Origin of the sequence: Zavarzinella sp., assembly GCA_041399155.1 — a bacterium.
GTDB lineage: Bacteria > Planctomycetota > Planctomycetia > Gemmatales > Gemmataceae > JAWKTI01.
The window spans coordinates 1-115,343 of record JAWKTI010000005.1 but is presented as its reverse complement, the minus strand read 5'-3'; the positions used below and the strand labels follow the sequence as shown (position 1 = coordinate 115,343).

Annotated in this window: 86 protein-coding genes, 2 pseudogenes and 1 CRISPR repeat array (1 of these 89 running past the window's edge); of the genes and pseudogenes, 51 read left to right on the top strand and 37 right to left on the bottom strand. The window is 50.2% G+C overall.

The window, feature by feature from the left end:
- The 4 genes from R3B84_20935 to R3B84_20920 form a co-directional block, all read left to right on the top strand.
- Nucleotides 1-538 carry the 3' portion of an ABC transporter permease gene (locus R3B84_20935; GenBank protein ID MEZ6143037.1) on the top strand. 842 nt of this gene lie to the left of the window's left edge, so the window shows 538 of its 1,380 coding nt (coding positions 843-1,380); its start codon lies off the left edge, out of view; its stop codon occupies nt 536-538.
- Nucleotides 535-1,323, top strand: a complete 789-nt coding sequence (locus tag R3B84_20930; protein ID MEZ6143036.1) for a TIM barrel protein — start codon at nt 535-537, stop codon at nt 1,321-1,323. The genes R3B84_20935 and R3B84_20930 overlap by 4 nt, the downstream gene beginning before the upstream one ends.
- Before the next feature lie 181 nt (nt 1,324-1,504).
- Complete coding sequence (locus tag R3B84_20925; GenBank protein MEZ6143035.1) at nt 1,505-2,728, top strand: hypothetical protein; 1,224 nt, start codon at nt 1,505-1,507, stop codon at nt 2,726-2,728.
- Nucleotides 2,725-5,028: a hypothetical protein gene (locus R3B84_20920; GenBank protein ID MEZ6143034.1), complete on the top strand. Its 2,304-nt coding sequence runs from the start codon at nt 2,725-2,727 to the stop codon at nt 5,026-5,028. Before R3B84_20925 ends, R3B84_20920 begins: the two co-directional genes overlap by 4 nt.
- Nucleotides 5,029-5,129: 101 nt before the next feature.
- Here the strand turns inward: R3B84_20920 and R3B84_20915 are convergent, their stop codons facing one another.
- From R3B84_20915 to R3B84_20875, 9 genes and pseudogenes are all read right to left on the bottom strand, one after another.
- Nucleotides 5,130-6,395 carry a PQQ-binding-like beta-propeller repeat protein gene (locus R3B84_20915; protein ID MEZ6143033.1) on the bottom strand — a complete coding sequence of 422 codons (1,266 nt, stop codon included), beginning with the start codon at nt 6,393-6,395 and terminating at the stop codon, nt 5,130-5,132.
- A gap of 91 nt (nt 6,396-6,486) precedes the next feature.
- On the bottom strand, nt 6,487-8,565 hold the full coding sequence (locus R3B84_20910; GenBank protein ID MEZ6143032.1) for an FAD-dependent oxidoreductase: 2,079 nt from the start codon (nt 8,563-8,565) through the stop codon (nt 6,487-6,489).
- Nucleotides 8,566-8,607: 42 nt separating this feature from the next.
- On the bottom strand, nt 8,608-9,984 hold the full coding sequence (locus tag R3B84_20905) for an arylsulfatase (GenBank protein ID MEZ6143031.1): 1,377 nt from the start codon (nt 9,982-9,984) through the stop codon (nt 8,608-8,610).
- Nucleotides 9,985-10,093: 109 nt separating this feature from the next.
- Nucleotides 10,094-12,220, bottom strand: a complete 2,127-nt coding sequence (rnr, locus tag R3B84_20900) for a ribonuclease R (protein ID MEZ6143030.1) — start codon at nt 12,218-12,220, stop codon at nt 10,094-10,096.
- Nucleotides 12,221-12,715: 495 nt separating this feature from the next.
- On the bottom strand, nt 12,716-13,630 hold the full coding sequence (locus R3B84_20895; GenBank protein ID MEZ6143029.1) for a hypothetical protein: 915 nt from the start codon (nt 13,628-13,630) through the stop codon (nt 12,716-12,718).
- 112 nt (nt 13,631-13,742) lie between these two features.
- A complete protein-coding gene (locus tag R3B84_20890) occupies nt 13,743-14,432 on the bottom strand; it encodes a hypothetical protein (GenBank protein MEZ6143028.1) in 690 nt (229 codons plus the stop codon).
- 79 nt (nt 14,433-14,511) lie between these two features.
- On the bottom strand, nt 14,512-16,149 hold the full coding sequence (rpoD, locus tag R3B84_20885; GenBank protein ID MEZ6143027.1) for an RNA polymerase sigma factor RpoD: 1,638 nt from the start codon (nt 16,147-16,149) through the stop codon (nt 14,512-14,514).
- A gap of 64 nt (nt 16,150-16,213) precedes the next feature.
- Entirely contained in the window at nt 16,214-18,064 is a 1,851-nt protein-coding gene (dnaG, locus tag R3B84_20880; GenBank protein ID MEZ6143026.1) for a DNA primase, read from the bottom strand.
- 351 nt (nt 18,065-18,415) lie between these two features.
- Nucleotides 18,416-18,511 (bottom strand): annotated as a pseudogene (locus R3B84_20875) (hypothetical protein).
- A gap of 283 nt (nt 18,512-18,794) precedes the next feature.
- Here R3B84_20875 and R3B84_20870 point away from each other — a divergent pair.
- The 9 genes from R3B84_20870 (at nt 18,795) to R3B84_20830 (ending at nt 24,981) form a co-directional block, all read left to right on the top strand.
- Nucleotides 18,795-19,385, top strand: coding sequence for a hypothetical protein (locus R3B84_20870; GenBank protein ID MEZ6143025.1), 591 nt, complete (start codon nt 18,795-18,797; stop codon nt 19,383-19,385).
- A gap of 101 nt (nt 19,386-19,486) precedes the next feature.
- Nucleotides 19,487-20,032, top strand: a complete 546-nt coding sequence (locus R3B84_20865) for a hypothetical protein (protein MEZ6143024.1) — start codon at nt 19,487-19,489, stop codon at nt 20,030-20,032.
- A 90-nt stretch (nt 20,033-20,122) separates the two neighbouring features.
- The gene (locus R3B84_20860) at nt 20,123-20,614 is read left to right on the top strand and encodes a hypothetical protein (protein MEZ6143023.1); all 492 of its coding nucleotides are present in this window, start codon (nt 20,123-20,125) and stop codon (nt 20,612-20,614) included.
- A 271-nt stretch (nt 20,615-20,885) separates the two neighbouring features.
- A complete protein-coding gene (locus R3B84_20855; GenBank protein MEZ6143022.1) occupies nt 20,886-21,569 on the top strand; it encodes a hypothetical protein in 684 nt (227 codons plus the stop codon).
- A gap of 437 nt (nt 21,570-22,006) precedes the next feature.
- Nucleotides 22,007-22,804, top strand: coding sequence for a type III-B CRISPR module RAMP protein Cmr6 (cmr6, locus tag R3B84_20850; GenBank protein MEZ6143021.1), 798 nt, complete (start codon nt 22,007-22,009; stop codon nt 22,802-22,804).
- A 305-nt stretch (nt 22,805-23,109) separates the two neighbouring features.
- Nucleotides 23,110-23,259: a hypothetical protein gene (locus R3B84_20845; GenBank protein MEZ6143020.1), complete on the top strand. Its 150-nt coding sequence runs from the start codon at nt 23,110-23,112 to the stop codon at nt 23,257-23,259.
- Between the two features lie 133 nt (nt 23,260-23,392).
- Entirely contained in the window at nt 23,393-23,602 is a 210-nt protein-coding gene (locus tag R3B84_20840) for a hypothetical protein (GenBank protein ID MEZ6143019.1), read from the top strand.
- Between the two features lie 64 nt (nt 23,603-23,666).
- Nucleotides 23,667-24,125 carry a hypothetical protein gene (locus R3B84_20835; GenBank protein MEZ6143018.1) on the top strand — a complete coding sequence of 153 codons (459 nt, stop codon included), beginning with the start codon at nt 23,667-23,669 and terminating at the stop codon, nt 24,123-24,125.
- Nucleotides 24,112-24,981, top strand: a complete 870-nt coding sequence (locus R3B84_20830; protein ID MEZ6143017.1) for a hypothetical protein — start codon at nt 24,112-24,114, stop codon at nt 24,979-24,981. The genes R3B84_20835 and R3B84_20830 overlap by 14 nt, the downstream gene beginning before the upstream one ends.
- A gap of 976 nt (nt 24,982-25,957) precedes the next feature.
- Here R3B84_20830 and R3B84_20825 read toward each other — a convergent pair.
- The 9 genes from R3B84_20825 to R3B84_20785 all read right to left on the bottom strand — a co-directional run bounded on the left by R3B84_20825 (nt 25,958) and on the right by R3B84_20785 (nt 38,009).
- Complete coding sequence (locus R3B84_20825) at nt 25,958-27,151, bottom strand: TolC family protein (GenBank protein ID MEZ6143016.1); 1,194 nt, start codon at nt 27,149-27,151, stop codon at nt 25,958-25,960.
- Nucleotides 27,152-27,366: 215 nt separating this feature from the next.
- Nucleotides 27,367-30,642, bottom strand: a complete 3,276-nt coding sequence (locus R3B84_20820; GenBank protein ID MEZ6143015.1) for an efflux RND transporter permease subunit — start codon at nt 30,640-30,642, stop codon at nt 27,367-27,369.
- Between the two features lie 34 nt (nt 30,643-30,676).
- Nucleotides 30,677-31,771, bottom strand: coding sequence for an efflux RND transporter periplasmic adaptor subunit (locus tag R3B84_20815; protein ID MEZ6143014.1), 1,095 nt, complete (start codon nt 31,769-31,771; stop codon nt 30,677-30,679).
- A 77-nt stretch (nt 31,772-31,848) separates the two neighbouring features.
- Nucleotides 31,849-33,621: an ATP-binding protein gene (locus R3B84_20810; GenBank protein MEZ6143013.1), complete on the bottom strand. Its 1,773-nt coding sequence runs from the start codon at nt 33,619-33,621 to the stop codon at nt 31,849-31,851.
- A gap of 110 nt (nt 33,622-33,731) precedes the next feature.
- On the bottom strand, nt 33,732-35,108 hold the full coding sequence (locus R3B84_20805) for a sigma-54 dependent transcriptional regulator (protein MEZ6143012.1): 1,377 nt from the start codon (nt 35,106-35,108) through the stop codon (nt 33,732-33,734).
- A gap of 84 nt (nt 35,109-35,192) precedes the next feature.
- Entirely contained in the window at nt 35,193-35,888 is a 696-nt protein-coding gene (locus tag R3B84_20800) for an IS630 family transposase (protein MEZ6143011.1), read from the bottom strand.
- The gene (locus R3B84_20795; protein MEZ6143010.1) at nt 35,885-36,328 is read right to left on the bottom strand and encodes a helix-turn-helix domain-containing protein; all 444 of its coding nucleotides are present in this window, start codon (nt 36,326-36,328) and stop codon (nt 35,885-35,887) included. The genes R3B84_20800 and R3B84_20795 overlap by 4 nt, the downstream gene beginning before the upstream one ends.
- Nucleotides 36,329-37,021: 693 nt before the next feature.
- Nucleotides 37,022-37,450 (bottom strand): hypothetical protein, encoded by a 429-nt coding sequence (locus R3B84_20790; protein MEZ6143009.1) that lies wholly within the window; start codon nt 37,448-37,450, stop codon nt 37,022-37,024.
- Nucleotides 37,451-37,733: 283 nt separating this feature from the next.
- Entirely contained in the window at nt 37,734-38,009 is a 276-nt protein-coding gene (locus R3B84_20785) for a hypothetical protein (protein ID MEZ6143008.1), read from the bottom strand.
- Between the two features lie 207 nt (nt 38,010-38,216).
- A CRISPR array of direct repeats spans nt 38,217-38,470; the repeat unit is 36 nt; unit sequence GTTTCCGCCCATTTTGGTGGGCGGCCGAATTGAAGC.
- Nucleotides 38,471-38,542: 72 nt separating this feature from the next.
- Here R3B84_20785 and R3B84_20780 point away from each other — a divergent pair.
- From R3B84_20780 to R3B84_20770, 3 genes are all read left to right on the top strand, one after another.
- Nucleotides 38,543-38,920 (top strand): hypothetical protein, encoded by a 378-nt coding sequence (locus tag R3B84_20780; protein MEZ6143007.1) that lies wholly within the window; start codon nt 38,543-38,545, stop codon nt 38,918-38,920.
- Between the two features lie 3 nt (nt 38,921-38,923).
- Nucleotides 38,924-39,904, top strand: coding sequence for a PD-(D/E)XK nuclease family protein (locus R3B84_20775; GenBank protein ID MEZ6143006.1), 981 nt, complete (start codon nt 38,924-38,926; stop codon nt 39,902-39,904).
- Between the two features lie 243 nt (nt 39,905-40,147).
- Nucleotides 40,148-41,593, top strand: a complete 1,446-nt coding sequence (locus tag R3B84_20770) for an IS66 family transposase (protein MEZ6143005.1) — start codon at nt 40,148-40,150, stop codon at nt 41,591-41,593.
- A gap of 615 nt (nt 41,594-42,208) precedes the next feature.
- On the opposite strand, the gene R3B84_20765 is transcribed toward R3B84_20770, so the two are convergent.
- Entirely contained in the window at nt 42,209-42,763 is a 555-nt protein-coding gene (locus R3B84_20765) for a transposase (protein ID MEZ6143004.1), read from the bottom strand.
- Nucleotides 42,764-43,183: 420 nt separating this feature from the next.
- Between R3B84_20765 and R3B84_20760 the strand changes: the two genes are divergently transcribed.
- From R3B84_20760 to R3B84_20735, 6 genes are all read left to right on the top strand, one after another.
- Entirely contained in the window at nt 43,184-43,486 is a 303-nt protein-coding gene (locus R3B84_20760; protein MEZ6143003.1) for a hypothetical protein, read from the top strand.
- Between the two features lie 105 nt (nt 43,487-43,591).
- Nucleotides 43,592-44,272 carry a hypothetical protein gene (locus R3B84_20755; GenBank protein MEZ6143002.1) on the top strand — a complete coding sequence of 227 codons (681 nt, stop codon included), beginning with the start codon at nt 43,592-43,594 and terminating at the stop codon, nt 44,270-44,272.
- 103 nt (nt 44,273-44,375) lie between these two features.
- On the top strand, nt 44,376-44,648 hold the full coding sequence (locus R3B84_20750; protein ID MEZ6143001.1) for a hypothetical protein: 273 nt from the start codon (nt 44,376-44,378) through the stop codon (nt 44,646-44,648).
- Nucleotides 44,649-45,167: 519 nt separating this feature from the next.
- Entirely contained in the window at nt 45,168-45,623 is a 456-nt protein-coding gene (locus tag R3B84_20745) for a hypothetical protein (GenBank protein MEZ6143000.1), read from the top strand.
- 214 nt (nt 45,624-45,837) lie between these two features.
- Entirely contained in the window at nt 45,838-46,464 is a 627-nt protein-coding gene (locus R3B84_20740; GenBank protein ID MEZ6142999.1) for a hypothetical protein, read from the top strand.
- 1,175 nt (nt 46,465-47,639) lie between these two features.
- Nucleotides 47,640-47,915, top strand: a complete 276-nt coding sequence (locus tag R3B84_20735) for a hypothetical protein (GenBank protein MEZ6142998.1) — start codon at nt 47,640-47,642, stop codon at nt 47,913-47,915.
- Nucleotides 47,916-49,034: 1,119 nt separating this feature from the next.
- Here the strand turns inward: R3B84_20735 and R3B84_20730 are convergent.
- Nucleotides 49,035-49,373, bottom strand: coding sequence for a hypothetical protein (locus R3B84_20730; protein ID MEZ6142997.1), 339 nt, complete (start codon nt 49,371-49,373; stop codon nt 49,035-49,037).
- Nucleotides 49,374-49,910: 537 nt separating this feature from the next.
- Between R3B84_20730 and R3B84_20725 the strand changes: the two genes are divergently transcribed.
- The 3 genes from R3B84_20725 (at nt 49,911) to R3B84_20715 (ending at nt 51,642) form a co-directional block, all read left to right on the top strand.
- A complete protein-coding gene (locus R3B84_20725) occupies nt 49,911-50,258 on the top strand; it encodes a transposase (protein ID MEZ6142996.1) in 348 nt (115 codons plus the stop codon).
- The gene (locus R3B84_20720) at nt 50,230-50,718 is read left to right on the top strand and encodes an IS5 family transposase (protein MEZ6142995.1); all 489 of its coding nucleotides are present in this window, start codon (nt 50,230-50,232) and stop codon (nt 50,716-50,718) included. The genes R3B84_20725 and R3B84_20720 overlap by 29 nt, the downstream gene beginning before the upstream one ends.
- A gap of 132 nt (nt 50,719-50,850) precedes the next feature.
- Nucleotides 50,851-51,642: a hypothetical protein gene (locus tag R3B84_20715; GenBank protein MEZ6142994.1), complete on the top strand. Its 792-nt coding sequence runs from the start codon at nt 50,851-50,853 to the stop codon at nt 51,640-51,642.
- 27 nt (nt 51,643-51,669) lie between these two features.
- Here the strand turns inward: R3B84_20715 and R3B84_20710 are convergent, their stop codons facing one another.
- Nucleotides 51,670-52,590, bottom strand: coding sequence for an ATP-grasp domain-containing protein (locus R3B84_20710; protein ID MEZ6142993.1), 921 nt, complete (start codon nt 52,588-52,590; stop codon nt 51,670-51,672).
- Between R3B84_20710 and queA the strand changes: the two genes are divergently transcribed.
- Entirely contained in the window at nt 52,582-53,634 is a 1,053-nt protein-coding gene (gene queA / locus R3B84_20705; protein MEZ6142992.1) for a tRNA preQ1(34) S-adenosylmethionine ribosyltransferase-isomerase QueA, read from the top strand. The two genes, R3B84_20710 and queA, sit on opposite strands and share 9 nt — an antisense overlap.
- 176 nt (nt 53,635-53,810) lie before the next feature.
- A complete protein-coding gene (locus R3B84_20700; GenBank protein MEZ6142991.1) occupies nt 53,811-55,016 on the top strand; it encodes a molybdopterin molybdotransferase MoeA in 1,206 nt (401 codons plus the stop codon).
- Between the two features lie 19 nt (nt 55,017-55,035).
- Here the strand turns inward: R3B84_20700 and R3B84_20695 are convergent, their stop codons facing one another.
- The 3 genes from R3B84_20695 to R3B84_20685 form a co-directional block, all read right to left on the bottom strand.
- Entirely contained in the window at nt 55,036-55,677 is a 642-nt protein-coding gene (locus tag R3B84_20695; protein MEZ6142990.1) for an HNH endonuclease, read from the bottom strand.
- A gap of 201 nt (nt 55,678-55,878) precedes the next feature.
- Nucleotides 55,879-56,817: a transposase gene (locus R3B84_20690; protein MEZ6142989.1), complete on the bottom strand. Its 939-nt coding sequence runs from the start codon at nt 56,815-56,817 to the stop codon at nt 55,879-55,881.
- 430 nt (nt 56,818-57,247) lie between these two features.
- Nucleotides 57,248-58,603 carry a Gfo/Idh/MocA family oxidoreductase gene (locus R3B84_20685; protein ID MEZ6142988.1) on the bottom strand — a complete coding sequence of 452 codons (1,356 nt, stop codon included), beginning with the start codon at nt 58,601-58,603 and terminating at the stop codon, nt 57,248-57,250.
- A 197-nt stretch (nt 58,604-58,800) separates the two neighbouring features.
- On the opposite strand from R3B84_20685, the gene R3B84_20680 reads away from it, so the two are divergent.
- The 5 genes and pseudogenes from R3B84_20680 to R3B84_20660 all read left to right on the top strand — a co-directional run bounded on the left by R3B84_20680 (nt 58,801) and on the right by R3B84_20660 (nt 67,067).
- Nucleotides 58,801-60,087, top strand: a complete 1,287-nt coding sequence (locus R3B84_20680) for a Gfo/Idh/MocA family oxidoreductase (GenBank protein ID MEZ6142987.1) — start codon at nt 58,801-58,803, stop codon at nt 60,085-60,087.
- Nucleotides 60,088-60,143: 56 nt separating this feature from the next.
- Nucleotides 60,144-61,532, top strand: coding sequence for a sulfatase-like hydrolase/transferase (locus tag R3B84_20675; GenBank protein MEZ6142986.1), 1,389 nt, complete (start codon nt 60,144-60,146; stop codon nt 61,530-61,532).
- A gap of 140 nt (nt 61,533-61,672) precedes the next feature.
- Complete coding sequence (locus tag R3B84_20670; GenBank protein MEZ6142985.1) at nt 61,673-63,001, top strand: Trx7/PDZ domain-containing (seleno)protein; 1,329 nt, start codon at nt 61,673-61,675, stop codon at nt 62,999-63,001.
- A gap of 374 nt (nt 63,002-63,375) precedes the next feature.
- Nucleotides 63,376-65,573 (top strand): annotated as a pseudogene (locus R3B84_20665) (adenosylcobalamin-dependent ribonucleoside-diphosphate reductase).
- A gap of 291 nt (nt 65,574-65,864) precedes the next feature.
- A complete protein-coding gene (locus R3B84_20660; GenBank protein MEZ6142984.1) occupies nt 65,865-67,067 on the top strand; it encodes a hypothetical protein in 1,203 nt (400 codons plus the stop codon).
- Between the two features lie 221 nt (nt 67,068-67,288).
- Here R3B84_20660 and R3B84_20655 read toward each other — a convergent pair whose 3' ends face one another.
- The 4 genes from R3B84_20655 to R3B84_20640 form a co-directional block, all read right to left on the bottom strand.
- Complete coding sequence (locus tag R3B84_20655) at nt 67,289-68,671, bottom strand: DUF1501 domain-containing protein (protein ID MEZ6142983.1); 1,383 nt, start codon at nt 68,669-68,671, stop codon at nt 67,289-67,291.
- Between the two features lie 375 nt (nt 68,672-69,046).
- The gene (locus R3B84_20650; GenBank protein MEZ6142982.1) at nt 69,047-70,900 is read right to left on the bottom strand and encodes a HAMP domain-containing sensor histidine kinase; all 1,854 of its coding nucleotides are present in this window, start codon (nt 70,898-70,900) and stop codon (nt 69,047-69,049) included.
- Nucleotides 70,900-71,640 carry a response regulator transcription factor gene (locus R3B84_20645; protein MEZ6142981.1) on the bottom strand — a complete coding sequence of 247 codons (741 nt, stop codon included), beginning with the start codon at nt 71,638-71,640 and terminating at the stop codon, nt 70,900-70,902. The genes R3B84_20650 and R3B84_20645 overlap by 1 nt, the downstream gene beginning before the upstream one ends.
- A gap of 145 nt (nt 71,641-71,785) precedes the next feature.
- Entirely contained in the window at nt 71,786-72,781 is a 996-nt protein-coding gene (locus R3B84_20640; GenBank protein ID MEZ6142980.1) for a C-terminal binding protein, read from the bottom strand.
- 284 nt (nt 72,782-73,065) lie between these two features.
- Between R3B84_20640 and R3B84_20635 the strand changes: the two genes are divergently transcribed.
- Together R3B84_20635 and R3B84_20630 are read left to right on the top strand one after the other, a co-directional pair.
- Nucleotides 73,066-73,749, top strand: a complete 684-nt coding sequence (locus R3B84_20635; protein MEZ6142979.1) for a hypothetical protein — start codon at nt 73,066-73,068, stop codon at nt 73,747-73,749.
- Nucleotides 73,750-73,868: 119 nt separating this feature from the next.
- Complete coding sequence (locus R3B84_20630; protein ID MEZ6142978.1) at nt 73,869-74,594, top strand: pyridoxine 5'-phosphate synthase; 726 nt, start codon at nt 73,869-73,871, stop codon at nt 74,592-74,594.
- A 242-nt stretch (nt 74,595-74,836) separates the two neighbouring features.
- On the opposite strand, the gene R3B84_20625 is transcribed toward R3B84_20630, so the two are convergent.
- Entirely contained in the window at nt 74,837-76,867 is a 2,031-nt protein-coding gene (locus tag R3B84_20625; GenBank protein ID MEZ6142977.1) for a sigma 54-interacting transcriptional regulator, read from the bottom strand.
- Nucleotides 76,868-77,287: 420 nt separating this feature from the next.
- Between R3B84_20625 and R3B84_20620 the strand changes: the two genes are divergently transcribed.
- From R3B84_20620 to R3B84_20600, 5 genes are all read left to right on the top strand, one after another.
- On the top strand, nt 77,288-82,003 hold the full coding sequence (locus R3B84_20620; protein ID MEZ6142976.1) for a glutamate synthase-related protein: 4,716 nt from the start codon (nt 77,288-77,290) through the stop codon (nt 82,001-82,003).
- Between the two features lie 36 nt (nt 82,004-82,039).
- Entirely contained in the window at nt 82,040-82,558 is a 519-nt protein-coding gene (locus tag R3B84_20615) for a hypothetical protein (GenBank protein ID MEZ6142975.1), read from the top strand.
- 378 nt (nt 82,559-82,936) lie between these two features.
- A complete protein-coding gene (locus R3B84_20610) occupies nt 82,937-83,590 on the top strand; it encodes a superoxide dismutase (protein MEZ6142974.1) in 654 nt (217 codons plus the stop codon).
- Nucleotides 83,591-83,689: 99 nt separating this feature from the next.
- Nucleotides 83,690-84,187, top strand: coding sequence for a DsrE family protein (locus R3B84_20605; GenBank protein ID MEZ6142973.1), 498 nt, complete (start codon nt 83,690-83,692; stop codon nt 84,185-84,187).
- Nucleotides 84,188-84,196: 9 nt separating this feature from the next.
- A complete protein-coding gene (locus R3B84_20600) occupies nt 84,197-84,559 on the top strand; it encodes a DNA polymerase ligase N-terminal domain-containing protein (protein MEZ6142972.1) in 363 nt (120 codons plus the stop codon).
- A 33-nt stretch (nt 84,560-84,592) separates the two neighbouring features.
- Here the strand turns inward: R3B84_20600 and R3B84_20595 are convergent, their stop codons facing one another.
- Together R3B84_20595 and R3B84_20590 are read right to left on the bottom strand one after the other, a co-directional pair.
- A complete protein-coding gene (locus R3B84_20595; GenBank protein ID MEZ6142971.1) occupies nt 84,593-87,127 on the bottom strand; it encodes a WD40 repeat domain-containing protein in 2,535 nt (844 codons plus the stop codon).
- 77 nt (nt 87,128-87,204) lie between these two features.
- Entirely contained in the window at nt 87,205-88,020 is an 816-nt protein-coding gene (locus R3B84_20590) for a serine/threonine-protein kinase (GenBank protein ID MEZ6142970.1), read from the bottom strand.
- A 503-nt stretch (nt 88,021-88,523) separates the two neighbouring features.
- On the opposite strand from R3B84_20590, the gene R3B84_20585 reads away from it, so the two are divergent.
- Nucleotides 88,524-89,996 carry an FAD-linked oxidase C-terminal domain-containing protein gene (locus tag R3B84_20585; GenBank protein ID MEZ6142969.1) on the top strand — a complete coding sequence of 491 codons (1,473 nt, stop codon included), beginning with the start codon at nt 88,524-88,526 and terminating at the stop codon, nt 89,994-89,996.
- Nucleotides 89,997-90,171: 175 nt separating this feature from the next.
- Nucleotides 90,172-90,684, top strand: coding sequence for a hypothetical protein (locus R3B84_20580; GenBank protein ID MEZ6142968.1), 513 nt, complete (start codon nt 90,172-90,174; stop codon nt 90,682-90,684).
- A gap of 638 nt (nt 90,685-91,322) precedes the next feature.
- Here the strand turns inward: R3B84_20580 and R3B84_20575 are convergent.
- The 4 genes from R3B84_20575 to R3B84_20560 form a co-directional block, all read right to left on the bottom strand.
- Nucleotides 91,323-91,640: a hypothetical protein gene (locus tag R3B84_20575; GenBank protein MEZ6142967.1), complete on the bottom strand. Its 318-nt coding sequence runs from the start codon at nt 91,638-91,640 to the stop codon at nt 91,323-91,325.
- A 94-nt stretch (nt 91,641-91,734) separates the two neighbouring features.
- Entirely contained in the window at nt 91,735-95,319 is a 3,585-nt protein-coding gene (gene smc, locus R3B84_20570) for a chromosome segregation protein SMC (GenBank protein MEZ6142966.1), read from the bottom strand.
- A 67-nt stretch (nt 95,320-95,386) separates the two neighbouring features.
- The gene (locus R3B84_20565; GenBank protein ID MEZ6142965.1) at nt 95,387-97,156 is read right to left on the bottom strand and encodes a flagellar basal body P-ring protein FlgI; all 1,770 of its coding nucleotides are present in this window, start codon (nt 97,154-97,156) and stop codon (nt 95,387-95,389) included.
- Between the two features lie 69 nt (nt 97,157-97,225).
- Nucleotides 97,226-97,603 (bottom strand): hypothetical protein, encoded by a 378-nt coding sequence (locus R3B84_20560; protein ID MEZ6142964.1) that lies wholly within the window; start codon nt 97,601-97,603, stop codon nt 97,226-97,228.
- A 642-nt stretch (nt 97,604-98,245) separates the two neighbouring features.
- On the opposite strand from R3B84_20560, the gene R3B84_20555 reads away from it, so the two are divergent.
- Nucleotides 98,246-98,731, top strand: a complete 486-nt coding sequence (locus R3B84_20555; GenBank protein ID MEZ6142963.1) for a hypothetical protein — start codon at nt 98,246-98,248, stop codon at nt 98,729-98,731.
- Here R3B84_20555 and R3B84_20550 read toward each other — a convergent pair.
- Nucleotides 98,693-98,989 carry a hypothetical protein gene (locus tag R3B84_20550; GenBank protein ID MEZ6142962.1) on the bottom strand — a complete coding sequence of 99 codons (297 nt, stop codon included), beginning with the start codon at nt 98,987-98,989 and terminating at the stop codon, nt 98,693-98,695. The genes R3B84_20555 and R3B84_20550 overlap by 39 nt on opposite strands.
- Before the next feature lie 280 nt (nt 98,990-99,269).
- Here R3B84_20550 and R3B84_20545 point away from each other — a divergent pair, with 280 nt between their 5' ends.
- From R3B84_20545 to nadB, 3 genes are all read left to right on the top strand, one after another.
- Entirely contained in the window at nt 99,270-99,398 is a 129-nt protein-coding gene (locus R3B84_20545) for a hypothetical protein (GenBank protein ID MEZ6142961.1), read from the top strand.
- Nucleotides 99,399-99,750: 352 nt separating this feature from the next.
- Nucleotides 99,751-104,160: a hypothetical protein gene (locus R3B84_20540; protein MEZ6142960.1), complete on the top strand. Its 4,410-nt coding sequence runs from the start codon at nt 99,751-99,753 to the stop codon at nt 104,158-104,160.
- A gap of 61 nt (nt 104,161-104,221) precedes the next feature.
- Nucleotides 104,222-105,823 (top strand): L-aspartate oxidase, encoded by a 1,602-nt coding sequence (gene nadB, locus R3B84_20535; GenBank protein ID MEZ6142959.1) that lies wholly within the window; start codon nt 104,222-104,224, stop codon nt 105,821-105,823.
- Between the two features lie 6 nt (nt 105,824-105,829).
- Here nadB and R3B84_20530 read toward each other — a convergent pair whose 3' ends face one another.
- The gene (locus R3B84_20530; protein MEZ6142958.1) at nt 105,830-107,620 is read right to left on the bottom strand and encodes a PQQ-binding-like beta-propeller repeat protein; all 1,791 of its coding nucleotides are present in this window, start codon (nt 107,618-107,620) and stop codon (nt 105,830-105,832) included.
- Between the two features lie 281 nt (nt 107,621-107,901).
- Here R3B84_20530 and R3B84_20525 point away from each other — a divergent pair, with 281 nt between their 5' ends.
- The 6 genes from R3B84_20525 to R3B84_20500 form a co-directional block, all read left to right on the top strand.
- Nucleotides 107,902-109,455, top strand: coding sequence for a hypothetical protein (locus R3B84_20525; protein ID MEZ6142957.1), 1,554 nt, complete (start codon nt 107,902-107,904; stop codon nt 109,453-109,455).
- Entirely contained in the window at nt 109,404-110,075 is a 672-nt protein-coding gene (locus R3B84_20520) for a hypothetical protein (GenBank protein MEZ6142956.1), read from the top strand. The genes R3B84_20525 and R3B84_20520 overlap by 52 nt, the downstream gene beginning before the upstream one ends.
- Nucleotides 110,076-110,123: 48 nt before the next feature.
- Nucleotides 110,124-110,372 (top strand): hypothetical protein, encoded by a 249-nt coding sequence (locus tag R3B84_20515; GenBank protein ID MEZ6142955.1) that lies wholly within the window; start codon nt 110,124-110,126, stop codon nt 110,370-110,372.
- Nucleotides 110,318-112,336, top strand: coding sequence for a DUF4139 domain-containing protein (locus R3B84_20510; GenBank protein ID MEZ6142954.1), 2,019 nt, complete (start codon nt 110,318-110,320; stop codon nt 112,334-112,336). The genes R3B84_20515 and R3B84_20510 overlap by 55 nt, the downstream gene beginning before the upstream one ends.
- Nucleotides 112,337-112,391: 55 nt before the next feature.
- Entirely contained in the window at nt 112,392-114,593 is a 2,202-nt protein-coding gene (locus R3B84_20505) for a DUF4139 domain-containing protein (GenBank protein ID MEZ6142953.1), read from the top strand.
- A gap of 49 nt (nt 114,594-114,642) precedes the next feature.
- A partial coding sequence (locus R3B84_20500) for a DUF4139 domain-containing protein (GenBank protein ID MEZ6142952.1) occupies nt 114,643-115,343 on the top strand: 701 nt, incomplete at its 3' end.

Here is a 115,343-nt window from a genome sequence, read left to right as displayed (position 1 = left end):
TTTTGGCTACATGTCCGCCATTTACAACTTAATGTGGATGGCACTGGGGGCAATCATTGCGGGCTTTTTCCTGCCTGAACCAATATTGTCGTTTACCGGCCTGGCCTGGACCTGCATTCTTGCCATCCCACTGGCGATGTTTTTCAGTTCTTTGGCACTGGGCCTGGGTGCGTTCGCCCGTTCTACCAAAGAAGGCCAGTATTATCTGCTGCCCATTATGCTGCTGGTGATGCCGTTAAGCCTGATCCCGCTGACGCCCGGAATCCAGCTTACGCCCGGACTCAGTATGATACCTATATCTGGTCTGGTGCTGATCCTGCAAAATCTGCTGTCTGTTTCGGGCAAGCCGATCTCCGCTCTGACATGGTGCACCGGTCTGGGTTCTTTCTTCTTTTACGTGTGGATCAGCCTGTTTTGGGCATCCCGCCAGTTTCGACGCGAAAACGTCTTATTTCGTTCCCAACAAGCACTTAGCCCACGGGTGCGGTTGAAATTGTGGTGGCAGTCGGTTCGAAATCGACAACGAGGCGAAATATGAAATTGGGAATTGTCGGGGAAGCAACACAACTTCGGTTTCGGTCGATACTACCCCACATGGTGCGAATTGGGGCACGTGGCCTGCAGATGAGTGCGGTGGGCGAATTCGCACCTAAAAGTTTAGGCGAAACTGCCCGTAGAGACATTCGCAACCTGCTGAAAAGCCATGAAGCCCACCTGACGGCACTGAATTGCCCACTGCAACGTGGGATCGACGATGAATTTCAACTTCAGCCACGCCTGGAGGCGATTCGCGATACGATGGTGCTGGCGTGTGAACTGCAAAGCAACGTGGTGCTGGTGCCACTGCCGCAAATTCCAGTTGCCGACGAAAAAGGCGAACGCCCACGGGTGCTGCGGGAATCGCTGGATTTTCTGGGCAGCACCGGCGACCGGCTTGGCTGTCTGGTGGCAATGGAGATCGGTTTCGATCCTATCCCCTCTGTGGTAGAGTACTTACAGCAATTTTCTTTCGGTTCATTACAGGTGAATTACGATCCGGCGAACATGATTTTTCACCGCCACGAACCATTAAAAGACCTGGTGCTGCTGAAAGACCGACTGTGCCACTTTCACGCACGCGATGCCAGAAAGGTCAGTGTCAGCGAAGGCACGCAGGAAGTCGCTCTGGGTGCGGGTGACGTCTCCTGGCTGGCAATGATTGCCACGTTAAGTGCGATTGAGTACCGTGGCTGGATTGTGCAACGCCGCACCCCAGGACCAAACCGAATGCAGGACTTCGAAGCCGGGATCCAATTTCTACGAAAAATGACAATTTCTTCATGATCAGGTGGGCACCACCTGGCATCTATTTGTCTTAAGAATCTTAACTATAAGAAGCTAATCAGGTGAATAGTTGATTAGTAAGGCAAAAATTTTCAAAAAAGCAATTAAGCTACACTTGAACGCACGACAAAATCGTCGTACGATAAAGTAGTCGCACGAAATTATCGAATCGGAGGACCAAATGGGTAGACAAATAGATACCAAAAATGTGGTTGGGCGTGATGAATTGATTTCGAGAATCTGGGAAATGCTTCGCAGACCCCCAGAACAAGGATCACTTAGGTTCACTGCTGAACGCCGTGTCGGTAAGACCACGGTTATGACCAAGATGGCCGCAGACCATCCAGAAGACTTTGATGTTCTCTTCCTGGAAGTGGAAGGGATCAGTACTTGTCAGTCGTTTGCAGAACTGTTATTGAACAGAATGCGCCCTTTTCTTCAGAAGAAAGAAAAAGCCCAAAAATGGTTCGTAGATTTTTTGACAGGTCTTCGCGGTACAGAGATAGCGGGTGTCATCAAACTGCCAGAAACAAATGACCTGGGTTGGCAAACAATCTTCTTGAAAGCAATTGATGGATTCTGTCAGAATCGCGAAGATCGAACAATTTTAATAATGCTTGATGAATTGCCCTATATGCTTCAGAAAATTGAACAAGTTTCCTCAAAAGCTGGCAAACCACATGAAGCCCTGACACTAGTGGACACACTTCGGGCACTTCGGCAAAGTCATCGGAATCTAAGAATGATATTTGCTGGCTCTGTGGGCTTGCACCATGTGTTGCGGGATCTGAAACAGGATAAGTTGGCTTCTCAACCATTCAACAACATGGAACTTGTTGAAATTAAGCCCCTGAATGAAGAGCATGCCCTGATACTGGCAACCGAGTTGGCTAAAACCCAAATATTGAAGATTGAAGCAAAGAATCGCAAGGAAATTCTAAAGCGAATTGTGGAGCTATCCAGCAGAGTACCATTCTATATCGAACGGATTATTAGCCGACTAGGCCTACTTGGACGTTCAATTACAGTTGCCGATGTTGACGATTTAGTGCAGGAGCACTTAACCAGTGATCGTGACCCCTGGGAAATGGATCATTTCCGCAGTCGCTTGGTAACCTATTATGCAGGTTCATTAATTGATGCAAATGGAAAAACGATTCCAGAACATCAGATTGCTCGTGCGGTGCTGGATCATTTTGCCTGTACGGAAGACCCGCAAACAATTGAACAGGTCTGGCAAATAATCCGTGGGCAATATCCATTGACAGACCGAAAAATCATCGTCGATATGCTCAAATTTCTGGCTCAAGACCACTATCTCGAAACTGATTCACAAAAGCAGTATTCATTCCGTTTCCCTTTAATCAAACGCTGGTGGAAAATCGCCCAGGGGTTGGAATCATGACCAAACGAATTTTGATATCAGCGTATACACCCAGCAATATGCCCCCTGCATTGTTGGAACGGATATTTGTGCAACGGGAAAAATTGCTGGAGTTGATTGTTGACCAGATGACGATAAGCATGTCAACTGGCGACAAGCATCATATCCTGCTCGTGGGGCCACGGGGTAGTGGCAAAACACACCTTGTGTCACTTGCTGCCTGGAAATTGCGGCAAAACCCCGCACTCGCCGATACGATGCGGATTGCCTGGCTGGGAGAAGATGATGTTTTTTCAGGGCTGGTCCACTTTGCCTTCGCAATTGCAAAGTCGCTTGCAGTCGAATACCCTGATGAATTTCCTGAAGATTTCAAATCAAATGTACGCGGTTTGCCACCGGACGATGCGGCACTGGCAGTGCTGTATAAAGTGCTTGAGCAGTTAGAACACCGTCACATACTGTTGATTACAGAAAATCTTGACCAGACATTCAGCAGTTTGGGTGATACTGGTCAAAAAAAATTGCGGGCGTTTATGCAGGAAACCCGCCGAATTGCCTCCCTTAGCACATCCCAACAGTTGTTTGATGCCGTTTCCAGTCGCAATGAAGCCTTTTTTGGATTTTTCGATACCTATCACCTGGAACAGCTAACCGTCGAAAATGCCCTTCAATTGATTCGCAACATTGCACTAGAACAGCAGAATACAGAATTGGTCCAATTTCTGGATTCCACACAGGCACGGTATCGCATTCGAGCACTCCATCATCTTGCAGGGGGCAACTATCGGATGTATGTGCTGCTAGCAGAATTTCTAACCAGAGAAACGCTTGATGATCTCGTTTCTGCATTTGAGGCCCTGGCCGAAGAATTGACCCCCTATTTTCAGGAACGAATGAGGTCGCTGCCAGATCAACAGCGTCAATTGGTGCAATGCTTGTGCAATGCCACTGGTGCCCTTACTGTCAAAGAGATAGCCGAAGAAACGTTTATTGCCGAAGGAAATTGTTCCAAACAACTGGGAACTCTCAAAACAAAAGGGTATCTGTGTAGTGAAAAACGGGGCAAAGAATCTTATTACGACATTGCAGAACCATTAATGAGGTTAAGTCTGGAAGTAAAAAATTTGCACGGCCGTCCACTGAAGTTGGTCGCGCAGTTTCTGAAAGCATGGTTTCCTGAAACTAAGCTGGAGGATACGCTCAAGTCATTAACTGAAGATTCTCGAGTGTTTGAGTATTGCAAACTTGCATTGCAAGCCAATGATAGTGTTTCAGCTTTCATCAACGATCAATTATTGAAGGAACTAGATAAAGAATACAGGGCAGGAAATATCAGCAAAGCAATTCAGCTTGGTGATGAATTGTCGGCATCCGATCAGGGATCAGGTCTTCTAGAATTAGCCACTAAATTTGTTGAAGCGAATGATTGGGAACAGCTTGATGTTGTATTATCTCTAATCTGTAAATCGACTACCGTTAGTACTATTGTAAAACATGGTTCCGTGCTTATTAGAGGTATTTTTGAACTATTAAAAAATGGCCATGCTGAGTCATTATCTGATTACAATATTATTTTTCATTCCCCATATGTAGATGCACACCTAAAAGTACTCGCACTATTGATTAGAGGGACAGTCTATAATTTAAGGAATGATAAACAAGCTGCCATAAACGACTTCAGCTCTATAATTCAAATGGAATCTATTTCCGGTGATTTAAAAGCAAGGGCATGTGTCGAGAAGGCGAAAATAAATTTTGCTCGACACGAATGGGTAGAGAGTATTAGTAGCTTTGAATCAGCGATCTTCTTAAAAGGGCTTTCAGTAGATGATCATACAGGTGCATTATTTGAATTGCCTTTGCCAATGATTGCTGTTCGAACACTTGACCATGTGTTATTGGCTTACAACCAAGCTTTTCAACAGGGCAAAAAGGATTCCATACAGTACGGAGGCTCCCCTGTCAATTTGCTATCAATGATTTTGAAACGTAGCCTGACGGAGTGGGCAGCGTACATTTCTGCAATTACACCGCTGTATATCCAACATGGAGTGGCTGACAAACTAGGACAAGGAATTACCAAGTCTATCCAACATCTGGACGAAGGCGATTTTTCGAATTCGCAATTGGATTTGTGGTATCAGGCTTGGAAAGCAGCTGGGAAAGATTGCGAAGAATTAAAGATACCCCTGGATTGCCTCGAAGCAGCAATTGACGTGCTGAAATCTGACTCTCCTAACGACCGACCACTGTTTCGCTTACCACTCGAAGTTCGTCAACTCATCCGACCACTTCTAAAGAATAAGTTAGGTGGTGAATAATATTTTATCACTGTCGTTTCTGCCGATTTAACGTATTTCCCGATAAGAGTTTACAGAAAAATAATGTCTTGAAGAATCAGCAAGTATTATCTGAAAAGAACTTATTTTACTTGCGTACCAATGCACCAAAGGTGTTTGTCGCCACGGATAAAGATCTGGCCATCGGCAAGAGCGGGTGACGCAGAGACCGATTCTCCAATCGGATTTTTCCGCACCACTTCAAACTCGTCACTCACTTTGACAATGTACGTGATGCCATCATCATCTGTATAGTGAACATGGTCGCCAATCACTACCGGCGAGGCACTGTGGTGCTTGCCCAACCGTTCCAGCCATTTCAATTCCCCAGTCACGGCATCGCGGCAACTGGCACGTCCATCATCGTGCACCAGAAAGATCCAGTCTTTCGCAGCTACCGGTGAAGGGACATAGCCTGCCCCTTTCGTTTCATGCCACGCCACGTGGGTTTTGGTTACATTGCCCATGCCATCAGGTTTAATCGCCATAACGTGGTACGTGGGGAAACCCGCAGTCAGGAAAAACATCCCTTTACTGTAGACCATGCTGGCGACAAATTGTTCGGTCGGACCATCCACAATCCAAAGCTGTTTGCCCGTATCGGGATCGTAACTGGCAGTCGTCAGGCACCCCGTCATGACCATCTGCATTTTGCCCGCTGCTTCGTGAATAAATGGTGGGCAGTAAGAGCGAATCCGATTCGGCCGATCAATCCGCCAGCGTTCCTTACCTGTGGCTGCTTCCAGAGCTACCACGTACGCAGGTTTCTTTTTGCGAAATGCGTCCTGATCGCAATTTACGATGACCATGTCCTTGTACAGAATCGGTGGACTGCAAAAGCCATGTTTTGATTCAAAATCCCCCGGCGAAATCCTCCATACCTCATTACCATCGAAATCATATGCAGCAATGACCACTTTCGGATTGTCGAAGAAGGTGACAAATACCAGTTTTCCATCCGTGGCTGGAGTAGAGCTGGCAAAGCTGTTCAATTTATGAATCGATTCGGATGGTGCCTTCAGCACGGTTTTTGCCCACCGAATCTTTCCAGTGGTACGATCGATACTGATCAACTGGCGATCCATTGGCTGCTTGCGATCGGCAGTTTCCAGGCAGGTGGTGAGGAAAATGTGGTTTTCCCACACGATGGGCGAGGAATGCCCTTTGCCTGGGATGGGGCACTTCCAATGCACATTTTCTGTCTGGTCCCAACGAATGGGGAAGTTTTTCTCTGTGGTGGTGCCATCGCCCTGTGGTCCACGCCACATGGGCCAATTCGCCCCAAACAGAAACATGGGGGTAATGCCTAACAGGAAGGCGGCAGCAAAAAGTGGTTTGCAGATCTTCATACGCGGTGTTTACTCTACAAATGGTAGGATTGAATTGATGGTACCACAACGCTGTCTAGAAATCCAAGGAAAGATCGATAGCGAACAAGTACTACTTCTTTACAGGCAGCCATTGCACTGCATCGATCACTACGAAACCGTCCGCACCGCTATTGCTGATCGTCACGCTGACTGGTTTTACAGGGTCGAACTCATATACCCCCACAGAAATGAACAGTCGATCTATCGGTGGGGCCTTACGTTGATTAACCAGCACAGTTTTGCTGCCACCGTCATACTCCACCATAACGGGTACTTTGGTGGCACGATTACCATTGGCGGTGTAGGCCACGCGAACTTCATATTTCCCGGCAGCGGGCAATTTTGGCCGATAGACCGCAATATGTTTACCAGGATTCATCTCTTCATCATGGTGATATCCTGTGCCCACGTAAGGTGAAACCGATGAACTGAATGCTTGAAAACCCTTCCGCTCGGCCATGGCATCATCGACAACAATACCAGGCAGCTTTTCAACTGGAATGCCCCCATAACTGGCAGTGCGAGCATATTCCAGCACCTGTTTGTCGGCTAACAGACGTTCGCGTAGTTTCTCGTAGGGAACATCCTGAACAGTCGATTTAGCATCAATTGCCATGCAGGCAGCGGTGGCTGCACTCTGCCCCAGGATCATAAATACCGGCTCCATCCGAATCGACCCGTAAGCAATGTGGGAACTGGAAACACAGACCGGCACCAACAGGTTGGGGCATTCTCCCTTTTTGGGCACGATCGAGAGGTAACTGATCCGGTACGGCCCGCCTGGGCTGACCTGCACATCACCTTCATTCTGTACAAAACCGTTGGCATCCACATACCTCGTACAGTTATGGGAATCCATGTTGTAGGAACCCATGCCCACCGAAGCAGGGGTATCGCGCAAGGCTCGACAGTCGCGTTCCGTTACCACATAATCACTGACCATCCGGCGGGCTTCCCGCACATAAATCTGGTGGGGCCAATTGCCGTTGTCCACAAATTCATCCTTCGCAAGTCCCCACACCGACATCTGCTTGCGGATCTTTTCCGGCACCCGTGGGTGGTTGGCCAGCGTCCACATTAGGCCTTGCTGGTAGGTGACATGTGCCTGTAATATTTTTTCGCGTTCCGCATAGCTCGCCTTGGCAAAGGAATAATTCTGGCCAATGAAGTCGGTACTTACCGCACAATTGTTATTGGTATCTGTTTTGCGGTTTGGCATCATATCCGGTTTGAGTGGTAACCGCAGATCACCTGCTTCAAAGTTACGCAACAGCAATTCGTACTGCTTTTCATAGTATCCTTCAGGTTTCGGAAAAGGTACGCGGTTATCCGGATGATTGCTCATGCACATGCGGTAACAGTATGCCTGCATGCGGTGGTCTGCATCCCCATCTTTGGGATATGGCCCCGCTTCGATGCCGGGTAGCAAGCCACTGTTGGGATCGCCTGGCTTAACATAAGGATCCACTTTCACCACGAAGCGGTGGGCATGGGTGTTCCATTTGGCAGCGAAGCCGTTTAAGGTTTCCTGGTATTGAGAATTGGCTTCTCGTCCCACGGTGAAGGTCACGCCAGCCAGAGCCAGCAGGTCACCTTCGTAGGTGGCATCAATAAACATTTTAGCCGATACAGTTTTGCCAGATTCCAGAACGATCTTTGTAATGTTCTTCTGCTCTCCCAGTGTAATTCCTTTGGTGGGATCACGCAGCAATCGCTCGCCATAGAGCACAGGGATTTTATGCTCCTGCAGCATCTCACGTAACAGTTTTTCAGCGATTTTCGGCTCGAATGCCCAAATCGCATCTTCAGTGGGACGATAAAACTTGTAATCAATGGCTTTTTCTAAAGTCCACGCAGTTCGCTTATCGTCATGCTTTTTTAGCCGTTGGTAGAATTCGCGGGATATCCCACCGATGACTGCTTTGTTACCAGAATCGGTCCAGCCCAGGCCACCAGAGGTTAATCCTCCCAGGTGCTTGCTCGGTTCAATGACAATAACGGTCTTACCCATCCGGGCAGCCTGTACCGCTGCCACCGCACCACCTGCGGTGCCACCATAAACAGCAATATCATATTCTGCATCGGCAGCTTGCGATTGCTGGCACAGGCACAGCGCGCTTACAGCCAGCAGGGAATAAATTATACGCACAGATTCTCCTTGATAATTTCTCTGAAATACGACTTCTGGTGGTTATTTTTTCGCAGGATTCTTTTTCTTTGCTGGTGGGGTGGCTTTCAACTGCCACTCAGGCACATCGGTACGCATTTCCTGCATCATTTTTGTGAATCTGGCTACCAGTTCAGGTTGCTGTTTGCTGAGATCGTTGTCTTCATGCAGATCCGTGCTCAGGTCAAATAACTGCAATGGCTGATTGACCGCTTTAATGGCTTTCCACTTCCCCTGGCGAATGGCCTGTTTTGAACCACGTTCGTGAAACTCCCAATAGAGTGCTCGGTCATTCTGTGTTGCCTTGTTCGTTTGCAGATCCTTCCAAACTGTAACACCATCCAGATTCTTTGGACAATCGATTCCTGCAATGCTGCATGCCGTGGGGAACAAGTCCCAGAAAGTAAAGATCACATCACTGGTGCCACTGGGAATGCCAGGCCCACGCACCATCGTGGGCACACGGATACCCCCTTCGGTTAATGCACGCTTATAACCCTGCAGTGGGCCAGAACTATTGAAGAACGCAGGATCGGCCCCACCTTCTTTGTGCGGGCCGTTGTCGCTGGAAAAGAAAACCACTGTGTTGTCCGAGAGTTTCAGATCATCCAGTTTTTTTAACATCAAGCCCACGTCGCTATCGAGCCTGCTGATCATAGCTGCATGGTTTTTCTGTGCTTCCGGCCAATCTTTATCGCCATAGATTCCTGGGCTTGGGATCTCCATCCCTTTATTGCGGGCTTCGTTATTTGCATGTGGCAAGGTGGGGGTGTAGTACAGAAAAAACGGCTTGTCCTTGTTATCTTCAATGAACTTGACCGCATTGGCGGTAATGGAATCGACAGAATAAGTCGCCTTGTTGGTGGATACACCATTGACCACCACGTTATCAAATGGCACTTTCCTAGGTTCTTCACCTTTACCACTGGTCCATAAGTGATCGGGATAATAATTGTGGGCGTGCTTCTGATTCAGATAGCCGTAAAAGTAATCGAACCCATGCTTTGATGGCACGCCTGGTGTGCCAGGATCGCCCAATCCCCATTTGCCCACACACGCAGTGGCGTAGCCCGCACGATGCAATACGGTGGCGAGAGTTAAGTCTTTGTTATTCAGAGACTGATCGGCATTGCCACGGATTTTACAGTGACCCGTGTGTAATCCAGTCATCACGGTACAACGCGAAGGTGCACATACCGTGCTGCCCGCATAGCCCTGTGTCAGTCGTAACCCCTGTTTGGCAAATGTATCCAGGTGGGGTGTTTTGATCTGCTTTTGACCGTAACAGCCCAGGTCTCCATAGCCCAGGTCATCAGCCAGGATGAAAATAATATTCATCCGTTCTTTTGCCAGCAAGTGAATGGGACTGACCAGAAAACAGAGAAGTAACAGAATTCTCATGCAGTAATGCTCCGAAGGAAGAGGTTGTGAAGAATATGGTAACAAAACAGCTATGCAATTGCTATCGAAAGCTGATAGCAGCAAATAGTGGGTAGTGGGTGCCCGATGCTCAGGCGTTGCCTTTCCGTTTTGATCGGGAAGGCACAATCGTGAAGTTCAATTGTTTTTTCATGATATCCACCTGAGCTACTTCCACTCGCACCGTATCACCAAGGCGATAACGGATATCGCTTTTTGCTCCGGTTAAACTGCGCTCTTCATCATCAAATTGGTAAAAGTCTTTCCCGAGAGTGGATACATGCACCAGTCCTTCGATGGGAAACTCATTTCCCAGCACAAAAAAGCCATACTCGTGCACCCCAGTAATGACACCAGCCATTTTCATGCCGACACGATCCTGCAGAAAATAGAGCAGGCGCAACTGCACTACCGCACGTTCCGCATCTTCCGCACGTCGCTCGGTGACAGAACAGTGGGCGGCAATCGTTGCCAGTTCATCCCGGTCATATCCATTCCTGCCTTTGCTGATCATCGAATCAATGCAACGATGCACAATCAGATCGGGATATCGCCTGATCGGTGAAGTAAAATGGCAGTAGTGGGGTGCGGCAAGAGCAAAGTGCTCTTCCAGATCGGTGGAATAAATGGCTTGTTTCATCGTTCGCAACGTGGCATAGTGCACAGCGGCACGGTCGGGTCGCAACCGACTGGTCTGCAACAGTTTCTGCAGATCAGTTCGTCCTGGCTTGCGTGGTACTTTATAGCCAAGCACTTTTGCAAACGCAGCCAGTTGCTTCAGTTTCTCTTCCAGCGGGGTGGGATGCAACCGGCGAATGATCGGGATCTCTTTTTCGGCAAACCACGCAGCCACCGCTTCATTCGCCAGCAACATCAGTTCTTCAATAATCCGGTGGCTTTCCAGGTGCTGGCGATGATGAGCACCCGAAAGGTGGCCTTCCGCATCGTATTCCAACACTGGTTCTGGCAATTCCAATTCCAATGCACCACGTGCCTGTCTACGCTCGTGCAGGATCTGCATCAGTTCTCTGGCATGTCGCAACATTGCCACCATATCATCAGAAACATTCCAGGCAAAGGCGCGGTCAGGATCTTCCAGGATTTCCTGCACCTGTTCATAGTTAAATCGCTTGCGGTTGCAGATTACTGCATTGTAACAGTGTCGGTGGATGATTCCCCCATCCGCCGAGAGCTCTAATTGAATGCACTTTACAAATCGATTGACACCTTCCTGAAGACTCGCCAGTGAATTCGAAATGATTTCCGGAAGCATCGGTACCACGTGCTGTGGCAGATAAACGCTGGTACCACGCAGGCGGGCTTCGCGGTCCAACTGACTGTCCCGTGGGACAAACGCTGAGACATCAGCGATGTATACACGCACCTGCCAGTGGCCACTCTTCGGTATTCGCTGTACCGAAATGGCATCGTCGAAATCCTTGGCATCGGCTGGATCGATGGTAATCACCAGTTCCTGGGTATCATCCTGCCTGCCTGGGAATACGTTCGGGTCGAATTGATCGGCAATCGCAATCGCTTCTGCGTGGGCTTCGTCGGAAAATTTTTCTGGAATACCAGCAGCACGCAGGATGGCGTGGAGATCGACGCGTGGGTCGCCCGCATTGCCCAGCACTTCGGTAATGACCGCTTCCGCACGTTGATTGTCGACCGGAAAGCGGACAATTTCCACAACTACTTTCTGGTGGTGGTGCACACCATGGCTTTGAGCATCCCGCACCAGCACACTTCGCTGAAATAAATCACTATCGAGCCGCACGAGGTGCTGGCCATTGCGGACAAAATAGGTGCCCACGTATTCTCGCTGTGGGGCGGTACCGGGTACAACTTTGGCAGCACCACTATGGGCTTTCCCTGCTCGACGGGTGACATCAAACTGCACCTGATCACCCGCACGGATCCCTTCGGGTAGATCAGGGATTTCGTAGCGTTTGCCTTTCTTCGTAATTCGCACCACCACGTCGCCCTGGGCAGTCTTTTCTACCACCCCCGTTTCGGGTTGAGGTGGGGTTGCAGGCAGGATCAGGTGGCTTTTACCGTACCGCACCTTGCCCGCTTTCACCAACTGCGACAGCGTTTTCCGAAGTTCGCGAAGTTCGTGGTCTGGCACGCCCAAACGCCGCAGCAATGCCTTGGGAGTCATGGGGGTGTACGAAGAACGCGACACTTCCGCGATGATTAATTCTGAGAGATTTGCCATAATTCTGAACCGATGCGTGCAGTGCACAAGAAGCAAACTGATCTGGGCATTCGGGGTGCTGTTACCTGCCAGCGAATAGAGATGTTTTTCAATAATTTGCAGAAAAGACAATCCCACGCGGGTTAAGGTTCGCCGAATCGGTAGTTGCCAGGTGTTTGATTGTTGGTGTCAGTAACCATCGGGCTCCTGTGAGTTATTTTTTAATTGATGTTGCCAATGGACCAGCCCAAAGACAATTTCCTGTGGATGCCACCACATTTGCCATTGTGACAAATGGAATTATTTCCACATGTATATTAATATATCCACATGATCCAGAAATTGGACAATTTTTTTGGAGATGCGTGCGAATATCAGCGAACAAAATCTTCGTAAGTTGCTATCTGAAAATAACTTGCGTCGACAAAAATTATTTTTGGAGAATTTTTCCAACTTGTTATCACCCCCAGATCAGTCAAGAACAAATCCAAGTTAATTGATCATCATGAGTTCAAATCAGGGAATAAGTTTTGTCTTCAATTCGCTGATCATCAGATCCAGTTCCTCGAGGGTTTTCTCGTGCAACTCTTCCATGGTGGTTCGTCGCATACCAAGCAGATCTTCTAAAAGCTGAATCTGGCCGATTCTATGGCCCCGCTCTTCGCCGAGTTTGAAGCCTTTTTTCTCGGCAATCTGTTCAAATGACGTTACGAATGGCATTTGATTCTCCCTCATCATTTCATTTCGAACTTTGTTAAAGTCTTCTGCAAGCTCTTCTGGTAATTCTAGCAGCCAGTCGAGCAGGCGCATGATATTCCAGACTTCATCAGAAGTTAATTTTCGATCAAAAAGTTGCCGAATCAGGCGGGCTTTATCCGCAAAACGAAGATCTGCGTTGCCATGGGTCAACAAACTGCGAATACTGGCAGCCACGACCAGCCCCACGGGGCTGCTGTGGTTGGTTAATTCGTCCAGTCTTTCAGCGTAGTCGAGCAATTTCACGAGATTGAATTCAAAGTACGAACGGGTGCCGCAAATCGAAAGATCAAAAGGTTCTGAGCGCCAGCGTGGGTCATCGTCGGCCAGAATGGCAAAACTACAGACATTTTTGCCGTATTTTTGTCGAATCCGACAGTAGTAATCAAACATTCTCTCAGGGAACTGGGGATCCCTTTGTGCCTGGACTTCAAAGTGAACAAACAATACCACGGGTTCGGTGGGCGAAATGATACTTCCTACTTCAAAGAGGGCATCGGCACGCACCATCCCCGCGTCGGAATCGGGCAGCAACGTGCGTAATTCGGTATCGAGCGAGCGAAAACCCGCATCCCAGTCAAACGTGGGATGCCACTGGGGGAAGAGAATCTCGAAAATATCCGGCAGGAAGTTTTCCAGCGTTTCTTTCCAAGGAGAATCAAATTCGCGGGTCATCCGTGGGCCCTGTAGCATTGGCTTTCAAGTCATTTTACCTGAAATTAATTGAGTTCGCTTCGAAAGAAAAACTATTCAAGGATGTGTTACCAATTTACACGTGAAAAAATAATTACACATACACAATTCGGCCGCACGTGTAGCACACCACTACCTCATTGCGGGTAAGCTGGTTCATCTTTTCCGCAGTCAATGAGGTGCGACACTGCGTGCAGACAGAATTTTCCACTGCTGCCAGCGCTTCGTGTCCGTGGGCCTTCACCAGTCGGGCATATTGCGGGCGAATTTCTTCTGAGAGCTGAATTTCCTGCTCAGACAATAATTTTGTGGCGTGGGCGTGCTCCTGTTTCAGGCGATCCAATCGTTCTGCCATGTCGTTCTGGTAGGCGACCAGTTCCCCACGTGCCTTGGCCAGTGCCTCTTCCAGTGGGGGGATTTGAGCGGATTGTTCCTCAATCTGGCCCATCGTTTCCAGCGTTTCGTCTTCTAACTGTGCGATATTCCCACGGGTGGTTTGAATATCCGTTTCTTTGGCCTTGTATTCTTTCGGATTGGACAGGGTATCAAGTTGATCCTGATATTTTTGCAGGGTAGCCAATGCCGATTTGGTGCGGCTTTCCAGATCTAACTGATGGGCTTTGGTCTTTTTTAGCTTCAGTGTGGCATCATTCAGCAGTGTTTCCTGCTTCAGCACTTTATTCTGATGAGCTTTTAACAAACGTGGGACGCGGTCGATTTCCGATTGCAATTCGTGAAGGTGCTTCCGGAGGCGGTGTAATTCACGAAAAAGGGCATTTGGCATTATCAATATCCCACAGAGAGAGCATGTTCAGAGAGTTCGTGGGCATATTCCATTGTCAGGAATTCTGTTCGGGCATCGATCAATTGGAAGCACCGTCGAGGAAACCTTCCAGTTGGCGGCTTCGCACAGGGTGCTGCAATTTTTTCACTGCTTTCGCTTCAATTTGTCGCACGCGTTCGCGGGTAACGTTGAAAATACGCCCCACTTCTTCCAGGGTGTAGGTGTAGCCATCCCCCAGGCCGTACCGCAGGCGAATAATTTCCCGCTCGCGGTAGGTCAGCGTCTTCAGCACGTGCTCAATTTTGTCCCGCAGCATTTCATTGGCTGCTGCATTGATGGGGGACAGTATACCCGGATCTTCCAGAAAATCACCAAAGTAGCTGTCATCTCCATCACCAATCGGCCGATCAATACTGACCGGGTGGCGGCTGATTTTCATCACCCGGCGTGCTTCTTCCACGGTCGTGTTGGCTGCTTCTGCCATCTCTTCTACGGTGGGCTCGCGTCCCAGCGATTGCAGCAGTTGTTTGGCAATGTTCCGCAGGCGGCTCATGGTTTCAATCATGTGCACGGGAATACGGATCGTGCGTGCCTGGTCGGCAATCGCACGGGTGATCGCCTGACGAATCCACCACGTGGCATAGGTGCTGAACTTGTAGCCGCGGCGGTACTCGTATTTATCCACGGCACGCATCAGCCCGGTATTACCTTCCTGAATCAGATCGAGAAAACTTAGCCCACGGTTGCGGTATTTTTTGGCGATTGAAACCACCAGCCGCAGGTTGCCGCCGGAAAGTTCCCGTTTGGCCACTTCGTATTCTTCAAACCGCTGGTTCATAATCCGCACCCGCTTTCGCAGGGTGGCGGGTTCTTCCAGAGTAATAATCATTAGTTCGCGGAGTTCTTTCTGCATCGCACAGGCATCATCGCGACTGCCGTGCATCTGGGCTTCGTTGATTCGGCGTTCCAGATCGTTCATCCGGCGGGCAATCTGCTCCATCCGTTTCATCAGTGGCTGGATTTTCTGGGTGCGAATCGACAACTCTTCCACCAGAGTCACTGCTTTTTTCCGCCGCAATTTCAGGCGACGACGCAGTTCCGTTCGCTCTTCTTCCGATGTGGCGGGATCGATAATTCGCTCAAAATCGCCAATATTGGCAGCCAACATCGGGCGAATCGTGGCCAGATTGTGGGGCATGCGGGAAAGAATCATCTTCTTTTCCAGCCCTTCGGTCTGCGATAACTTGATGGTGCGGTCGAATGGCAGTTCTTCAGTATGAACTTTTTCTAATAATTCGACCACCGCCCGCAGTGCAAAATCGCATTCCAGCACCTTGCGGCGAAACCACCGACGGGTGACTTCGATTTTCTTGGCCAGGGTAATTTCTTTTTTCTGGTCGAGCAGAGGAATTTCGCCCATCTGCGTCAGGTACATGCGAATCGGATCGTCGGTACCTTTGCCTGAAGTGTCTTCAAAGATGGGAAAATCATTTTCAGCAAACGTGGTATCGACTTCGACAACCTGGCGACTTTCCGCCTGATCATCGTCGATGATGCTGATGCCATTTTCTTCCAGCAGCTCCAGAATCTGGCTGAGCCGTTCCGGTTCGATGGTATCCGGCGGAATCTGGTTATTCACCTGATCCCAGGTGAGATAGCCTGTCCGTTTGCCTAATGATACCAGCGCTCGCATGCTGTCATCAACACGTAAATCCATTTGTCCATCCTCCCGTCGCATGGTGCATCCATTCCCTGCGCCGCAAACTGCGGTGACTCTTCTACTACCCCGGTGGTAGATCCGGCACTGTCACACCACTTTTTCTGGTCTGAAGTTGCCGCAAAAGTTCGTCCTTTTCGGAATCGGTTGAGGCAGATTGCAACTGTTCCCGCAACGCAGTCAACCGTTGTTCCGTCACTCGTTCCTGAAACTTTCTAATAATTTCGCGAAGCCAGTGCGAACGTTCTTTCATCATCCGCCCCACTTCCTGCAATTCGATTGCCTTGGCAATGAGGTTAGGTTGATTCAGTATATCACGTAATCCATCGATGTCAGGGGCAAGAAAATTACTCTGCAACTGGTAAAGACCTTTCAGTAGTTTTCTCAGCCCGGGGTGGGTAATCTCTTCTTCCGGTATGGCTGCTTGTGCTTCCGCAACCAGGGTGGGTTCCGCTAACAATATTTCCAGCAATTGTCGTTCCAGTCTTGCTGCCGGCCCAGCAGGCTGTTGTGGCGTAACTTCTTTATGTACAGTAACTTTCGCCGAATTTCTTGCCCGCTGGCTCGATTGCAGTTCTCCAAAACGTGTCCAGACCGTTTCCTGCCGCAGACTCAGGCGTTGGGCAAGGCGTGTTATCAGCAATTCCTGCTTGATCAGGAACTGCTGGCTGGAGTTCACGGGTGCCATCGCCATCATGTTCAGGATGGTATCCACGATTTTGCGAGTCGCTTCAATCCCACGATCAGAACGTTCCAATAATGTATTCAATTTAAAATCTAAGGCATCGGTGCTGCGGGCAAGTATTGTGCGAAATTCTTCCGCCCCACCCGGTCTGACCAGCAGGTCGCACGGATCCAGACCTTCCGGCAGGGTGGCAATCGCCAGTTCCAGATCCTGCGAAATGAAGATATCCAGCGCCCGATCAATCCCCGTCTGTCCGCCAGCATCGGAATCGAACACCAGCACCACTTTGGGTGCGTATCGCCGCAATTGCTGCACGTGGTGCTCGTTCAACGCGGTGCCCATGGTGGCCACCACGTGGGTAAAATCGTGCTGGTGGGCCATCATCACATCGGTATAACCTTCTACTACCGCCAGATAGCCCGTTTTTTCTGCGGCATGGCGGGCCAGATCGAGCCCGTACAGCAAATCCTGCTTCTTAAAGAGGATCGATTCGGACGAATTCAGGTATTTGGGGCCCCGCCGATCTTCAGGCAAGGTCGTGTTGGGCAGAATTCGCCCCCCAAAGCCGACCGTTTGCCCTCGCATATTGCGGATAGGGAACATCAACCGATCGCGAAACCGATCATACAAGCCGGTTCCATCCCGTTTCGTCAGAAAAACCCCCAATTCCACCAGCAAGGTGGGGTCGATTTTGCTTTTCTGCACCTGTTCCACCAGCCATTGACCACTCAGTGGTGCGAAACCCAGTCCAAAGTTCCGCACCGTGGGGCCACTCAGGTGTCGATCTGCCAGATACCAGCGACCATTTTCACCCACGGACAGGTCCAGCAGGCAGTTCTGGAAGGTGTTTTCCACCCACTGCAGTGCGTCCAGCATCCGCAAGCGAGTCGCCGATTCATGAGAATTCTCATTTTTATCGGTCAGCGAAATGCCCGCACGCTGGGCAAGGATTTCGCGAGCTTCCTGAAAAGGCACACGCTCAAACTCTTGAACGAATGTGAAGACATCGCCTTTGGCCCCGCACGCCCAGCAGCGGTAATTCTGCCACTGCGTATCCACGTGCAGAGACGGGCGGGTGTCCTGATGAAATGGGCAAATTCCCTTAAAGTTCTTCCCAGCGGGCTGCAGAGCCAGGTACGAACCAATCACCGCAACGATGTCGTTGGCTTCTTTCACCTGTCGAGTGATATCCTGCAGATTATCCGCCACAGTGGTGCTCGTCGCTGTCATGTTCCGTTCGGGTGATTGGGCCAGCACCCCGATGAAAGATCAAGGGTCGATTCAATCGCCGGAAACAGGTAATGTTGCAATCTAAAGTGGTTGTGATCGCACGGCGGACAAAAAATGAGAATTTGATCATTTACTCATTTTTGCCAGTGATTTTCCATCCTGAAAGACCACACCGTGGGAAAATATTGCCCCACGGTACCCGAGTCGATTACTGGCAGGTTTCCCCACCACCCTCTTCATGAGTGTTATTTGATTATAACCTGCTGGGAAACCACGTCAAGTGGTGTCAAACTGGCGAAATTACGCGGCCGTGGCAAGGGTGAGAGGGGGATTTTGGCAAGTGGGGATTTTTTACAGGTGATCCAGCGGACTTTGCACCCCACTGGCACCCCGTTGCAACACATGGGTGTAAATCATGGTCGTACTGACATCAGAATGACCCAGCAGTTCCTGCAATAGGCAACATTTCTCTGGCATCCGATCCTGGAATTTCTTCAAATCTGACATTCCTTCACCTCTCGGCGAAACACTTTGAAAAAATTGAGATTTAGACAATTTTTTGCTTGTGGGCCGCACCAGACTGCGGTAATATTCAAAAGATCGTATGGGTAGACGATACTAGTTTAGACAGATTTTAATCTGGATTAGATAGATTTTCAAGGAAATTAGATAGAAAGAAATTCTGTTTAATTATAGTTAGCACTCACAATCAATCGCAACGGAGGAGAAGTTGAAGCCTTCCTTTTGTCTCTACTGCGGATTTCGATGCAAGAACTACCGGGAGCTTCGCGAATGGGAGGTCAATGAAATTGTGTTACCGGAGGCTACGCAGCGTTGTCTATTCTGCTTGAGCCCGCTCATTGGTGTTGACCCTGTTCGATCTGAAAAATACATCGACGCATCAGTTTCTCTCTACTTCCAGATCGTCGTTGCTGACTACTTCAAGCACGGGCACCGCCCCGGCAAAAGCCGTACGTCAGATCACGAATGGCTCACCGAGCACGCCACGCAGTCATTTACGATGCTGCTTAATTGCCTCAAACTGGATGACGAACGGCGTAAGAATGATCACGAAATGCGTCCGCGCTCGTACTTCGGCCACAATCTTCGAGCCTTTGCTGCAAGTGGCCTTCTCCATCTGTTCAACACCGACACGTCGATTGAACGTAATCAATTCGCACAAAAGGCGTTACCATTGCTACGGGCTGTCAGACTCCACGAATCTGAATTGACAAATGTTTTTTTCGATAACGACATATCGAAGGCATTCGACACTCCCATCGAAACGTTTGAGGCCTCTGTGAAATCACCGGAGTGCTAACAATTGCTTGAACCGGAGCGGCGAATCCGGCGGAATCTGAAATCAGCGAGTAACGTCGCCGCCCGGTTACGCTGGTCGTTATTTTGCCAAAGAAGAGCCGCATGGAATTCAAGAACCTTGTCACTGTTGGAGTGTTCGCGCTCCTCTGCTGTATCGTGCTCACCATTCCAAAATGGTTCCACGCGAGACCCGAACCACAGAGCACAACTTCTACGGATCGTCGATACAGCGACAAAGAGCAAATGACCGTCGAAGTCTTTTCGGCTGATTTGGCCATTGGCAAACCGAACGGTCCGTCAACAATCACACTTCCCGTCATTCCGATTCTGAAAAACATTCCCTGCAAGGTCTCCATCGATCCTGAATTTGACGTCTTCGACGAAATCGAAATGACAATCTCGCAAGATGGGACAAAGACTGTCACGGTCTACGACGACGACTTTGATTTTACGTTGACCGCAACCAACGACAGCTATCCCTACATTACGTTGCGATTCGTGGACGAGACCAAAGATCCTGCCGAGGAACTGCCAGAAGAAGGGATCGAAATTAAAGTACGCATCTCACAAGATTTGCGCGTTCAGGAACTTCTTTCTCACGTCTCAAATTCTGGTGCTAACACACAAAGCAAAATAACAAAGCCGTGAACCGGAGCACTCATTCACGCGGCAACTGCTATCAAAGTCTACCGTTCGTGCCCTGTTACGGCAAGCGTTATACCCTCGCGGCCGCACGGCATGATCGTTCTTCCCGTCGACATCGGTCGCCCCATCGAAGGCTACTCGTCTTTCAACGCCGCCATCGCGTCCGCGAAGGCGCACCCCCGTCAGGGGAAGGCACGGGCGGATGGGGAAATGCTGGCCAGTCAATCTTTCGTCGGCGGGCGAGCGAGCTATTCCCGTTGGTGCCTTGAGTTCACCGGGTCGCTGTGGATCGACATCGTCGCGCAAAATGATGAGGTGGAATGGCGAGTGACGCGCGAAGGGCCGGTGTTTGAATACCTATCGGAACCGTACGCGCTTCGGTGGCCGTCGGGTGCCGAGTCTGTAACGAACCCCGCGAGAATATTCGCCGATCGCGTCGGCGCGCCCTTCTGGCAGTTGTGGGTGAACGAAATCGGCTTCTACGTCTATGTGCGCCGCAAGCTCATACTCTGCTTTCACCCCGTGCGTCGTGTCGATAGTATTGATAATGGTAGTTGCGTTCTCTCGGTGTTCGAGGACAACTAGCGTGAGGGTATAACCAAACGCTGCAATGGACCGTGCGGGCATGACGGTCCCTGTGACTCGACAGCCGGTTTCCTGCCCGCCCGGCCATTGAACGTTAATGCATTAGGCCGGCCTGCGGCCGGCTTAACGGGTCCGCGATTGAGCATATACTAAAAGTGACGGCCGCAAGCGGCCTAAGTGAGCGATTGGAGCGGGAATCGCTTCGTATTCACTCCGCGACTCTGCTAAATCGCGGACCCGTTCGTCTACTGAGTTCCGCAGGATTTTGAAAATGGTGCGTATACCTCTGCTAATGCTTGTCGTCATTCAGCTTCTCTCCTTCGCGCAAGTCGGCGTTGCGGACGACGTGTTATTCGAGGACAACTTCGATAGTGGCCTTTCGCCCAAATGGAAGGTCGTGGGGCTGAAGAAGGAAGATTACCGCCTTAAAGATGGGGGCTTGGAAATGCGGGTACATCCCGGAAGGGCCGCCAAAGAAACGCCGATGCTGATGGTACTGCTGCCATTTGACACTTCGGAATCCGTAACCGCATCAGTCGAACTTAAGGTTCTTGATCGATTTACGGAGCAAGCCGAATCTGCTGGCCTATTTCTAACCGACGAGGCTAGCCGAGAATTTAGTGCTGAGAAAATGAATGTGAACGGACATTTGGTGTTTTCGCCCCCACATGTGGAGTTTATCGGCAAGGAGGGAACTGAAGCTGATCCACAGCAATATGCTTTGAAATTCTGGCCCGCAAACGACGAGTGCGGGGCGCTGAGGATCATCGTTCGAGGCGACTACGGGTACTTTCAAGTTGGTCCATCCAAGGAGGGCAAGTACCTTAACTTCTCGCATTCTGCACTTCGCCGGAAAGAACCCAAGCGAGGGTTTGCCTTAAGCACTTCCGGAGGTCCGATAGACAAGGAACACTGGGTACGATTTGATAACTTCCGCGTTGTTCGGAACAAATGAAGAGACGGGCCGCGGCCAACCAACGTTGATTTCAGAAAGCGCGCATCGAACCTATCGTCGATAAAGTGGTCAAACGCAACGATCCTGATGTCGACGATATCGTTCAGGATGTACTGATGAAAATCAATCAGCGGTAATACCACCCAGAAAAAGGAGATCTGTCAGCGTGGGTAAAAACCACTGCAAATCGTCTGAAAATTAGTCGTTGTCGCAAGAAGACCTCATTTTCGAAACATCGTCCCATGCTGGGTGCAATAATCGCCCAAAGAAGTTGGCTTGTGGGACAGATTTCTCGCGATTCGAACTTAAAACTGCGGGAAGGCTCATCGTTGGGCTAGGAACAGAAAATGTTCTGGAAACTGGTATTACCCTGCACCATACCTATGGCATGCCAGTAATACCGGGTTCCGCATTGAAAGGACTGACTGCCCATTACTGTGATCAGGTGTGGGGGAACGGTTTGCAGACAATCATCGAAACATGCATCCAAGTTTCGATCAGAAAAACTAGCAAACAAAAAGACCGGGCAACAAACTGAGAAAGTTGGCGATTATCATCGTTTTCTGTTCGGCACAACTGATGAAAGCTGCTGTATCCTGTTTCACGATGCCTGGTATGTGCCTGATTCCGATTCTGAGCCATTGAAAATGGATGTGATGACCCCCCACCATCAGGATTGGAATGACGATGGCAAAGCTCCTCCCACAGATTTCGATAGCCCGGCGCCTGTGCCATTTCTTTCCGTGTCAGGTAGCTTTCTGTTTTCCCTATCCTGGTATGGTCCAGATATAGAAGAAGAAAAGAAGAAAAAATGGCTGGAATTAATGGTACGGTGTCTTCGGGAAGCTCTCTTTGAATGGGGCGTCGGTGGCAAAACTAGCAGTGGATATGGAAGATTTAATCGTGAAATATGGTCCAAAGAAAAAGAGAAGAATGATAAGGAAGCTGAAGAAAAACGAATTGCCGCCGAGAAAGAAGCCAAACTTACTTCGATGAGTCCTATTGAGCGGAGTATCGAAGAGTTCTTAGAATCGAAGAAAACTGATTCAGCACCAAAGTACACAAAACTAATTTATGGATTGAAAGATAGCCGATGGACAGATGATGATGAACGGAAAGCTGTAGCACGATATGTGAAGTTACTGATGCAAGAAGGTGACGGAAAGCCTTGGAAGGGAAAAGGTAAAGATGGTGATCGTAAAACGTTTATTCAGCAGATTCTTGGTGAAATATAATGCCGTGAAGTTCTATACTTGCTTCAAAAGTTGCCTTAATGTACCAGCACCGCCTGAAAGCAAAAAATAATCCAGGCTGACACAAAAGTGTTTAACAGCATTTTTACAGGCAAGTTTTAGCCAGAACATGGAATGCCACCACGAAAACGGGTATACAAAAAGCGATTCGGACCATCAAGTTACCAGAAGCAAGACTGACCATGCACGAATCACTGGCTTATACACTGAAAAATCTGTGCTGGTTTATTGACCATGTTTACAACTTGAAACGGATCCGCACGTCATTAGCATGATCTGGAGTGCCCATGGGCGAGGGCGGTATCCCCAGCACCCAGTCGATTCCCGAAAGTGCTCGTGATGCCAAGATGTCGTACATGGGGTACATCGGCAACAACAAAACCCCCAGAGTCGGACAAGATCGGGGTGGATTTGCATTTCGCCACCAACGCCCGTAAACGCAAAGACGGTAGCATCGTCGCTAAGTTCCTCAACCGCAATGGTGAAACAGTTTATCTCTCACCCTACTAAGCGAAGTCCAAAAACATTGCGGTCGCCAATCCCAATGACTTTCCGTTCAAGCTGAAGCCGGTGATTCGGGACAATAAGATCAGGTACGTCAAAGCCGAGGACGTGGATTACGTAATTGCCGATTTCGAACGAAGTAACTCCCCACTGGACAACCTGATTCCGCTGAAACGACAGGCCTATGCCCAACGGACGTCGATGGCATCGCGCAAGACCACCCAGGCAATGGCATTTAAGGACGCCGAGGCCCCCGCTGGTACGCAATCTCGATAACGAGACAGGGAAGGACTTCGATACCATTTATGGCGAACACCTGGGGGCCGTACGAGCCAAACAAGTGGGGATCGTACGGGAGGTCAAACCCGGTGCCGTGACGGTGATGTACGACAACGGCGAAAAAGAGATGATCGAGCTGTATGACAACTACCCGCTGAACCGCAAATCCTACTGGCACCAGATGCCGACGATACAACCGGGGCAGGCGTTTGAAAAAGGGCAGATGCTGGCGAAGTCCAACTACACCGATCAAGACCGGGCTGTGGCGTTGGGGCGGAACCTGCGGGTGGCTTATACCCCTTACGCCGGTGCCAACTTCGAAGACGCCATCGTCATCTCCGAAAGTGCGGCAAAGAAGCTCACCAGCGAATCGATTTACAAGCATTCGTTGGAGCGTAATGACCGGACACGGATGGGGTTAAAAGCCCACCAATCGATCTTTGCCTGTAAGTTTGCCCCCGAACAACTTGCCAGAATGACCGAAGAGGGGGTGGTGAAGCCCGGTCGTGCAGTACGGTGATCCGTTGGTTCTGGGCGTGCGGGAGCGGGATGTGCCGATCAACAAGTTGCTGAAGAAACAACAACCGGGGTTTTCGGATATCAGTGTCACCTGGGAGCACTCTTCACCGGGGGTGGTTACGGATGTGATCAAGACCAAGAAAGGCTGGTCGGTGGCGGTTAAGGCCTACTCCCCGGCCCAGGTGGGTGACAAGATGTCAGGGCGGTTCGGTGACAAAGGGGTGATTGGAATGATTGTCCCCGACAGCCAGATGTATCACGACAAAGACGGCAAGCCCTTCGATCTGCTGGTTCCCAGTGTTGTTATCCCCACCCGCATGAACCCCGCTCAGCTATCGGAGGCCATTCTCGGCCGGATCGCCGCTAAGACCGGTAAGGCCATTGCCGTACCGGGCTTTAAGTCCGACAAGAAAATGAGCGATTTCGTAATGCAGCAACTGAAGGAAATCATGCTGGAAGAGTACGAGGATGCGATTGACCCCGTCAGTGGGCAGAAGATCGAGGCCTACAACAACGAGACAGCGAAACAGAAGCCGTTGGTGACCGGCAGGCGATATTTCATGAAGCTGCACCACACCGCCGAAGGAAAAGAGCAGGCACGGGAGGGTGGGGCCTATACAATAGATGTAACACCAGCAAAAGGTGGAGCCTCTGGGTGTTTTATCGCCGGAACGCCTATTGAGACCACCGATGGACCAACGTCGATTGAGGCCTCGATGGGTCTGGAATTGGCACCGGGGAACGTCGTCAAAAACGTTTTTGAGCGTAAGATTTTTGCCAGTGATCGGTTGTTGGAGATAACACTGGAGAACGGCGAGTGCCGATGGTTAAACCCATTGGTAGTTCCTGATCAATGATTCGAATACGCTCCTGGTACATTTCTCTTTTCACCTTCAACAAGTTTCCAAGGAAAGTCAGATGCAGTTATCTCTGCCATGAAAGAACTTTCTGCGTTTCTGACAAACTCGGCCAGATTGTGGGGTTTTCGTGGGTTGTGTCATTTGTCAGAGTTGTTATTTTTTGAGATGATTTACATTTTCAACTACTCGTATCAGCCTGTGGTCCCAAGTGTATAAAAGTTCGAGCAGTTCATGGGTGGCTTCGAATCGACAATCTCAACCAGACCAGCTTGTTTCCGCCCATTTTGGTGGGCAGCCGAATTGAATCCCGAACGTGTGGAACCTGACAAGATGCCATCCTTCAGGTTTTCGCCCATTTTGTCTCTGGGTCGCTCAATCCAGGCTGAATATGCTGAAGATCATCCCTTCCAGTCAATTTTTTTCAACAAAGCTTTCTTATCAGGCTTACTCGGAATAAGTGGTAGGAAAAAGAGGAGTTGCTGTTCGATTGAGAAAAAAAGTTGGGAACTTTAACATAACTTATGGAATATCGGGTGATGAGATCCGGTCAGTACACTGGTACTGGTTCAGGATAAAATTGGTCTTCAAGTTTCGTCGCAATGCTTTAGCCTTGACTGTACTACTAGTGCATTTGGAACAAAGAAAACTGCCTACCACGCTACATACGCGCTCATTGAACGGGTACACGAGAATTGCTTCCGCCACCAAGTGCCTGGTATACTGCCACTATCGCAGAAAGTTGTTTTTTCGGAGTTCAATCAAGGATAATCTGCCTTCCAGCAAGTCTCGCTGAGCCAACAACACTTCAACATATTCGACACGTGCATTTTGAAACAACTTATTGGCGACATCAACAGATTCAACAAGAGCATCGATTTGGGTTTTCTTTACTTCGAAACTCTTACGATAATTCTCTGCCATTGAAATATTGTTAATAACTTCTGCAAAAGCGGACAGTACAACTCGCTGGTAATCATAAATTGCCTGCAGCTGACGTGCGTTCGCGGCTCATATACTCTGCTTTAATTGCTGCTCGGTTTACTAAAGGTAAAAGCAGATTACCAGCAAGATTATATGCCAAAGATTCAGGTGTATAGAAAAGATATTTTGGGTTGAAAGCTTCCCAGCCGATACCTGCAACCACATCCACTTTGGGGAAAAATTGGGCACGAGCCACTTCAACATCAAGTCCACTGGCAATTACTTCTCTCTCAGCCATCTTAATATCTGGCCGGTTAGCGAGTAACTGAGATGGCAGACCGATATCGAGAGGGGGCATTGAATTGAGATCAAATTCAGCAAGTGTTCGTTCAACCCGTTGCGGAGTTCGATATGCAAGCACATTGACACGATTTTCTGATTCTGTAATCTCCTGCTGAATTAACAGTTTCTCACTTTGATTTTTTCGTACTTCCGCGAGAAAGCGTTGCACAGGTAATTCAGTATCGCGTGCTGCTTCTTTCCTGACTTTCGCTAGTTCCAAACTTTGCTCTTGAATTTCGATGATCTTATTAATGTTGTCTAATTTTTTGTCCAGTGCTAACAACTTGTAATATTCGCTTGCAGTTTCAGCAACAAGACGAACAGTCAGATCGTTCCGCTGATCGATAGCGGCAAAATACCGTTCTATCGCCGCATCCCGCGCATTACGGTATTCACGCCACAAATCGATGGGGAAAAACATATTTAACCCGATTCCAAAATTACCAAGTGGATTCGGAAAGCGGCGTTCCTCCATAATCAACAACTGCTCTTCAACAGCCCCACCACGTGTGAATTTACCAGGTCTTTCTATTCCACCGGTTGCACCAACGCTTACGGAAGGCAAATAAGCCCCACGTCGGGACAGAATTTCATTCTCCGCGATCACAATTTCTTCATCAAGAATTTTCAGATTTCGATTGTTGGATAATACCAACGAAATTAACCCGGAAAGAACTGGGTCTTTGTAAAAATCAGCCACCGAAAGGAGACCAGAGTTACGAGAGCCCGTCATATCTAAAGAATTTGGAATGCTGGAAGAATTGCTGGCGCTCTGGTATGTGCTGGGTAAATCAGTTGCTGGCTCTGAAAAACGAATACCCGGGATCTGACATCCGGAAATACCCACAACAGATAAGATCATCAGCCGGGCTATATTACGATAGTGGCATTTTGCAGGTTTCATCGTGTACCTTCAAATCAATTTCGATGGATAAATGTTGCTGAAGCGGGACAACTGAAGACAGTAGATTATCGGAATTTGCCGTGTATTTGCTCGATATGAAAAATAGCGGTTATGCGGCTTTTTACGAAAAAATGAACAAAACAGACGATGAAGTCACAGAAAATACTTAAAATGGGAGTTCTGGAAAAGATGCGATTGCAGGGAAATTGGATAACTCAGGCATTTTCGCTGAGTGGTCGATCGCTTTCTTCAGACAAAATATGTCGACCATCAGACAATCTTGCAAACACGTAATACAAACCCGGGATGATAAAGACACCAACAACGGTACCAACCAACATCCCACCGGTTGCTGTGGAACCAATCGTTCTGTTACCTATCGCACCGGGTCCAGTAGCAATAACTAATGGCAACATGCCAGCAATAAAGGCAAACGAGGTCATCAGAATCGGGCGAAGTCGCAGTTTACCACCTTCAATGCCAGCGGCAGCTAGCGATAAACCATCCCGTCTACGTTGAACCGCAAACTCGATAATCAAAATGGCATTTTTGCCCAACAAACCAATCAGCATCACCATCCCAAGCTGTGCGTAAACATCATTCGACAACCCCATCCACTTCAACATAAAAAATGATCCAAATACTCCCACAGGAAGGGACAAGATAACACCCAACGGCAAAAAGAAGCTCTCATATTGACCAACCAGAACCAGATAAACGAATGCAATCACAACTAAGAAGATGTAAATTGACTCATTTCCCTTTTTCTCTTCATCAAATGAGAGTCCTTCCCACCCAAGACCAAAACCTTTGGGCAACGTTTCTTCAGCAACTTCTTTAATTGCCTTTAAAGCTTGACCACTACTGTATCCTGGAGCAGGTTTCCCTTGAATTGTAGCTGAAGGATAAAGATTATAACGAGTAATTTCATTTAAACCTTGCTTCATCTTGATAGACATGAAGGCAGAATAAGGAACCATTTCATCTTTATCATTCTTTACAAAAAGAGAATCAAGATCCTTGGGAAAACGGCGATATTCTGGTTTTGCCTGGACATAAACCTTATAAAACTGATTAAAGAGAATAAAGCCTTGTTCGTAGGTGCTTCCGATCAAGATGTTCAAATTGTCTAAAGCCTTACCAATGGATACGCCCTTTTGCATAGCAAGTTTATTATCGATAATTAATTCATACTGCGGGTAATCGGCAGTATAAAATGTAAACAAGCCAGTAAGTTCCTTACGTTTGCTCAGGGCATCCATAAATTCTGTTGTGACCCTGCCCAGCCGTTGATAATCAGTATCAGTGTTTTTATCTAAGAGCCGCAGTGAAAATCCACCCGCCGCACCAAAACCTGGAACTGCTGGCGGCTCAAAGAACTCCAGTTTGACATCAGTCAAGGTGCTACATTTTTCTTCGAGTTCTTCGATGATTTCTTTAGCGGTATGCTTCCGCTTTGACCAATCTTTCAAATTAATAATACATGTGCCTGCATTGGATCCCCGACCTTCTGTGAGAACCTCGTAACCAGCAAGGGAAGTAACAGACGCAACATCTGGGATTTTTTTGGCAATCTCTTCCAATTGTTGAGCCTTTTTGTTGGTATACTCTAACGTAGATCCAGGCTTGGTCTGCAAAATTGCATAGACGATCCCCTGATCTTCGCTGGGGATAAATCCAGTAGCAAGTTTGTCATTAACTACCTGCGTGCCTGCTGCAAATGCACCAATGACGATGATCGTAAATATCCGTCTCGCAATTACCTTGTCCAATATTGCTCCATAAAGGATAATGGCACGTTCCAAAATCCAGTTGAATGGCTTCTGGATCACAAAAATCAAGTTGATCAGAAAGCCGATCTTTCCCCATAGATGGTGTGCAAGATAATTTAGTCCCACTAGGACCCCAACCCCTAGGACGATGACAAATATAATAGAATACCAGGGTTTTCGCTTGCCAGGCGAAGTGTGGCTGGATGGATGATGATGTGGCTTGAGAATCATTGCGCAGAGCACTGGGGTCAAAGTTAGTGCAACAAGTCCAGAAAGAATAATGGACGTTGCCATGGTGATGCCGAATTCCCGATAGAACGTACCTACTGGTCCAGGGATAAAAGTAACAGGCAGGAAGACAGCAGACATCACGAGCGTAATAGCAATGATCGCACCACTGATTTCGTTAAGCACTTCCATCGTTGCCCGATAAGGAGATAGGTGCTTCTTAGCCATTTTTTCGTGGACCGCTTCTACAACTACAATGGCATCATCTACCACCACGCCAATTGCCAGCACCATGGCAAAAAGTGTTATGAGGTTAATAGATAATCCAAAGTTCTTCAGAATAAAGAATGTGCCAATTAATGATACTGGAACAGCCAGGATCGGAATCAGTGTCGAACGCAAATCACCGAGAAATAGAAAAACTACTAGTGAAACTAATAAAAACGCTTCTAAAAGAGTATGTTCGACTTTTTCGATTGAGGCATCCAGAAATCGTGATACGTCATAGGCGATTTCGTAATCCATCCCTGGTGGAAAACTTTCTTTTTTGATTTGTTCGAGTTCCTTTTTAATTTCTTCGATAACTTTTCTTGCATCAGAGCCAGGGCTCTGTTTGAGTACGATAGAAGCAGCAGGATGGCCATCGATATCAGAATAAATGTCAAAAAACTCGGATCCAAGTTCAACTTCCGCGACATCTTTAAGAAGAATGTATTCACTTTTGGAATTTGATCGCAGAATGATATTTTCGTATTGCTCTTTCGTGTTGTATCGACCAACATAAGTCAGTACATATTCAATAGATTGAGAAGTGTCACCAGTTGCCTGGCCAAGTCTGCCTGGAGAGCCAATGACACTTTGCTCGGCAATTGCTTTCATCACGTCTTCGGTGGAAAGATTTCGTTTCTGCAACTCGTCAGGTTTCACCCAAATCCGCATTGCGTACGCACGGTTGCCAAGATTCCTAGGAATTCCCATTCCTGGAATGCGTTTCAAAACCGGCATGACACTAACGTTCGCAAAATTGAACAGATCTTTCTGGTCTGCTTCAGGATCAGTACTATAGATATTTACATACATCAACATACTGGGCACAACCTGACTGACCAAAATCCCTTCTCGTTGTACCAGCGGAGGGAGTCGATTCATCACAATGTTAATACGGTTTTGTACGTTTACCACGTTGATGTCAGGATCTGATCCGGGTTCAAAGTAAATCGTAATTGTTGCTTCACCTGCACTGGTTGCAGACGAAGCAATATAACGCATGTCCTGCACACCATTAATGGATTGCTCAAGTGGGATCAGCACAGTATCCACCAGGACATCTGCGCTAGCACCTGGATAGGCAATCGCTACCTGAACAGTTGGTGGCGCAATGGACGAAAATTGCGATACTGGCATTGTAGCAATGCCTAGGCCACCAACGAACAGAAGTAGAATTGAAATTACAATTGCCAATGCTGGCCGATATAAGATACGTGAGAACATATTTTCTCGTAATAGTTTAGATGGACTTTGGTAGTTATTCGGCGTGATTCTTTAGGTGCTTCAGCACTTCTTCAATTGGCTGAACGGTATATTCTACGTGGTCTCCATCGCGAACATGCTGAATACCATCCAGAATGAAATGCTCATCCGCTTTCAGACCTGATTTAATAATGAATATATCATCTAACTCATGTTCAATAATAATACGACGCTGTTTGACAATATGATCTTCTCCAATTACATAAACATATTGCTTATCTAGAATTGGAAAAGTAGCTCTTTGTGGAATGATGATTGCATTTTTGTGATTTTCTGTCAGAATTAACTTTCCTGTTTGTCCATGCCGTAATAGTCGGATTGGATTGGAAAAATCTGCCCGAAATGATATATTGCCGGTTTCATTATTAAAGTCAGCTTCAATTGCAGTAATTTTTCCTGGAAACTTATATATCGAATCATCGGCTAATCTCAGGGTGACTATTTCGCCACCAACTGAATTATTATTTTTTTTCATGTAGGCCAAATACCGTTTTTCAGGCACATTAAAGTACGCCCACATTTTGGAATTATCGGAAAGCGTTGTCAACACTTCGCCTTCTTTGACGAGACTACCTGCCTGTCTCATCATTCGGTCCACAATTCCATCGAAAGGTGCCTTCACTATTGTAAAATCGAACTCAGCCTCTGCCAACTTTACTTTTGCCTGTACACGAGCAACCTTCGCTTCGAACAGTTTTACTTCGCGATCTGAAATAACTTTCTGCTCAAACAGCTTTTGAGCATTAACGTACTCGAGTTCCGCAAGGCGCAATTCTGCCAGTTCGCTGTCCCATTTTGCCTTATAAATCGCAGGAATGATGCGAAAGAGTTCACTTTTCTCTTTCACTTCCTGGCCTTCTTTTAAGTTTATTTTTTCAAGGTATCCCGTTTCCATCGCCTGAATTTCAATGTGGTTTTGAGAGTGGATCTGGCAAACAAACTCTTCGGGTATGTCGATATCTCCTACTTTGGCAGTTGTCACTACTATCTGGTGGTGGTGGTGATGTGCCTCTTCATGTTCGTGCTCGCAGGCTGTCAATGAACACAAAATCATTGAAAAAATAATGCTGAAATTTCTGGTGTTGATCATAAATGCCAATGTTAATTACTGCCTAAATACAACAAGATTACAAGAATTCCAATCGACGGAATATTCTAACCAGCGTCTTACTGCTTTTCCTTTGCCTTTGCGGTTGAACGTATTACTGGAAGGATTATTGCAATTTTCGTGCCAACTCCAGCTTGTGCACCATGGCATTCCATTTTCCCGCCATGTGCCTGGATAATCTGTTGGCACAGATACAGCCCAATTCCTGTACCACGTACTTCTTTTGTGGGGTGCGTACAGTAGTGTTCTACTCGAAAGAATTTTTCAAATATCCGAGACCGATAAATTTCTGGGACACCCGGCCCCATGTCTGTACAGGCAATTTGCACACTATCGTGCGATTCCAACTGTGCACTTTGCACAGACAGATCTACTAGCCCTCCTGGTGGAGAATATTTTAACGCGTTCTCCAATACGTTCGCGATGACAGTCCGGATTCTGGATTGATCCGCTTGAATTCGGACTTCCTTTTCGCACAAATCCAGTTTCAGAATGACATTTGCATCACTGAATCTTGTCTCGAACGATGATTTAACAGATGACAATAAGTGATTTAGATCCACCTCGGTACTGTTTAATCGCAATTGGCCAGCTTCAATTCTGGTAACATCAAGCAATTCTTCAATAACACTTCCTAATGTGCTACAACTCTCTACTGCTGAGTCGATCAGTTGCTGATGAATTTGTGGAAGTTCTGCCATTAATTCACGTAACATCAGCAAATTCATTTGGATTCCTGTCAAAGGGGTTCTTAATTCATGGGACGCCATTCCAATCAGTTCACTTCGCAACTCATCCAATCGAACAAAGTCAGTGACATCATGTAACACAACTACCACTCCTCCATGTCCCGAACTAATCTCCGGAACTGGTATTGTTTGCATGGAAAGCAGTCTCGATGAATCTTTATTCGAAATTCGTATCGATTTGCTGAAATCAAGCTGATTTCCTTTTTCGACTTTCCCCTTTAAGGATTCACGAATGATGCACAGATGTTCTTCGCTAAATGGCATAGCCATCAGGGTATTTGAGTTCGAATTACCAGTGGCCGCGAGTATAGCTTGTGCGGGTGGATTGTTGGCAATTAATTCGCCATTTGAATGAAACAGATACACAGCATCTGGAAGCGCATTCAGTGTTGCTTCCAACGTGCGTTTTGCAGTAAGCAATTCATCGATGCTGGATTTTCGATAATCAGCCAATGATTGTACCATTCGATTAAATCCTATTTTAACAGCATCAAATTCTTTGAAAGGAAAATCTTCTATTCGCTGATTGAAATCCCCGGTACCTACTGCTTCAAAAGCAGTTGTTAACTTCTCAATTGGACGGAGTACAGATCTCGTAAGCCATGTTGCGACAGCGATTCCAACAATAATTGTGCCGATGCCGATTAACGCAACTATCTTTGCATCTCTGGATGTTTCATACTTTGTGGCGATATTTACTTGTTGCATCGATTGAAAATGTGCTTCTCTTAAACTGTCACAGCCAGATACTGCTCGATGAAGTAATGGAATAATCCGAGTGTGATAATATTTCCAGTCATTTTGTTTTGATTCTTGTTTCAGGAAACTATCCACTTCTGCTTGGTATCGTTGAATATGCTCTTTCAGTTCTGTTAGTACTGGATAGTCGGTTTCAGGAATCGAATTCTCTAACTCGAATAAGATTTCCTGGCCTCGACTTCTTTCAGCTTTCAACAATCTGATTCCATTGCTTTTTTCAATGATTTCCCGCACTAACGCATCATCTTCGCGTTCGAGGGAGACATGTAGTGCTGTGCTGAAGTCAACAACTTTTTGGTTCTGTCCGAGCGTGATATCCACCATCTGATGCAATCTGAGAAATGTCCACTCGCACCAGATGCTGTTTCCCACTGTTGCCAGAACAATCATAAACCCAGCTACAACAAATCTGTGATATAAAGAGTGCGTTTTCATTAGAGGTTGTATTTTTTTCTCTTGCGCTGGAGTGTCGTAATGTCAATTCCAAGTAGTTTTGCCGCAGCATCAAACGAGTCTGATCTTGCGATAATTCGGGCAATATGTTCTCTTTCTATTTCTTCAAGTGATGCATTGCTACCTATTTGCAGCGATTGATTAACTGGGGTTTTGCCAGTAGATCTGCTGCTTTTCATACCTAAATCCTCTGCTTCGATCACTGAAGATGGACACAAAATTACTGCTCTCTCAACTGCATTTCTCAACTCTCTTAAATTTCCTGGCCAATCGTGTTTGGCAATGATCTGTTCGCACTCGGGCGAAAAGTTCAGATTTCGTCTGCCTTGCCTTCGTTCAAAGAAATTCAGATAGTGCCTCGCCAAAGGTACAATATCTTCTTGACGATTTCTGAGTGATGGTGTGTTCAAAGTAATGACATTCAATCGAAAAAACAAATCCTGTCGAAAACGTCCTGCATGAACATCCTCTTCTAACTGACGATTCGTGGCCGCGATCACCCGCACATCCGCACGACGCTCCTTAGCTTCACCTACTCGTTCATATGTCCGATCATTCAAGAATCTTAATAATCTTGCCTGTGCATCGCTGCTTAAATCCCCAACTTCATCGAGGAACAGAGTACCACCTTCTGATGCTTCTACTTTTCCAATCGAATCTGAAGTTGCTCCTGTGAAGGCTCCTTTTTTGTGTCCGAACAGTACGCTGGACATTAAATCGTTCGATAACATTGGGCAATGCACTGTGACCAGGGGGCCGTCAGGTCGGCGACTATGCCTTCGAATCCAACGAGAAAGCATCGTTTTACCCGTGCCACTTTCACCTCTTAGCAGGATGACAGCATCCGAAGCAGCAGCACGTGCTGCTGTTTCCAGAAATCCCATGTAACTTGGGCTTATTGAGACATAAGTGCTGTCCCCTTCTGATTCATCCAGTCGGTCCTTTAGTTCACTGAGTTGCCTTCTCAATACACTCGCTGTTACTACCCGACGCGCCGCGTTTCTGACCTGTTCTGGCGTAAATGGTTTCGGAAGATAATCTGCAGCACCAAGTTTCATCGCTTCTACGGCTGATTCGTAGGTGGCGAATGCAGTGATCACAACTACGCCCAAGCCAGGTTGTCTTCTTAATAGCTCTGGCAAAACAGTTAGTCCAGAATCAGATCCTAGCCATAAATCGAGAAATACAACATCAAATTTACTTCGTTCGATGGCATCGAGTGCACCGGCGGAGGTACTGGTTACCTGTACCTTGGCATGATTTACTTCAAGACATAGGCGAATCGACTGCCGAATTGCTGGGTCATCATCCACAATGAGTGCGTTATATAACTGATCATTACTTAAACTAAAAGTCATCACCGATCTCCCACCCTCTGAAAAATATTGTACTTGATTGCATTTGGGTGGGCTTTCACGAATCACCATGCAGGTAGTGCTCTGTCACGACTTAATTGTCGGGTAAACCGATTTTAATTTCGTTCGTGCTTCGTCGATCTTCATTTGCCAGTCAACGCCACGCTGTGTGGTGTTGACATCGTTCGACCATGCCTCGGTTTCTTCACTCAAAGTGGCAACATCTTCAAAGCGACGGTCCGCGACACATTGGCGGGTTAACGAACTCAGTTCATTCTCTGCGATGTTCAGCCAACTTCCATGCTTGGGTGTGTAGCAGAATTCGATCCGTCGAACCAAGGTCCGCGCACGCGCGGGTTCAAACGCTTCATAGAACGCGCCCTTGGTGTGGGTGTTGAGGTTGTCACACACCACGATCACTTTGGCACATGACGCATAGCGACCCTCCAACAACCGAGCCATTTCGATGGCCCAGTCAATCTTCGTCCTCCGTTCGCGAACGGAGACTTCACGCCAACCGACCAGCGGTTCGGTAAACATGAAGATAGCCGCCGTGCCCGCTCGTTCGTATTCGTAGTCAACCCGCTTGGCATGTTGGGCCGTGGCGGGAATAGGAACGCGTGTTTCTTTCAACAACTGCACCGGTTGTTCGTCCATGCACAGGACCGGCACGTTCGGATCGTACGGTTTTTCGTAGGTTTCCAGCACATCTTCCATGTGGGCGACAAACTCGGCGTCCGCCTCCGGAGGAATCACCCAATATTCAATCTTCCGATTCGTCATGCCATTTTTTTTAGCGTGCGTCGGACCGTTTCGTAGCTCACCGACTCCACGATTTCCAACTCCACGACCTTGCGTGCCAGCAACCGAAGCGTCCAGTTGTTGTAGCCTTTCGGAGGCGGCCCAAGCCGAGTCGCGATGATGCGGGCCTCTTGGTCGCCCGTCAATAGCTTATCCACGGGTGGTTGCTGACGTTTAGCTCGGTTGAGCGTTTCTTCAAATCCTTGCTCGACGAACCGCTGGCGAAGCCGTTCCACGGTTCTAGTCCGACACGAAAACGCCTCGGCAATACGCTCATCAGTCCAATTCGGACCATCGGCATCTGCCTTCAGCAGAATCTGAGCACGTCGAACTTTCTGCCCGGTTCCCTTCAACTTCTTGACGACACTCTGAAGCTCGACTCGTTCTTGCTTTGTCAGTCGAATGATATACAACTTCCGCATGGCACCCTCCTTGTACCATGCAGTATCGCAGATTTGACTGAAATTGCCAATCCGACTTTTTAGATGTGACAAAGCAGTAGCTTGTTTCGGCACTGCGGTTGATTAAGCCAGTAACTGAATCAGAACGGGATGCAGATTAGTATGAAGATCTTCAATAACAACTTAGGATCATTGGTGGAGTACGAGGTGATTCAGCGCGAAGAGGATGGCTGTGATGGACAGTAGCCGAGCAGCTTTGGCATGGCAGTAAACTATACAGAGAAGGCAACTGAATGGATAAGAGGGACTTTCCAGTGGAGAGTGTGAACTGGAAAGATCGCCAAACGGTTTTAAGAAGATATCAGATACAGTTACAGCGTTGGCATTGTCTTCAAAAGAGACAGGGCGAACCATGGCAGGAGTTGGTAATGCACCTGCATGTGCTGCCGTACAGCTGGCATCTTGCAACCAGAGCAACAACCTTGGCTTTCGTGTTGCCTTAATTCAGTTAAGGAAGTAAAGCAACGAAATGAGATGAGGAGCGCAGGCGAATGAGGCAGATTCAAGAACCAAATGATCAAAGTAACGTTAAAAACGTCTTTAAGAGATGCACACAACTCATTGGAAAATTTCAAACTCAAAGCACGGTCTGTTCTTGAATTAGCACTGCAAATGTCATTCGATGCACCGATTCTGTGTTTACTTCAGAGTTAATCACTTACAGCCGGCCTTTGGCATCTGTGCGGGTTCGGGTGGAGGTAACAGGCTTTCGGTGCTGCCTTCACCTTCCATTGGCATTTTGCCACCTGCGGGGAAGGCCGATTCGGGGATTTCTGCAATCATTTCCCGTTGCTGGCACTTGGGCAGCAGTTGATACTTACCCGTCTGGCAATCGTAGCGGCCCCAGTACTTGCGGTTGTGGGAATTGTAATAGTACACATACCGCGTCTGGGTTTTCAGATACACTGCCACGTGGTATCGCTGGCTCCGATAAGTGTGCGAATAATAACTGTAGGTGCGGTAGGCATAACCCCGGCTGGAATACGAAAGTCGGCTGTACGTGCCGGCTTCTGCGGGAGTAGCCGAGCCAAACAGTCCTGCTGCCAATACCAGTGCGGCGATGATGTTGCGGATAGTCTTCATTTTTGTTTTCCTTTGGGAATCTCTGTTCCCGGGTTACGTTTGTTGAACCAACTACCCACACAACAAGTGGCGGCAGCAATTCTGACAAAAGAAAATTCAAAATTTTGAGAAAATTGAAAGTTGGTAAAAATGGACACGAGTTGTCTGGTCCCATCTTGGGCGGAATTTCTTCCAAAATTGGCAGAATTTTCTGGTAGAATTCGGTTGCAGACTTGTTGTAGGTGGGAAGGGACAATTCTGGAGCATGAGAATGCGAATACTGCTGTGGACAATGCTGGCGATCCTAGTGGCACACCCACTGCACGGTGCGGAGCCAGTGAAAGTGGCGGTACTGGTGGGGATCAACGAATACAAGCACATCGAGCTGAATCGGCCAAAGCCGTTGCAGTATGCAGAGCGGGATGTGACGGAACTGGCAGCGGTGCTGAAGAAGTCTGGCTATAAGGTATATCTGTTGCTGGGTAGAGAAGCGACGCTGGCGAAAATACAGGCAACGCTGGAGCTGGCACGGAAGGAAACGGAAGCCAGTGGGGTGTATCTGATTGGTCTGGCGGGTCATGGAATGCAGCAGCAGAATTCGGACGTGGTATACTACTGTGCGTGGGATACGGATCAGAAAATTGTGGCAGCTGGGAAAGATCCGTGGGACTACCAGACGATGTTTCCGTTGAGTGATGCCCTGGCCAGTATGAAAGGCAGCAGTGCAGGATCGCGGGTATTAATGATGGATGCGTGCCGGAACGATCCGACTGCAGGTCGGGGAGTGGGTACCGCCCATTTTGGTGGGCGGCCGAATTGAAGCAGAAGGCGAGGGGGCTGGTAAGAAAGAGATTATGCGAGTTTCCGCCCATTTTGGTGGGCGGCCGAATTGAAGCCTTTCTTCCGCCAGCATTTCCAACCACATCAGAATGGTTTCCGCCCATTTTGGTGGGCGGCCGAATTGAAGCCGCATACTCGCTAGGCCGTGATTTGGCTGGGCAAGGTGTTTCCGCCCATTTTGGTGGGCGGCCGAATTGAAGCGTTTGTTTTCCCTGCAACTATTCTAAGATGATCGTCGATTGTTCAGGTAAGGTAAGGTAAATGAGGGTAGCAATGAGCAAGAATTCAGAATCTGCAAATCCATTCACAGGCCAATGGCGGATCGTTTCGATGAGTAACTGGGATCAGGACTTCATTGACGAAGAGGAAGAAGGATACTTCAGGTTCGAAGACAATGGCCAGGGTGAGTTCCATTTCGGCTACGTCAACGGTCAGATGGACTGCCGCCTGACCACGAGGGGCGGTGTACAAGCAGTTGAGTGGACCTGGGATGGCAACAGTGAGATGGATCCTGCACAAGGCCGGGGTTGGGCATTCATGACGGGCGACGAACTTCACGGCATGATTTTCTTCCACTTTGGGGATGACAGCGAGTTTGTGGCCCAAAAGAAGCTAGTACTATCCTCGAATAAGAGAAAGGAAAAACGGTGAATCATGAAGCCAAATCTATTCCATTTCGCCACAAGTGAACTTTCGCAAGATGCCTTCATTTGCTGGCTGCTCTCCTGGGCCGACCCAAAGTTCGAGGAAACCGATACCTCTCTACATCACCTTGGTTTGGCATTCCTTCACAAACTGCTTGACATGTGCAATGTGCCAATACCCTCAACGATCACATCTGTGAACGTTCATAAGCAATACAAGAACATCGACATCCTTGCAATTGTAAACGGGCAGATTGTGATCCTGATCGAAGACAAGACCGACACAATCCACCATTCGAATCAGCTTCAACGATACCTTGAAACGACCAAGGCTGATTTTCCCCAGCATGCCATTGCCGCCGTTTACTTCAAGACAGGCGACCAATCTTCTTACGACGACGTGCGTCAGGCAGGCTACGTTTGCTTTCTTCGTAAAGACTTCATCACTCTTCTGAAACAGGGTGGTACATTCGGTGTTCAAAACACAATCTTTTCGGACTTCTCTGACTACTTGTCTGAAATCGAACAGCGAGTTACCGATTACAGGCGATTACCAGTTGCTGAGTGGCATTGGGATTGTTGGAAGGGGTTCTTCACAGAACTACGTGAGAGTCTTGGTGACGGAAAATGGGACTACGTTGCCAACCGAAGTGGTGGTTTCATGGGTTTTTGGTGGCACTGGAAGACGAACAAATACCTCCAGCTTGAGAATGGTAAGTTGTGTTTCAAGATCATGGTTGAGGACAAGTCTCTCCAGGCATCGGCATGGGAAGAATGGCATCGTATCTTGAAAGTCGAGTCGGCTAAGATCGGCTTCCCGCTGCTACGTCCTAGCCGTCGTAAAAATGGCACCTGGATGACTGTAGCTTATTTAAAGGGTGATTATCGACAACGAGACGAGAATGGGATGCTTGACATGAACAAGACTACAGAGTTACTGCAACAGGCAGAGTATCTTCTTGATACTGCGGTAATGGAGATGGGGTCCTGATTCCCTTTTCTGATTCCTTCATATCTTATCGTCAGGCTAAAGACCGATATCGTTAGAATTGGTTTCCTCAAAAACGTTTTTGATGATACCCTGTTTTAGTTTGCCGTGTTCTCGCATTCTGCAAAATAACAACTTCAGCCATCTCACAATAATCATTTTTTGCCGAACAAAAAAATTCCGTAACCGTTCACCGGTTCGGGAATTGGCCTTTCGCAAATTTCAGCCATTTTCTATAATCCGGTGATGGAAATCGAGTCGTTCAATTCCGAATGTCCTGGGTGCCAGCAATTGCTCAAGCAGGTTCATTTGCTGCAACAACAGCTGATGGATCAGCAACAAATTATTCAGCAACAACAAAAGACAATACTGGCGCTGGAAGCTCGCATTCGTGATCTGGAAGACAAGCTGAAACCGCCTAACAAGCAAGAACCTGCAGAAAAAGAAAAATTAGCTTCCCAAAAGCCGACTGGTCGCAAACGCGGGGCACAACATGGTCACAAGGCAAATCTGCGAAAACCCTTGCCTCCTGAAAGTGTGGACTCCTTTATCAAGTTCGTGCCAGAAACCTGTTCTCGCTGCCACAAATCACTTGTTGGCTGTCCGAATCTACCTGAACCCAGGATTCATCAGCAAGTTGAACTGCCACAGCAGCCTTTAATCGTAACACAATATGAAGGTCATTCCCGGAAATGTGCTGATTGTGGACACACAACGGCGATGACCATTCCTGCCGAGTACCGCAACCATTGCACCGGTCCTCGATTGACAGCTGCTCTGCTATGTATGGTGGGTCAGGATGGATTGAGTAAACGCTCAATCGAACGAACTTGCAAAACGATTTTTGGCATAGACATATCCTTGGGAACCATCAGCAATCTGGAAGCCGAGGCAATTCCGGCATTGGACGCACCTTATGAGGAAGCTCGTGAGAAAGTTAAAAACGCTGATGTAAAGGGGTTTGATGAAACGGGCTGGAAAGAGGCGGGCCACAAACGCTGGTTATGGACAGCGATTGCGGCAAAGATTCATATCGTAGTATTTCTCATTCATGCACGTCGCAATATTGATGCATTGAAAGCGTTTATGGGTGAAGCACTCCCTGGATTTGTCAGTACGGATCGCTGGAAGGTATATGTGAAGAACCTTCCTGAAGATAGCCATCAATTATGTTGGGCACATTTGAAACGCAACTGGGAGGCATTGTCCAAACGAAGTAAGCGAGCGACAAAACTCGTGGATCACTGGCTTGAATTACACAAGGAAATATTTGAGCTATGGCATATTTTTACGAGAGATCATCAGATAAGTCGCCAAACATTGCAACAGCGGATGAAACCGTTGAAGGAACGCGTACGCACGCTGCTGAAACAGGGGCAAGGTAGTAAGGACCAAACAGTTGCAGGGTTTTGCGAGAGGGTGGCCAAAGTAGAAAGGCGTTTATGGCTGTTTGTCGACCATGAGCATGTTCCGCCAACGAATAATGATGCGGAGCGTGTACAACGTCGCGCTGTGTTGTGGCGGCGACGCAGCTTTGGTTCTCAAAGTGCTCGTGGCTGTCGGTTCGCAGAGCGAATCCTGACGGTATGTGAAACATTGAAACTACAGGGGAGAAACGTATTAGATTATCTGGAAGAAGCGATCAACGCACACCGGAAAGGCAAACCTGCACCGAAACTTGCAACAACATAAGTGAACGGTTACAAAATTCCTTATTTTTCCCCTTTTTCACGAAATACGTGGGGTAAACGTCAGAATAACTAATTGAAGCACATGCTTCATGTCGGTGCTCCTTGACCGTTCCTGCGGAATGGTCCGCGGGAGGCTGGAATGTGTCCGATCATCAAATTATTGATCTGGGGGATATCGCGCGGCCAGCGGCTCCGGTTGAACCGATTGTACGGCTTAACGGGGTCCGCGATTGAGCATATACTAAACCTGACGGCCGCAAGCGGCCTAACCAGCGATTGGAGAACAGAGCTGCACGATGGTCGCTCAACAACTCCCGGACTGGGACACCCTCCACAGCGACAAACAAAGTTATCGACAGTGGAAGCGAGCCATCCACCACGCCGGTAAACGACAGTCGTTCTCATTGCTTGAGTCACACATACGGCGACTGTGTACTAAGGTTCGCAATCGTCAGCACACCGCGTACGACAAAACCAAATCAATGCCGCCTACCGAGCGTCATCGAGTCCTGATTGCTGCACTCGATGAGATTGCCACCGACAGTGAACTGACATGCGCAACGCGCATCGCAAACAATGCCGTCGATTTCACCCTTGGAATTTCAGGCATCGGCTCCTACGTCATATTCGCTGGTGTTCTACTTGTGGAAGCGATGCTCGCGTCAAACAACTTTGAGCAAAAGATCTTGGGCAGCCTTACGATGCTGCATGCAGTCGATAAAGATATCCGCAGGGTCTGGGTGAGATCGTCTGGCTGAAACACGGCAGGCAACAGACCATGCCGATGCAGACGCTGTAACCACTGGCAATCAAGCTTGTCTGTTTTGGGTCGGCCCTGAATCTGCCGGGCAAACTTGGCGGAAGTCATCACCACATGAAAACCAGCTTCGAGCAACGTGAGGAATAATACGTGGCCATAAACACCTGTGGCTTCGATGGCAATCGTGGTGACTCCACAGAACTGCAACCATTCGACCATTTGATGTAGGCCCGGGGTATGTGCAGGAAACTCGCGGATGAGAATGGAACGATCTGGCGTGGCTTCGACACATACCCAATGAGTACGGTCTCCCACATCAATGCCGGCGGCGTGGCGATTGGCAATCGGCAACGCCGCCAGTTTTGCAGCGGCTTCGGACTGATTTTTCACTTTTTCCTGCGTTCGGTTCATGCTGACCTCATGAAAATGGGATGGGCGTCAGGAGTCGGCAGTGGCACCAGCCGTCCCAACGGGATCAACCAAATCAGTAACGGAAAAGGTTGTCACCAAACGAAAGGGCCGAAATCGCTCCTGAACCCACACGAACCATCGAGCCGAGCACACGCTCTGAACATCATCGACTTGCCGGGCTTGTACGCCACATCCCGATGGGGTATGATAACACTGAATTGAAGTTCCCGGCTCAAAGGTGTCTGAAATATTCAGACCGGACCAAGAACAAGTCGATGCACCTGACCCGGCTGCGCCCGCGATATGATGTAGTTGTCGGTTTGGAGCCTGCTCTCCACGGGCGGCCGGCAACTGAGTCTTTTACGTTAGGCGTCGAAGGCGATGGGTGTACCATACTACGACTGCGCTGATCTCCAACCGATGTCCGACGGCTGGCTCGACATCGAGCGCATCTACTGTTTCGACTGGGACGCCTTCGACCGCGACGACATGGACCGCCTGAGAGCCATCTTCGCGTCGCTCCCGCAGTCCAAGAAGCACGATGCCCACGACTGCCACTGGTGGTATGCTGAGCAGGACGATCCTGAGCACGGCTATCTCACCGCGGGTGTTGAGCCGCCTGGGCTGCAAGTTTTCGGCACGCTGCCGCTCCGAGAGTGGGAGGCTTGGGATCGTGCGTTCCAGGAGCGAGCCGCCGGGCTTCCGGTCCGGCAGGTTTCCTGACGCCTATGGACCCGGCCCGCCGCGTCGCTTTCAGGTATCATCAAGGTATCCCTCGGCGGTCCGCTCCGCTGAGCTTTGTCGTTATCTCATGAAGATCTGTTTGCTATGCATCTCGTCACCGTTACCGACACGAAAGCTGATGCGAGCTGCCGGGATTCGGTCGGAGGCTCACCATTTATACCGCCCGGAGAACCCATTCCTCGATGCCGCATCTGCGACGCAAGAATGGTTCTCTTCTTCCAACTCGGAATCCGCGCCGAATTTGGACTCCCTTTCAAGAACGGCAGTCATCTGCTCGTGTTCATGTGCCCCACGCACAATGAGCCGCCCGGCTTGGCTTCCATCTACGACGACTCACCGCTACCGGAGTCGTACTGGGACGCAGATGACGGGCATTTCTCTCTGCGGCTGTATCCACCTGACGAACTGAAATCCAGCGGAAATCTCGATGAATTCATAGAGCCATTTTCGCTTTCATTCCAGCGTGCAGAAGAACAGATTCAGCATTTCGATGAATTCGACGTCGGGTCATACGACTTCAAGATTGGCGGCGTTCCCGGTTGGATGAACTATCGCATCGACAAACGGTGCACTTGTGGTGGGGAAATGTCATTCATTTGCCAGACTCCTGATGGATTCGGATTCAAACAAACCACCAACGCTCCGGAACAACCAGACTCCTTCTCCGCCACAGAGTATTGTCTGTTTCTTGGCAATCAGGTGTATATTCTTGGTTGCAATCGTCAGTGCGACCCGCGTGCAGTGATCGCGGGATGCGACAACTAAATTGGATAACAATGGCATGAACGCGGAGCCGCCGACAGCGCGTTTTCAAATGGAGCATCAACCGCGGCGGCCCGGTTATGCCAACCGTTAGGCATCACACCCTATGAACGCACACCCTAACAAAGTCCGTGAGTTCCTCGACGCGTTCGAGGAGGTCTTCGACCGAGACTGGGCATACACGAAGGAGATGCTTGGTATTCACGCCGAAACAGAAGAACAGAAGCGAGCATGTGCCGAAGCTGGCTTGGAGACGATTCCGATCATTGCAGACGACGGCACTTTTATTCATCCCAAGGTTGAGGATGAGGGTTCAGATTGGGGACATCGAGCGCGACTGTTGGCAGCGTATCGAGCACTCAGAAAAGAGATGTCATGATGCCTAACCATGCGCTGCACCCAACGGCCGCATCACGGTTTCTTGGAGTTCACTGTCTCACCAGCGGCTGCTGCTGGTCAGCTTGGGAGTTATCCGGCATGGACACTAGTGCTTGCCCAATTTGTTCGACGACAATGTCAGAGCGGCTCGTCGCTCCTTGCTACGATTGCGGCCATGACCCGTCAGAACTCCGCGAACTAGCATCGGGTGAGCACGCCTACCATCGTTTCCGAGTGTTTGGGCAGGAAGTGATTTTTTGCGACTTCTGCGATGCCGATTTCGGCTCTTATTACCCGGATTACTTCGGCTTACCGGAAGATACGCCGGGTGATGCGGATTACGGCCTGCAACTGCTTGAGCCAATCACTGATCCGCGACCTGTGACAGATTTTGTATGCGATAAATGCCAACACCGATTGGCGTTCCTGTCCTTTCTCTTAGCCTCGAGGCGACTAAATGCCGGATAACAAGCGGATGCAGTTGACCGGCTGCGCCCGCGAGTAGAATGGTGTTGTCGGTTTGGAGCTTGCTTTCCGCGGGCGGCCGGCAACTGAGCCTTTTACGTTAGCCATCTCGATGCACCTCACCCGATGCAAAGATCAGCAATCAAAAACGCTTGAAGAGTTCTACAACGAACTTGCCTTGGGAGACAATTACACGTCTCGTGAAGGCGGCAAAGCGATGCTTGAACTCATCGAAAGTATACGGGCAGAGCCAGGTGCCACGAAAATCTTTGGATTGACTTCTCATGCTCGCTTAGTGCTACTCGCCGAAGACACATATGAGTCACCATGGTTCGTGATTATTTCGGCCCTTGACAGCAGGAATTACCGGGTCGAATACCTAATGCCTAGTTGTATCGCACCGTGGCCTGGCGCTTATGTATGCGGAGAATGCAGAACAAATGAGGACGCGGTCCGAATGGTAACAACAGCAATCCATCAGTGTGAAGGCTGGATAGAAGGCGATGGCTAACCACCGGCTGCAGTTGACCGGCTGCGCCCGCGATATGATGGTGTTGTCGGTTTGGAGCTTGCTTTCCGCGGGCAGCCGGCTTAACGAGTCCGCGATCAAGCATATAATAAAGGTGACGGCCGCAAGCTGCCTAACCAGCGATTGGAGCAGGAATCGCTTCGTATCCACTCCGCGACTCTGCTTAATCGCGGACCCCGTTATGCAGTGAAGCAGCGTGTCCACTAACACTCAACTCGTGGCTCTTCTCCGCCGAGACCTGCCGGCACCGATCAAGTTGTGCAACGACTCGCTCAAGCAGTCGAATGGTGATTTAGACGCTGCTCGCGATATAGTTATCCGCCAACTTGCCACCAACCTCTCCGAGCGGACGCATACAACTTACGCGGTCGCGGAAGTAATGCTCTCGGATGCGAGATATGACGTCGAACGCGCATTCGAGCTTTGGCTGCGCGACAATCGTCCTTCAGCTGATCCAGTTACACGTCTATCAGACGGCAATGAATTAGCTGCAGCGATTCCATCATCTCAGCCAGGCATGTCCCGCTTCGCACACATCATGCCTCGGGCAGAGGGCTACGAACTTCGGCTGATAGACCATCTGGATGCCTATACCGAGGACGCATATGGGTGGGATTACGATTACGCAATTCAGGACCCATCTACGCGAATTCATCGATCATTCGTAGCAACAGTTGACGCCGCATTAGCACAACTCGTTGCCTGGGGTTGTGCTGCCGAATCGCTTGTGCCTCCCTCCAGCCTCAACAGTTGCTTGGTAAACAGCCCAATTGAGGGTTATCTTGAACTTCCACATTTGACCCGCCCGCCGAACACTGCATAACAAAGCGTTGCAACCGACCTCTAAAACGCTTTGTCAAATGGTACATTACACCGGCGGTGGGTGAACGTAGTCGTTTAGCCTGTCTGGCCGGCTTAACGGGGTCCGCGATCAAGCATATAATAAGGTTGACGGCCGCAGGCGGCCGAAGTGAGCGATTGGAGTAGGAATTGCTTTTTATTAACTTTCGCGATTCTGCTCAATCACGGAACCTTTCGGCACAACAACTCGGGTATAGTCGATGGCAAGGCTTGCTTTCTTCGCAACCACGAAAGACTGTCTTTCTATCCTCGATTTCTTGTTCAAATCTACGGATTGTTGCCTTTATGAATTGGATTCCGAGTACGAAAAGCCAATTCGCAAATACTCCGATTTGAGTGAAGTGCAGCAAGCCTTCCAACCAGGGCGGGCACCCGAAAGTGTTTTGCCAACGCACCTTCGCCCATGGAGTTCGTCGGCGTTTTCGGAACCGATTATCGAACGGATCGCCCTGAAACCGGAGTATTGCCAAGGCCACACTTTTCGCTTTGTCTTTCGGGGTCCAGGAAGCGTCGCCTTCCATTTCGGCGGGATTACGAAGAATCAAATCGCATACTCCGAGTATTCGCATTTTGAGGAAACGAGCCCTGTGAACCAGGATGGTGTCAATTGGCCCATCTTCAAGAAACTCAGCGGGAAGATTCAGTATCACATACGTGGTCGGCTTGCTGTGACGAAATTGCCTGGGCACTTCGTCTTACCAGATGCAATGGAGCACGCAAAGCGGGGCGCGTTGCTCGTTCGACATCAACTGTTACGTTGGCAGTTCTTGGACGGCCAACTCGTTCAATGTGCCGAACCATGACTTTGCTCTTGACCGGGCCGGCATTACGGTTTTTCGAGACTTCACGTTCCTTGCAGCCGGCTTAACGGGTCCGCGATTGAGCATATAGTTAAGGTGACAGCCGTAAGCAACCTAAGTAAGCGCTTGGAGCAGGAATCGCTTTGTATCCACTCGCCTTCGGCGGCTCCAGACAACGGCACATGACGCTGACCACGAACACCGCAGGATCGGAGTGGGCCTCATATAGCTCGTGGCCGATGTAGTACTCTCAGGTCAGCCGTCGGCGGTGCGGGAACCCCTCCTAGTCGCCGTCGAATACCAACCGCGGGTCGTTCAGGTACGCCTCGACCTCACGGTGGACGACCCGCAAGAGCTTGGCCCGGTGCCGCTGAATGGCCGCGTACTCGGCGACCGTTACGCGGAAGATGCTCAGGTCCGGCTGCGTCGCCCACATGGGCGGATCAACCCGCATCAGCCGGAAATTCGCCACTCCGAAAGCCGCCGCCGCCGAACGGGTCCGCGATTGAGCAGAGTCGCGAAAGTGGATACAAAGCGATTCCTGCTCCAATCGCTTACTTACAGCCGCCTGCGACCGCCACCTTTAATATATGCTCTATCACAGATCAGTTAAGTTGGCTTAACGGCTAAGCTCAGCCGCGAGGAAAGCAGATCCGATAGCTCGGGCTGAGACATCTCGCCAGTGTATCGATCGATGAAAATGGGACTGTTTCCTCCGATGGTGTACTGTGGTATCCCGGCGAGGCATCCGCGCGTCGTGTACGGAAATACCTCAAACACTTGCTCATCTATGATCACCAACTCATTCCAACCCTGCCGAAATCCATACTTCCGACGGATTTCGAGGAACACTTGGAGCCATGCACCTTTGAGTGTTAACATCGTCTTCCCTTGCCGAAAGTAATTTGGCTCAGTTGCCGCCTGCGGAAGCTACCTGCAACATCATTTTATTCGCGGGGTCACCTGTCCACTTCAGCCGCCGGTTCGGCTGCGACAGCCTACATCTACCAGGACACACTCGTCCATCGGCACAACCCGGAGCGATCCGTCATTATCCTCGTATATCTCACCGGCCTGTAGCAATACGTCCTCTCTGCCCACGCTCAATCTCACACTGGCGATGTCTCCGCCAACGTCCATCCCAACGTCCACATCGCTGATTTCACCTGGCGGCAATTCCACAAGTCTGCGGTTTCGGAAGATGCAACCCGGCTCCCCATTCGCCAACTTGGAAGGAGGCAAATTGTCCCTGCGGCAAAGCCCCCAAGTGACATAGTTCAGATACGTGGCGATCGTCGCAACTTGACCCCCCGATAGCAGCATATCCACGCGATCCAACTGCAGGGACGAAACCGCCGGGTCGTGCCATTGTGGCAGCCCGTCGAGGCCAACTTCACGCACTGCCATCTCGACGCCGGACCAAGCGACAATGGTCCAACCTTGCAAGGAACGGAGAAACTCGACCTGCTGCTTTACCCAATCTACCATTGCCTCGATCTCTGCTGCTGAAGGCCGTGATAACCACTGGCTCTCCTACTCCACCGTCGTCCGCAAGCGAACGAGTTCAGCAATGGAGCAGAGGGTGTGGAGTGGATACAAAGCGATTCCTGCTCCAATCGCTCACTTAGGCCACCTGCAGCCGTCACCGTTAATATATATGCTCTATAGCGAATCCGTTAAGGCTAGCTCCTCTAACAAATTGTGTGGTGCGGGTAACATCTCGAGTGACTTCTTAGGCATTTGGCAGGGTGTGAGGGAATCGGCCCCTTACGTACTCATCCTTGAGCCAGGACAGGAACTTATTCTCAATGCCTTTCTCCTCTGCAGCAAATATCAGATTAAGGTCATCAGCGATGTATGAGCAGATCTCATGTTGTTGGGTGGCATCTGAGATAGACAGGAAAACCGTATCGGTTATTGGAGAGTGTTTTAGTGGTGCTAAAGAGTAGAAAATCTCATTCCAGACCGACTCGAACTCCGCCCCGTCACGCTGGTCCAACATGGCATTGAGAGCGTCTGTATCCAGTTCTGCCATCCTGGCACTTAGTTGTTCTGTATGGATGGTGTTCATGGATTCCCTAACGAATTTCGCGATTGAGCTGAGTCGCGGAGTGGATACGAAGCGATTCCTGCTCCAATCGCTCACTTTGGCCACATGCGGCCGCAACTGAATTCAGAATAATCTCTGATGAGATAAATGCAATGAAAAACAGGAACAATTTGTCAATGACAGTGAATCTCTTTTCCTGCCTTGAGACGGTCGAGCACCAACCGTCATTCCCGCGAAGGCGGGAATCCAGTCTTTTTCGCATTTGCTGGGCTGGCTTGAATGCCAATTCTCGCCCTGGATATACCGCTTGTGGGAAATGACGGTTGGATATTTCTTTGCGACTTTGCGGTCAATCTTGAAAAAGAAACTCCCTCGTTTGCGCTGCGGGCGATAAAGGCAAAAACAACCACGGCGAACACCGTCGGCCAACTATAACCTGGGACCGCGGTCATTCCTGTCCTCAATTGTTTTCTTCACTTCTACTAGGGCGTGTTGACGAATCGGAGTTTCTTTCTAAACCCTTTTATTACAGGCACTTAACGTCAAGACAGGCGCATCATGAGAGCAATGCTTACACCCAAAATTTGGGCAATTTTTAGGCCATTGGTCGAACGAGCCAAGAGATCCGCTGCTGGTGCAAAGCCAAAACTTACTGATCTTATGTTCTTTGAGGCACTGTTATTTCTTATCAGAACTGGGCTTCCTTGGAGAGATTTACCTTCAAGATTTGGCGACTGGAATGCAGTTTATCAGCGGTTCAAACGTTGGCGTGAAAACAATGTTTTTCAGCGACTTTTTGAGGACATGCCGAAAGATACACCACTGGAAAACATCAAACGAATATTCATCGATAGCTCAGTAGTTCGAGCACATCAACATGCTGCTGGCACGGCAAAAAACTGGTGATGACGATGATCAGGATCTTGGGAGAAGTAGAGGGGGATTGAGTACGAAGATTCACGTTGCATGTCTTGACGAAAACACGTTAATCGCAGTGGAAGTAACTCCTGGACAATCTGGAGATGCACCTGAATTCGACAATCTGTTTGATGAAAGCATCATACAAGTTCCTGATATTGAGGAAGTTGTTGCAGATAAAGCTTATGATAGCGATAGTATCCGATCAAAAGTGATCGAAGAAGGGGATATTCCAGTACATATCCCAAACAAATCAAATGCGAAGGAAGAATGGCCAATCGACGAAGAAGCTTACAAAAGCCGGAACAAAATAGAAAGATTCTTTAATAAATTGAAGCAATTTCGAAGAATTGCAACTCGATACGACAAACTGTCAGACTGCTTTCTGAGCTTCATTCATCTGGCTGCTACGTTCATCAAATGCCGTTCATTCATCAACAGAACCTAGGAGAGGGGCATAGCTGGGGTGGGGTTCAATAATCGAATGCCAGAGGTTCTCACAATTCCCGTACAGTAGGAAACTACCATTCCTTTCAATTCTGTAAAACAACGAAGAATAGTGGCGATCGTTGAATGGTTTATGTGGAACATATTACTCGAATATTTATTCACGCCATGCCCACGTTATTTGCGAAAAATGGGTTACCTCGCTGAAGTGGGTGGGATACGCAGACGTTTTCAACGGGTCGGCCACGAATGGCAGCACCACATCGAACGCTGCCATGATGTGATTACTGAAGGGGTTGGGCGGTGCCAGCAGTTTCGCAAAGCGGTGATATTTGGGGCCGGGTTGATCCATGATGTCCCCTTAAAGATGCTGGCACAGAAATTCCAGCAGGTACTACTGGTCGATGTGGTTCATCCGCTTTCCAGTCGCTGGGTAGTGCGTCAATTCCCCAATGTACGGCGAGTCAACCACGATGTCACCAATTCACTGAAAGGAATCTACCGCGTCGCTACCCGTCCTAATCAGATTATCCCCGTTGATCAACCACAGTGGTTGCTCGATGACAAAGAACTGGATTACACCGTTTCACTCAACCTGTTGTCTCAATTGCCGTGCATGCCAATGGATTATCTGCGAAAATGGCATTGCCACACCAAGGCAGAACTGGAAGAAATGGCCAAGCAGTTGATCAAGGATCATCTGGAATACTTGAGTGCGTTGCCAGGGTGCGTCTCATTGATCACCGATTATGAACGCACCAAGTATAACCTGCTGAATCAGGTGGTGGAAAAACGTGACCTGTTTTTCGGGTTGAAACTACCCCGATTCGGCCCCACCTGGGAATGGCGGCTGGCTCCCTGCCCAGAAGCAGACCGCAAACACCACTATTTTCGTCAGGTGGTGGGAATTGCAGATTGGAAATAGGCACCCCACAACAATCGTGAAATCGCATCAGGTGGGTAGCTGATTGTTAGTCCTGTCAGCCATCTTCATCAGTTCTTCCCACCTTGCAATAATCACATCTGCATAAGAATCAGAGGATAGGCCTGGGTATTGACCAAGAGCAAAACCGTCGTTGCATTCAACCACTACCCAGGTGCCATCATTCATGAGCCCTACATCGATACTGCAACCAGCACTGAGTTCTTTCGATTCTTGCAAAGCATTAAGAATTTGCTTGAGCCAGTTTGTGGGTGGGAAAACGGAATGCCCTGCATAAGGTGTAATGCCGACAATGCTGGTGTGTGCGATATAAACGCGAAATTCGGAGACAAAATGGACTACTTGTGAAACATATACAGGCATTCGATATGATGCCCCGTGAAAATTCGCATCATCTGTGCGAGATTCATAGACAAATCCATTAAATCTCTTGAAAGGATGAAGAGGTTTCACAAACAATGGTCGCCCATCATATTCAACGCGTCTTCGAACCTCCTCAAGAGTTGATACTGAAAGTTGTCTGCCATAGAATTCAGCCAGACCAGTTGGATACGATGTCAGGAACGGACCATCACAATTAAGTCGCTTTAACGCCCAGGGAACAACATCCATGTTGCCAGCAATCAGTGTCGTTGGGTTGAGTGTAATATGTCCACGGTAAAGTTGCTTTTTCGAAAATGTCCCGACAGAAATCTCTCGTTTGGGTAACACTTCAAGTAATGCACTGGCTTCTATAATTGGTCGATTGGGGATTTCAACTTGTACCAATGCACATTTCGTTTTGTACTTTTTCTCCATTAAAAATCCTGACCTCGAGCATCTTGCCTGAAGAATGAAATACAATGTTTCAGGTACTCTATTCCAGAAAAGATTCGAGTCACGGCGATTTTCCCACCATTTGTGCTTTCTTACAATATCCCCATGAATCATCAGATCCTCGATCAACTGGATTACGAACTTCCCATGGGGCGGATTGCCCAGTTCCCTGCGGAGCACCGCGATCATTCCAAACTGCTCCCTGTGGTACCCGGTGGGCAGAATTTTCGCCACCTTACCTTCAACGATCTTCCCAGCGTGCTGCGTTCTGGCGATCTGCTCGTCATGAATACCTCCCGCGTGGTGCCTGCACGGATTCTGGGGCGACGGGCCAAAACCGGTGGCAAGTGGGAAGGGCTTTTTCTGCACGAAAACGCCGACGGCACCTGGGAGATTTTGGCGCAAACCCGTGGCAAGCCAGAACTTGGGGAAAAAATCGAGCTGCACAATTCCCACTATGAACTGGAATTGGTGGGGCGAAACAACGGCCACTGGATTGTGAAACCAACCCCGCCCGGCCCGGCGTGGAACATTCTGCTTGCCGTCGGGCACATCCCACTGCCACCTTACATTCGCAAGGGGATCGCCAACGCCGAAGACGAGGAGCGTTACCAGACGGTTTACGCCCGCGAACCAGGTTCCGTGGCCGCACCGACAGCGGGGCTGCACTTTACCACGGAGTTGCTGGCCCAGTTGCGTGCGATGGGCGTGGGCACTACATCGGTCACCCTGCACGTAGGAATTGGTACCTTTGCCAGCGTCGATCGCGATGAGCCGGAAAAATTCCAGATGCACCACGAATGGTGCGAAGTACCGGAAGCCACCGTTGAAGCGATTTTGGCCTGTCGCCAGCGTGGCAATCGGGTGATCGCGGTCGGCACCACTGCCACGCGTGCATTGGAAGCTGCCGCACTTGCAGGTGGGGGCACGCTGCAGTCATGGCAAGGCGAAACCGATCTCTGTATCGAACCCGGCCACCAGTTTCGGGTAATTGACGGGCTGATCACCAATTTTCACCTGCCCCGCACCACGTTACTGCTCCTGGTTGCCGCACTGGCAGGGGTGGAAACCACAAAAGCCGCCTACCAGGCTGCAATCGCAAATGATTACCGATTCTATAGTTACGGCGACGCGATGATCATTTTACCTTCTCGCTAGTCATACTGCAGTGGAAAACCTGCACTCAGTGCAGAGGCCCGAAGATAGTTTTTCACTTGGGTGAATGAAGCGTTTGGCAAGTGACGAAATGCTGTCCTACGTGGACTGACCAAATTGCGGGCATTTGCAAATTCCGCTACACTTTGTAGATAAGCCGCACACTTTCGGAAATTGCCATGTTGACTGTGGATCAAGCCGTTGAAACAATTCTTACCCATGCCCATGTGGGGCGGGAAGTTCGTCGCACGCTGGCCGATCCGTGCGTGGGGTGCGTGCTGGCCGAACCTGTAATCAGCGATATTGATTCCCCACCGATGACCAAGGCACTGATGGATGGTTTTGCGCTGCGAAGTGCCGATTGCACCTCTGCCAACGCCCAACTGCATGTGGTGGAAGAGATTCCTGCAGGCAAAGTGTCTGAAAAAACAATTCAGCAGGGCCAGGCAGCACGCATCATGACGGGTGCCGCGATGCCCAGTGGGGCCGATGCTGTTATTCCCATCGAATACACTACTATGGTTAGCAACTTAGTAACCATTCAGCGGTCTGTCCCTGTGGGACAGCACGTCCTTCCGCAGGGTGCGGAGATGCGTGTGGGGCAAACAGTCCTGGCACGTGGGACAAAACTTCTCCCACAGGAGCTGGGAATTCTGGCCACCGTGGGCAAAGCCGATTTCCTGGTGTACGAATCTCCCACCGTGGGGATTCTAACGACAGGCAGTGAAGTAGTTTCTCCTAGTGAATTTCCACCACCCGGAAAAATCCGTAACTCCAATGGCAGTATGCTCTTCGGGCAAATTCACCGTGCGGGCGGTGTGCCCAGAATGTTCCCCCACGTGGGGGATGATCGCACGGCATTGTCGCACGCCATTGCGAACGCGCTGGAACAATCTGATATTCTGTTGATCACCGGTGGCATGTCGGTCGGTGCGTACGATTACACTCCAGAAGTCCTTCAGGAACAGGGAGTTACAGCATATTTTCATAAAATTATCATGAAGCCTGGCCGCCCACTGCTCTTTGGAACGTTGGGTGAAAAAATGATCTTTGGACTGCCCGGAAATCCGGTCAGTTCGTTTGTCTGTTTCGAGCTGTTTGTCCGCACCGCAATTGCAAGATTCCGTGGGCTTACCAATCCGGAGTTACCGCGAGTGGAATTGCCTTTAGCCGGAAATCTGGCTGTCGATCACAATCGCCCCACGTATGCACCCGGGGTGATATCAATTATTAATGAAAAAATGGTCATTCAACCGTTAGAATGGTTTGGGTCGGCTGATTTGCAGGCACTGTCGCAGGCAAATGCATTGCTGGAACTACCCGCTGGAAAGACAGAAAAGCAGTTGGGCGAGCACCAGGCGGTGCTACTGCTGCAAGAGTTGTAAGTTATTGTGAATCAGGAACCTATGTCAATTCCACATCCCAGTAGGCGGCATCCAGGAACGCCTGCCACGAGCGATACTTCTTCTGGGTCAGCTTCATCACAATCATTGGGCTGCGTCGTGGCTTTTCCGGCTTGCGAATGAGGTGCATATTCGCCTGTCGAGGAGTACGACCCCCCTTGGCAATATTGCAATCAACGCACGCACAGACAATATTTTCCCACGTGGTCTTCCCACCCTGGCTGCGTGGGATCACGTGGTCAAGACTCAGCTCCGACAGCGGAAACTTCTTCCCACAGTACTGGCAGAGGTTGTTGTCTCGAGCGAAAATGTTCCGCCGGTTAAACTTCACCGTCTGTTTTGGCAATCGGTCGTAACCCAGCAACCGAATGACGCGTGGGGCCTGGATTTCGCTTTTGGCGGTCCGCACCCAATCGTCTTCGTCCTGACGGTAATTTTTCGCCCGATAGTTACTTACCTCGCACCAACTGGAAAAGTTGTAGCTGAGATACTGACCGTCTTCCACGGTCACCACTTCGGCTAAGTCCTTGAATAACAGACAAAAGGCCCGCTTAACGCTGACAATATGCACCGCCATGAACATTTTGTTCAGGACAAGCACACTCGATTCAAGCGGGCAATGATACTGGCCATCGGTAGTCATGGCATCGGTCCTCTTGCCGGACGATCCGGCATCTATTGACAACGACGCAAACGATAAGGTGAGGGTTCGACCTATTTTATTGTAAGCGACCCCACCGAGTTTCCGCAAGCACCAATTCGCAGGAAGTAGAAACCTTCACAGAAATTAAAGAATGGGGGAAATGTTTCACCAAACACGTGGCAGCGTCATCCGCCGCTGTGGCTATTCCACGGGCGGGACGCCCGTGCTACGATTTTGGTCACTTTTATTTTCCACAGGGGGACGTTCGGCATCACACTCATGCGACCTTGTTTCTTCTGTAGCTTGGGCGTCTCGCCCATGTGCCTTTTCCACGGGCGGGACGCCCGTGCTACGGTTCTGGTTAACCTCACTTGTATTTTCTAAGGGCGGGAAGCACGTGCAACTTACCCAGCGCCAATTATTCAAACCAGCTACCGTAGGGTTGTTCAGAACATACTCGATTGCATGGATCAGATCCTCCTCATCTCTAATCAGATGATCATAATACTCGGACTGCCACAGCGGTCCGGTCTTGTCCACCAATTCACCGATCTTTTTTGATGTAAACGATTTCCAGGAATGTAAGATCGATTCCAAAGAATGTGTTGGACTTGGTCGCACGACAACATGAACGTGATTCGGCATAACGCACCAAGCGAAGAGGTCATAGCGTGTCCCGTCAAAGTACAGCAAAGCGTTCTGAACCAATTCAGCGACATCATCGCGTATCATCCAGCATGCACCGTTGCGATTATTCAAGTATTGTTCTACTTTGTCTGAGAAAAGCACCTCCAAGCGATCAGATTCTGCAGGGGAAAACTGGCCCTCTTTCTTAATCGCTGCCTGGATAAGTTTCTCGCGTTCCTGCTGCCAACCTTTCAGAACTTGTTTGGGAACCGAGTCAGCCAGTCGAAATGTCACTGCATAAATCGCACCCTCTTGCCGCCAGTGCGGCAGTTTCGCACCCCACCGAAGATGAAACCTACCTTTATCCGTAGCATGGGCGTCTCGCCCATGTGGCTTTTCCACGGGCGGGACGCACGTGCTATGGTTATGGTCACTTTTATTTTCCACAGGGGGGACGTTCGGTATCACAATCATGCAACCTTGCTTCTTCTGTAGCATGGGCGTCTCGCCCATGTGGCTTTTCCACTGGCGGGACGTCCGTGCTACGATTCTGGTCATTTTTATATTGCACAGGCGGGACGTTCGGCATCACACTCATGCAATCTTGCTTCCTCTGTAGCATGGGCTTCTCGCCCATGTGGCTTTTCCACGGGCGGGACGCCCGTGCTACGATTCTGGTCACTTTTATTTTTCACAGGGGGGATGTTCGGCATCACACACCTTGCTTCCTCTGTAACATTGGCATCTCGCCCATGTGGCTTTTTTTCGGCATTTGCGAATATCAATCTGACCATTACGCTTAGTGATAACAATCAACTTGTTTACAACTGCCGTATGATAGTGAAATGGACCATTGGGCAACTAAATCTACAGCAGAGCTACTGAGAAAACCGCATCGGATGGCACCTGATGCTGGGTAAAAGTGATGCAAGCCAGTCCGAGATTAGTATTCCATCTTGCCTTTCTGGCCGGGCATTGGGACGGGATATTTGCCATCTTTATCAGCCAGCACAGGTGCGGGTGATTCAAAGGTCAACTGATCCAGGTTGGCACCCAGTTCCTGCTTGCTGTTCAATGCATCATCCCAGGAGATGGTCTGGCCGGTGTGGCAAGCCATCCGACCCATGGCAGTTACCAGGCTGGCTTCCGCACCCCGCTTCACTTCGTTGTGGGGCTTGTCTTCCCGAATCGCCTTGATGAGACGATCCCATTCTGTCTGGTAGGGGTTTGGTTCGCGCTCCGGACCGGACCAGATTTGATCTTTGGGATCAAACTTCTGGGTTTTGAACATTTTGCTGCGTGCGGGCGTGTGGGACAACGCCGAAATAATTGCCGAACCTTTGGTGCCGTGTGCGTAGCTGGCAAATTCATCGTGGCAGCCGGAAATGTTCCGACCACCCAGATAAAACTTGGTGCCATCGGCAAAGGTGTATTCTACTTCGTAACTATCGAAGTTCTGGTCGATGTAATCCCCACGGTAATGGCGACCACCGATGCCATGTGCCTTGACTGGCCAGGCGTTTTTCATCCAGCAGCTTTCATCGATATTGTGGATCAGGAAGTCGCTGAATGAGCCACCGCTGGCCCACAGGAACGAGTGAAAACGCTGAATCTGGTAGAGGGTTTCGCTGATTCCCTCTGGCTTTTTCTTGGAAAAGCAGGAAGCCACCGGGCCACTCATGCGGTAGGCCCGCAGCAGTTGGATATCGCCAATGGCACCATCCTGAATGCGTTTGTGAAGTTCTTCACGCACCACGCAGTGGCGGCACATCAGGCCCACGCCCACTTTCAGCCCTTTTTTCACCGACAGTTCGCCCAGTTCCAGCATTTTGCGGGTGCTGGGGCCATCAACGGTGACTGGCTTCTCCATGAACACGTTCAGGCCTTTTTCAATGGCATACTTGAAGTGCACCCAGCGAAACGCCGGTGGGGTGGTTAAAATTACCACATCACCCGGACGCAAGGTATCCATTGCGTTTTTGTAAGCATCGAAGCCGATGAACTTGTTATCGAACACTTTGACCTTTTCATCGTGGCGGCGGGTCAATTGCTTTAAGCTGTTGTCCAGGCGGGCCTGAAAAACGTCAGCCACGGCAGAAAGTTCAATCGGTCCGGAAGTGGTGGACAGTGCCTGATCGGCGGCACCCGTTCCACGTCCACCAGCACCAACAAGAGCAACCTTCACCTTGTTGCTTTCGCCCGCGTGGACAAAGTGACCATAAGACAGTGCAGCAACGCCAGCTGCGGCACCTGCAGTAACCACCGCATCGCGACGCGTAGGTAATTCTTTGGATTCCAAGTTCTTACTCCTCGAGAGGTTAGATGCTTTCAGGATAATCAACTTCTGTGCGGGATGCAACACACTTTCATGATTTGCACATTTTTTGAACGGGGCTGAAAAATGCTCACAGCCATCCACGTGGGCAATTCCTGTTTGCATCGCACCTGTAAATCGGGTAACGTGGGAAAAACAACTTTTCATGCAGGAAAACAGACGTGAACTTTCCTAATCGTCGTACTTTTCTCCTCAGTGGCGTGGGTGCGTTAGCCAGTACCCCCATCCTGTTTCAAAGTGAATTAAAGGCAGCACCTTCCGAACGCCTGCGGGTGGGAGTGGTTGGCTTTGCGGGTCGCGGTTCCAACAATCTCAGTGGCGTTGCTGCCGCAGGTGCGGAAATTACCGCCCTGTGCGATGTGCACGAGTCCCGCACGGCAGAAGGCCGGAAAACTTACCCTAAAGCCAAGTTCTACAAGGACTTCCGCAAAATGCTGGATGCCGGTGGTCTGGATGCGGTTGTCTGTTCCACGGCAGATCACACCCACTTTCATGTGGCATACCACGCGATGCAAGGTGGCTTGCATGTTTATTGTGAGAAACCTCTCACACATACTGTGTGGGAAGCACGCACGCTGATCAATCTGGCGAAAAAGAAGAAACTGGTCACGCAGATGGGCACGCAGATCCACGCGGGCGACAATTACCGTCGGGTTGTGGAACTGGTTCGCAGTGGGGCAATTGGAAAGGTAACCGAAGCCCACTGTTGGGTGCCCACCAAATACAGTGGTAATGGCCAACGCCCACCCGCAGAGAAGGTGCCTGCCGATCTGGATTGGGATTTGTGGCTGGGGCCAGTGGCCGATCGCCCCTACTCATCAGCATATGTGCCCTTTCGCTGGCGACATTACTGGGCATTTGGTAGTGGGGCACTTTCGGACATGGCCTGCCACCACATGGATTTACCGTTCTGGGCGTTGGGTCTGCGGCACCCAGCAGAAGTTTCTGCCGTTGGTTCGGAAGTTACGCCGGAAACCTGTGCCGACTGGACAACCGTTACCTGGAAGTTTTCAGAAACGAAAGCCCACGGTCCTATCACGCTCACCTGGTACGATGGTGGGAAACAACCACGTTACTTTGCAGAAAAGAAATTACCCCCACAGGCAGGTGGCACGTTGTTCGTGGGGGAAAAAGGGATGCTGCTGGCCGATTACGGTCGCCGTAAGTTATTCCCTGAGAAGGACTTTCAGGGAATTGATGGTGATGGCAGCATTCCCAAATCGGTGGGGCACCACAAGGAATGGGTTGATGCCTGCAAAACAGGTGCAGCAACCACCTGCAACTTCGATTACTCCGGCACCCTCACGGAAACCGTCCTGCTGGGCGTGGTAGCTTACCGCACCGGAAAAGCACTTCGCTGGGATGCAGACAAGCTGCAAACCAACCACCCGGAAGCAAATGCACTGCTGACAAAAGAATACCGCATAGGCTGGGAAATCGAAGCATAATTAATAGCATGTATATTTGTATATTTATATAAATAATTTTTGATCCAGAGGCACTGATGCGTTTCAGGGGTATGTTTGCACTGATTGTTGGTGGTTTTACATTATTTTCCATTGCTGATGGTGGAGAAAAATCCCCACTCAATGTGGCACGTCCCAACGTGGTGATTCTGTTTATCGACGACTTTGGCTGGGGCGACCCATCGTGTTATGGTAACCAATTGATCAAAACGCCACACATTGACCAGATGGCGAAAGAAGGGATTCGCTTCACCCAGGGATATGTTGCCTCGCCCATCTGCTCCCCTTCTCGGTGTGGCCTGATCACTGGCCACTTTCCAGCACGTTGGAACATCACCAGTTATCTGCAAACCAAAGCGGGGAACAAAGCCTGCGAAATGGCCGATTTTCTCGATCCTAAAGCACCCAGCCTGCCACGGATATTGAAAGAAGCTGGTTATGCCACAGCGCATATAGGCAAATGGCACCTGGGTGGTGGCCGCGATGTCACGAATGCACCAAAATTTCGCGAATATGGCTACGATCTGGGGTTGGGTACCTATGAAAGCCCCGAACCTGCCGCACCTCTCGGTTTGAAAACAGTTCCATGGGGTCCGCAGGATCAATTAGAGCCACAACAGGTTCCGCGCCATGCTCGAACAGAATGGATGATCGATCAAACGCTGGCTTTCATCAACAGGCACAAGGATCAGCCCTGCTTTGTGAATCTATGGCTGGATGACACGCACACCCCGTTTTCGCCATCAGAACAGCAGATAAATGCTGTCAGAGCAGAAGGCGATTCCCCGCAAAAAACAAGATATAAAGCGGTGATGGTGGCAATGGATCACCAGATCAAACGATTACTGGATGGCCTTCGTAAAACGAATACCCTGGTTCTGCTGGTGGGCGACAATGGTGCCTCCCCACCTTTTGAAAGAGAACGGTCCGGTGGGTTACGAGGGCAAAAACTAAGTCTCTATGAAGGGGGCGTTCGAGTTCCATTCATTGCCTGGTGGCCAGGTGTTGTTCAGGTTGGTTCCACAGATGAATCAACCATCTTTTCAACGTTGGATTTTGTGCCTACCCTGGCTACGATTTGCCAGGCAAAACGTCCCAGAGACTATCAGTCTGATGGTGAGGATAACAGTGCCGCACTATTGGGACACCGTCCAGTTCGGGAAAAGCCGCTTTTCTGGGAATACGGAAGAAACAGTACTTCGTTCGCCTATCCCAAAGATCCGAAGCACCGCAGTCCAAATCTGGCAGTTAGAGAAGGCAAATGGAAACTGCTGATCAATGCCGATGGCAGTGGGGCGGAACTCTATGACCTGGACAAAGACCGTGGAGAACAACACAATCTGGCGAAAGAGCAGCCCAAATTGACAATCCGGCTGAGTGATCTGTTGATGAAATGGCGAAAAAACCTACCCGCTGTTGAAAAGTAATTTGTAACAAGATTTGATTGCGGAATTATTTTTCATTGCTTTTTCATTTTTCTTACGTTATAATTGAATTATGTTCACTTAATAAGTGGTTATTTTAACACTTATTGTTGGTTGGATATATTTTCTAAAGGAAGTCGAAGATGATTCGGTATCTGTTATTATTCGCAGCCGGTTTTCTGGCTACGAGTACCCTTTCTGCACAGACCCGGGATGAAAAGGTCAAGAACGATCGGGCTAAATTTGCCCAGAACGATCTGTGGCTGTACAGTGATTTTCCGAAAGCGATCGAACAGGCGAAAGAAAGCGGCAAACCAATTATGGTGGTGCTGCGCTGTATCCCCTGCGAAGAGTGCGTCAAACTGGACGATGAACTTCTGGAACAGGATGCGGAATTGCAGGCACTCTTGAAAAAGTTTGTGTGCGTGCGGATTATTTCCACGAACAGCCTGGATCTGAATGTGTTTCAATACGATACCGACCAATCGTTTGCGGTGTTCTTTCTCAACGCCGACAAAACAATTTACGGCCGATTTGGCACCCGTTCGCACCGCACCAACTGGGTGGGGGATGTTTCCATTGATGGCTTGAAAAAAGCAATGAATGGTGCACTGAATCTGCACCAGAATTTTGCAACGGTGCGGCCCAGCCTGCTGGCAAAAACAGGCCCCAAACCAATGTATCCCACACCCGTGCAGTTTCCGAATCTGAAAGGAAAATACGAAGCCACCATTAATTACAACAATCAGGTGGCTCGCAGTTGCATCCACTGCCACCAGATTGGTGAAGCGGTGCGAGATACTTACCGGGTTCGAAAACAGGCGATTCCGGAAGAACTGCTGTTTCCTTATCCCCACCCGAAGATGTTCGGGCTGGTCATGGATCCCAAGGAAAAAGCCACGATCAAAGCGGTGGAAGATGCTCCCGGCAAGGGCTTGATCACTGGATTTCAGGCAGGCGACGAAATCTTAACCTTAAATGGGCAACCGTTGCTTTCACTGGCAGATATTCAGTGGGTACTGCACCACATTCCCGCCAGCGGTGGCAAACTGACTGCCGTAGTGAAACGTGGGAACAAACCGGTGACGCTGGAATCAACGCTTCCCAGTGGCTGGCGTCGACAGGGTGATATTTCCTGGCGTGTTTCATCATGGGGCCTGAAACGAATGACCACCGGCGGCCTGTCGCTTGAAGCCACACCAGATGATGTGCGACAACGCCTGAAAATTCCCGCAACCAACATGGCACTGCGGGTACGCGCCATGGGACAATACAACGAGCACGCAGCAGCCAAGCGGGCTGGCTTCCAGGTGGGTGACATTATTGTGGCATTCGATGGCCAGAATGATCTACTCCGAGAGCAGGATATCTTCTTCTACGGTGCCACAGTGAAGAAAGCGGGCGAGAAGGTAAAAGTGAACATTCTCCGCAACCAGCGTTCCATGACGCTGGAACTGCCGATGCAGCAATAAACGTGGATAATCGACTTCCGGTTTGAATTTGAAAAATGAATTCGTCGCAAGCGATTGAAAATTAGCCACTTAACGATTTTTGACCCAGAAAATTGCCCAGATTGCTTGACTTTCATATAGAATTGTTCACTGAACCTGGCGCATGATGCAGGTGGGATTTTTCCAGATAGCAAAGCCGAAAACTTTGCTTGTCGTGCTGTTTGTAACGAACTTCCGTTTCCCAGAACGGATCGAAAAACTGAAAAAGCAGTGCGATACCCACACCAACCCTTCACAATAGCAGGTAGCACCGAAGTTACGGCTACTGAATATTAATAAAACATTCTTTTGAATGTATAAATTGTTATATAACAAGAATAGGATAACCTGCACCGATGAAAATCTCTCGTGTTTTTACCCAGGAAGGACAAGAAACATTTGCGAATATTCCCTTCACGCCTCGGGACTCACGGATTGTGAACCCCAACGGTACCGTGGTATTCGAGATGCGCGAGGTGATGGTGCCCAAAGGCTGGTCGCAGGTGGCAGTGGATATTCTGGCACAGAAATACTTCCGCAAAGCGGGCGTGCCGGATCAATTAGAAAAAATTCATGAAGAAGGGGTGCCCACCTGGCTGCAACGGTCGCAGGCCGCACCCGGTGCCACACTGGTTTCCGAAGGTGATTCACGTCAGGTATTCAGTCGACTGGCCGGGTGCTGGACCTATTGGGGTTGGAAAGGTGGCTACTTCACCGCAGAAAGCGATGCCAAAGCGTTTTACGATGAAGTCTGTTACATGCTGGCCAAACAAATGGCCGCACCCAACAGCCCCCAGTGGTTCAACAGTGGCCTGCACTGGGCGTACGGCATCGAAGGACCAGCACAGGGGCATTATTATGTGGACCCCACCACTGGTTCGATGCAAAAATCGACCAACGCCTACGAACGGCCTCAGCCCCACGCCTGCTTCATTCAATCGGTCTCCGATGACCTGGTGAACGAAGGCGGCATCATGGATCTGTGGGTGCGTGAGGCACGCATCTTCAAATATGGCAGTGGCACCGGTTCGAACTTCAGCCACATCCGTGGTGATGGCGAGCCACTATCCGGGGAGGCAAATCTTCCGGCTTAATGAGTTTTCTGAAAATCGGCGACCGTGCCGCAGGTGCCATCAAATCTGGCGGTACCACCCGTCGGGCTGCAAAAATGGTGGTGCTCGATCTCGACCACCCAGACATTGAAGATTTCATTAACTGGAAAGTGGTAGAAGAGCAGAAAGTGGCCTCGCTGGTGCAGGGTTCCAAACTGCTGAACCGGCACCTGAACCAGATTCTGAAATCGATTACCACCAGCACCGATGCGGAACGCCGCAGCAGCATCAAGCACAATCCCGAGTTGCGGAAAACAGTGCTTGCCGCACGCGAAGCACTGGTACCGGAAAATTACATTGCCCGCGTGATTCAACTGGCCGATCTGGGCATTACGTCGCTGCAGATTGAAGAATACGATACCGACTGGAACTCGAAGGCATATTTCACCGTTTCCGGCCAGAATTCGAACAATTCGGTGCGGATTACCAACGACTTTATGAATGCCGTCAACAACAATGGCGACTGGCACCTCTACTGGCGAACGGAAAAAGAAAACGCCCTGAAGCAAAACCGCCAGCCGAAACCATGCAAGACCATGAAAGCCACCGAACTGTGGGATGAAATTGGTTTTGCCGCCTGGAGTTGTGCCGATCCCGGGGTGCAGTACGATACCACCATTAATGAATGGCACACCTGCCCCAACGATGACCGGATTAACGCCAGCAATCCGTGCAGCGAATACATGTTCCTGGATGATACCGCCTGTAATCTGGCTTCGCTGAACCTGCAGACGTTTTACGACACCGAAAGCGGCAAATTCCAGATTGATCCGTACATCCATGCCACGCGCTTGTGGACGTTGATTCTGGAAATCAGCGTTTACATGGCACAATTCCCCAGCGTACCAGTGGCCCAGAAGTCGTTCGATTACCGCACGCTGGGTCTCGGTTATGCCAATCTGGGTGCGTTGTTGATGGTGCAGGGAATTGGCTACGATTCCCACGAAGGGCGGGCACAGGCGGGCGCTCTGACAGCGATGATGCACTGTGCTTCTTACGCCACTTCAGCAGAAATTGCTTCGGAACTGGGAACATTTGCCCGTTACGAAGCAAACCGCGAGCCAATGCTTCGCGTGATCCGCAACCACCGTCGGGCTGTTTACAACGTGGCACCCACGGAATATGAACACCTGACCGTGACACCGGTGGGAATCGACCCGCGTTACTGCCCAAGTTACATGTTGCAGGCCGCGAAGGAACAGGCCGACCGCATGTTAGAACTGGGCGAAAAACATGGCTTCCGCAATGCTCAGGTAACAGTCATTGCCCCTACGGGCACCATCGGGCTGGTAATGGATTGCGATACCACCGGTATCGAGCCGGACTTTGCACTGGTGAAGTTCAAAAAGCTGGCAGGTGGGGGATATTTCAAGATCATCAACCAGTCGGTGCCACCCGCACTGACACGGTTGGGCTACACGCCCACGCAGGTGGAAGAAATTGTTCGCTATTGCCGTGGTGCCGCCACCCTCACTGGCTGCCCACATATTAATACGCAAGTGCTGAAACAGAAAGGATTTACGGATGAAGTGCTGAAGAAGATTGAAGACGCACTGCCAGGCACCTTTGAATTGTCGTTTGTCTTTAATCGCTACACACTGACTGATGACCTGCTGGAAAAACAGTTACAGATCCCACGTGCCCAGTTTGAGGCACCCGATTTCGATCTGTTGGCGTATCTGGGCTTCAGTCGGTCCCAGATTGCCGAAGCCAGCGAATATGTCTGTGGGACGATGACGGTTGAAGGTGCCCCCCACCTGAAGCCGGAGCACTATTCGATCTTCGATTGTGCCAACAAGTGCGGTAAAAAAGGCCAGCGTTACCTGCTGGCCGAAGCCCACATCCGCATGATGGCTGCCGCACAGCCCTTTATCAGTGGGGCAATTTCCAAAACCATCAACATTCCTTACGAAGCCAGCATCGACGATGTGAAGAACGCTTACCAGCTTAGCTGGTCGCTGATGTTAAAGGCCAACGCCCTCTACCGCGATGGTTCCAAGCTAAGCCAGCCACTGAATACGGTCTCTGACACACTGGATGAAGATCTGCACGATGGTGACGTGATCACGACCAGCGATTCTGCTAACAAGATTGCAGAACGGATTGTGCACCGCTACATTGCCAAGCGGCGGCGGTTGCCGGATCGGCGTGCTGGTTACACCCAGAAAGCCCGCATTGGTAACCACAAAGTTTACCTGCGGACCGGTGAATATGCCGATGGGACGCTGGGTGAAATCTTCATTGATATGCACAAGGAAGGTGCGGCCTTCCGCAGTATGACCAACTGCTTTGCGATTGCGATTTCGCTCGGTTTGCAGCACGGCGTGCCACTGGAAGAGTTTGTGGATGCCTTTACCTTCACCCGTTTTGAACCAAACGGCGTGGTGGGTGGTAATCCCCACATCAAGATGGCCACTTCGATCATCGATTATGTGTTCCGTGAACTGGCCGTGACCTACCTTGGCCGCTACGACCTGGCCCACGTGGAGCCAGAATCGCTGCGTGGGGATTCGATTCATCAGCCCGAACCCGATTTTGACGATGAAGAGGTGATTTCGGAGCGAATTGTCGAAAATGCCTCCCCACGTCGGATGGTGGTGCCACAATCAGAGCATGTGAAACCAGGTGGCAACGGCAATCAGGATCATGGTAATAAAGGTGGTGGCTCGGGAAAAGTAGTTGAGCATGGACGCGGCAACGGTACAAATGGCAGTGCGTCGAAACCATCCAGCAACGGTGGGGGCTACAGTGCCACCGCAACCAAGCCCGCCGCACAATCGAATGATGTGGCAAAACTACTGGCGGAACGGGTCAAGCAAGCCCGCCTGAAAGGCTATGAAGGCGATCCGTGCAGCAAATGCCAACAACTGACGCTGGTACGCTCCGGTGCCTGCATGCGATGCGATACCTGCGGCGAAACCAGTGGGTGCAGTTAGAGGCCTTTGCTCAGGCACGAAGTGCTGACTAATCATAGCCCGCTCCGTGATGGCCGGAGACTAAACTCAGTTTCAGTTCATTGAGTTTGCCTTTATAGCCCGCAGCGCGTAAGCAAGAGTTCTTTCTGCCTGAACCCTTGCTTACGCTGCGGGCGATGAAGGCAGTTACTGCACGATTTTTTACCGAGTTTCAAACTGATTAAAGTTTACTTTGCAAATTCTTATGCCAGAATAGAATGCAGCACTTTGCCACGCATCAGTGGGATGGGGCGGTTTTCCACATCGTAGATCATCATTTCCGGATCAAAACCCAGGCAATGGAACAGGGTCGCAAGGTAATCACACGGACGCACGACATCGCCCAGTGGTTCTCCCGCCTGTTTGTCTGTTTTGCCATAAACGACACCGCCGCGAATTCCCCCACCCGCCAGTGCGATGGAAAACACTCTGCCCCAGTGGTCGCGGCCCTTTTTCGCATTGAACTTTGGCGTATGGCCAAATTCTGCCACCCAGCAGACCAGTGTTTCATCCAGCAAACCTCGCTGGTCCAGGTCGGTTATCAATGCAGAATAGGTCTGATCCATGCTTGGCATCAGCCAGCCTTTCAGGCTCTTACTGTGGTCCAGGTGGGTATCCCAGCCCCCACCGTTAGGCAGTTTTTTGTCTTGCGACGCCCAGTTGACCTGCACTAACCGCACCCCGGCTTCCACCAGCCGACGGGCCAGAAGTACCGATTGGCCGTGCTTGCTGCGGCCATAACGATCCCGCATCGATGGGCTTTCCAGGTGCAGGTCAAACGCCTCCCGCGCCCGATTGCCAGTCAACATATCAAATGCCTGTTGCTGGTATCGGCGAAATTGTGAACTTCCACTGGTGGGGGTGGGTTCTGAAAGCTGCTGCAACAATTCCTGACGGTGCTGCACACGTTGCGAATCGAGGCCCGCTTTCATTTCACACCCAGGTGCGGTGAAATCGGCTGCGGCAGGATCGCATTCCAGCATCCACGGATCAGCCGATTTGCCAAGAATTCCAGTGCCTGTTCCCGGCCAGGGGTATAAACCATCGAAATTCGCCAGTCGACGTGGCAGCACCATTGACGATGGCAAGCCATGTTGAGGTGGACAGACAGCACGGACCAAGGCGTTGAATGAAGGCTGGTTGTTGGGGCGGGCCTGCGTCATGTTTTCGCGATTCAAGGGCACGTGGGGAATGCCGGTCAGCATCTGGTAGCCACTGGTCGAGTGGGCATTATCCAGCGTCACCATCGTGCGAATCACAGCAATCTTATCGGTCAGTTGTGCGGTCTTTGGCATCAACTCCCCCACCTGCAGGCCGGGGGTTTTGGTCGAAATCACACCAAAATCGCCACGCACTTCCACGGGAGCATCCGGTTTGGGATCCCACGTTTCATGGTGGGGTATCCCACCAGAATTGAACAACAGGATGATTGATTTGGCTTTTCCCTGGTGGCTGGTTCCTGCCTTAGCCTGTGCTGCCAGCAGATGTGGCAATGTGAAAGCTCCCACAGCACCGATTTTCAAAGCCGCACGACGATGGAACATTGGCGTGGTCATGGAAAGGTTCTCTACCAGGTGGGATTTCATTTATGAGAGAACCTTACCACATTCAAATGGAGATCTCAAGAACTTTTTCAGCATGATGGCTGACAAGACATTCTAACATTCTCCTGATCGTTATTTGGCTATTTTAATGAAGAAAGTTTCGATTCGCGTAAGCTCTTATTTGAAAAGAGCTTATGGAATAGACATTGCCACTGGCTTTACTGGAAGCAAGCAGAAAATGAACGCAGTTTCACATGGCGAGACTATATTAATATACGCATGTACAATTAATCGCACACGTTCGAGTGCCCAAATTGGTAGATTTTGCAAAATTTTTCAAAAACGATGCGTTTTCAAGATGAAATGCTGATAGATCGATCGCAAATGTGGTTAAGTGGCATTTCTGATCTGAATTTTTCAGCTCATTTGTGTGTAGCCTGGATACGGCAAATCGACTGTGAAGGTTGAGCCACGGCCTGGGGCGCTATCCACGGTCACTGTGCCACCCATGAATTCGACGTATTCTTTGACCACTGCCAGACCCAGACCCGCGTGCACCCCTGTTTCGTGGCGGGAGGCATCAGCCCGAAAGAACCGCTCGAAGATTTTGCTCTGTACTTCCTGCGTCATGCCGATTCCGGTGTCTTCCACAAGGATTTGTAATCGGTCATTTTCTGGTGGGACCACTTTCAATCGCACCATCCCACCTGGGTGAGTATATTCAATGGCATTGTGCACCAGATTCATCAGCACCTCACGCAGTTTATCGCGATCGGTGGTAATCAACAGTTCCTGCGGACAATCCAGTTGAAAATCGATGTTTCGCACAGAAGAGAGCGGTCGGCCAATGGTGGCACAATCTTTGGCCAGTGCGGTCAGGTCAAATTCTTTGGCTCGCAGCAGGTCCGCACCCGCATCCAGCCAGGCCAGCATCAGTAATCGTTCCACCAGACTATTCATCTGGCGGGAGATATCGAGGCATTCCGCAAGCGTCCCCTGATACTGTTCCGTGGTGCGTTCTTTTCGCAACGCCACTTCCAGGGTGGTAGTCAGTGCCGCAATCGGCGTGCGTAACTCGTGCGAGATATCCGCTGCAGCACGCTTCTCCCGTTCAAAAGCCATTTGCAGTTCAGATAACGCTAACGCCAGCCGCTGGGTGACAGGCCGAATTTCCGATGGCAGTTCCCGCGCCTCCAGGGGAACAAAAAAGTCTTTGGTTGAAATTTTGCTCACCGCATCGGACAGCCGATTTAAGGGTGACAGACTACGGCCGACAATAATCCAGCCCACAAGCAGAATCACCATTCCTGCCACTGCTGCGGTAATCCCCAGGCGATTCTTTAAGTCACTGAGAATGCGGTCATTGTCCCGCTCCTGAGCGGCCAGTTCTTCTGCTTTTTGTTTCAGAAGTGTGACAAATTTGGGGTGGGCACCACGTTCATCCGTTTTCCAGGCCACCTGAACATACATAGATGGCAGGCTGAAACCGGAAAACCACCGAGTATCAGGTGGGGGTGTTGGTGGGGGCCCCACAATCGGACCGGGACTACTGGGTGCAGGGCGAATCGATGTCAAAGAACCATACAGTGCAGCAGTAGGGCGATAGTCAACCCGGCGAAAACCACGACCCGAAAAATAGGTGCCGATCCGGCTGAATCGCGTCACAGGGACTTTAATGGTCACCAGACGGGCACTGCTGCCATCATACAGTTCCACATTTTCATAGCTCGATTGAAACAATGTCGATGGGCCTGACTGCGATTTGATTTGTAGTGGTAATGCCTGGTTGTTGAGTGTCTGCGATTGCCATCGTGCTCCCCAATCGCTGGTAATCTGGACATATTCGTATTTGGCATGATCGTGGTCAAACGGCAGTTCGTCTTCATTCAGAGTAATTGTGGTGGTGAGACGCACCTGCGTAAAAAAGGCCACCGGATTTGGCAGTGCCATGCTTAAGTGTGTCACCAGTGGGAAAATCGGTCCGGGTGCAGACGCGGCAAGGATTGCATTCACTTCCGAATTTACAAACATCCGCTGCAGATCTTCCGCACGGTATTGTGATTGAGCTTCGGTCGATAATTCCTGTGCGTAAAGTAGCAGTGCCTCATCGAGCTTCGATTGATATCGCAGATCGATCAGACTACGCGTGGACTTTCTCTTGTCTTCGATGGCATCAGCAGAGGTGCGGTATACAAACCAACTGGCAACAACCAGTGTCACGCTGAAGAGAAGTAAAAAGTTCAGCAAAATGGTGCGTCGAATAGAACGCATTATTCTGGCTCCGCAGACTCCGCGACGAGATCCGCAGCTGGAACCATCTCTTCGTCTCGCAACATATAGCCTTCACCCCACCGAGTCAGAATCAGAGGCGGGGTAAAGGTACGATCGATTTTGTTCCGCAGATAGCGGAGGTATACATCGACCACGTTGGAGGTGTTTTCATCGTGCTCATCCCACAAATGATCCCAGATCATTGTGCGGCTGACCACTTTGCCACGGTGGAATGCCAGAAATTCCAGGAGTGCGTATTCTTTGGGTGTCAGGTGGATCGATTTTCCTGCTCGAACGGCAGTACGTGCGGAAGTATCCAGCACCAGATCATAGATTTTTACCACCGGATCCTTGACGTGGTGGCCACGGCGGATCAGGGCCCGGATTCGTGCCAGTAATTCTTCCAGTTCGAATGGTTTGGTCACGTAATCATCTGCACCAGCATCCAGACCAACCACTTTATCGTTCAGTGTGCCACGTGCGGTGAGCATAATCACCGGTGAAGTGACCCCCACGCTCCGCCAGCCTTTCAACAGGGTCAGCCCGTCTTTGCCAGGCAGCATCACATCTAACACCACGACATCGTAGGCATTAGCACGTGCTTTCTGGTCTGCATCAGTGCCATCGGAAGACACATCAACAGCAAATCCTTCTTCTTCTAAACCCTGTTGCAACGCACGCAGCAGGTGGCGATTATCTTCGACTAGTAGTACACGCACGGGTTGTCCTCGTAAACTCATTAGTTTTGATCCTAACTCATGAGAATGAAAAGAAAATGAAAAAGATTCAAAAAATGTGCAGATTTGTTCAGAATTTTAATGAGTTTTCTTCAGAAAGTACGAAAGGGTCATGAATTTCATGCCAAATCTGAATTTTGCTGGAAAATTAGTTCACTACGTTAGGGATCGGTTGTCCCAATAGTGCACAGCGGATGGCAAATGCACCCTTGGTGCGCATGTCCATTAAACCTTGTACCGAATAAAAGGCGGCGTGCGGATTAATGATAATTCGCCGGTAAGCGGGGTGGTTGGGATCGCGCCATGCCACCAGCAGTGGGTCGTCATTGGCAGGTGGTTCCACGGGAAGCACATCCAGTCCCGCACCTGCCAGATGACCAGAAGTAATGGCAGCGAGTACCGCCTGATTGTCAACCACTGCCCCACGTGCGGTGTTCACCAGATAAGAACCTTTGGGCATCGCTGCCAGTTCTGCCGCACCCACCATGTGGTGGGTTTCTGGTGTCAGCGGTGCGTGAATGCTCAAAATATTACTCTGTGGCAATAATTCCGCTAATGTGTGAACACGGGTGATTCCCAACGCTTTGTCGATGCCCGATTGGGTGTAGGGATCGTAAAAAACGACCTTCAGACCAAATGCTTTTGCCCGCAGTGCGGTGGCTGTGCCGATCCGACCTAAGCCAAGCATTCCAAATGTTTGCCCACGCAGGCGGTGCAGTGGGGCAGCGTTCAGGTAACTCCAACTGATGGCAGGATCACGATTAGCCACATTAAAATAGTTGACACCACGAGTCAGGGCGAGCATCAGGGCGATGGCACTATCTGCCACTTCTTCGGTGCCATAATCGGGGACGTTGGAAACTGGAATATTGTGAATTCGTGCCAGTGCATGGTCGACATTGTCGTACCCCACCCCACAGCGAACGATCAGTTTGCACTCGTTCAGGTGCTGCACCGTGCGTGCCGTCAGCGACAAACTGTGATAAAGCATGATCCCGTTGGCGGATTCAATTTTCCCAGCCAGTTGATCTTCACTGGTCGCATCAAAAGCTTCGACAGTGGCAAGATCGCCCAGAATTTCCTTTTCAGGTGCCAGATCGTCTTTAATAAAGTCTGTAATCACAACGCGAAATGGTGTGGCCATGGTGCTGCTCGGCTTGAAAAATTGTTGGAGGGAATCAGTCCAGTATGATGGAATTTTACCAAATCAGGTGAAAATTTCGAGCTGATTCACTTCAGGTTACCCACTGTTGCGACCTCTACCATCACAATGATGAGCAAAAACTCATTATTTCTGCCTCATCGCACCATTCTTGCAAATTTTTTTCAATGAACACAGAATTTCTGCGAATAATACAACAGAGGGTAGGTCAGCGACAGATTCCACCTCGTTGACCATGGAAACATCGATGGAACAGGAGTGACCCCATGACAACGCCATTTCCCAAAGATGTTATCGCCTCGTCTGACAATCCGATTTTAAATACCCACGAAGACCATGCCGAAAGTGGGGCATCGGAAGATCGTGAAAATGAAGCATTGGTTGCGATTGACCTGCGGGTATCCCACCTCGAGCAGGAAGTGGGGAAAATCCACGATACGTTGACACAGTTTGCGGAAATTGTTGTTTCGGATATCCGCGAACGGCGTGAAACCGAAATGGAACAACGGGCCCACGCACCGATATCCAGCGTTGCGGAACTGGTCGCTGCTGCCGCAACTCACACCGCCAACGATCGCCGACCATGGTTGTTGTTCGACTTCTTTCGCGAATTAGGCACCACTGTGCGGATGTACCTCGACCCACGGTATCGGATGCGGCGTGCCACCCAATTGATGGTTCCCCTGTTAATTGGTGGGATGGTGCTCAACTATTTACTGTGGAACATGTTTCTGCAATTCCCGCTACTGGGCTTTTTGCAGGACTTCTTCGAACGGATTTGTCTGATCCTGCTGGGGATTATTTTCTACAAAGTAATCAGTAGAGAACTTGTCCGATATCGGGAACATGTCCGCCTGTTTAACCATGCCCTGGCCACCAACCCGAACCGTAGTGGGGTGGTCCATGTCAGCAATGATGAGCCCCCATCCACTTTGGAAAGTACTGAATGAGTCTGTTGGCACTTGTTTGGCAATCGATTCCAGTACACTGAACTGGGTGCTGCAATGATTTGTAGCCACGGTTGGTTTCTTGTGAGCCGATGTTTTGTGCTTCGTTTCTGGAGTATTCAATGATCCGACTGGGCGTGAATGTCGACCATATTGCCACAATTCGTCAGGCCAGACGTGCGGCAGAACCTGATCCGGTGGTGGCGGCATCGCTGGCCATGCTGGGTGGGGCGAATGGTATTACGATTCATTTACGCGAAGATCGACGCCACATTCAGGATCGCGATTTGCTGGTGATGCGTCAGGTCATTCCCACTGGATTGAACCTGGAAATGGGCTGCACCGATGAAATGCTGGGTATTGCCGTGCAGCACCGCCCCGACCAGGTGACGCTGGTACCGGAAAAACGCCAGGAACTGACCACGGAAGGTGGGCTTGATGTCATTGGGCAGCGTGCAGCGGTTTTGGCTGGAACTAAACAATTAATGGACGCAGGCATCCCAGTGGCACTATTTATCAATCCAGATCCAGCACAAGTACTTGCCAGCAAAGAAGTTGGTGCGATTGCCGTTGAATTTCACACAGGCCAATATGCCGATGCTACCACCCCACAAGCCGAATGGGAAAAACTACACGCTGCTGCGGTGCTGGCCCACGAACTGGGCCTGCATGTCCACATGGGGCACGGCCTGAATTACTTAAACGTTCAGAAAATTGTTCGAATCCCATATGTGGAAGAATTGAATATCGGGCACAGCCTGATTGCCCGCGCTTCTCTGGTGGGCATGGTACAGGCTGTCAAAGATATGAAAGCCGCCATGATGGAACATTACCCCCATAAGATTTAGTGCCTTGCCAACGAACTTGTGTTCGTTCAACGGATCATTGAAAAGTAATTTTCCGCAATCCAAATCTGTTAATTTGACCGCCAGGACACCACGTCGCCAGGATGGCAATACAAGATTCTGCTGTTTGGTAACACGCATTACCACAGTGGGGTTGCAGTGCTGCAGGAAGGGAAGTGGTTGCTTCATGTTGGCGATGCCTACTTTATGGGCAGAATTGACCAACGATGATCATCCAGTGGAGATTATTCCCCGCGTGATTCTTCCTTCACAATGTTGAAGGAAGCAATTTTTCGATCCAGCGTGGAGCGTTCAATTCCAAGCAGTTCGGCTGCTTTCGATTTGTTCCATTCGGTAAAGCGAAGCATTTCCCGGATGTGGCGGCGTTCCATATCTTTCAGAGAGATCGGAGCAAAAATCATCGGCACTCCACCGGAACTGGTGGGTTCCAGGGTAGTCAGCCAGATATCACTGGAATCGAGCATTGGTTTATCATTCAACGCCACGGCACGCTCAATCACATTACGTAGTTCGCGAATATTACCCGGCCAGTTATAGTTCATCAGCTTATCAATCGCATCCTGGGTAAAGCCATTGATTCGTCGACCTGTTTCCCGCACAAACCGTTTCAGAAAGTGGTTTGCCAGCAGGGGAATATCTTCCAGCCTTTCTCGTAACGGTGGGACACGGATTTCAACCACCTGCAGGCGATAGAACAGGTCTTTGCGAAAATTCCCACTGCGAACTTCCTGCTCCAGCGAACGATTCGTTGCTGCAACCACGCGAACATTGACTTTGATGGGTGTGTTACCACCCACGCGTTCAAAAGGGTGGCCTTCCAGTACCCGCAAAAACTTTGCCTGGATGGATAGTGGCATCTCGCCAATTTCATCCAGAAAAATCGTTCCCATGTGGGCTGTTTCAAACTTACCCAGCATTTTGTCTGTGGCACCCGTAAAGGCGCCTTTTTCGTGCCCGAAGAGTTCGCTTTCCAGCAACGATTCGGTAATGGCCGCACAGTTCAAAGTAACATACGGCCCATCTTTACGTGGGCTGCTATAGTGGATTGCCCGTGCCACCAGTTCCTTGCCGCTGCCGCTTTCACCACGCACCAGCACCGTGGCGTGGGTCGTGGCAACTCGGCGAATCTGTTCTTCCACCACCTGGAGACTGTGGCTGCCGCCCACCAGTTCACTTTCTACTTTTAATGCAGCTTTCAGTGCAGTGTTCGTGGCACGCAGCAATTCCTGCTGTTTCAACTGCCCCCATACGGCAGCCATCACTTCCGCAACACCCACGGTCATCTGAAAATCGTACTCGCTGAAGGCATCCGCCTTACTGTTGTAAACGTGGATCAACCCAACGATGGTGTCTTCCACAGTCACCGGTGCACAGATGCCACTGCCAATCCGCATATCAGTGATGCTGTCGCGATTGCGGTAGCCGGGGTTTTCCAGAATATTGTTTGCCAGAATCGCTTCCTGTCGATCAATCGTTTCCGAACTGAACAACTGGGAAGTTTTGTAATACCCGGTGGTTTTGCTGTCGCGCGAAAGATGCTTGATCAACCGCGTTTCGCGTGGGGGTTTTACTTCCAGTATTGCGGCCTGCTGCACAGCATCAATGTTGTCCAGCAACACATTCAATACCGATTCGCTCAGTTGTTCAATTGTTTTGCTGGCACCCAGTTGCAGTGCCAGGCGATACAACGCCACTGGTGCATGTTTGGCATGTTCATCCCGAAATGCCTGGGTAATCTCTTCATCTGCTTCCGGATCGGCAAACTTTGATTTCTTTGCCTGACCAGTAACCTCTAACTTTTCCTCCAACTGTTTCGTCGACATGCTGATACCCGCAGGTGGCAGATCTGCTGGATCAACCACAAACAGGTATTCCACAATACCAAACTGAACTCGATCTTTGGCCTGCAGGAGATGATCGTTTTGGATCAGTTGATTGTTCACCCGCGTGCCGTTGGTGCTGCCCAGGTCTCGTACGTACCAGTTGCCTTCGTAGTAACTTAACTCGGCATGGTCGCGGCTGCACTGGTCGTCGGGCAGAATAATCCGATTCTTTACCGAACGGCCAACACCATACACCACCCCACGTCGCAGAGGGTATACTTCGCCATACTCGGTCTTGTTAATGCGAGCCACAAGATACGCCGTGGTTTCGCTGGCCATGAGCACCCCGCCAGTCTTCACTGCTAATCGATCGAATCTACCAGCACCTGAATTCACCTTTCTGTGAACAACTAATGTGCCACGTGCGGCCATGCACGTTTCATTTATGTTAACCAGAATTCTGAAATTGGCATAGTTAACCGAAACCGATTGCTGGTTTCCCACCCGGATGTCGTTGGCAACCACATGGTTGCAGGTCGATATTTGATTCTCCTGAAATAATTTTGTTAAAATCTTGAAAATTCAGGGAATGAATTCTCCCGTCATGCGTCTAATATATGTGAACATGGGTTTATTATGATACTATGTTCATTTTGTGGTGTAATCCATACCGTCTTTGTGCACCATTTGGTGTGCATTGGACGGTAGATGAGCAGTTTTCGCAATCTGGGCAAGCTCAGGCACTTGTGTTACCGCGAATAACCACTAAACTGATCTAGTTCAGGCAGGGTGCGTTACGCCCTGTCTGTCTTGGGAATACGTTCACTCCTTGGGAGAAAGGGCTAGCAGTAAATGAACCATGGCCTTTCGTTGGTTCGGTCGGGACAGCTTCTGTATACCGATGCGGTGGGTAAAGATGCATGTGGCGTTGGTGGTATTGCTTCGAAAGATGGGAAACCATCCCACGAAGTAATCGCCAAAGCCCTGACAGGTTTGCTTTCGCTGGAGCATCGTGGTGGTGTTTGTGGGGAGGTCGGTGATGGTGCTGGCATCAGTTGCCAGATCCCGCAGGCTTTTTTCCGCGAGGAGGCGAAACGTCTGCACCTGGACCAGGCCAAGTTTCTCAATGCTGTCGACCACCTGGCCGTGGGTGTGTTCTTCTTTATGGAGCAGGACTCCAACAAGATCGACCAGGCCCGCAGTCTGGTAAAAGAAACACTAAAAGGTGGGTCGGTTCATTTTCTTGGCTGGCGGATTATTCCCACCAATGATGATGCACTGTCGCCCACGGCACGTCAGACAAAGCCCCACATGATGCTGCAGGCAATCCTGCGGTGTGAGGCTGATCCCAGTGAAGTGGAGCGCTGGCTATATACTCAGCGCCTGATTCTGCGACAAAAACTGGTTGATCTGAAACTCAAAGTGTATGTGGTCAGTCTTTCGGCTCGATTGATTGGTTACAAAGGGCTGCTGACTTCCCAGCAATTCGTGGATTATTACCCCGATTTGCAGGCACCAAACTTTGAAACGTGTATTGCCACTTTCCATCGTCGGTATTCAACGAATACTTACCCGAACTGGTCCCTTGCCCAGCCATTTCGCTATTCGTGCCACAACGGTGAGATCAATACGATCCGCACCAACCGCAATGCGGTCCATGCCTATTCCCGTGGGTTGAATCCACCCATTCCAGGTGGGGATCTGTTGTCGCCGGAAATGAGCGACTCCGCCAGTCTGGATGAATGGGTAGAACACTTAACCCTTGCCCGCAACTGGTCTTTGCTGCGTGCGGTGCGGCTCAGCGTCCCACCAGTGTGGGATACGGAAGCGGAATTCTGGGGTCAGGATGCTGTCGATCTGTTCTCGTATTGCCGCCGTACTTATGGCAGCCTCTGTGCCTGGGATGGCCCCGCAGGGCTGGTGGCCACCGATGGTACCATGTTGATTGGTGCAGTCGACCGGATGGGTCTGCGCCCCATGCGTTGGTGTGCGGATCGTCGAGGCTGGTTATACATTTCCAGCGAATCGGGCGTCTTTGGTGTGGAAACTTCTACCATCGTTGCCAGTGGGCAGTTGCAGCCAGGCCAGATGATTGCTCTGGATACCTCCACCGGCGAACGCCTCGACCACCACCAGACCATGTCGCGAGTGGTTCAAGAAGTACGCGCGGAGCTGGGCTCTGTTGCAGATATCACCCAGGCCGAACTGGTCATTCCAGAAGGCTTCGATTTCGCAGCTCACATCGACGATCAGGTGGAAGCGATGCTGAATGCACGCAGTTGGTCACTGGATCATCTGTTGCAGGCAGCAGGATGGGATTTTGAACGTGCTGTCTATGTCAAGGACATGGCAAAGCTGAAAAAAGAACCTCTGGGTTCGATGGGCTTTGACCGCGTGCTGACCGTGTTTTCCAAACACCACCCCTCGCTGTTCAAATATCTGCAGCAAACTTTTGCTGAAGTGACCAACCCACCGATTGATCCTTACCGCGAAGGTGGTGCCATGTCGCTGACGACCTATCTGGGCCGCAGCCGTGGTTTCAATCCTCGCACCAGCGATGCAGATGGCAACAGCACACTGCCCGTACGACAAATGGAACTATCATCACCCGTCATTTCAGATGCGGTGCTGGAAGAAGTTCGCCGGAACGAACTGATGGGTTATATATCCATCGATGCTACCTTCCCGGTAGCAGGTGGTGCAGAAGCACTATTGGAAGCGCTGCACGGTATTCGCCGCGACGCGGAAAAAGCTGTACACGCGGGTTATGCGGTGCTGTGTATTTCCGACAAACAGGCATCCCAACGTGGCACGGTGCCAATTCCTTCGCTGCTGGCGTTAGGTGCAGTGCACACATATCTGTGCCAGCAAGGTCTGCGCGAACGCTGCTCGATTGTGGTACAGGCCGCCGATGTTCAGGAAGGCCATGATATTTGCTGTCTGGTGGGCTTCGGTGCCGATGTGGTGCACCCCTACCTGATGTTCCGCATTATTAAAGATGGTCTTAGCTTCCGCGATGCGGAAACCAAGCAGGAAATCAGCATTTCGGCCCACGAGTGCCTCGAAAATCTGTTTGCTGCTCTGGAAGATTCCATCAAGAAAATTATTGCCAAGATGGGCATTACCACCATTGAAGGTTACCGTGGAGCCCAGTTGTTTGAAGCAGTGGGCTTCGGTGAAGAACTGATGGCTTTCCTGGGCAACTTCCCATCTCGAATTGGTGGCATCGGTCTGAATGAACTGGTGGAAGATGCGATCTGGCGTATTGAACAGGCAGAAAAGATGCGGGTTCTTGGCCGGAACAAGGATTACATGGCCTTTAATGCCAAAGTACGGATGGCCCTGCGAGATGCGGTGCGTGAAGCCCACCCCGAGCCAGAAGTACAAGGTGGCGAGATGGTTTACAGTGCACCACCGGAAGTGCACGATCCGGAAGCAGATGCACGGGTGGCCGATAAGTATATTCGCTTTACCGATATGGTGAATACTCGCCCACCGACCGTCATTCGCGATCTGTTCTCGATTCAACAAACCGAACAGTCGTTACCGATGGATAAGGTAATGACTTCGCTGGACCTGATTGTCAACCACTTCCGTGGTGCCGCAATGAGCCATGGTGCCTTGACTGCGGCCTCCCACCAGACCCTGGCTGCGGCCTTCAACGAACTGGGTGGCTACAGCAACAGCGGTGAAGGTGGGGAAGCACGCTTCCGCAATGACGCACCCGAGCGTCCCTGGGGGCCATTCTGGGAACAGGTGATGGCAGAACGGGAAGCCCACCCATCGATCTATACGGTGGGCGGCGACTTGCGTAAGAGCCGTTTCCGCAGCAGAATCCGACAGGTAGCTTCGGGTCGGTTTGGTGTTGATGCAGAATATCTGGTGAATGCGGATGAAATCCAGATCAAGATGGCCCAGGGTGCCAAGCCCGGTGAAGGTGGCCAGTTGATGGGCAAGAAGGTTACTCGGGAGATTGCCGAAATTCGTTACGGCCGACCGGGTACTGACTTGATTTCACCCCCACCGCACCACGATATTTATTCGATTGAGGATCTTGCCCAACTGATTCACGATTTGAAAGCAGTAAAGCCAGGGGTGCCGGTTTCGGTAAAACTGGTGTCTGTGGAAAATATCGGCACGATCGCCGTGGGTGTTGCCAAAGCCGGTGCGGATATCATTGAAATTGATGGTATCGACGGTGGGACGGGTGCCGCAATGCTTTCCAGCAAAGAGCACTGCGGCCTGCCCAGCGAAATGGGACTTGCAGAAGCCCACCAGGCACTGGTGGTGAACGGAATCCGGCAGCAGGTTACTCTGCGGGTAGCTGGGGGTATCAAAAACGGCTACGACGTGATTAAATATGCCCTGTTCGGTGCGGAGCAATTCAGCTTTGGACAGGCGTTAATGGTATCTGTGGGCTGTATCGTCTGTAAATCGTGCCATATTCCCAACTGTCCCACTGGGATTACCGGCACGCAAGGCGAATACAAAGGCCACCCCGAACATACCAAGGCTTATCTGCATTCGGTGGCGGAAGAAACCCGCAAGCTGCTGGCAAAAATGGGATTTGCCCACATCCGTGATCTGGTGGGGCGTTCTGACCTGCTGATGAAGAACCCGAACCTGCCAGACCGCTCCCATCTGGTAGATGTTTCACGCTTCATTCGGCCAGACATGGCTCTGAAGGATCTGGAGAAAAACTTCCCAACGATTTCGTTGTTACCAGGAGTATGTGACACTCCACAGGCCAAAACTCTGAATGAGCGGGTCGTGGAAGCGGCACGTGATGCAATTGATACCGCAATGAATGCTGATCTGGTTTTCCGGATTCGCAATTCTGATCGCTCGGTGGGTGCCACTGCGGCAGGGTTAATCGCCCGCACGTATGGTAGAGAAGGGATCCCCAACCACCGCCGTGTGAAGATTCGTTTTGAAGGCGATGCAGGCCAAAGTCTGGGTGCGTGGTGTATTGCTGGCCTGGATATCGAACTGCGCGGTTTTGCCCAGGACGGTGTTGCGAAAGGGATATCCGGGGGCAGTGTTGTTGTGACACTTGACTATGCTGCCAGTGATTACGGTGGCGAAATCCAGAGTGTGGCTGGTAACAACGTGGGCTACGGTGCATCTGGCGGCACCATCTTCCTGGGTGGAAGAGCGGGCCACCGCCTGGGGATTCGGAATTCAGGTGCCACCATTGTTGCAGAAGCAGCCGGTAAGTATCTGTGCGAATACATGACAAAAGGCAGGGTGGTGATCCTGGGTGAAACAGAAAACGAAATCGGCTCCGGAATGACTGGTGGCGAGCTGATTATCTACGATCCCAAGGGTGACCTGCCTCTGAAACTGCACAACAAGAGTGTTGCCGTGGTGGATTGCAACTATGTCGATTACGAATGGTTGCACCCACTGATTGTGAACTATCAGGCACGCACTGGCAGCCGGGAAGCCGAAAAGATCCTGAAGCGTTGGATGGATATTCGCCGTGGGCGAAAACTCCGTAAAGTGTTACCACTGGCGGTCGCACGCAAGATGGAAGACTTTGTCTCGACAGGCACCAACGCCGGGTAAGTTACGGAACTCTCAATGCACTTTGAAGGAATGACCATGCGAAGTATTCTCTGCCCGCTGCTGGCCTTCCTGATTGTGGGTTGTGCACCTGAAGAAAACACATCGGTAGAAGTACCGAGGAACTCTGAACATCGATCTCCGGTTGAACAGCCTCTTCCCAAACCCACATTTCGAATTCATGATGAAGCGAATTACATTACCATCACGCCGCTTGCACAGGAAAAAATGGTAGCATTCGCCCAGGCAAGTTCTGATCAGAAATGGTGGCTTCGAGTGTCGATAAATTGGGGTGGTTGTACTGGATTTCGAACCGCACTAGATCTGGATACGGCAATCCCTTGTTCAGATGATGTGGTGAGCTATTCTGGGCAGATCGCCTGTGTATCCAAAGCTGATATGACGATCTGGATACAGGGAATGCTGATTGACTGGGAAAAAACTGCTTTCCGGATTACTTATCCTTATCAAACGGAAGAAACGAGAAAGAAATGCGAGAAATTATTAATCTCCACAAATGCTGAGCAATTGAAAAAACAAGCAGCAGAAAAGCAGTAAACAACTGACTTGACCGTTATCATAGCACGGGAGTCCCGCCCGCACGTGAAAGAACTCCATGACCGAGACGACCATTTTACGAGCACTTGGGCTTGCGAAGTTTCGAAGATAGCAGCCTGAGTAACGAATTTTTATACCGAGCATGGGTTGGTTTTTCAGGTGTCCTGTCACGGATTCTGTAATAGTTTCAGCGGCTCGCTGGAAAAATCATCGTCTTTTCATTTGGTTCCCACAGAAAAATTCGCAAAATAAAACTCGTTACGTGTGGGTCTATACCTGCATGCTTTCCCAAAAACGTGCAACAAGAGGAGCATCTTCATGAGCACATTATCGCGTCGAGATTGGTTATTTACCGCTGGTACTGCTGCCACGGGTTTAATGTTACCGAAAACCCTGTTGGTGGCACAAGAAGCATCTAAAGAGTTCACTCTGCCGAAATTACCATATGCCACCGATGCCCTGGTGCCTCACATTGATGCCAAAACGATGGAAATCCATCACGGCAAGCACCATGCTGGTTATGTGGCCAACCTGAACAAAGCTCTGGCTGGCACCGATTGGGTAGGCAAGCCGATTGAAGAAATCCTGGCCAACCTGGGCAAAGCACCCAAGGCAATTCAGGCCGCACTCCGCAACAACGGTGGGGGGCATTACAACCACACCTTGTTCTGGCAGGTAATGTCCGCGAAAGGTGGCAAACCTTCTGCAGAATTGGCCGCAGCCATCGAAAAGTCATTCAAAAGTTTTGATGCCATGCTCGCCGAGTTCAAAACTTCGGCAATGACCCGCTTCGGCAGTGGCTGGGCCTGGCTGGTGGCAGGAAAAGAAGGCAAATTGGGCATTTTAAGCTCCGCAAATCAGGATAATCCCCTGATGATCGGTGCGGGCGTGCCGATTCTGGGCATTGATGTTTGGGAACACGCTTACTACCTCAACTACCAGAACCGCCGTGCAGACTATGTTGATGCATTCTTCAAAGTGATCAACTGGGATTTCGTTTCCGCACGCTATCAGGCGGCGGTCAAAATGTAATTTGTTACCCGACCCGGGTGTAGCAACACGTTAAAGTTGATTTTTATGAAAAAGCTTTCATTAATTCTGGTGGGTGCACTGTGTTTGGGTTGTTTGCCCATGGTGCAAGCGCAACCACCAGAAACGAAACTGGCCTACCCTTTAATCAAAGGCTATGGCGAAGTGGTGCCACGTCCGAATGCAGCTTATCAGCCTCAAAAAGGTGAAAAGGCTGTCTTTGACATCACTTCAGGTGGGAAGCCAGAAGCCCTGAACAAAGGACTGGAACGTGCTGCACGCTTGGTAAATCTGTACGGTTCTGCCGGTTTGAAAGCAGGTGACTTCCAACTAGTGTTGGTGCTGCACGGTGATGCCACCGGTGCCACGATGACCGATGCCGGTTACGCAACCATGTTCCAGACAAAAAGTAATCCAAACACGGAATTAATTGGGTTGCTGCACCAGGCTGGGGTGAAAATCTATGTCTGTGGGCAAGCATTGAACTACAAGAAAATTGCCGACGATCAGGTTCGGAAAGATATTCCCATTGCCTTAAGTGCTTTGAATGTAGTAATTAAGGAACAATCCGCTGGCGCAGCCTACATCCCAGTTCCGTAATTAGTTGATATGTCATCTATTCGCAAGCGATTTTCCATTTTACGCCACGATTGGCCGATCCTGCACTGGGACTTCTTTCTGGAACGGGAAACCGATTTGCAGTCGTGGCGATTGCCCACAGAACCAAAAGCCCCCTATCACGTGGTAGCAGAAGCAAACTTTCCCCACCGGTTACTCTATCTCGATTACGAAGGCCCCGTATCCAACGACCGTGGTTCCGTAAGTATCTGGGATAAAGGTACTTACAGCGTTATTCTAATGGATAGCCGAACAGTGATAGTTGACCTCACTGGCACCCACGCCAGTGGGAGATGGACAATAGAAATGGCTGCCACCGACGATCAATGGAACTGCACATGGGAAGCACCTTAGGTATGGTTGCCAAACTGAGAAGTTGAATTCGGATCAACTTTTCGGAACCATGCTGGCGGAGGCAGGTTTTGCTGGAGTTGTTTCCAGTCGCAAGAAATACACCGCACCATATTGTACTACGCAGAAATGCCTGCCATCTTCCAGCCAGAAGCCAGATTCATATTCGTATGGTCCGACATCCCACTTTGTAATTACTTTCCTTGTTTGACAATCCCAGAAGGTCCAGCCATTGTCCGTGTGCCAGGAAGCAACGATACGACCATTAGGTGAAACTTTCATCCTTGTGCCGGCATCCGGAAACACCACTTCTGGGCCAACATCAAACCGGTCGAGCGACTGACGGTAAACAAGTCCAAAATCTTTATTGCTGCCACTGATCCATAATGCATTCTTTGAAAGATCCAGAAAAGCAGAATCAATCGCTTGTATTCCAGCCGATATGGGGACACTTCTGGCAATCGGACGGGCAAACTTCATGTCCCACAATTTCACTTCACTGCCACCTGCAGTTACCAGTGTTTTCGCATCAGCAGACCAGGTCAACTGCTTCACCTGATCGTGGGTACCAATGGTTTGTAATACGGGTGGTCGCTGGGTGATGTCCCATTTATGAATTTCACCATTGGTCATCGCTGTCCAGATTGCTTTGCCATCTGGTTGCCAGGTCCAGTCGACGTAGCCCCCGGCACGTTCGAATGTCAATTCGTCTTTACGTGGCAATAATCGCCCATCAACAACTGGCCACAGCTGAATTCCGCTCTGTGCCAGTTTCATTTTGCCATCATACCACTTTGAAAATGGCATCGAGGCGAGAAAATCGCCAGTTGGTGACCTTTTCGAATAGTGCCCATGATAATTCAGGCCTGCTACTTCACCAACATAACGGAATTCACCATCAATTAATTGATCGAGATGGTGCACTGTCTTATGTAGTTCTTCTAAGTTCCCAGATGTGGTGTAAATAAGATCGCCAATGATGCAAGGCAGTCGATACCGATCAAATCGTGGATCTGCTCCGGACGATAGCAGTTTCCCTTGCTGATCAAGAATGTCAATTCTTCTGTTGCTGTATTGCAACTGGATCATCCTCGTATTTTCCGCACCAATCGCTTGCACCCATAGTGGTATCTCACGCACTTTCTTGAAGCCATCTTTGATGGACCAGATTGAGTACGTGTTTCCAAAGCCACCACTACCAATGAGAATTTCGCTGTTATTCTGATCATACCACTGGACCAGGCAAACAATGTCCCGCCTACCCTTTAGCGGAATCATTTCACGATACTTCATGATTGGAGTCGGCTTGGAAATATCCCAGACTGCAATTCGGTGGTACTGCTCATCCACCTCGGGATGATAAACGCCTTCAGTTAAAGTACTTCCATCATCAGTAATTAGAAATGGAGTATAGGTTCTCGGAGAACTACCTCGCTGGGTGGGGATTGTGTGGAGTAATTTCGCAGGTTGCTGCTCAATATCCCAGACAAATATGTTCGCTTTGGCAGGGTCTTCGTAAAAAGCTCTTGCAACAATTCGTTTACCATTTCCTGATACGATCAGACCGGATACCCATGCAATTTCACTGGGAAAATTGATTTCCTGGATTTCTTTGATTGCTGGATCTGTTGACCAGATTACCAGTGATTTTCGATCCGGGTACTGGAATGGCGATACAACTCGTTTTGAATCTGGAAAAAATGCTACCGGACTTCTCATTGATTTGTTGAGCTGTTCTAAACGTGGTGTTTTTCCAGTTAAATCATAGATCCGAACCCATTTGTCTCCAAAGGCCACTTTTTTGCTGTCGTTGGAAAAGACACATTGAGAATCTGCCCAACTGTTATTTGTCACATAATGGGGGGTGAGTGTCGCCATATCCCAGATGCACCCACCGTCAGAGGATTTCATTGCCAGCCACTTCCCATCATTACTCAATTGAACGTGTCGCAAGTGGGGATCAAGTGATGATAATCTATTGCGGATGCCAAAGGCCCCTACCACTTCTTTGGGGATCCCTTCAAACTTTAATTCGTCAGAGATCTTATTTCCGTCAAGTTTATCGAAGGGCCCTGGTTCGCTTAGGTATTTCGAAATAACTGGCAGAATGGGTTCTGCTGGAGTAATTTTGGGTAGCAAGGGCACAACTGGTGGCTGCAGTTTGGTGCCGGAGGCACCACCAGGGAGAATTTCTACTTTACCTCCAGATGGGCCTTCAATTTCAGCAACCTTTTTACCATCTTCGTCGCGGATGATGACAATAACCGCTACGGTGCCAATAATCAGTAGCATTAGCCCAAGGAGCGATAATACTCCCGCTCGAAATAATTTTTTTCGATCACTGTTGGGGCGAGAATTTGGCTTAGTTTTGATTTTTGGCTCTGTGAGATGCACTGAAGGCATAATCTCGGTCGCACCAGAATCCGGATGATCCAGCTCACTCCAGGGATTGTCAGAAATCTCTTCTGCCAGTGGCACAGCCAGCAGACTGCCTTGTATCCTGCTCAACTCTTTTGCCACAATTGTGGCATTTTCAGGGCGTTCTGTGGGCGATTTTCGAAGTAGATGCATAATCAATTCAGAAAATGCTTTTGGTATTTCAGCATTGACTTGATTTGGAGCTGCGGGCTCATCCATCGCCAGACTGGTTAATAACGAAAGAGTATCACACTGCCGGAAAACGGCCGTTTCCCAACAGACAATTCATAGAGCATCACTCCCAGGCTGAACAGGTCGCAGCGATGATCCAGTGGTTTGGAACGTGCCTGTTCCGGTGCCATGTAAGCGGGAGTACCTATGATGGCGCCTGCCTGTGTCAGCCCGACATCTTCTTTCACGCTTCTGGCGAGCCCAAAATCCAGTATCCGCACGCGCGTGCGGCCGTCAGCAAGTTGTTCCAGCCAGATATTGCCAGGCTTGATATCGCGGTGCACCAATCCAGCGCGGTGGGCAGCGGCAAGCCCTTCTGCCACTTCTCGACCAATCTGAACTACTTCATACATCGGCAGTGGTTTCCGCATTTTGAAATAGGCATCCAGTGGATCGCCTTTGAGAAACGGCATGGCGATGTAGGGGACACCGTTTTCCAGTCCCACCTGGAAGATTGGGCAGATGTGGTCGTGTTCTACTGCCGCTGCCGCCTGTGCCTCCCTGATGAAGCGCAACCGTTGTGATTCTTTCGTTGCAATTTCCGGCTTCATCACCTTTAACGCGACTCTGCGTTTTAGGAGCAGGTCTTCTGCTTCCAGAACTAATCCCATGCCACCCTGGCCCAGCTTGCGATGCACCGCGTAATTTCCGAGCCTGCCAATTTCGCCTTCTGCCTGAGGAGGGGATAAAAACGCCAATTCATCATCCTGCTGCGGGTTTTGTGCAGGCGATTTTGCTTGTTCCAATTCGCTGGTTTTTGTGAAAAGCTGACTGTTGCTGACCTGCAACGGCTGGTCTTTGTCGTCGGACGTCATTCTGGGAATGCCCTCATTGCGTTGAGTCGATCATCCTGATGCATTTGGTATTCTATTCAGACCATTAAAAAATGTTCAGAAGCCAGAAACCGAGTGCCGGTTGCCGAACATCAATTAACTGCATGGTGGTGACAGTGGCACTTTGAACCGCGCTCCTGGATTTGCACCAATTCGAAGGTGTGCCGACGGAAATCCTCAAGCAGGTGATTGCGATTTTGCAAAAATTCACAAAAAAGTTTCTGTTGACGCAAGTATCTGCACCACAATGATTTATGGAAAATCATCTGGAAAAGTTTTCCGCTGATTTTGAACAAAATTGCATTTTTCATTTTTGGCGAGGATATATTATATACAAGTGGAATAATTTCCACGCTCATGGAGTGGGCAGTTTCGCTGCCTGCTGAACAATGAGATCTTTCGACATCATTGGAGGATCCCAAGCGACTTTTTGTGGGACAAGTTGCTAGAATTTCATTACCTCTCGCCTGCTGGGTTTTGTGAAAATGATGGCACCGGTTACTTCTCGCCCCACTGCAAACAGCGGTGTGGTGTTACAACAACTGCTTGATATTGTGGGTCGGGATGGCATTCTCAGCCAGCCGAGTGATCTGATGGCGTACGAATGCGATGGCTTCACGATCGAAAAAAATCAGCCGGAAATCGTGGTCTTCCCCACCACCACGGAACAGGTGGCAGCAATTGTGAAGGTATGCCAGAACCACGAAATCCCTTTTATGGCACGTGGGGCCGGCACCAGTCTCGCAGGTGGCTGCGTGCCCGTCGGTGGGGGTGTGTTGATTGCCCTGGCACGGATGAAAAAAATCCTGGAGATCAACTACGCCGATCGTTACGCCCACGTGCAGGCTGGTGTGGTGAATCGCTGGCTGAGCGACGCCTGCAAAGGTGCTGGTTTTCACTTTGCACCCGATCCCAGCAGTCAGGGTGCCTGCACCATCGGCGGGAATGTGGCAACCAATTCCGGCGGCCCACACACGTTGAAATATGGTGTCACAGTCAACCACGTGCTGGGTGTCGAACTGGTGCTGCCGGATGGACGCATCGTGGTGTGCGGCGGCCCCATTGAAGATACCCCAGGCTACGATCTTGCTGGCGTGATCGTGGGCAGTGAAGGCACTTTCGGCATCGTTACCAGTGCGTGGGTTCGCCTGACACGAAATCCCCAGGGCTATCGCACACTGCTGGGGGTATTTCAGACTGTTGATGATGCCACCAACGCCATCAGCGAAATTATTGGTGCGGGCATTGTGCCTGCCGCACTGGAACTGCTGGATCAATTAATCCTGGGTGCAGTCGAACAGGCGTTTCGTTTCGGTTTCCCACTGGATGCCGGTGCGGTGCTGATTATGGAAGTGGATGGCATCGAAGCAGGGCTGGATGCGGAAGCTTCTCGCATGGAAGAAATTGCCATGAAGAATGGTGCCCGCGAAGTACGTCGGGCGAATACCGAAGCAGAACGTCTGGCACTCTGGAAATGCCGGAAACAGGCCTTCGGTGCTGTAGGCAGGTTGGCACCGAGTTATTGCACGCAGGATGGTGTTGTACCACGCACGCGCTTGCCGGAAATGCTGCGGTTTATTGCTGCCGTCAGCCAGAAGCACCAGATTCGCATTGCCAACGTGTTTCACGCGGGCGATGGGAACCTGCACCCCATCATGCTGTTCGATGAACGCGATCAGGATCAGTTGCAACGGGTGCTGACTGCCAGCCACGAGATTCTGGATGAATGCATCCGCCTGGGTGGCAGTGTCACCGGAGAGCACGGAATTGGCGTGGAAAAACGGGATTTCATGCCGAAGTTATTTGCGGAACAAGACCTTGCCTTCATGGTTCGGTTGCGGAATGCGTTCAACCCCACGAATTTGTGCAGCCCACAGAAGATGCTGCCCACCGCCGGGGCCTGTTCAGAACCCGCTGCGGTGCTGCAGGAAAAACCGTCCCGCCGTGCTGCACTTTAAGTAATCACCACGATGTGATGATTTTTAAGGAGAATTGTGATGGATGCATATCTGGAAGTAATGTATCACAGGATGTGCATTGGTGCATTGAACACAAAAAGTGGCACACAGAATAGCCAGCAGAATAGATAGAATTTAGGTCTGTCTATTTGATAATTCGGCAAGTGGAGGCTAGATGGGCGCGATACGGTTGTCTTGGTGGCAGTTTTCTTCGATCCTGCTGCTGGTCACGGCGGTAGGCTGTGATAAGTCTCCTGGCCCGACTCGCCCCTTGGTCAGCTCGGGTGCGTCGGGCGTCGTCACGTCCGACCGGGTTCCTTGGGAGATGTACATCAGGGTGTGCGACGTCGGGATGGCCTACTCGAAGGCAACGGAGGCTCTGGGCCGGGCGCCGGTATCCCTTGCCGAGCTTCAGCCGTACTTGGTCAGCAAGGACGCCCTAACTACTCTCAGGGACGGCAAACCGTTCGAGATCCGCGCTGTCGAGGGCGTCAACGTCAGTGGCCCGCTAGATCGGCTACTCGTCTGGGAGGCAACTCCAGACAAGAATGGCGAGAGGTATGTGTTCCAGGAATCCCAAGGTGGCTACCGTGTGGGCGCACAGGAGTTCCAGGCACTACTGGACGGCAGCTGGATCCGTGAACGATGGCTACCGCGAAAACCCCTCTTTCCATCCAGCAAACCATAGCCACTGTTTGCCGAAATGCGGAAACTGGCCCTCAGCCAGTTTGAGAAGAAAGTCGCTTTCCTACTTGCGGTCATAGACAAATATGCTTCCGGAAAACGGGGAAAATTGCTCAGTCTCCCAAGGCAGATGTTTTTCGTTTTCGAGATGGGTTAATTGTGGATTTCTTCGAATTTTTTGACACTGCAGCCGCCATTGCTGCAACCCAACCAGATATTTCCGTGGGAATGCACCATTAACGGGTGTGTTCGTTTTTGCGATTTCAATGCATCCTGTTTGTAGTACAGATTGTGTAATATTCGTTCGTGCAAGTATCAACATCCGTCATTCCCCCATGCATGCGGCAAAGATTTTGTTATTGAAATTGTTTTCCATACCTTCTGCGGTTTTCTGGTTGTATTTAACTTTCATAGACCGCAGCGCCAGCAAGGGAATTTCTTGTCAAGAGAAGTCGCACCCATGCATATTGACCGCCAAGACGCCACAGCGCCAAGAAGATAGGCCTCAGGACTGTAACTGATAACCTGGGACCCATTAAAGAAGCATCGGTGATTGGCTAAATGTTTCTGTTTTGATTGCATTTTTCTCATGTGAGATTATTCTGAATTCAATCTTTATTCTAAAAGTGACTTGAGGCTGCACTATTCTGTATCAGGAACTTCTCCTAGTGCAACCACTTTCCCGATTGCTGCAGAAGCTGCTACCCAGCCGTTGACTTTACCCAGATTGTTCCCAATGAGTAACTCATGGTCTCGTACTTCTTTTACAAGATGCAGAAGAAAATTACCGCACCACGCAACAAGTATTACATCATCTGCTTGCACACCACTTTCATCAATGGGTGCTAAGGTAACCAACTGCCCACTTTCGATGCGACCTCGCATAGAACCACCCTGAGGTCGAATTTCTACTTGTCTACCCGCAAGCAATTCCTGCCGTGCATCGTTGACCCATCCCATGATTGCGTCCAGCGTTTGCATAAGTTTCAATTGGCTGATAAGACCAGCTTAGCTAAACTCACAATTCGTTTCTGTAGTGTTGTTTCATTTCCCATCATGCGGCTTGGGCGGAACTTTCATCTTCCCAGTCTTCGAAGCGAACAGCGACCTGTTTGCTGATGCCGCTTTCCTGCATCGTGATGCCGTAGAGTACATCGGCCTGGGCCATTGTTCGCTTCTTGTGGGTAATAATGATGAACTGTGACTGGTCGGTAAAGCTTTTCAGGGCACTTGCCAGCCGTTCGGTGTTCGCTTCATCCAGGGCAGCATCCACCTCGTCCAGCAGACAGAACGGGCTGGGCTTGCTTTGAAAGATTGCCAGCAACAACGCCACTGCAGTGAGTGTTTTTTCCCCACCGCTCATCAGAGAAATACTTCGCAATTCCTTTCCAGGCGGGCGGGCAATAATCTCAATGCCCGATTCCAGAATATCATTCGGATTTTCCAGCACAATGTCGGCCATTCCCCCACCGAACAGGCGACGGAACAGTTCCTGAAAGTGCTGTCGCACCGCGTGGAAGGTTTCGGCAAGCAGTTTTTCACTGTCATTGTTGATGCGGTCAATGATTTCCCGCAATGACTTCTCTGCAGTGGCTAAATCGTCGATCTGTGCCTTCAAATCGGTTGCACGCTGTTCCACTGCCAGCAGTTCTGTCAGTGCCTCCAGGCTGACGTTGCCCAGGGCCTTGATCTGCTTACGAAGTTTGTCCATTTCTTTGGTGGCTGCTGCCCCATCCCACGTGGGGGGCCATTCTTCACCCGCAGACAGCGGGCAGCGTTCATATTCCAGACGCAGATCCACCTGATAGTCGTCTTCCAGTCGCTGCACGAGTTGCTTCATGGTCGACTGGTTTTCCTGTACCACCATCTCCAAAGTGTGCATCTGGGCCAATTGTTCCTGGTGCAAATTCCGCAGGCTGTTCATCTTGGCTTCAATTTCGCCTAACTGCAACCGTGCATCTTCTTTCACATGGTGGGCCGCACCTGATTGTGCCTGCAAGGTTTCTTTTTGCAGCACCAATGCTGCCAGTTCTGCAGACGCACGCAGGGCGGTCAGTTCTGCGGTCAGTCTTCGTTCGCGCAAGGTTTCCTGGTGGCGGGCAATCCGATGCTCTTCCTGATTCCCACGTTCGCAATCCACCATCATTTTCTGGTATTGTGCCGAATAAGATTGGTGCTTCTGGCTTACTTCAGCCAGCACCACACGGGCGTTGGTCAGTTCTTCCCGTTGTGCAGCTCGGGTGCTATCCAGGTGCTGCAAGCGTTCTTCCAACGTTGTCAGTTCCGCACGTAGCTGTTCTGCTGCCTGCTGGGCGGCCAACAATTCCTCCTGATTCACCCGCCGATGTTCCTGAATGCGGTTCTCTTCATCAGCCAGCAACGCTAATTCCTGCTGAATCAGTTGCATATCCTCTTCGAGGTGCTGCCGTTGCTGGGCCTGTTTCTGGATTTCGCTGCTGAGATCGGCCACGGTGGAACGCAGCACACGAATTTCTTCTTCCAGACTGCGGATGGGGCTGTTCAGTTGCTCCAGTGCATGTTGAAAACGCGTATTTTCTACTTCCGCGTTCGCCAGTTGGTGCTGCAACTGCTCCATCTGGATTTTCAGTTCCCGCAGCTCACTTTTTCGTGAAATCAGGCCGTGCTGTACCTGCAGGGTGCCTAATGTCACGCTGCCATCAGCTTCCACAATTTCCCCCACGTGGGTGACATAGCGAAAGCCGTTTGCTATATAATCTCCCTGATATATAATCGCTGGTTCTATTGTCTCCACCAGGATCGTGGTGCCCAGTAATTGCTGGGGTAACTGCCCCACCTGGGGGGTATTGGTGCGAATATGTGCCGCCAGCGAAACCATTTCCGGTGGCACGTTCGGTGCATTGCTTTCCCGCAACGGAATCAACGTGATCCGGCCTGCGTTACTTGCGAGTAGTTTTCGTAATACGGGCAGGTCGTCTGCGGATTTCATGACAAAAGCCAGTGCATGTTCACGCAGAACCGCGTCCACCAGTCCTGCATATTCCGTGGGCACATGCAACTGGTCGGCCACCAGACCGTAGAGATACTGGTGCAGTTCGTTGTCGGGATCAGCTAATTGCTGCAGCACCGCCCGGACACCCACGCCCAGCCCTTCCTGCGATTCTTCCATGCTTTGCAGAAGATCTAAACGCCCACGCAGCCCACTGATTTCAACACGATATCGCTCAATCGATTCCAGCACACCCGCACGTTGCTGCAATAACTGTTCACGTTGCTCCAAGTGGGTTTGCAGCGTGGCTGCGGCCCGGTCTGCCTGAACTTTCAGGTTGAAGTCCTGCTGATTCAGCGTGGCAACAACTCGCCCCAGTGCTTCGTGTTCCGCAGTGCGGTTTCTCAATTCGGTTTGTTTCCGAAGCAGTTCGCGACTGAGTTTTTCCGCCTGCCCGGTAAGCGACTGGGCAGCACTTTGCAGACTGGCCACACGGCCCACTACATCGAATTGCTGTTCGCGTGCTTCCTGTAAGCGATTGGTGGACTGTTGGTGTTCCCCTTCCAGGCTTTTCAGGGAATCTTCCAATTGAGCCACAGTAGTGCGATGCTGCTGGGTTTCCTGTTCGGCACGTTGCAGATCGGCCTGGGCATCGGCTGCCTGCCGGTGCAGTTGCCGAACCAACTGATGCACTTCCTGCCAGCGGGCATTGTTGGAAAGCTGCTCGGTGGCAGTTTCCTCAGATTTTTGCAGTTCGCTGTGAAATTTTTCCTGATGCCCAGCTACCCATTGCTGGATTTTTGCCAATTCGCTGGCGAGGTGTTGTAATTGCTGTTCGGTTTGCTCAATCTGGTTCTGGAATAGCTGCCGCTGTGTTTCCCCACTCTGCAAAGTGGCTTGCAGGGTACCGGTTTCTTCCCGCACCTGCTTCAGTTGTTCGGAAGCATGCCGCAAATGCCCCACCGCGTGGTGATAGCCCAAAAGACTTTCTGTCAGGCGGAGTTCCTGCAGACGGGTGGAATATTCCTGAAACTTGCGTGCTTTTTCCGCATCCTGCCGCACCCGCTGAAGCTGTTTTTCCACTTCGGAGTAAATATCGCGAATCCGGCTCAGGTTATCGTGGGTCTGATCGAGCTTTTTCAGCGTTTCGATTTTCCGGGCTTTGAAGCGACTGATCCCTGCGGCCTCTTCCAGAATCGCCCGCCGATCGCGAGTGCTGGCCTGCAACAGTGCATCCACCCGGCCTTGTTCAATGATGCAGTAGGCGGCAGAACCAGCACCACTGCCCAGTAACAGTTCCCGAATATCGCGCAGGCGACTGGCTTCGTGGTTAATCAGGTATTCGCCAGTCCCATCGCGGTGGACGCGTCGAGTAATCGAAACTTCGGCAGCATCAGTATTGAGTATTTTTCGCTGATTATCGAATGTCAGCGTTACTTCTGCCATTGGCAGTGGTTTGCGGGTGGCAGACCCGTTGAATATGACGTCGGCCATTTCCCCACCACGGAGGTTTTTGGCACTTTGTTCGCCCAGAATCCAGCGGACGGCATCGACAATGTTACTTTTGCCGGAACCGTTTGGCCCCACAATGGCAGTCAGCCCGGCAGGAAAATCAAACCACGTGCGATCAGCAAAGCTTTTGAATCCGATAAGCTCCAGGCGTTTTAACATAGCCTCACTTCCCAGGTGGCATCTGATCAGCGTTGTGGAATATTACGACCGTCAGGCACTCCCCTTCTTATTGTTCTTGCCAGGATTCCGGCTTTTTCGGACTGCTGGTGGGTGAATCGTCCGTCAACAGATCCATTTCATTTCGCAGCCAGGGATCAAGTGCGGCTGCTTCTTCGAGTTTCTGAATCGGCACAAGCCGTGGGATCGCATCAAACACCACTGTTGTGGAAATCGCCTTGCGATTCTGCAATTTCACCAGCAACTCGACGGCTTCCTGATAGGTGATCCCCATCTGGGCGGCCTGTTGAATTACATCCGACACTTCCAGCGTGCTCTGTACGTGGGTGGGATCTGCACCATCGGTGGTATACCGCGAAATCGTCGCCACGGTATCGCCAGGTCGGCAGGTAATTGTCAGGTTTGGCCCCACTGTCGCTGAAAACGGTGGCAGAATCTTCGGTATCTCACCGTAAATCACAATTTCCGGGCGGGCATGCCGCTGAACATGAATCATGCTGGTACCTTCCACTGGCACATGGTGCAGATAGAATGCTCGTCCAATCGGGCGGGCATGCACCACGGGGTGCTGTGGGGCAATTTCAACCAACGCACGAAAGGCACCTTGCCGCACCGTGGGTTTGGGATTGCTCAACAGCTTTTCCAGCCGATCAATGCTGGCGGCATCGTCCAGTGCTGCCAGAGCAGACAAACCATATGCTTCCAGCACTGGGTGCTGTTCAATTCCTTCCATAATTTCATCCACACCAATCGATTCGCCCATATAGGCTAAAGCTTCTGCAGCATAGAACCTCACAAACGGATATTGGCTCTTCAACTCGGCTCGAAGAATCGGAATCGCTGTTTTCCCAATGGCTTCCAATGCGATTGCTGCTGATGCCGCCGTGGCAGGGTTGCTCAGGCGAGTGGTTAACATTTTCACATATTCCGGATCGCCTTCTGGCTGATCCAATGGCAGGTGGGCTACCACTCGCATGTAACGGGGATGGTTCAACCGGTAAGCAGGTGGCACCGCTACACCAACCACTTCTTTCTGACGGGCTTCTGCCAGTTTATCCGGCCCTTCGGTGCCTAAAAATCGTTTATTGATCCGCACGGCAATGGTTTCGGCCACCACGTAGCGTTGGGAATCGGTATTCAAGCTGAGAAACAGCGAGCGAGAGTGCAGTGCCTGCCCACCTTGCCAGACATAGGCATTTTTCCACGGTTCATCAGCGGTAATTTCACTGATACTTTCCTGCAGGTGGGGCTGCAAACGGCCCTGAGCGACCACACTTTCATGCCCACGCAGCACGCGATTGCCCACGCTCTGTGGGGAATACTCATTATTTTTTAAGAATTCCCGCACCGATGCAGTGGAACTGAACGTCTGCAGGGGGGTGCGTTGCAGAATTCCCCCACGCAGACTTTTGACTTTGCTGTTGGGTGGCAGTGTCACTTCGACGTCGATCAGATCGTTCTTGCGGGTACCCGGTTTGATGGTGCCCGAAACAAACACCACCGCGGTATCATCAGATTCCAGCAGTTCGGCAATGTTGGCCACCCGCTCTTTCTTCATCCGCTCTTCCAGTTCGGTGCGGAGATCTCCAGGTGGGGTGGGACTGCCGGTTCCCTGCAGATTGGTTACCAGACCAACGCCATGCACGTGAACAGGCTCCATCGCATCAAACATCGCCACATTACGAATCGTGCGGGAGGTGCCAGGCTCGGGTTCTGGCTCTTCAATTTGGGAACGTGTCGTTGTGGAGCGTTCGTTGTCGAATAAAAAGCAGCCACCTTGCAGTGGTAATACCAACAACAGCAACCAGAAGCGTTTCATCGTACTTTCCCCCAATAAACAGGCAGTAACCTTCCCCCGAAGGCAATCACCAAGCCCGTGGTAGCCAGACTACCAGAACGTTGGGGTAATACCATGCCCAGTTTTGCCGTCAAGAGAAATATGAAAAAGGGGAAAAGCCACTCCCCGCCTTGCCTGCTTTGACTGGATTGCCGGAACGTCGAAGTCATCTGACACAAGTTTGATTCGATTCTGGATTAAACCCGAATTCGTACGAAAATCGGTCTTTTCAACATCGATCAAGCGAAGCGCGGCTAACGCCGTCGACTCACCTGCCCAACCACGGTTGGGTTTCAGACGCTTGTGCCCACAACCGTCATTCCCGCGAAGGCGGGAATCCAGTGCTAAACGCTTGAATTGGCAATTCAACATGATGTCTTGTGAGCCGACGGCGTTAGCCGCGGTTGGTTGGAAAAATATCAGAAACACCGAATTTCAAAATGATTTAGGTTTAGTTAGAATAATGAAACAGTTTGGTTTAATCTTTGAAAACTTCCTGCAGAGTTGCCCTGCCGAAGTACATTCTGGAAGCAAATATTTAGCTGGATTCCCGCCTTCGCGGGAATGACGGTTGTTGTACAACCGGCTCAAGATTCAGTCGAAAGGAAAGCAGTTTTACTCCGCCGATTCGCGGGAATGACGGTTGCACAACCAGCTAAAGGCAAAACATGGAAAACAATCTGAACTTCCTAAAACCGTCATTCCCGCGCAGGCGGGAATCCAGGGCGGAAGACTTGAATTAACACCAGTATTCAGATCCCCACCTAACAGACGTCGACAACCTTACCGCCGTGACCAGTGCCATTGACGAGTTGCGTAACTACGAGGGTTGTTCACCCACGCAGGAAGAGGTTTGGCAGCGGTCCTACGAGATTAGCTGGCCGCGTTGGTACGCTGCCCGCATAGCTGTCTGCCATCTGTACCGAGCTTGGTGGTACAGTCAATTCCAAACTAATAATCAGTTTGTTCTGGAACAGGAGGCGGCACTTCGCTGCATGCTCGAAGCATCGGGGCAGCCGTCGGAAGCTAGAGAACTAATGTTTGCAGAGTTTGAGGAGGTCGCGAGAGAGAATGGATTGTTGGCCTAACAAGTCGCTCAACCCGACCGCTGAAGAAGTTGTTTATAATTGCAAGCTAACTCTCGACGGCGGGTTAGCTCTGGTGTTAAGCCGGCCTGCGGCCTACTTACCAAGTGGAGGCCGCTTGCAGTCGCACCACGGTCTACAACAGGAGTGGGCAGCAAATAACCTCCCCGGCTACGATCCCAAACTTGCTCCTACCGTCACGATAGAAACAGGCAAGGGATTCCCGCATACCACATTGAGCAACCTTCAAAATGCTCGCCGGGACGCAAGGGTAGCAGCAGGATTAGGGAAATGGAGTTCTACAATTGACGACGAGTTGGGGTTCATCGTAAGTGATTTTCGACAGGAGGGAAAACATGGACATGGCCTTTACCATGTCGGCTACGGCAATTTAGACCTAGATGATGCAATCTGGATTGCACCTGATTTGCACTCATTCTTGGTGAATGCCGAAGGTATTGATACTTTCTGACGGCTTCTGCATCACGATCTTCGCAGGCTGTGCCGGTTTGAATGGCTGAATGCGTGCCGGTTGAGGAGGCTTCCACGGCTTAAATACCGGCACGCCTGACGGCGGCTTTGGCTTTTTGCTCAAGCTCTTGTTGACCGCTGAATCTCTCGGCAACGGGTTCATCTTCGATAGCCCGATGACGGCGTTCTTGTCGTTGAGCCACAAGCCTTCGCATTGCTTTTGCTCTCGCTGTGCCAACCATTCGTGAAACGTCTTCATGCCAGTATCTACGCTTGGGCTGGCCCTTTCCCGTGCGTGCGTGAGCGGCTTCGCTTGAGCATAAAGAAAAAGAACCGGGCGAAGCCGATGCAGGGGCCGGGGCGACCACCTTTCGCACCAGCTTTTTCGCCTTCGATTGTTGGATTGATCTTTTTGTTACAGCCTTCGCCTTGACCGAAGCGACAGCATAGAATGGTGGTCGGTTGAACGTCCCCTCCCGCGGGCGGCTGGCAAATGAGCCCTTTTTCGTTATGTGGCAGTGGCTCGACGTGGAGTGACGATGGCTGAAACTGCCCGCGCGAAAGTGAATTACGGCATCGACGCCCCAGGGCTGGTCCGGGGGTTCTTTATTGCCGGTAGCGTCGCGTTGATCAAGGCAGACCGCTACTACGCCGATCATAGCATGTAATTTATTTCACTGGATATTAATATATACTCGTGCCAGTTCAAAATGAAAATTTTTCTCTGATTTTCAGCAGCAATCGTTCTGAACGATCGCCGTAAATTATTGTTGGTTATGGATTTACGGCGAAAAAACTCTTTTATGAATTTTTGCAAAATAATGTCACAGGTTGCTTCAGGTGGGAAAAAGTTCTCATTTGGCTCTCATCAATTGTCTGCCACTTCGGAAGGTTGTTACAAATTGGTTACAACCGGCGGTTTTTTGTGCGAAAATGAATCTTAAAGCGAAATAGGCGCACTTCCTCTGCGAATGTACAATAGGGAGTGGTAGCTTCGCACGGTGCGATTGAGGTTTGACGATGGCAACATTGCAAGACATGCAAAAAAACCAACAGCCGATGAAACAGATTCAGTTTGTGGAGCAGCAATTGGCCTTAGCCAAACGCCGCATCCGCACACTGGATATGATTTCGTTCGGACTGTATGGCATTATTGGAACACTGGTTGCCATCCTGGTGGTGCAGTTAGTTGATCGCTATTTTGCCACCCCTCCTTATTTCAAATGGGTCGCACTGGCGGGTTATCTCGGGTCGATCTCCTTTCTGGCCTACTGGTTGCTGTTTCGGCCCGCCCGCAGACATGTGAATCCTTATTATGCGGCGAAACAACTGGAAGCTGCGGTGCCTGATGCCAAGAACTCGGTGATCAGCTATGTGGACTTTTCAGATGATGACCGTGTCCCCGGTTCGATCAAGCAGGCAATCGGTGGCAAAGCAGCCAAAGATTTGAAAGGGGTTGAAGTTAATCGGCAGATTGAAAACCCTCGACTAACCTGGGTTCTCGTGATCGCCGGAATCGTGCTGGCGGCAAATGCAGTCGTGGCAATCCTGCCTCCCACCCGGACGCAGATTGAACTGAAACAACCGCGTGACGGGAATATTACGGTCTTTAATAACCAAGACGTTATATTTGAAGTGGAGTTGCGTGGCCGGGTACCTGCGGCAACGGATAAAGATGCCGCACGCGTGCGGATCTGGTACAACCCTGAAGACCCGGGGAATTATGAAGAACGCCCACTGAATCAGGACAAGGATAACCGTCGGTTATTTCAGCTAACAGTCCCAGCAAATCAGGTTCGCTCTGGTTTTCGCTACTCCATCCTGGCTGGAAACGACCGCACGCCCGACTATCAGGTAATTTCCAAGATTCTGCCGGAGTTCAAAAGTTTTGAAGCAAAATACAACTTCCCGAGTTACTTGAAGCGGGAAACAGAAATCATTAACGACCCCAACCTGCTGGCACCATGGGGGACTCAAGTAGTGCTGACTGCCCACACCAATCGTGAAGTGCAGTTTGGTAAATTGTTTATCGAGGGTAACCCACGGCCATTCCTGGGCAAACCAGTAGCGGATAATCCGAACGCCTTACAATTTGACCTGGTTATGGAACAGGAATCGACCTACCACATCGAATTCACCACCAAAGAAGGTGATCAGAACCAGAATCCCCCACGGTATCAAATGCAGGTGATTGATCCGAAGCCCGCATTTCGCACGTTTGATGTGCGTTACGAATACCCAGACTACCTGAACTGGAAGCCGGCAGTAGCAATGGATGTCGCCATGCCCACCCTGGAAGGAATTCGTGGGACCAAAATCACCCTGACAGCACGTTTTAACCGCCCCGCACGCACCGCCACGGTGCGATACGGCGAGCAATCGATTGTGGGTGTTCCTGTAACGGATGAGCCACTTTCGGTGCGTTTCGAACTGCCACCACTCGATCGAAGTGGGGAAATGGTTGTGGAATTCATTCCTGATACTGCTGAAAATCCACCAGAACCCAAAAAGTTGAAAGTACTGGTATTTGACGATCTGGCCCCACAGGTAGAGCTGACCGCACCTGTGCCCGATATGATTGAAATCCCACTGAACGGCAGTTTGCAGGTGAAAGGGTTGGCCAAAGATGATTATGGCATTGATCGACTGGCACTGCACATGAAGGTGGCAGGTGCAGAAATTATCGCCCTGAAGCCGAAAAAATATCGTGATGGGCAATCATTCTTTCGCGAAAAAGACAATAGTTGGCCACGTGAGCTGGAATATCAGGATGTTGTGCTTTTGTCAGAAATCCAACGTCCTGGGGATGCAGCATTCCGTTTGCAACCCGGCATGGTGATTGAGTATTGGCTGGAAGCCACCGATAATTGCAATGTCCCACCCGGTCCATACGTGGGCTATTCCAAAGCGAAACAGTTCAAAGTATTGGCTGCCGTGGTTCAACCACAAAAGAAGGCAGAAGTTGACCGACAGAATGCGGACGCTAGACAGCAACAGCGTAAGCACGAACAGAAACAGGATCAGGTTCAACAACAGGAAAAACGCGATCCCAATCAGCAGTTGCCAAAAGATGCCAAACCGGAAGATCAGCAGCCAGGGAACATGGGCGACCCGATGAACCCAATGAAGCAACCTGGCAATATGGGTGACCCGATGAACCCAATGCAGCAACCAGGTAACATGGGCGACCCGATGAATCCAATGCAGCAACCAGGTAACATGGGCGATCCCATGAACCCAATGCAGCAACCTGGCAATATGGGCGATCCGATGAACCCAATGCAGCAGCCAGGGAACATGGGCGACCCGATAGCTGATCCGAAACATGCAGAGAAAACCAAAGAAATTGAACAGAAACTGAATGAAACTGGTCAACAACCTGCAGATCCCGGCGAAGCTCGTCCCGCACCGAAACAGGGTGGTGAGGAAAATCAAGACCCGAAAGCAGAGTCACGTGCCGAACCAAAGAAATCACCTGATGAGCCGAAGCAAGGCGAAACCCGTGATGGAATGGTTGATCAGACTCCAGAAGATAAAGGTGATCAGAAACCTGCTGGTAAGCCCAATGAAGATCCTGCACAGGAAAAACGATCGGATGGCAGTCGACCAGGTGGGGACAGTGCCGATAAGCCATATCCGAAACCCAACGAAGCGAAAGACCCCACCCAACCGATGAATAACAATGGCGATAAGCAGGGTGAAGCCCGCAGTGGTGGACAGGGAATGAAGCCGGGTGCACCAGATCAGGCGGGAGAAGCACGTCCGGAACCACCCACCGAAACTGGTAAGAACAAGCCGGATCCGCTGGATGATCCCACCCAGCCTGAACAGCAGTTTGGCAAGGGCGATGAGAATAACCCAGGCGAAAACAAGCCCCAGGGACCACAAGATCCCAAAGAGGCGTTAGACCGCGAGATGGGTAAGTTGGATCGGGAGCTGAATTCAAAAAATCGAGAAGTAAGCGAGCAAGCACGTGAATCGATCGACCGCCTGATGCGGAATCCGAAAACTCGGGAACAGACCCGCGATAAGCTGGATGAAATGAAGAAAAATGCCCAGGACGAACTGACAAAGAAAAAAGCGGACGAATTGTCTCGTCAGGGCGAGAAGGCTGCACAGGATGCTGACCAGCAGCAGCCAAATAAAGAAAATGTGGATGAACTCGCCAAGAAAAATCGTTCTGATAACCCACTGGATCGTCAGGGGGCAGAAGAGAAAATGAAAGAGTGGATGAAGAACGAACAGACAAAGAAGGATTTGAAGGATCAGGTCGATGAGTTGAAAAAACGCGATCCGGAAGCAGCTGACCAACTGCAGAAAAAGATGTACCGTGCCGAGCAGGCAAATCGTCAGGAAGCCCAGGAGAAGCAAAACCTGGATGAACTATCCAAGAAGATGGGTGGGAATGATCCCATGGCCAAAGAGCAGGCCAAAAAGGATCTGCAGGAGATGATGAACGACCCGGCCAAACGCGACAAGGCGATTGAGCAGCTCAAAGAAATGGCCAAGAACGAAAAGGATCCCAACAAGAAACAGCAATTGCAGGATGCCGCCCAGCAGGCTGAAGAAATGGCTAAGAACGGCAACCAGAATCAGCCAGATCCGAAACAACTGGAAGACCTGGCCAAGAAGATGGGTGGGAATGATCCCATGGCAAAGGAACAGGCCAAAAAGGATCTGCAGGAGATGTTGAAAGACCCGGCCAAACGGGACCAAGCTATCGAAAAACTGAAGGAAATGGCCAAAAACGCTCCAGAAAATTCGGATATGAAAAAAGATCTTGAAAAGGCTCTGGATGAAGCCAAAGAAATGGCGAAAAACCCACCCAAGATGGATGGGAAAGATCTGGCAGATATGGTCAAAAAGATGAACGAAAATCTTGACCCGAAAGAGAAAGAAAAGCAACAGAAACAGTTCGAAGAGATGATGAAAGACGAAAACCTGCGCAAGAAAATGCAGGATATGGCCAAAGAAATGCAGAAAACCCCAGAAGGGAAAAAACAATTGGAGGATTTTCTGAAGAATATGGGTGGGACAGTGAACAACGAATTTACCCCACTGGTGGCCGATCCACGCAATCGCCTGAAATCTGCAGAGCTGTTACTGGATAAGTTCAAGAAGAATATTTCCGATGAGGAGTTTCGCAAAAGCTTGAACTGGACAGATGCAGAATGGCAGGAATGGATGAAAAATCAGGAAGCACTGATTTCAGCATTGAAGAAACAGGTGGCATCCAGTGATTGGAACGGCGATAAAACCCAGGCCAGTGTGCTGGATAAAGGTCCGCGTAAAGTAACCCTGGAACCGGGTGCGAACGGCGACCTGCTGCGTGGTGGGCGTTACGCACCTCCACCTGGATACGAAAATGCTTATCGCGATTTTACCAAGACACTTTCCGGCGTTAAGCCAACGACCCAGCCCAGGAAATAATTTGTGGCAGTGTGCTGGTGAGTGCCTAAACTAATTCATCACCAGAAACGAGTGCACTCCCATGGCGGCTAATCGCTATCTCACCTCATTTGATGCCCGCACCGCTTACCACCAGTTTACGGACATTCTGATCATCGGTGCCGGTATCGCTGGCACACGGGCTGCTCTGGAAATCCCGGATTCACTGCAGGTGATGGTGCTTTCGAAAGATTCGATCCGAGAAAGTAACAGTACCTATGCCCAGGGCGGGATTGCCGGGGTAATCTCTCCAGAAGATACTTTCGAAAAACATATTGAAGACACCCACATTGCGGGTGCGGGGTTATGTGACCCGGAGATTGTCGAAACTGTCATCCGCGAAGCACCGCAGCAGATTAATGACCTGATACGCTTTGGCGTCAATTTTGATCTGGAAAATGGTGAACTGGCACTGACTCGTGAAGGTGGGCATTCCCACAGACGGATCGTGCATGCGTTGGGCGATGCCACGGGCCATGAAGTGATGCGTGCACTGATCCATTGTGTCCGTGAACGGCCGAATCTTGTGATCGAAGGGAACGCTTTTCTGCTTGACCTGCTCACTCACGATGGCCAGTGTGTCGGGGCAATCATCCACAAAACAGGCATTGGTAACGTACTGGTGTGGGCAAAAGCAGTAATTTTAACTTCCGGTGGCTGTGGGATGGTGTACCGCGAAACCACCAATCCTCCCATTGCCACGGGTGATGGCATTGCCGCCGCTTATCGTGCGGGTGCGGAAGTGCGAGACATGGAGTTTATGCAGTTTCACCCCACGGTGCTGTACGTGGCAGGGTCTTCGCGTACTCTGATCAGCGAAGCGGTGCGGGGTGAAGGTGCCTACCTGCGGGATGTGAACGGCGAACGGTTCATGCTGAAAGAAGACGACCGTGCTGAATTAGCCCCACGGGATGTCGTATCGCAGGCAATTTTCCGGTGCATGGAAGCGACGCGCCATCCGAATGTCTACCTGGATTTATCCCACCTGCCCCATGAAAGAGTGATTGAACGTTTTCCAGGGATCCGGCGGGCCTGTGCCGAGTTTGGGCTGGATATTACCCGCGACTGGATTCCGGTGCGACCCGGTGCCCACTATATGGTGGGTGGGGTTTCGGTCGATCTGAACGCACGCACCACGATTCCCGGATTGTGGGCAGCGGGTGAAGTGTCCGCCAGCGGTTTGCATGGTGCCAACCGGCTGGCCTCCAACAGCCTGATCGAGGGATTGGTTTACGGCACGCGGGCTGCAACCGATGCCGTCCGAAGCTGTGAAAACTTTCCATTTCGATTGCCACTACCGCTTTCTCATCTTTTGTCTCGCCGCACCAAGGAACAATCGATCGACATCGACGACATGACGAACGCACTTCGCAGTATGATGGTGCGACACATGGGGATCGTGCGGGAACGAAAAAGGATGCAGGATGCCCACCGCGATGTGGAATTCTGGAGTAAATATGCTTTGGAACAGGAATTTCATGAGCAACGGGGTTGGGAACTGCAGAATCTGCTCACTGTCGCACAATTAATGATTCAAGGAGCGTTAGCTCGTGAAGAATCCCGGGGGACCCACTTTCGTGCAGACTTCCCGAAACGGAATGATGAGCAATGGATACGCCATATTGCGATGAAGCGTTCCGCGTGACAGTTATTATTGTCGATAAGCTTTGAAAACTCGAAAGGCAGCATCACTGGAAGTATGCTCCCATTTGGTGGCTTTGCCATCTTTATCCAGTTCTACAACTTTCCCCTGGCCCTGAATGCCCACCAGTGTGTTGCCGGTTCGTAATCGCTGTACCGATGTGGCGGTGCTGGTCACCGTTCCCGTCCACACCGATTTTCCAGTCGTCATATCGTATGCAACTACACGGTTCTGCAAGGTGACCAATACGCTATTATTTTTTAACACCTGCATGTCCGAGTAATAATTCACCCCACCACCCACATTGATTGTCTTGATCGATTTCCCCTGACGGTCGATCTGAATGACCTGCCCTTGCTGGGTTAGAATCAGATACTCCCCTTTGGGGGTGCGGGCACCCGCAACAATGTCGTATTCGTTGCGTATGAAGCTGAACAACTGTTTTCGGTTGGCATTTTCGCCTTTATCCCACTCAATAATCTGATTTCGGCCCACTGCCCATGTCACACCGTTGGGCAGCATCCCACAATTCACCGGATTGTTGATCGACAAAGTCCAGAGTTCTTTGCCACTGATTTCGCGTAAAAACACCCGACTTCGATTGTGCTCTGCAATCAGTATCTTCTTACCTGGCAATACTTTACAATCGGTGGGCCAGTTCAGGTTCGGTACTTTCCATTTTTCTTTGTTGTCGGAGCCATATGCCGCAATCTGCCCCAGTCCTCCACGCAGTGGGGTCTGCAGCACCAGGAGAAGGCCAAAGGAGGCATCATCGGAAAGCTTGGCCATATCCACTTTGGCTTCGTTACTTTCCCACCACTGCTTCCAGGCGGCCTGGGCGGCGGTGCGGTCTTTGGCATCTCCCGAAAACGAAACGGTGGGGCCTGTTTCTCCTGCCAATCGCCACAGTAAATCTTCGCCCAGATAGACTTCATCTGACTGAATACTGCCCATCTGCTCGATCAGGCTGGCAACTAATGATTTATCGCGGTTTTCTTCCACCAGAATGACCGTTACTTTGAAGCGGATGATGGGATCTGTTTCACTTTTCAGAAATGCCTTCATGCGGGCCCGCGAGGCCTGATCGGTGGTTTTTGTGAAGGCGAGCGCTGCTTCCAACCGCTTGATGGCATCTTTGCTCTGCAACCAGCTTTCCAGTGCGGCATTTGGCTTGCCGTTGGTCACTGCCGACAGCACAAAAGACTCGCGGATTTCATCTTTCACAGATTCTTCATCTGTTTGCAGAAAATAAGCCATCAGGCCAGGGATAATATCGTCTGATTTGTGGTTGCGCAGTAACCGAATACAGGCACGCGATACTTCACTGGTGGGAACCTGCTCAACCTTCGCGAGAGCATATTCTGCACGCCAGGCGATCTCTGCATCATTGTTTTTAGCTGCATTTTTCAACAGGTTAATTGCCGGAACTCCTGTAGCCACCAACTTTTGCGTCGCTTCTACCCGTTTGTCGAAGTCGTCGACCCCCAGTTGATTGATCAGTTGTTCAATTTGTTCTTTGGTATTCGCCGAAACGGACAAGGTTTTGAAAAAACCCAGCATTGAGGCGGGCTCGTCTTTCAGGTCCACCTTACCAATCAGCTTCAAATCAGCCGTTTTCTGATCGACTGGCTTCTCATTATTTGGATCTTCGGGATCGTCATCAAGTTGTACCGCAGGAACAGGCTGGGCAATTTGAATCTGCTGGCGGATAATGAGCTTCTGTGCCCACACTTCCGACAGAAAGAATGAACATAACACTATGGAAAGTAAGAAGTTACGTCGAAAACTCAGTTGCAGCATCTAGCATCCCCACTTGGGCAAAAAAATCATCCAACTGTCATCATATTAACGGGTCAACAGGAAAGAACGAATACCACTTCGCAGCAATAACCGAAAAACTACCTGATTACCCATTTTCTCACCAATTTCTCACCAATTCGCGATTGTAACAACCATTGTTACAAAAAACTCTCTGCCCATCCAATCTTTCGTGGTACCATCATCGTCATATTCGTGTGATGTTGTATTTCAGGACACCAGACGAACCTTTCCGGGTGTAAATGATGAAAAACTTGAATCAGATGAAAAGTAATCGAAAATGGTGGGTGGCAGCCGCACTGACAGCCGTGCTGGGTGGTGCCGCATTCTTTACCCAGCAGGCCATTACCGCACCTGGGGATCAACCAGCAGGCAAAACCCAACCGGTGGTAGCCCAGGGTGATCTTCAGCAGGCAGTTTCCCTGCCGATCTCCCAAGTCATTCTGTTTAATTCCGGTGTGGGCCATTTTACCCGCTCTGGTGAAGTCACGAACCACGCCCGGGTGGACCTCACTTTCCAAGAAGACGACATCAACGACTTGATTAAGTCGATGACACTGCGGGATTATTCCGAAACTGGACGGATTTCGGCAGTTACGTACGATTCCCGCGATCCGATCGACCGCACGCTGAAAAGTTTTGCAATCGATCTGAACGGGAATCCCACCTTTTCGTCGATTTTGAATCAGGCACGTGGGGAACCGGTCGAAGTTACTCTGCTGAATAACGCGAACCAGCCAGGCAATCTGGTGGGCAAAATTGTCGGTGTTGAAAAGCAGAAAGTGGCCAGCAAAGATGGCTCTGCAGAAGCGGAAGTACTGAACCTGTGGTGTGCGGAAGGGATGCGTTCGGTCAAACTGAACGAAGTACAGCGCCTCCGATTCTCCAATCCCGTGATAGAAAACGAAATGCGTCGGGCACTGGAAACATTAAGCCAGAGCCACGATTCGCAAAAGAAAGCAGTCAGCATTTACTTTGATGGTGAAGGCAAACGCAAAGTGGATGTGGGTTATGTGATCGAAAACCCGATCTGGAAAACTAGTTACCGCCTGGTGCTGAAGAAAGATGGCAGTCCTTTCCTGCAGGGTTGGGCTGTGGTAGAAAACCCCACCGATGAAGACTGGGAAGGGGTCAGCATGGCCCTGGTTTCCGGCAGGCCAATTTCGTTCCAGATGGATCTCTACAATCCGTTGTACATTACCAGACCTGTTGTGGAACCGGAACTGTTCGCCGGTCTGCGACCACCCACCTATGACCGGGCATTTGTACAAGATAAATCTGGTAATGGGGCGCCAAGAGAAGCGCTTGCTCAATTAAAGTCAGAGGCTGAATCACTAAGGCGAAATTTGAGCAGCATGGATGGGGCAGAAAGAAAACTAGTTGAACGCAATTTTGCCAAAGAAGTCGCTGAAAAACTGAATAATGACCTCGATCTGGGTCGCAATGTGCAATCGGTGGCCACTGCTGCCGCACTGGGCGATTACCACCAGTACATTATTGAGCACCCCGTATCGCTGGGTCGTCAGAAATCAGCATTACTGCCAATCGTCAACAAAGATGTAGGTGGGCAGCGTGTCAGCATTTACAACCAGAATGTTCAGGCAAAACACCCACTGCTAGGTTTGCGGTTCAAAAACAGTTCCGGCATGCCATTGATGCAGGGCCCCATTACCGTGTTTGAAGGTTCTGTCTATGCGGGCGATTCCGTATTCTGGATCTGCAAAAAGATGAAGAACGCCTTATCAGTTATGCGGTCGATCTGGGCATGGAAGTGTCTCCCAAGCGGGGCAACAACACTTCCAAAATCACTGAAGTAAAAGCAGTGAAGGGCATGATCTACACCAAAACGCTGTTCCGCGAAGAACTGGTGTACAACATCTCTAACCGCAACGATAAAGAACGCACGCTGCTGCTGGAACATGCAAATCGAAAAGACCAGGGCTTTACCTTTGTGGGTGAAAACAGCAAGCCACTTGAAGAAGCCAACGATGTGTTCCGCTTCCAGGTTTCTGTGCCAGCAAAGAAAGATCTCAGCTACACCATTGTGGAAGAGCGTTCGGCGGGTACATCGGTTCAACTGACCAATAATGCTGATGATACGATCCGTTACTTCATCAACTTGCGTGAAGCACCAGAAGCGTTGAAGCTGAAGCTGAAAGAAGCCCTGACCATCAAGTCCACGTGGGATACGGTGCGACAGGACATTCAGGTGGCAGAACGCCGGATTGAAACGATCACCCGAGATCAGGATCGCCTGCGGAAGAACCTGCGGGAAACGCCCCAGAGATCGAAGTTGTACAAGGATTACCTGAAGACACTGGAAGATCAGGAAGCAGAAATGAAGAAACTGCACGAAGATCTGAAAGCGATGCAGGCCAAAGAAGCTACTTCCCGCAAAGCACTGGATAGCTATCTGGCAAATCTGTCTGCTGAATAGTGACAACACAACGAACTTTAACAATAGGATTTTTCACAGGAAACTACAATGAAAAATAATCGAAAATGGTGGGTGGCAGCCGCACTGGCAGCAGTTCTGGGTGGTGCCGCATTCTTTACTCAGCAGGCAATTACCGCACCAGGGGATAAACCAGCTGGCAAAACTCAACCGGTGGTAGCCAGGGTGATCTTCAGCAGGCAGTCTCCCTGCCGATCTCTCAGGTCATTCTGTTTAATTCCGGTGTGGGCCATTTTACCCGCTCTGGTGAAGTTACCGACCATGCTCGCGTCGACCTGACCTTTCAGGAAGATGATATCAACGACCTGATCAAATCGATGACGCTGCGGGATTATTCTGAAACCGGACGTATATCCGCAGTTACATACGATTCCCGCGATCCGATCGACCGCACTTTAAGAAGTTTTGCAATCGATTTGAACAACAATCCCACCTTTTCCTCGATTCTGAATCAGGCACGTGGGGAACCGGTCGAAGTTACTCTGTTGAATAACGCGAACCAGCCAGGCAACCTGGTGGGCAAAATTGTCGGTGTTGAAAAGCAGAAAGTGGCCAGCAAAGATGGTGCCACCGAAGCGGAAGTGCTGAACTTGTGGTGTGCGGAAGGAATGCGTTCGGTCAAACTGAACGAAGTACAGCGTCTGCGGTTTTCGAATCCCGTGATTGAAAACGAAATGCGTCGGGCTCTGGAAACCTTAAGCCTCAGCCATGATGCCGAGAAAAAAGCAGTAAGCATTTACTTTGATGGTGAAGGCAAACGCAAAGTCGATGTGGGTTATGTGATCGAAAACCCGATCTGGAAAACCAGCTACCGCCTGGTGCTGAAGAAAGATGGCAGTCCTTTCCTGCAGGGTTGGGCTGTGGTAGAAAACCCCACCGACGAAGACTGGGAAGGAGTCAGCATGGCCCTGGTTTCCGGTCGGCCTATTTCGTTCCAGATGGATCTCTACAATCCGTTATACATTACCCGACCAGTTGTGGAACCGGAACTGTTCGCTGGTTTGCGACCACCCACCTATCAAGGTGGGTTTGGCAGAGAATCTGTGCAATTAGCGATGGAACCAAGTGCCGACAAGTTAGCGAAGACCAAAGATGCGAATTTTGATCGCCGTGCCTCTGCAGCACCCGCAGCAAAACCTGGCTTCGGAGGCGGTAAGGGAAATGCAATGGATGCCAAGAAACGCCAGGAGGCAGAGTGGGCAGGCCGACTTGCGGAACAGTTGAAGAGTGAACTCGATCTGGGTCGCAATGTGCAATCGGTGGCCACTGCTGCCGCACTGGGCGATTACCACCAGTACATTATTGAGCACCCCGTATCGCTGGGCCGGCAGAAGTCTGCCTTACTGCCAATCGTCAACAAAGATGTTGGTGGGCAGCGTGTCAGCATTTACAATCAGAGCGTTCAGGCAAAACACCCACTGTTAGGTCTTCGGTTCAAAAACAGTTCCGGCATGCCATTGATGCAGGGCCCCATTACCGTATTTGAAGGTTCTGTCTATGCGGGCGATTCCCGAATTCTGGACCTGCAGAAAGATGAAGAGCGTCTCATCAGTTATGCGGTTGATCTGGGCATGGAAGTGAGTCCCAAGCGGGGGAACAACACTTCCAAAATCACCGAAGTAAAAGCGGTGAAGGGTGTTATCTACACCAAGACCCTGTTCCGCGAAGAACTGGTGTATAACATCTCCAATCGCAACGATAAAGAACGCACTCTGTTGCTGGAACACGCGAATCGCAAAGATCAGGGTTTTACCTTTGTTGGTGAAAACAGCAAACCACTGGAAGAAGCCAATGATGTCTTCCGCTTCCAGGTTTCCGTGCCAGCGAAGAAAGATCTCAGCTACACCGTTGTGGAAGAGCGATCATCAGGAACTTCCATCCAACTGACGAACAATGCCGATGACACCATCCGCTATTTCATCAACTTGCGTGAAGCACCAGAGGCGTTGAAGATCAAATTGAAAGATGCAATGTCCATGAAGGCCACCTGGGACATGTTACGGCAGGATATTTCGGTTACCCAACGCCGTATCGATACGATCACCCGAGATCAGGATCGTCTGCGGAAGAACCTGCGAGAAACTCCCCAGGAATCGAAGTTGTACAAGGATTATCTGAAAACACTGGAAGATCAGGAAGCAGAAATGAAAAAACTGCATGAAGATCTGAAAGGTCTGCAGGCCAAAGAAGCAACTTCCCGCAAATCACTGGATAGCTACCTCGCAAACCTGACAGCAGAGTAATAGACAAGGACGTTTGGAAACAAAATAACACAGTAAGGACAATGAGATACCAAGTATGAAAAGTATAAAAAATAATCGAAAATGGTGGGTGGCAGCCGCACTGACAGCAGTGCTGGGTGGTGCCGCATTCTTTACTCAGCAGGCAATTACCGCACCTGGGGATCAACCAGCAGGCAAAACACAACCGGTGGTAGCCCAGGGTGATCTTCAGCAGGCAGTCTCGCTGCCGATCTCTCAGGTCATTCTGTTTAATTCCGGTGTGGGCCACTTTACCCGTTCTGGTGAAGTTACCGACCACGCCCGGGTTGACCTGACCTTTCAGGAAGACGACATCAACGACCTGATTAAGTCGATGACACTGCGGGATTATTCCGAAACCGGACGGATTTCTGCAGTTACTTACGATTCCCGCGATCCGATCGACCGCACGCTGAAAAGTTTTGCAATCGATTTGAATAACAATCCCACCTTTTCCTCGATTCTGAATCAGGCACGTGGGGAACCGGTCGAAGTTACTTTGTTGAATAACGCGAACCAGCCAGGCAACCTGGTGGGCAAAATCGTGGGTGTTGAAAAGCAGAAAGTGGCCAGCAAAGATGGTGCCACCGAAGCGGAAGTGCTGAACCTGTGGTGTGCGGAAGGAATGCGTTCGGTCAAACTGAACGAAGTGCAGCGTCTGCGGTTTTCCAACCCTGTGATTGAAAACGAAATGCGTCGGGCACTGGAAACATTAAGCCAGAGCCACGATTCACAAAAGAAAGCAGTGAGCATTTACTTTGACGGTGAAGGGAAACGCAAAGTCGATGTGGGTTATGTGATCGAAAACCCAATCTGGAAAACCAGTTACCGCCTGGTGCTAAAGAAAGATGGCAGTCCTTTCCTGCAGGGTTGGGCTGTGGTAGAAAACCCCACCGATGAAGACTGGGAAGGGGTCAGCATGGCCTTGGTTTCCGGCAGGCCAATTTCGTTCCAGATGGATCTCTACAATCCGTTGTATATCACCAGACCTGTTGTCGAACCGGAACTGTTCGCTGGTCTGCGTCCTCCCACTTACGATCGGGTGTTTGCCAGAGAAAATAACAACGGGCTTCCTCCGATCAACTCGCCCCAGCCAGCAATGGAAGAAATGGCGAAGAAATCTATGCAGGAGCAACAACTTCGTTTTAGGGGTGGTGCTGATCCCAAAGAACTGAAGCAGGCTGAAAAAATGTATGCTGCAGATCTTGCTGCCAACTTGCGGAAGGATCTGGATCTTGGGCGTAATGTGCAATCGGTAGCTACTGCCGCCGCTTTGGGCGATTACCACCAATACATTATTGAGCATCCCGTATCGCTGGGCCGTCAGAAATCAGCATTGCTGCCAATCGTCAACAAAGATGTTGGTGGGCAGCGTGTCAGTATTTACAACCAGAGCGTTCAAGCAAAACACCCACTGCTCGGACTGCGGTTCAAAAACAGTTCCGGCATGCCACTGATGCAAGGACCGATTACCGTGTTTGAAGGTTCTGTCTACGCGGGCGATTCCCGAATTCTGGATCTGCAGAAAGATGAAGAACGGCTCATCAGCTATGCAGTCGATCTGGGTATGGAAGTGAGTCCCAAGCGGGGCAACAATACCTCCAAAATAACGGAAGTAAAAGCTGTCAAGGGGGTCGTTTACACGAAGACATTGTTCCGTGAAGAACTCGTGTACAACATTTCTAACCGCAACGATAAAGAACGCACGCTGCTGCTGGAACATGCCAATCGCAAAGATCAGGGTTTCACCTTCGTAGGCGAAAACAGCAAGCCACTCGAAGAAGCCAACGATGTCTTCCGCTTCCAGGTTTCCGTGCCAGCGAAGAAAGATCTCAGCTACACCATCGTGGAAGAACGTTCGGCGGGTACTTCGGTCCAACTGACCAACAATGCCGATGATACGATCCGTTACTTCATCAACTTGCGTGAAGCACCAGAAGCGTTGAAACTGAAGTTGAAAGAAGCTCTGACGATCAAGTCCACGTGGGACATCGTGCGACAGGATATTCAGGTGGCAGAACGCCGGATTGAAACGATCACCCGAGATCAGGATCGCCTGCGGAAGAACCTGCGGGAAACGCCCCAGGAATCGAAGTTGTACAAGGATTACCTGAAGACACTGGAAGATCAGGAAGCAGAAATGAAGAAACTGCACGAAGATCTGAAAGCGATGCAGGCCAAAGAAGCTACTTCCCGCAAAGCACTGGATAGCTATCTGGCAAATCTGTCTGCTGAATAGTGACAACACAACGAACTTTAACAATAGGATTTTTTCACAGGAAACTACAATGAAAAATAATCGAAAATGGTGGGTGGCAGCCGCACTGGCAGCAGTTCTGGGTGGTGCCGCATTCTTTACTCAGCAGGCAATTACCGCACCAGGGGATAAACCAGCTGGCAAAACTCAACCGGTGGTAGCCCAGGGTGATCTTCAGCAGGCAGTCTCCCTGCCGATCTCTCAGGTCATTCTGTTTAATTCCGGTGTGGGCCATTTTACCCGCTCTGGTGAAGTTACCGACCATGCTCGCGTCGACCTGACCTTTCAGGAAGATGATATCAACGACCTGATCAAATCGATGACGCTGCGGGATTATTCTGAAACCGGACGTATATCCGCAGTTACATACGATTCCCGCGATCCGATCGACCGCACTTTAAGAAGTTTTGCAATCGATTTGAACAACAATCCCACCTTTTCCTCGATTCTGAATCAGGCACGTGGGGAACCGGTCGAAGTTACTCTGTTGAATAACGCGAACCAGCCAGGCAACCTGGTGGGCAAAATTGTCGGTGTTGAAAAGCAGAAAGTGGCCAGCAAAGATGGTGCCACCGAAGCGGAAGTGCTGAACTTGTGGTGTGCGGAAGGAATGCGTTCGGTCAAACTGAACGAAGTACAGCGTCTGCGGTTTTCGAATCCCGTGATTGAAAACGAAATGCGTCGGGCTCTGGAAACCTTAAGCCTCAGCCATGATGCCGAGAAAAAAGCAGT

What these genes read in the sequence shown, in the direction of transcription:
- R3B84_20615 (MEZ6142975.1), top strand. Translation starts at nt 82,040, where the DNA reads ATGCGAAGTATTCTCTGCCCGCTGCTGGCCTTCCTGATTGTGGGTTGT.
- R3B84_20585 (MEZ6142969.1), top strand. Translation starts at nt 88,524, where the DNA reads ATGATGGCACCGGTTACTTCTCGCCCCACTGCAAACAGCGGTGTGGTG.
- R3B84_20595 (MEZ6142971.1), bottom strand. Translation starts at nt 87,127, where the DNA reads ATGCATCTACTTCGAAAATCGCCCACAGAACGCCCTGAAAATGCCACA.
- R3B84_20525 (MEZ6142957.1), top strand. Translation starts at nt 107,902, where the DNA reads ATGAAAAGTAATCGAAAATGGTGGGTGGCAGCCGCACTGACAGCCGTG.
- R3B84_20540 (MEZ6142960.1), top strand. Translation starts at nt 99,751, where the DNA reads ATGGCAACATTGCAAGACATGCAAAAAAACCAACAGCCGATGAAACAG.
- R3B84_20805 (MEZ6143012.1), bottom strand. Translation starts at nt 35,108, where the DNA reads ATGACTTTTAGTTTAAGTAATGATCAGTTATATAACGCACTCATTGTG.
- R3B84_20590 (MEZ6142970.1), bottom strand. Translation starts at nt 88,020, where the DNA reads ATGACGTCCGACGACAAAGACCAGCCGTTGCAGGTCAGCAACAGTCAG.
- R3B84_20580 (MEZ6142968.1), top strand. Translation starts at nt 90,172, where the DNA reads ATGGGCGCGATACGGTTGTCTTGGTGGCAGTTTTCTTCGATCCTGCTG.
- R3B84_20845 (MEZ6143020.1), top strand. Translation starts at nt 23,110, where the DNA reads ATGGGCGAGGGCGGTATCCCCAGCACCCAGTCGATTCCCGAAAGTGCT.
- R3B84_20565 (MEZ6142965.1), bottom strand. Translation starts at nt 97,156, where the DNA reads ATGAAACGCTTCTGGTTGCTGTTGTTGGTATTACCACTGCAAGGTGGC.
- nadB (MEZ6142959.1), top strand. Translation starts at nt 104,222, where the DNA reads ATGGCGGCTAATCGCTATCTCACCTCATTTGATGCCCGCACCGCTTAC.
- R3B84_20780 (MEZ6143007.1), top strand. Translation starts at nt 38,543, where the DNA reads ATGAGCAAGAATTCAGAATCTGCAAATCCATTCACAGGCCAATGGCGG.
- R3B84_20715 (MEZ6142994.1), top strand. Translation starts at nt 50,851, where the DNA reads ATGTGGAACATATTACTCGAATATTTATTCACGCCATGCCCACGTTAT.
- R3B84_20760 (MEZ6143003.1), top strand. Translation starts at nt 43,184, where the DNA reads ATGTCCGACGGCTGGCTCGACATCGAGCGCATCTACTGTTTCGACTGG.
- R3B84_20730 (MEZ6142997.1), bottom strand. Translation starts at nt 49,373, where the DNA reads ATGAACACCATCCATACAGAACAACTAAGTGCCAGGATGGCAGAACTG.
- R3B84_20690 (MEZ6142989.1), bottom strand. Translation starts at nt 56,817, where the DNA reads ATGGGCGAGACGCCCATGCTACAGAAGAAGCAAGGTTGCATGATTGTG.
- rnr (MEZ6143030.1), bottom strand. Translation starts at nt 12,220, where the DNA reads ATGGCAAATCTCTCAGAATTAATCATCGCGGAAGTGTCGCGTTCTTCG.
- R3B84_20750 (MEZ6143001.1), top strand. Translation starts at nt 44,376, where the DNA reads ATGAACGCACACCCTAACAAAGTCCGTGAGTTCCTCGACGCGTTCGAG.
- R3B84_20700 (MEZ6142991.1), top strand. Translation starts at nt 53,811, where the DNA reads ATGTTGACTGTGGATCAAGCCGTTGAAACAATTCTTACCCATGCCCAT.
- R3B84_20810 (MEZ6143013.1), bottom strand. Translation starts at nt 33,621, where the DNA reads ATGGTGGATATCACGCTCGGACAGAACCAAAAAGTTGTTGACTTCAGC.
- R3B84_20785 (MEZ6143008.1), bottom strand. Translation starts at nt 38,009, where the DNA reads ATGACCCGCCAGACCAATCAGATACACCCCACTGGCTTCCGTTTCCTT.
- R3B84_20725 (MEZ6142996.1), top strand. Translation starts at nt 49,911, where the DNA reads ATGAGAGCAATGCTTACACCCAAAATTTGGGCAATTTTTAGGCCATTG.
- R3B84_20610 (MEZ6142974.1), top strand. Translation starts at nt 82,937, where the DNA reads ATGTTACCGAAAACCCTGTTGGTGGCACAAGAAGCATCTAAAGAGTTC.
- R3B84_20795 (MEZ6143010.1), bottom strand. Translation starts at nt 36,328, where the DNA reads ATGCGGAAGTTGTATATCATTCGACTGACAAAGCAAGAACGAGTCGAG.
- R3B84_20515 (MEZ6142955.1), top strand. Translation starts at nt 110,124, where the DNA reads ATGAAAAATAATCGAAAATGGTGGGTGGCAGCCGCACTGGCAGCAGTT.
- R3B84_20765 (MEZ6143004.1), bottom strand. Translation starts at nt 42,763, where the DNA reads ATGAACCGAACGCAGGAAAAAGTGAAAAATCAGTCCGAAGCCGCTGCA.
- R3B84_20755 (MEZ6143002.1), top strand. Translation starts at nt 43,592, where the DNA reads ATGCATCTCGTCACCGTTACCGACACGAAAGCTGATGCGAGCTGCCGG.
- R3B84_20860 (MEZ6143023.1), top strand. Translation starts at nt 20,123, where the DNA reads ATGATCGTTCTTCCCGTCGACATCGGTCGCCCCATCGAAGGCTACTCG.
- R3B84_20645 (MEZ6142981.1), bottom strand. Translation starts at nt 71,640, where the DNA reads ATGAGTTTACGAGGACAACCCGTGCGTGTACTACTAGTCGAAGATAAT.
- R3B84_20555 (MEZ6142963.1), top strand. Translation starts at nt 98,246, where the DNA reads ATGGATTGTTGGCCTAACAAGTCGCTCAACCCGACCGCTGAAGAAGTT.
- R3B84_20815 (MEZ6143014.1), bottom strand. Translation starts at nt 31,771, where the DNA reads ATGATCAACACCAGAAATTTCAGCATTATTTTTTCAATGATTTTGTGT.
- R3B84_20635 (MEZ6142979.1), top strand. Translation starts at nt 73,066, where the DNA reads ATGACAACGCCATTTCCCAAAGATGTTATCGCCTCGTCTGACAATCCG.
- smc (MEZ6142966.1), bottom strand. Translation starts at nt 95,319, where the DNA reads ATGTTAAAACGCCTGGAGCTTATCGGATTCAAAAGCTTTGCTGATCGC.
- R3B84_20640 (MEZ6142980.1), bottom strand. Translation starts at nt 72,781, where the DNA reads ATGGCCACACCATTTCGCGTTGTGATTACAGACTTTATTAAAGACGAT.
- R3B84_20650 (MEZ6142982.1), bottom strand. Translation starts at nt 70,900, where the DNA reads ATGCGTTCTATTCGACGCACCATTTTGCTGAACTTTTTACTTCTCTTC.
- R3B84_20695 (MEZ6142990.1), bottom strand. Translation starts at nt 55,677, where the DNA reads ATGACTACCGATGGCCAGTATCATTGCCCGCTTGAATCGAGTGTGCTT.
- R3B84_20790 (MEZ6143009.1), bottom strand. Translation starts at nt 37,450, where the DNA reads ATGAAGACTATCCGCAACATCATCGCCGCACTGGTATTGGCAGCAGGA.
- rpoD (MEZ6143027.1), bottom strand. Translation starts at nt 16,149, where the DNA reads ATGGATTTACGTGTTGATGACAGCATGCGAGCGCTGGTATCATTAGGC.
- R3B84_20825 (MEZ6143016.1), bottom strand. Translation starts at nt 27,151, where the DNA reads ATGAAACCTGCAAAATGCCACTATCGTAATATAGCCCGGCTGATGATC.
- R3B84_20620 (MEZ6142976.1), top strand. Translation starts at nt 77,288, where the DNA reads ATGAACCATGGCCTTTCGTTGGTTCGGTCGGGACAGCTTCTGTATACC.
- R3B84_20505 (MEZ6142953.1), top strand. Translation starts at nt 112,392, where the DNA reads ATGAAAAGTATAAAAAATAATCGAAAATGGTGGGTGGCAGCCGCACTG.
- R3B84_20655 (MEZ6142983.1), bottom strand. Translation starts at nt 68,671, where the DNA reads ATGAAATCCCACCTGGTAGAGAACCTTTCCATGACCACGCCAATGTTC.
- R3B84_20675 (MEZ6142986.1), top strand. Translation starts at nt 60,144, where the DNA reads ATGCGTTTCAGGGGTATGTTTGCACTGATTGTTGGTGGTTTTACATTA.
- R3B84_20625 (MEZ6142977.1), bottom strand. Translation starts at nt 76,867, where the DNA reads ATGGCCGCACGTGGCACATTAGTTGTTCACAGAAAGGTGAATTCAGGT.
- R3B84_20720 (MEZ6142995.1), top strand. Translation starts at nt 50,230, where the DNA reads ATGCTGCTGGCACGGCAAAAAACTGGTGATGACGATGATCAGGATCTT.
- R3B84_20770 (MEZ6143005.1), top strand. Translation starts at nt 40,148, where the DNA reads ATGGAAATCGAGTCGTTCAATTCCGAATGTCCTGGGTGCCAGCAATTG.
- R3B84_20895 (MEZ6143029.1), bottom strand. Translation starts at nt 13,630, where the DNA reads ATGACCCGCGAATTTGATTCTCCTTGGAAAGAAACGCTGGAAAACTTC.
- R3B84_20530 (MEZ6142958.1), bottom strand. Translation starts at nt 107,620, where the DNA reads ATGCTGCAACTGAGTTTTCGACGTAACTTCTTACTTTCCATAGTGTTA.
- R3B84_20915 (MEZ6143033.1), bottom strand. Translation starts at nt 6,395, where the DNA reads ATGAAGATCTGCAAACCACTTTTTGCTGCCGCCTTCCTGTTAGGCATT.
- R3B84_20630 (MEZ6142978.1), top strand. Translation starts at nt 73,869, where the DNA reads ATGATCCGACTGGGCGTGAATGTCGACCATATTGCCACAATTCGTCAG.
- R3B84_20710 (MEZ6142993.1), bottom strand. Translation starts at nt 52,590, where the DNA reads ATGATTCATGGGGATATTGTAAGAAAGCACAAATGGTGGGAAAATCGC.
- R3B84_20865 (MEZ6143024.1), top strand. Translation starts at nt 19,487, where the DNA reads ATGGAATTCAAGAACCTTGTCACTGTTGGAGTGTTCGCGCTCCTCTGC.
- R3B84_20905 (MEZ6143031.1), bottom strand. Translation starts at nt 9,984, where the DNA reads ATGAGAATTCTGTTACTTCTCTGTTTTCTGGTCAGTCCCATTCACTTG.
- R3B84_20800 (MEZ6143011.1), bottom strand. Translation starts at nt 35,888, where the DNA reads ATGACGAATCGGAAGATTGAATATTGGGTGATTCCTCCGGAGGCGGAC.
- R3B84_20670 (MEZ6142985.1), top strand. Translation starts at nt 61,673, where the DNA reads ATGATTCGGTATCTGTTATTATTCGCAGCCGGTTTTCTGGCTACGAGT.
- queA (MEZ6142992.1), top strand. Translation starts at nt 52,582, where the DNA reads ATGAATCATCAGATCCTCGATCAACTGGATTACGAACTTCCCATGGGG.
- R3B84_20550 (MEZ6142962.1), bottom strand. Translation starts at nt 98,989, where the DNA reads ATGAAGACGTTTCACGAATGGTTGGCACAGCGAGAGCAAAAGCAATGC.
- R3B84_20925 (MEZ6143035.1), top strand. Translation starts at nt 1,505, where the DNA reads ATGGGTAGACAAATAGATACCAAAAATGTGGTTGGGCGTGATGAATTG.
- R3B84_20520 (MEZ6142956.1), top strand. Translation starts at nt 109,404, where the DNA reads ATGGAAGTGTCTCCCAAGCGGGGCAACAACACTTCCAAAATCACTGAA.
- R3B84_20605 (MEZ6142973.1), top strand. Translation starts at nt 83,690, where the DNA reads ATGGTGCAAGCGCAACCACCAGAAACGAAACTGGCCTACCCTTTAATC.
- R3B84_20855 (MEZ6143022.1), top strand. Translation starts at nt 20,886, where the DNA reads ATGGTGCGTATACCTCTGCTAATGCTTGTCGTCATTCAGCTTCTCTCC.
- R3B84_20920 (MEZ6143034.1), top strand. Translation starts at nt 2,725, where the DNA reads ATGACCAAACGAATTTTGATATCAGCGTATACACCCAGCAATATGCCC.
- R3B84_20575 (MEZ6142967.1), bottom strand. Translation starts at nt 91,640, where the DNA reads ATGGGATGGGTCAACGATGCACGGCAGGAATTGCTTGCGGGTAGACAA.
- R3B84_20600 (MEZ6142972.1), top strand. Translation starts at nt 84,197, where the DNA reads ATGTCATCTATTCGCAAGCGATTTTCCATTTTACGCCACGATTGGCCG.
- R3B84_20660 (MEZ6142984.1), top strand. Translation starts at nt 65,865, where the DNA reads ATGACGGTTGAAGGTGCCCCCCACCTGAAGCCGGAGCACTATTCGATC.
- R3B84_20890 (MEZ6143028.1), bottom strand. Translation starts at nt 14,432, where the DNA reads ATGCCAAATGCCCTTTTTCGTGAATTACACCGCCTCCGGAAGCACCTT.
- dnaG (MEZ6143026.1), bottom strand. Translation starts at nt 18,064, where the DNA reads ATGACAGCGACGAGCACCACTGTGGCGGATAATCTGCAGGATATCACT.
- R3B84_20820 (MEZ6143015.1), bottom strand. Translation starts at nt 30,642, where the DNA reads ATGTTCTCACGTATCTTATATCGGCCAGCATTGGCAATTGTAATTTCA.
- R3B84_20545 (MEZ6142961.1), top strand. Translation starts at nt 99,270, where the DNA reads ATGGCTGAAACTGCCCGCGCGAAAGTGAATTACGGCATCGACGCCCCA.
- R3B84_20930 (MEZ6143036.1), top strand. Translation starts at nt 535, where the DNA reads ATGAAATTGGGAATTGTCGGGGAAGCAACACAACTTCGGTTTCGGTCG.
- R3B84_20775 (MEZ6143006.1), top strand. Translation starts at nt 38,924, where the DNA reads ATGAAGCCAAATCTATTCCATTTCGCCACAAGTGAACTTTCGCAAGAT.